Annotated in this window: 94 protein-coding genes and 1 tRNA gene (2 of these 95 only partly in view); 56 read left to right on the forward strand and 39 right to left on the reverse strand. The window is 30.0% G+C overall.

Features of this window, described 5'->3' with window-relative positions; genetic code table 11:
* From ACYPV9_RS02675 to ACYPV9_RS02715, 9 genes are all read left to right on the forward strand, one after another.
* Window positions 1–784 carry the 3' portion of an oligosaccharide flippase family protein gene (locus tag ACYPV9_RS02675; protein WP_299062402.1) on the forward strand. Its footprint begins 554 nt before the window's first position, so 784 of the gene's 1,338 nt are visible here — the last part of the coding sequence; its start codon lies off the left edge, out of view; it ends in the stop codon at window positions 782–784.
* Complete coding sequence (locus ACYPV9_RS02680) at window positions 774–2,039, forward strand: O-antigen ligase family protein (RefSeq protein ID WP_459741509.1); 1,266 nt, start codon at window positions 774–776, stop codon at window positions 2,037–2,039. Before ACYPV9_RS02675 ends, ACYPV9_RS02680 begins: the two co-directional genes overlap by 11 nt.
* Window positions 2,008–3,087, forward strand: coding sequence for a glycosyltransferase family 4 protein (locus tag ACYPV9_RS02685; RefSeq protein ID WP_459741510.1), 1,080 nt, complete (start codon window positions 2,008–2,010; stop codon window positions 3,085–3,087). Before ACYPV9_RS02680 ends, ACYPV9_RS02685 begins: the two co-directional genes overlap by 32 nt.
* Before the next feature lie 4 nt (window positions 3,088–3,091).
* The gene (locus ACYPV9_RS02690) at window positions 3,092–4,306 is read left to right on the forward strand and encodes an O-antigen ligase family protein (RefSeq protein ID WP_459741511.1); all 1,215 of its coding nucleotides are present in this window, start codon (window positions 3,092–3,094) and stop codon (window positions 4,304–4,306) included.
* Complete coding sequence (locus tag ACYPV9_RS02695; RefSeq protein WP_459741512.1) at window positions 4,306–5,409, forward strand: glycosyltransferase; 1,104 nt, start codon at window positions 4,306–4,308, stop codon at window positions 5,407–5,409. Before ACYPV9_RS02690 ends, ACYPV9_RS02695 begins: the two co-directional genes overlap by 1 nt.
* Before the next feature lie 5 nt (window positions 5,410–5,414).
* Complete coding sequence (locus ACYPV9_RS02700) at window positions 5,415–6,770, forward strand: exopolysaccharide biosynthesis polyprenyl glycosylphosphotransferase (protein WP_459741513.1); 1,356 nt, start codon at window positions 5,415–5,417, stop codon at window positions 6,768–6,770.
* On the forward strand, window positions 6,770–7,522 hold the full coding sequence (locus tag ACYPV9_RS02705) for a glycosyltransferase family 2 protein (protein WP_459741514.1): 753 nt from the start codon (window positions 6,770–6,772) through the stop codon (window positions 7,520–7,522). The genes ACYPV9_RS02700 and ACYPV9_RS02705 overlap by 1 nt, the downstream gene beginning before the upstream one ends.
* A 50-nt stretch (window positions 7,523–7,572) precedes the next feature.
* Window positions 7,573–8,847, forward strand: a complete 1,275-nt coding sequence (gene purD, locus ACYPV9_RS02710) for a phosphoribosylamine--glycine ligase (protein WP_459741515.1) — start codon at window positions 7,573–7,575, stop codon at window positions 8,845–8,847.
* 164 nt (window positions 8,848–9,011) lie between these two features.
* Window positions 9,012–10,070 carry a glycosyltransferase gene (locus ACYPV9_RS02715; protein ID WP_459741516.1) on the forward strand — a complete coding sequence of 353 codons (1,059 nt, stop codon included), beginning with the start codon at window positions 9,012–9,014 and terminating at the stop codon, window positions 10,068–10,070.
* Here the strand turns inward: ACYPV9_RS02715 and ACYPV9_RS02720 are convergent.
* Together ACYPV9_RS02720 and ACYPV9_RS02725 are read right to left on the reverse strand one after the other, a co-directional pair.
* Window positions 10,035–11,075, reverse strand: a complete 1,041-nt coding sequence (locus ACYPV9_RS02720; protein WP_459741517.1) for a sensor histidine kinase — start codon at window positions 11,073–11,075, stop codon at window positions 10,035–10,037. The genes ACYPV9_RS02715 and ACYPV9_RS02720 overlap by 36 nt on opposite strands.
* Before the next feature lie 10 nt (window positions 11,076–11,085).
* Window positions 11,086–11,784 (reverse strand): response regulator transcription factor, encoded by a 699-nt coding sequence (locus ACYPV9_RS02725; RefSeq protein ID WP_079737488.1) that lies wholly within the window; start codon window positions 11,782–11,784, stop codon window positions 11,086–11,088.
* A 220-nt stretch (window positions 11,785–12,004) separates the two neighbouring features.
* On the opposite strand from ACYPV9_RS02725, the gene ACYPV9_RS02730 reads away from it, so the two are divergent.
* Both ACYPV9_RS02730 and ACYPV9_RS02735 read left to right on the forward strand, forming a co-directional pair.
* Window positions 12,005–13,966, forward strand: coding sequence for a T9SS type A sorting domain-containing protein (locus ACYPV9_RS02730; RefSeq protein ID WP_459741518.1), 1,962 nt, complete (start codon window positions 12,005–12,007; stop codon window positions 13,964–13,966).
* An 87-nt stretch (window positions 13,967–14,053) separates the two neighbouring features.
* Window positions 14,054–14,770 carry a 3'-5' exonuclease gene (locus tag ACYPV9_RS02735; protein WP_459741519.1) on the forward strand — a complete coding sequence of 239 codons (717 nt, stop codon included), beginning with the start codon at window positions 14,054–14,056 and terminating at the stop codon, window positions 14,768–14,770.
* Between the two features lie 328 nt (window positions 14,771–15,098).
* Here the strand turns inward: ACYPV9_RS02735 and ACYPV9_RS02740 are convergent, their stop codons facing one another.
* Window positions 15,099–16,967, reverse strand: coding sequence for an ABC-F family ATP-binding cassette domain-containing protein (locus ACYPV9_RS02740; RefSeq protein ID WP_459741520.1), 1,869 nt, complete (start codon window positions 16,965–16,967; stop codon window positions 15,099–15,101).
* A 269-nt stretch (window positions 16,968–17,236) separates the two neighbouring features.
* Complete coding sequence (locus ACYPV9_RS02745) at window positions 17,237–22,339, reverse strand: GEVED domain-containing protein (protein WP_459741521.1); 5,103 nt, start codon at window positions 22,337–22,339, stop codon at window positions 17,237–17,239.
* 330 nt (window positions 22,340–22,669) lie between these two features.
* Here ACYPV9_RS02745 and ACYPV9_RS02750 point away from each other — a divergent pair, with 330 nt between their 5' ends.
* The 5 genes from ACYPV9_RS02750 to ACYPV9_RS02770 all read left to right on the forward strand — a co-directional run bounded on the left by ACYPV9_RS02750 (window position 22,670) and on the right by ACYPV9_RS02770 (window position 27,363).
* Window positions 22,670–23,686: a sugar nucleotidyltransferase gene (locus ACYPV9_RS02750; RefSeq protein WP_299062366.1), complete on the forward strand. Its 1,017-nt coding sequence runs from the start codon at window positions 22,670–22,672 to the stop codon at window positions 23,684–23,686.
* Entirely contained in the window at window positions 23,686–24,660 is a 975-nt protein-coding gene (locus tag ACYPV9_RS02755) for a tetratricopeptide repeat protein (RefSeq protein WP_459741522.1), read from the forward strand. The genes ACYPV9_RS02750 and ACYPV9_RS02755 overlap by 1 nt, the downstream gene beginning before the upstream one ends.
* A 25-nt stretch (window positions 24,661–24,685) precedes the next feature.
* Entirely contained in the window at window positions 24,686–25,432 is a 747-nt protein-coding gene (locus ACYPV9_RS02760; RefSeq protein ID WP_299062360.1) for a DUF4292 domain-containing protein, read from the forward strand.
* Window positions 25,432–26,667, forward strand: a complete 1,236-nt coding sequence (locus tag ACYPV9_RS02765; protein WP_459741523.1) for a murein hydrolase activator EnvC family protein — start codon at window positions 25,432–25,434, stop codon at window positions 26,665–26,667. The genes ACYPV9_RS02760 and ACYPV9_RS02765 overlap by 1 nt, the downstream gene beginning before the upstream one ends.
* A 135-nt stretch (window positions 26,668–26,802) precedes the next feature.
* Window positions 26,803–27,363: a type 1 glutamine amidotransferase domain-containing protein gene (locus ACYPV9_RS02770; RefSeq protein ID WP_459741524.1), complete on the forward strand. Its 561-nt coding sequence runs from the start codon at window positions 26,803–26,805 to the stop codon at window positions 27,361–27,363.
* Window positions 27,364–27,404: 41 nt separating this feature from the next.
* On the opposite strand, the gene ACYPV9_RS02775 is transcribed toward ACYPV9_RS02770, so the two are convergent.
* From ACYPV9_RS02775 to ACYPV9_RS02785, 3 genes are all read right to left on the reverse strand, one after another.
* Entirely contained in the window at window positions 27,405–27,896 is a 492-nt protein-coding gene (locus ACYPV9_RS02775; protein WP_299062353.1) for a mechanosensitive ion channel family protein, read from the reverse strand.
* A 12-nt stretch (window positions 27,897–27,908) separates the two neighbouring features.
* Complete coding sequence (locus ACYPV9_RS02780; RefSeq protein WP_077810333.1) at window positions 27,909–28,418, reverse strand: acyl-CoA thioesterase; 510 nt, start codon at window positions 28,416–28,418, stop codon at window positions 27,909–27,911.
* A gap of 75 nt (window positions 28,419–28,493) precedes the next feature.
* Complete coding sequence (locus ACYPV9_RS02785) at window positions 28,494–29,405, reverse strand: HU domain-containing protein (protein ID WP_459741525.1); 912 nt, start codon at window positions 29,403–29,405, stop codon at window positions 28,494–28,496.
* A gap of 95 nt (window positions 29,406–29,500) precedes the next feature.
* Between ACYPV9_RS02785 and dprA the strand changes: the two genes are divergently transcribed.
* Together dprA and ACYPV9_RS02795 are read left to right on the forward strand one after the other, a co-directional pair.
* Entirely contained in the window at window positions 29,501–30,601 is a 1,101-nt protein-coding gene (dprA, locus tag ACYPV9_RS02790; RefSeq protein ID WP_079737476.1) for a DNA-processing protein DprA, read from the forward strand.
* Window positions 30,602–30,635: 34 nt separating this feature from the next.
* Complete coding sequence (locus tag ACYPV9_RS02795) at window positions 30,636–31,703, forward strand: hypothetical protein (RefSeq protein ID WP_079737475.1); 1,068 nt, start codon at window positions 30,636–30,638, stop codon at window positions 31,701–31,703.
* A gap of 53 nt (window positions 31,704–31,756) precedes the next feature.
* Here ACYPV9_RS02795 and ACYPV9_RS02800 read toward each other — a convergent pair whose 3' ends face one another.
* The 4 genes from ACYPV9_RS02800 to mfd all read right to left on the reverse strand — a co-directional run bounded on the left by ACYPV9_RS02800 (window position 31,757) and on the right by mfd (window position 40,003).
* Window positions 31,757–33,121 carry a hypothetical protein gene (locus tag ACYPV9_RS02800; RefSeq protein ID WP_459741526.1) on the reverse strand — a complete coding sequence of 455 codons (1,365 nt, stop codon included), beginning with the start codon at window positions 33,119–33,121 and terminating at the stop codon, window positions 31,757–31,759.
* A 20-nt stretch (window positions 33,122–33,141) separates the two neighbouring features.
* Window positions 33,142–35,553 carry a TonB-dependent receptor gene (locus ACYPV9_RS02805; RefSeq protein ID WP_459741527.1) on the reverse strand — a complete coding sequence of 804 codons (2,412 nt, stop codon included), beginning with the start codon at window positions 35,551–35,553 and terminating at the stop codon, window positions 33,142–33,144.
* Between the two features lie 263 nt (window positions 35,554–35,816).
* The gene (locus ACYPV9_RS02810; protein WP_459741528.1) at window positions 35,817–36,674 is read right to left on the reverse strand and encodes a DMT family transporter; all 858 of its coding nucleotides are present in this window, start codon (window positions 36,672–36,674) and stop codon (window positions 35,817–35,819) included.
* The gene (mfd, locus tag ACYPV9_RS02815; protein WP_459741529.1) at window positions 36,674–40,003 is read right to left on the reverse strand and encodes a transcription-repair coupling factor; all 3,330 of its coding nucleotides are present in this window, start codon (window positions 40,001–40,003) and stop codon (window positions 36,674–36,676) included. Before mfd ends, ACYPV9_RS02810 begins: the two co-directional genes overlap by 1 nt.
* A gap of 122 nt (window positions 40,004–40,125) precedes the next feature.
* Between mfd and ACYPV9_RS02820 the strand changes: the two genes are divergently transcribed.
* Window positions 40,126–40,665: a hypothetical protein gene (locus ACYPV9_RS02820; RefSeq protein WP_459741530.1), complete on the forward strand. Its 540-nt coding sequence runs from the start codon at window positions 40,126–40,128 to the stop codon at window positions 40,663–40,665.
* Here the strand turns inward: ACYPV9_RS02820 and ACYPV9_RS02825 are convergent.
* Window positions 40,662–41,135 (reverse strand): thioredoxin family protein, encoded by a 474-nt coding sequence (locus tag ACYPV9_RS02825; RefSeq protein ID WP_459741531.1) that lies wholly within the window; start codon window positions 41,133–41,135, stop codon window positions 40,662–40,664. The genes ACYPV9_RS02820 and ACYPV9_RS02825 overlap by 4 nt on opposite strands.
* 5 nt (window positions 41,136–41,140) lie before the next feature.
* Complete coding sequence (locus ACYPV9_RS02830; protein ID WP_459741532.1) at window positions 41,141–43,384, reverse strand: TonB-dependent receptor; 2,244 nt, start codon at window positions 43,382–43,384, stop codon at window positions 41,141–41,143.
* A gap of 106 nt (window positions 43,385–43,490) precedes the next feature.
* Between ACYPV9_RS02830 and ACYPV9_RS02835 the strand changes: the two genes are divergently transcribed.
* From ACYPV9_RS02835 to ACYPV9_RS02895, 13 genes are all read left to right on the forward strand, one after another.
* On the forward strand, window positions 43,491–44,147 hold the full coding sequence (locus tag ACYPV9_RS02835; RefSeq protein ID WP_459741533.1) for a metal-dependent transcriptional regulator: 657 nt from the start codon (window positions 43,491–43,493) through the stop codon (window positions 44,145–44,147).
* On the forward strand, window positions 44,144–44,980 hold the full coding sequence (locus ACYPV9_RS02840) for a ZIP family metal transporter (RefSeq protein ID WP_299062314.1): 837 nt from the start codon (window positions 44,144–44,146) through the stop codon (window positions 44,978–44,980). The genes ACYPV9_RS02835 and ACYPV9_RS02840 overlap by 4 nt, the downstream gene beginning before the upstream one ends.
* A 78-nt stretch (window positions 44,981–45,058) precedes the next feature.
* A complete protein-coding gene (locus ACYPV9_RS02845; protein WP_459741534.1) occupies window positions 45,059–48,202 on the forward strand; it encodes a UvrD-helicase domain-containing protein in 3,144 nt (1,047 codons plus the stop codon).
* 47 nt (window positions 48,203–48,249) lie between these two features.
* The gene (gene kbl / locus ACYPV9_RS02850) at window positions 48,250–49,443 is read left to right on the forward strand and encodes a glycine C-acetyltransferase (protein ID WP_299062308.1); all 1,194 of its coding nucleotides are present in this window, start codon (window positions 48,250–48,252) and stop codon (window positions 49,441–49,443) included.
* A gap of 113 nt (window positions 49,444–49,556) precedes the next feature.
* On the forward strand, window positions 49,557–50,918 hold the full coding sequence (locus ACYPV9_RS02855) for an OmpA family protein (RefSeq protein WP_299062305.1): 1,362 nt from the start codon (window positions 49,557–49,559) through the stop codon (window positions 50,916–50,918).
* 174 nt (window positions 50,919–51,092) lie between these two features.
* Window positions 51,093–52,604, forward strand: coding sequence for a F0F1 ATP synthase subunit beta (gene atpD / locus ACYPV9_RS02860; protein WP_299062302.1), 1,512 nt, complete (start codon window positions 51,093–51,095; stop codon window positions 52,602–52,604).
* 41 nt (window positions 52,605–52,645) lie between these two features.
* Window positions 52,646–52,939, forward strand: coding sequence for a F0F1 ATP synthase subunit epsilon (locus ACYPV9_RS02865; protein WP_299062299.1), 294 nt, complete (start codon window positions 52,646–52,648; stop codon window positions 52,937–52,939).
* Window positions 52,940–53,255: 316 nt separating this feature from the next.
* The gene (locus ACYPV9_RS02870) at window positions 53,256–53,894 is read left to right on the forward strand and encodes a hypothetical protein (protein WP_299062296.1); all 639 of its coding nucleotides are present in this window, start codon (window positions 53,256–53,258) and stop codon (window positions 53,892–53,894) included.
* 5 nt (window positions 53,895–53,899) lie between these two features.
* Window positions 53,900–54,523 carry a hypothetical protein gene (locus tag ACYPV9_RS02875; protein WP_459741535.1) on the forward strand — a complete coding sequence of 208 codons (624 nt, stop codon included), beginning with the start codon at window positions 53,900–53,902 and terminating at the stop codon, window positions 54,521–54,523.
* The gene (locus ACYPV9_RS02880; protein ID WP_459741536.1) at window positions 54,499–55,248 is read left to right on the forward strand and encodes a sensor histidine kinase; all 750 of its coding nucleotides are present in this window, start codon (window positions 54,499–54,501) and stop codon (window positions 55,246–55,248) included. The genes ACYPV9_RS02875 and ACYPV9_RS02880 overlap by 25 nt, the downstream gene beginning before the upstream one ends.
* A complete protein-coding gene (locus tag ACYPV9_RS02885; protein WP_459741537.1) occupies window positions 55,245–55,889 on the forward strand; it encodes a response regulator transcription factor in 645 nt (214 codons plus the stop codon). The genes ACYPV9_RS02880 and ACYPV9_RS02885 overlap by 4 nt, the downstream gene beginning before the upstream one ends.
* A gap of 20 nt (window positions 55,890–55,909) precedes the next feature.
* Window positions 55,910–56,305: a 30S ribosome-binding factor RbfA gene (rbfA, locus tag ACYPV9_RS02890; RefSeq protein ID WP_079737458.1), complete on the forward strand. Its 396-nt coding sequence runs from the start codon at window positions 55,910–55,912 to the stop codon at window positions 56,303–56,305.
* Window positions 56,306–56,320: 15 nt separating this feature from the next.
* Window positions 56,321–57,523, forward strand: a complete 1,203-nt coding sequence (locus tag ACYPV9_RS02895; RefSeq protein WP_459741538.1) for an ABC transporter permease — start codon at window positions 56,321–56,323, stop codon at window positions 57,521–57,523.
* A 6-nt stretch (window positions 57,524–57,529) separates the two neighbouring features.
* Here the strand turns inward: ACYPV9_RS02895 and dusB are convergent, their stop codons facing one another.
* From dusB to ACYPV9_RS02910, 3 genes are read right to left on the reverse strand one after another with little or no spacing between them, the layout of a single operon-like run.
* On the reverse strand, window positions 57,530–58,531 hold the full coding sequence (gene dusB / locus ACYPV9_RS02900; RefSeq protein WP_077810308.1) for a tRNA dihydrouridine synthase DusB: 1,002 nt from the start codon (window positions 58,529–58,531) through the stop codon (window positions 57,530–57,532).
* A 6-nt stretch (window positions 58,532–58,537) separates the two neighbouring features.
* Window positions 58,538–58,939: a DUF4345 domain-containing protein gene (locus ACYPV9_RS02905; RefSeq protein WP_299062273.1), complete on the reverse strand. Its 402-nt coding sequence runs from the start codon at window positions 58,937–58,939 to the stop codon at window positions 58,538–58,540.
* The gene (locus ACYPV9_RS02910; RefSeq protein ID WP_459741539.1) at window positions 58,939–60,165 is read right to left on the reverse strand and encodes a M28 family peptidase; all 1,227 of its coding nucleotides are present in this window, start codon (window positions 60,163–60,165) and stop codon (window positions 58,939–58,941) included. Before ACYPV9_RS02910 ends, ACYPV9_RS02905 begins: the two co-directional genes overlap by 1 nt.
* 146 nt (window positions 60,166–60,311) lie before the next feature.
* Here ACYPV9_RS02910 and ACYPV9_RS02915 point away from each other — a divergent pair, with 146 nt between their 5' ends.
* The 3 genes from ACYPV9_RS02915 (at window position 60,312) to ACYPV9_RS02925 (ending at window position 62,668) form a co-directional block, all read left to right on the forward strand.
* Window positions 60,312–60,587, forward strand: a complete 276-nt coding sequence (locus ACYPV9_RS02915; RefSeq protein ID WP_299062268.1) for an EF-hand domain-containing protein — start codon at window positions 60,312–60,314, stop codon at window positions 60,585–60,587.
* Window positions 60,588–60,698: 111 nt separating this feature from the next.
* Window positions 60,699–62,495: a translation elongation factor 4 gene (lepA, locus tag ACYPV9_RS02920; RefSeq protein ID WP_299062265.1), complete on the forward strand. Its 1,797-nt coding sequence runs from the start codon at window positions 60,699–60,701 to the stop codon at window positions 62,493–62,495.
* Window positions 62,496–62,506: 11 nt separating this feature from the next.
* Window positions 62,507–62,668: a hypothetical protein gene (locus ACYPV9_RS02925; RefSeq protein ID WP_459741540.1), complete on the forward strand. Its 162-nt coding sequence runs from the start codon at window positions 62,507–62,509 to the stop codon at window positions 62,666–62,668.
* An 86-nt stretch (window positions 62,669–62,754) separates the two neighbouring features.
* On the opposite strand, the gene ACYPV9_RS02930 is transcribed toward ACYPV9_RS02925, so the two are convergent.
* Window positions 62,755–65,124: a TonB-dependent receptor gene (locus ACYPV9_RS02930; RefSeq protein WP_459741541.1), complete on the reverse strand. Its 2,370-nt coding sequence runs from the start codon at window positions 65,122–65,124 to the stop codon at window positions 62,755–62,757.
* Between the two features lie 140 nt (window positions 65,125–65,264).
* Complete coding sequence (locus ACYPV9_RS02935; RefSeq protein WP_299062256.1) at window positions 65,265–65,963, reverse strand: zinc metallopeptidase; 699 nt, start codon at window positions 65,961–65,963, stop codon at window positions 65,265–65,267.
* Window positions 65,964–66,058: 95 nt separating this feature from the next.
* On the opposite strand from ACYPV9_RS02935, the gene ACYPV9_RS02940 reads away from it, so the two are divergent.
* From ACYPV9_RS02940 to ACYPV9_RS02965, 6 genes are all read left to right on the forward strand, one after another.
* A complete protein-coding gene (locus ACYPV9_RS02940) occupies window positions 66,059–67,096 on the forward strand; it encodes an asparaginase (RefSeq protein WP_459741542.1) in 1,038 nt (345 codons plus the stop codon).
* A gap of 227 nt (window positions 67,097–67,323) precedes the next feature.
* Window positions 67,324–68,046 carry a MotA/TolQ/ExbB proton channel family protein gene (locus ACYPV9_RS02945; protein WP_299062250.1) on the forward strand — a complete coding sequence of 241 codons (723 nt, stop codon included), beginning with the start codon at window positions 67,324–67,326 and terminating at the stop codon, window positions 68,044–68,046.
* An 11-nt stretch (window positions 68,047–68,057) separates the two neighbouring features.
* Window positions 68,058–68,519: a hypothetical protein gene (locus ACYPV9_RS02950; RefSeq protein ID WP_459741543.1), complete on the forward strand. Its 462-nt coding sequence runs from the start codon at window positions 68,058–68,060 to the stop codon at window positions 68,517–68,519.
* Window positions 68,520–68,523: 4 nt separating this feature from the next.
* Entirely contained in the window at window positions 68,524–69,147 is a 624-nt protein-coding gene (locus ACYPV9_RS02955; RefSeq protein ID WP_459741544.1) for an ExbD/TolR family protein, read from the forward strand.
* An 18-nt stretch (window positions 69,148–69,165) separates the two neighbouring features.
* Window positions 69,166–69,633, forward strand: coding sequence for an ExbD/TolR family protein (locus ACYPV9_RS02960; RefSeq protein WP_299062240.1), 468 nt, complete (start codon window positions 69,166–69,168; stop codon window positions 69,631–69,633).
* A gap of 110 nt (window positions 69,634–69,743) precedes the next feature.
* Window positions 69,744–70,421 (forward strand): porin family protein, encoded by a 678-nt coding sequence (locus ACYPV9_RS02965; RefSeq protein WP_459741545.1) that lies wholly within the window; start codon window positions 69,744–69,746, stop codon window positions 70,419–70,421.
* Here the strand turns inward: ACYPV9_RS02965 and ACYPV9_RS02970 are convergent.
* The 11 genes from ACYPV9_RS02970 to rplM form a co-directional block, all read right to left on the reverse strand.
* Entirely contained in the window at window positions 70,413–71,018 is a 606-nt protein-coding gene (locus ACYPV9_RS02970; protein ID WP_299062235.1) for a hypothetical protein, read from the reverse strand. The genes ACYPV9_RS02965 and ACYPV9_RS02970 overlap by 9 nt on opposite strands.
* On the reverse strand, window positions 71,018–72,475 hold the full coding sequence (gene rpoN, locus ACYPV9_RS02975) for an RNA polymerase factor sigma-54 (protein ID WP_299062233.1): 1,458 nt from the start codon (window positions 72,473–72,475) through the stop codon (window positions 71,018–71,020). Before rpoN ends, ACYPV9_RS02970 begins: the two co-directional genes overlap by 1 nt.
* Window positions 72,475–74,010 (reverse strand): WG repeat-containing protein, encoded by a 1,536-nt coding sequence (locus ACYPV9_RS02980; protein WP_459741546.1) that lies wholly within the window; start codon window positions 74,008–74,010, stop codon window positions 72,475–72,477. Before ACYPV9_RS02980 ends, rpoN begins: the two co-directional genes overlap by 1 nt.
* A gap of 9 nt (window positions 74,011–74,019) precedes the next feature.
* On the reverse strand, window positions 74,020–75,453 hold the full coding sequence (gene asnS, locus ACYPV9_RS02985; RefSeq protein WP_459741660.1) for an asparagine--tRNA ligase: 1,434 nt from the start codon (window positions 75,451–75,453) through the stop codon (window positions 74,020–74,022).
* 194 nt (window positions 75,454–75,647) lie between these two features.
* Complete coding sequence (locus ACYPV9_RS02990; protein WP_459741547.1) at window positions 75,648–78,023, reverse strand: efflux RND transporter permease subunit; 2,376 nt, start codon at window positions 78,021–78,023, stop codon at window positions 75,648–75,650.
* A 94-nt stretch (window positions 78,024–78,117) separates the two neighbouring features.
* Entirely contained in the window at window positions 78,118–78,672 is a 555-nt protein-coding gene (gene frr / locus ACYPV9_RS02995) for a ribosome recycling factor (RefSeq protein WP_299062225.1), read from the reverse strand.
* A gap of 23 nt (window positions 78,673–78,695) precedes the next feature.
* On the reverse strand, window positions 78,696–79,406 hold the full coding sequence (pyrH, locus tag ACYPV9_RS03000; RefSeq protein ID WP_077810290.1) for a UMP kinase: 711 nt from the start codon (window positions 79,404–79,406) through the stop codon (window positions 78,696–78,698).
* A gap of 123 nt (window positions 79,407–79,529) precedes the next feature.
* Window positions 79,530–80,495 carry a translation elongation factor Ts gene (gene tsf, locus ACYPV9_RS03005; protein ID WP_077810289.1) on the reverse strand — a complete coding sequence of 322 codons (966 nt, stop codon included), beginning with the start codon at window positions 80,493–80,495 and terminating at the stop codon, window positions 79,530–79,532.
* 49 nt (window positions 80,496–80,544) lie between these two features.
* Complete coding sequence (rpsB, locus tag ACYPV9_RS03010; protein ID WP_299062212.1) at window positions 80,545–81,309, reverse strand: 30S ribosomal protein S2; 765 nt, start codon at window positions 81,307–81,309, stop codon at window positions 80,545–80,547.
* 151 nt (window positions 81,310–81,460) lie between these two features.
* Window positions 81,461–81,847 (reverse strand): 30S ribosomal protein S9, encoded by a 387-nt coding sequence (gene rpsI, locus ACYPV9_RS03015; protein ID WP_077810287.1) that lies wholly within the window; start codon window positions 81,845–81,847, stop codon window positions 81,461–81,463.
* Window positions 81,847–82,302, reverse strand: coding sequence for a 50S ribosomal protein L13 (gene rplM, locus ACYPV9_RS03020; RefSeq protein ID WP_077811389.1), 456 nt, complete (start codon window positions 82,300–82,302; stop codon window positions 81,847–81,849). Before rplM ends, rpsI begins: the two co-directional genes overlap by 1 nt.
* A gap of 243 nt (window positions 82,303–82,545) precedes the next feature.
* Between rplM and ACYPV9_RS03025 the strand changes: the two genes are divergently transcribed.
* Window positions 82,546–85,176, forward strand: coding sequence for a DUF5916 domain-containing protein (locus ACYPV9_RS03025; protein ID WP_459741548.1), 2,631 nt, complete (start codon window positions 82,546–82,548; stop codon window positions 85,174–85,176).
* Between the two features lies 1 nt (window position 85,177).
* On the opposite strand, the gene ACYPV9_RS03030 is transcribed toward ACYPV9_RS03025, so the two are convergent.
* The gene (locus ACYPV9_RS03030; RefSeq protein WP_459741549.1) at window positions 85,178–86,134 is read right to left on the reverse strand and encodes an L-threonylcarbamoyladenylate synthase; all 957 of its coding nucleotides are present in this window, start codon (window positions 86,132–86,134) and stop codon (window positions 85,178–85,180) included.
* Window positions 86,135–86,252: 118 nt separating this feature from the next.
* Between ACYPV9_RS03030 and ACYPV9_RS03035 the strand changes: the two genes are divergently transcribed.
* On the forward strand, window positions 86,253–86,792 hold the full coding sequence (locus ACYPV9_RS03035; protein ID WP_459741550.1) for a hypothetical protein: 540 nt from the start codon (window positions 86,253–86,255) through the stop codon (window positions 86,790–86,792).
* 14 nt (window positions 86,793–86,806) lie between these two features.
* Here the strand turns inward: ACYPV9_RS03035 and ACYPV9_RS03040 are convergent, their stop codons facing one another.
* Both ACYPV9_RS03040 and polA read right to left on the reverse strand, forming a co-directional pair.
* Window positions 86,807–87,184, reverse strand: a complete 378-nt coding sequence (locus ACYPV9_RS03040) for a hypothetical protein (RefSeq protein ID WP_459741551.1) — start codon at window positions 87,182–87,184, stop codon at window positions 86,807–86,809.
* 2 nt (window positions 87,185–87,186) lie between these two features.
* Window positions 87,187–90,033, reverse strand: coding sequence for a DNA polymerase I (polA, locus tag ACYPV9_RS03045; RefSeq protein WP_459741552.1), 2,847 nt, complete (start codon window positions 90,031–90,033; stop codon window positions 87,187–87,189).
* A gap of 155 nt (window positions 90,034–90,188) precedes the next feature.
* Between polA and ACYPV9_RS03050 the strand changes: the two genes are divergently transcribed.
* The gene (locus ACYPV9_RS03050; protein ID WP_459741553.1) at window positions 90,189–91,409 is read left to right on the forward strand and encodes a metallophosphoesterase; all 1,221 of its coding nucleotides are present in this window, start codon (window positions 90,189–90,191) and stop codon (window positions 91,407–91,409) included.
* Between the two features lie 87 nt (window positions 91,410–91,496).
* The gene (locus ACYPV9_RS03055; RefSeq protein WP_299062185.1) at window positions 91,497–91,790 is read left to right on the forward strand and encodes a thioredoxin family protein; all 294 of its coding nucleotides are present in this window, start codon (window positions 91,497–91,499) and stop codon (window positions 91,788–91,790) included.
* A gap of 108 nt (window positions 91,791–91,898) precedes the next feature.
* Here the strand turns inward: ACYPV9_RS03055 and ACYPV9_RS03060 are convergent, their stop codons facing one another.
* Together ACYPV9_RS03060 and ACYPV9_RS03065 are read right to left on the reverse strand one after the other, a co-directional pair.
* Window positions 91,899–92,543 carry a polysaccharide deacetylase family protein gene (locus ACYPV9_RS03060; RefSeq protein WP_299062182.1) on the reverse strand — a complete coding sequence of 215 codons (645 nt, stop codon included), beginning with the start codon at window positions 92,541–92,543 and terminating at the stop codon, window positions 91,899–91,901.
* Between the two features lie 7 nt (window positions 92,544–92,550).
* Window positions 92,551–95,664, reverse strand: a complete 3,114-nt coding sequence (locus tag ACYPV9_RS03065) for a glycosyltransferase family 117 protein (RefSeq protein ID WP_459741554.1) — start codon at window positions 95,662–95,664, stop codon at window positions 92,551–92,553.
* A gap of 172 nt (window positions 95,665–95,836) precedes the next feature.
* Here ACYPV9_RS03065 and ACYPV9_RS03070 point away from each other — a divergent pair.
* The 3 genes from ACYPV9_RS03070 (at window position 95,837) to ACYPV9_RS03080 (ending at window position 97,022) form a co-directional block, all read left to right on the forward strand.
* Window positions 95,837–95,908: transfer RNA gene (locus tag ACYPV9_RS03070), tRNA-Gln, on the forward strand.
* 81 nt (window positions 95,909–95,989) lie between these two features.
* Window positions 95,990–96,508: a DUF421 domain-containing protein gene (locus ACYPV9_RS03075; protein WP_459741555.1), complete on the forward strand. Its 519-nt coding sequence runs from the start codon at window positions 95,990–95,992 to the stop codon at window positions 96,506–96,508.
* Between the two features lie 115 nt (window positions 96,509–96,623).
* Window positions 96,624–97,022 (forward strand): VOC family protein, encoded by a 399-nt coding sequence (locus ACYPV9_RS03080; RefSeq protein WP_459741556.1) that lies wholly within the window; start codon window positions 96,624–96,626, stop codon window positions 97,020–97,022.
* Window positions 97,023–97,091: 69 nt separating this feature from the next.
* Here the strand turns inward: ACYPV9_RS03080 and thrC are convergent, their stop codons facing one another.
* The 4 genes from thrC to ACYPV9_RS03100 all read right to left on the reverse strand — a co-directional run bounded on the left by thrC (window position 97,092) and on the right by ACYPV9_RS03100 (window position 103,669).
* Window positions 97,092–98,375 (reverse strand): threonine synthase, encoded by a 1,284-nt coding sequence (thrC, locus tag ACYPV9_RS03085; RefSeq protein WP_459741557.1) that lies wholly within the window; start codon window positions 98,373–98,375, stop codon window positions 97,092–97,094.
* 43 nt (window positions 98,376–98,418) lie between these two features.
* Complete coding sequence (locus ACYPV9_RS03090; protein WP_459741558.1) at window positions 98,419–99,348, reverse strand: homoserine kinase; 930 nt, start codon at window positions 99,346–99,348, stop codon at window positions 98,419–98,421.
* A gap of 4 nt (window positions 99,349–99,352) precedes the next feature.
* On the reverse strand, window positions 99,353–101,791 hold the full coding sequence (gene thrA / locus ACYPV9_RS03095; protein ID WP_459741559.1) for a bifunctional aspartate kinase/homoserine dehydrogenase I: 2,439 nt from the start codon (window positions 101,789–101,791) through the stop codon (window positions 99,353–99,355).
* A 318-nt stretch (window positions 101,792–102,109) separates the two neighbouring features.
* Window positions 102,110–103,669 (reverse strand): hypothetical protein, encoded by a 1,560-nt coding sequence (locus ACYPV9_RS03100; RefSeq protein WP_299062153.1) that lies wholly within the window; start codon window positions 103,667–103,669, stop codon window positions 102,110–102,112.
* A 132-nt stretch (window positions 103,670–103,801) separates the two neighbouring features.
* Here ACYPV9_RS03100 and ACYPV9_RS03105 point away from each other — a divergent pair, with 132 nt between their 5' ends.
* The 8 genes from ACYPV9_RS03105 (at window position 103,802) to ACYPV9_RS03140 (ending at window position 115,022) form a co-directional block, all read left to right on the forward strand.
* On the forward strand, window positions 103,802–104,977 hold the full coding sequence (locus tag ACYPV9_RS03105) for a 2-isopropylmalate synthase (protein ID WP_459741560.1): 1,176 nt from the start codon (window positions 103,802–103,804) through the stop codon (window positions 104,975–104,977).
* An 18-nt stretch (window positions 104,978–104,995) separates the two neighbouring features.
* Window positions 104,996–106,117: a 3-isopropylmalate dehydrogenase gene (leuB, locus tag ACYPV9_RS03110; RefSeq protein WP_299062147.1), complete on the forward strand. Its 1,122-nt coding sequence runs from the start codon at window positions 104,996–104,998 to the stop codon at window positions 106,115–106,117.
* 315 nt (window positions 106,118–106,432) lie between these two features.
* Window positions 106,433–108,109, forward strand: coding sequence for a dihydroxy-acid dehydratase (gene ilvD, locus ACYPV9_RS03115; RefSeq protein ID WP_459741561.1), 1,677 nt, complete (start codon window positions 106,433–106,435; stop codon window positions 108,107–108,109).
* 88 nt (window positions 108,110–108,197) lie between these two features.
* Complete coding sequence (gene ilvB, locus ACYPV9_RS03120; protein ID WP_459741562.1) at window positions 108,198–109,931, forward strand: biosynthetic-type acetolactate synthase large subunit; 1,734 nt, start codon at window positions 108,198–108,200, stop codon at window positions 109,929–109,931.
* Window position 109,932: 1 nt separating this feature from the next.
* Window positions 109,933–110,463, forward strand: a complete 531-nt coding sequence (ilvN, locus tag ACYPV9_RS03125) for an acetolactate synthase small subunit (RefSeq protein ID WP_299062139.1) — start codon at window positions 109,933–109,935, stop codon at window positions 110,461–110,463.
* Window positions 110,464–110,473: 10 nt separating this feature from the next.
* On the forward strand, window positions 110,474–111,949 hold the full coding sequence (gene ilvC, locus ACYPV9_RS03130) for a ketol-acid reductoisomerase (protein ID WP_459741563.1): 1,476 nt from the start codon (window positions 110,474–110,476) through the stop codon (window positions 111,947–111,949).
* A gap of 74 nt (window positions 111,950–112,023) precedes the next feature.
* Window positions 112,024–113,286 (forward strand): threonine ammonia-lyase IlvA, encoded by a 1,263-nt coding sequence (gene ilvA, locus ACYPV9_RS03135; protein WP_299062134.1) that lies wholly within the window; start codon window positions 112,024–112,026, stop codon window positions 113,284–113,286.
* Between the two features lie 143 nt (window positions 113,287–113,429).
* The gene (locus tag ACYPV9_RS03140; protein ID WP_459741564.1) at window positions 113,430–115,022 is read left to right on the forward strand and encodes an NADP-dependent glyceraldehyde-3-phosphate dehydrogenase; all 1,593 of its coding nucleotides are present in this window, start codon (window positions 113,430–113,432) and stop codon (window positions 115,020–115,022) included.
* Window positions 115,023–115,080: 58 nt separating this feature from the next.
* On the opposite strand, the gene ACYPV9_RS03145 is transcribed toward ACYPV9_RS03140, so the two are convergent.
* On the reverse strand, window positions 115,081–115,343 hold the 3' end of the coding sequence (locus ACYPV9_RS03145; RefSeq protein WP_299062129.1) for a universal stress protein. Its footprint extends 565 nt past the window's final position; the window shows 263 of its 828 coding nt (coding positions 566–828); the start codon falls outside the window, past its right edge — the gene reads right to left on this strand; it ends in the stop codon at window positions 115,081–115,083.

Consider the following 115,343-nt stretch of genomic DNA (forward strand, 5'->3'; position numbering starts at 1 on the left):
TAATTATTATTCTTCAAAAGAGCTATATATAATTTTAAGTCTTTTATTTAGCTTTTTTATTGCTTTAATTATATCAATAACAAAAATATTTCCTTTAAAATTTTATAAAGAGGTTAAAAGTATTAGAACAAAAAATATTCTAAGGGAAAGTTTTCCAATGATGTTGAGTTCTTCAATGATTTTCATTATTTTTTCTCTTGATACACTAATGTTAGGTTTTTTTGATACGAGTGAAAATGTAGGGGTTTACCGTATTGTTACTCAGGTTTCTAGTTTAAATGCAGTTTTTCTAATTATTTTAAATTCTATTGTAGGTCCTAAAATATCAAATTTTTATTCTGATTCTAATTATGATGAGATTAAAAAAGTAGTTATTAATGCTTCAAAAATTATTTTATTTATAACATTACCAGTATTAATATTTATTTTATTTTTTTCGACGGAAATTCTACTTTTTTTTGGTGAAGAATATTTAAAAGCAAAAAATTCAATTTTAATTTTATCTATATGTCAATTTTTTTATGCAATATCTGGTTTTGTAGATTTAATATTAAATATGACTGGTAAGCAAAAGGTTTTTAGTAAAATAACTATGTTTTCTGCCTTGGTAAATATAATCCTTAATCTTATTCTAATTCCAATTTATAGTATTGATGGTGCTTCAATTGCGACAGGTTTTTCAATTTTAATAACTAATATTTTAGGTGTTATATACGTAAAAAGAAGTTATAATTTTTTACCTATTTATTTGCCTTTTATAAACAAAACAATTAATGAAAATTAGTATAGGAGAAGCTAAAAATATCAAAAATATAACGTTTGTTATTTTCGTTGTCTTCTGCATACAATTTACAGAACTAAAATTAGATGTAATAAAATTATCAGAACTACTGCTGTTAATTTTAACTCCATTTCTTTATTTAAGAAAAACTATTAATAAATACAGTTTGTTGTTTTTGGGTTTATTTAGCTTTTGGTTGTTAGTGACATTAGTTCTTAATAGTTTTAGAGATTTTTATTTATTAGAAAACGTTTCTATTTTAAAAAGACCTTATTTTATAAATATTGGTAGGTTTTTAGAATTATTATCTTGCGTAAATTTAGCTACACTTGTTTACCTTTTTTTTAAGAATAAAAAGAGAGGAATATCTTTAATTTACATTAAATATATTTTTAGAATTTGCTTGTTATTTACTATTTACAATGTATTAACTTTTGGATTATTAAAGTTTAATATAATTGAAGATAGTGTTTTATTATATTATGATCATGGTATTAGATTGAATGGTGGTTATGTAGAAGGCGGACCTTATGGTTTAATGCTTAGTTTTACATTTATATTAACATTTCTATTTAAAAGTAAATGGCATTTTATTAATAGAATGTTTCTAATAATTGTAATATTTTTTCTCGCAAGATCTAAAGCAGGTTTGGTTTTAATTATAAGCTGGTATATTCTATTTTATTATAAGAGAATGTATGCAAAGCTAAAAGAATTTAATATTGTAATTATATTAATTGGAGGCATACTAATATCAATAGTTATCGCTAAATTAGGAAAAGATTATATTGATGATATAGTAAATGTTAGGAGAGAAATGAAGGAAAGGTCAACAGATGTAAATTTAGTGATGGGAAGAATTGCCGGATTATTTATATTTCCAAAGATGGTTGTAGAAAACCCTATATTAGGTATAGGTTTGGGTAACTATCCAATTATTAGAAACAATCCTAAATACTTGGGTTTTGTGCCTAAAAGTCCCAAAGGTAAAACGGATGCCCATGGTTATGGTGGTTTAGTGCAGTTGTTGGTCGACGGCGGAATCGTAATGTTATTTTTATTTTTGTGGATAATTTATAGTTTATTTAAAAATCTTAGAAATGATGAAAGAGAACTAGAAAATTACTTAATAATATTTTTGTTATTTTTTGTTTTTGGAGTTCAGATATACTTTCTTTACCCTTGGATTTTAATGGGTTTATTAATGTCTATTGCTAATAAAAGAAATGAAGAAAAAGAAGATAGTTGTAGATGCTAGAATGATTAATGATTCTGGTATAGGAACTTATTTAAAAAATGTGATTCCTTATTTAATACCAAAATATGATTTGGTGCTTTTGGGTAATCAAAAACATTTATACAAATATGAAAATAAATTAAGAAATAATATCGTTAAATTTACTGCTAATATTTATTCTTTCGAAGAACAAATTTATTTGCCTTTAGTAATACCAAAGTGCGACATTTTTTGGTCTCCCCATATCAATGTGCCTATATTGCCAATTAGGGCTATAAAGCAAGTAACAACAATCCATGATATTAATCTTCTAGCATTTAATAATAATTTTAGTATACTTAAAAAAATGTATGCAAAACTATTATACAAAAATGCAGTAAAAAAAAGCCATCAAATAATTACTGTTTCTAATTTTTCAAAAAGTGAAATATTAAAATATTTAAAGGTTGATGAGAAAAAAATTAATGTAATTTATGGTGGAGTAAATAAACTTTTCTTTAAAAAAAGTACTCTAAATTTCGAATTGCCTAAAAACTATTTATTATATGTAGGTAATGTAAAGCCACATAAAAACTTAATTACGCTACTAAAATCTTACAATAAATTACCTTTAGATATAAAAAAAGTATTTAGTTTAGTCGTTATTGGGAAGAAAGAAGGTTTTATAACTCCTGATAAAAAAGTATTCAATTTTATTGATAAAAATAACCTAATTAATAATGTTATATTTACAGGCTATGTAGAAGATAAATATTTACCATATATTTATCAAAAAGCCAAAATGTTTGTTTTTCCTTCTTTGTATGAAGGTTTTGGATTGCCAATTTTAGAGGCTATGGCTTCAAAAACTTTAGTTTTATCTTCTAATTTAACTAGTTTGCCTGAAGTATCTTTAAACAATGCTTTATATTTTAACCCTTTAAATATAGAAGAATTAAAAGATTTAATTGTAAATGAAATATATAATGATAATAATAAAAAGATTGAATTAGCTTATAATCATTCTAAAAAATTTACATGGCAAAAATCTGCAGAAGAACACATAAAAATTTTTGAAAAAGTAATTTAATTTCATGAAAGCTTTTAATTTAAAAAAAAATGCATTTTATATTTTAGTATTGATTTCAATGTTCCCGTTGCTACCAAAGGCAGCAGAAAGTATATTGATGATATTGTTTTTTTTAGTTTCATTAATCGTTTTTTTTAAAAATAAAAACTATTGTAATAAAGTTACTTTAATTCAGGTACTTACATTGTCATCTCTATTTATAATTTATCTAATTTCTTCATTATACAGTAAAAATTTATTAGAAGCTTTTAATTTTATTCTAAGAGTAGCTCCAATTTTTTTATTCGCATTAACTTTAGGATTTTTAAACCCAATACTTACAAAGAAAAAAAAGAAATTTTTATTAAACATATATGTTTTTTCAGTTTTTTTAGCCCTTTTAATAGTTCATATATATTTAAGTTTTAATGTTTCTAGAGAAATAACTTCATGGGAATATAGAAATGCTTTCGAAGAATATACAAAAGTACATGGGACCTATTTTTCTTTATGGACAGGTTTTGCAGTATTAATAATGCTAAACAAAATATGTAATTTAAAATTTAATAAAATAAATTTTAGAATAATCTTACCGTATGCATTAGTATTATTTTATTGTATTTATTGGCAGTTTATAATCGCTGCAAGATTACCTTTATTTGTCACATTGCTTTTATCTTTTGCATTAATATTAAAACAATTTCAAAAGCGAATAGCCATCTTAATTTTTTTTACAGCAATTACCCTAGCGTTAGTAATTGGTGTTGTCAATTTAAATTCTATAAAGAATAAAATAGATTTTAAAATACCACAAGGAAAATATGAATTAAAGCATGATGTAATGACGAGTGAAGATATAAGAGCTGGTATATACTTTTGTTCCTATAAAATAATTAAACAATCAATATTATATGGCATTGGCATTGGAGATGTTAATGACAAGTTAGATAAATGCTATGAGAGTGAAATTGATAGTGATGTTTATCAAGTTTTTCATTATAATTCACATAATCAGTACGTACAGGTAATTTTAGCAAGTGGTTTATTAGGGTTGTTGTTTTTTTTGTACAATCTATTTATTTTGTTAAAATTGTCAATTAAAAAGAATGATAATTTGTTTTTTGCATTAAATATGTTTTTAATAATATGCTTTTTTACAGAAAATATATTGAGTAGGCATGATGGTGTTATATTTTATAGTTTTTTTACAACTATATTTTATTTTAACAAAGAGGTTTGATGAGGGTAGCTATCGTACATTATTGGTTTATTACTAGAAGAGGAGGAGAGAAAGTTGTAGAATCTTTGTTAAAATTGTATCCTGAAGCAGATATTTATACTCTTTTTTATGATAAGGATAAATACGGAGATCACTTGAAAAATCATAACGTTTATACATCTAAATTAAACACGTCATTTTTTAGAAAACATTATCAAAAGATATTTCCTCTTTATCCCTTTGCAGTGAAATCTTTAAAATTGAAGCAAGATTATGATCTAATTATTTCATCAGAATCAGGGCCAGCAAAAGGTATTTCAATAAAAAATAAAGCCAATCACATTTGTTATATTCACAGCCCAATGAGATATTGTTGGGGATTTACAAATGAATACTTGGCGGCTATAAACCCTGTCTTAAGACCTCTTGCGAAATTCTTTTTTAGAAAACTGAAGAATTGGGATTTAAAAACCGTGAATAATGTTGATCTCTACATTGCGAATTCTAATAATGTGGCAGATAGAGTAAAAAAATATTATGGTAAAGTTGCAGAGGTTGTTTATCCACCAATTGAAACTAAATTATTTAAAAAAACATTAATTCAAGATGTTGAAAAAAAACATTATTTAAGTTTCGGAGCCCTAACACCTTATAAAAAAATAGATTTATTAGTAGATACTTTTAATATTAGTGGCGATAAATTAATTATTATTGGTAATGGCTCAGAAAAAGAAAGCCTGGTAAAAAAAGCTAAGCCTAATATAGAATTTAAAGGTTTTGTAGAGGATGGTAAATTACAAGAATATATATCTACATCTAAAGCATTACTTTTTCCTGGTGAAGAGGATTTTGGAATGATACCGCTTGAGGTTATGTCTTATGGAGTGCCAGTTATAGCTTTTAAAAAGGGTGGAGCCTTAGAAACTGTAATAGAAAACAAAGGAGATTATTCTAAATCATCTGGTGTTTTCTTTAAAGATCAAACAATTGTTTCTTTACAAGAGGCTATATTTAATTTTGAAAACGTGCAACATAAGTTTGATCCTTATTGGATTAGAAAACATGCTGAAGGTTTTGAGGAGAGTAAGTTTTTGTATAATTTTAGTAATGCAATTAAAAGATAAAAAAATTGAAAAAGAGATTTTCCTACTTAATTAGACCTTTACAAATTCTATTAGATATAATAATTATTAATTTAATTGTTTATCTAGTTTATGATAAAGAGTTCCTGAATTTTTCTTTTTTATCCTATATAACTTTCTTTTGGTTAATCTCTAGTTATTCTTTTGGGTTCTATAAAGTTTACAGGTATACAAGTTACTTAAGTGTAATTACACTTTTGGGTAAACAAATTTTATTTTTTGTATTGGGTTATTTTGCTTATTTCGGAATATTTAGAGAAGGAGATGTTGTTAATAATCAGTTTGTAATTCTAACATCAATTACCATTTCCATATCAATCTTAAAAATTTTATGGCTGTTTGCACTTAAAAAATATAGATCTTTAGGTAAGAACTTTAGAACGACAGTTGTATTGGGTTTCGATGAATCATCAAAAAATATTATGAAACTTTTTAAAAGTAAATCTAATTTAGGCTACAAGTTTTTAGGTTTCTTTTCTGATAAGAATTATAAGAATAGTGAATACTTAGGTAAATTAGAATCTGTTTATGATTTTACCAAAAAAAATATGGTAGATGAAATTTACTGTTCACTTTCTTCATTAACCGATAATCAAATAAAAGAAGTAAACAAGTTTGCCTTAGAGAAGAAAATTGCTCTAAAATTAATTCCTAATGCCACAGAATTGTATAGTAAGAATCAAACGATACATTACTATGACGATGATTTGATGGTTTTAAATGTTAATAAATTACCATTTGAGTTTACAGAAAACTTCTATATTAAAAGGGTCTTTGATATTGTGTTTTCTTTATTTGTTTGTGTAACTGTATTGTCTTGGTTAATACCTATATTATGGGTTTTAGTCAAGTTAGAATCTAAAGGGCCTTTGATTTTTAAACAAGGTAGAGAAGGTATAAATGGAGAAGAATTTATTTGTTATAAATTTAGGTCTATGAAACTTAATAAGATTGCAGATAAAGTGCACGCTACTAAAGGAGATGTAAGAGTTACCAAAATTGGTGCTTTTCTAAGAAAAACTAGTCTAGATGAATTGCCTCAATTTATCAATGTTCTTTTTGGCGATATGAGTGTTGTTGGCCCAAGACCACACTTAGAAAGTTTGTCATTAGAATATCAAAAAGAGGTAGATGATTATTTAAAAAGACATATTGTAAAACCAGGTATTACAGGTTTGGCGCAAATAAGTGGTTATAGAGGCGAAATTAAGAAAAAGTCTGATATTAAAAATAGAGTACGTTTAGATATTTTTTATATAGAAAATTGGTCTTTCTTTTTAGATATAAAAATTATAATACAAACTGTTTTAAATGTATTTAAAGGAGAGGAAAAAGCATATTAATGAAACCAAGATTCAAAATAACTGCTACTATTGTTCTCTACAAAGACAATTTAAACACTTTAAAACAAACAATTAAAAGTTTTTTAGAAACTAATTTATCTAAAAAACTTTTTTTAGTAGATAACAATCCTACAGATGTTTTGAAATCAGAATTTAACCATGCAGATGTAGCATATATTTTTGTTGGTAAAAATATAGGTTTTGGTAAGGCTCATAATTTGGTTTTAGATAAAGTCGACTCAGACTTTCATTTAATTTTAAATCCAGATATTCAATTCACTAAATTGGTGTTAACAAATCTAATTAATGTCTTAGAGAAGTTACAAGAGGTTTCATTTATAAGTCCTAAAGTTGTTTATTCTAATCAAGAAAATCAATTTATTTGCAGAAAAAACCCAACGCCTTTCGATTTAATTAATAGAAGATTAAAGCTCTCTAAACAAAAGATTTTCGAAAACGAGTATAGAAGTAAAGATTTGTTAGAACCCTTTTCTCCTGAATTTATACACGGTTGTTTCATGCTTTTTAAAACAAAGGAGTTTGTAAATTTAAAAGGTTTTGATGAGCGTTATTTCTTGTATATGGAAGATGCAGATATCTGTAGAAAAGTATATCAATCTGGTAAGAAAATATATTATTATCCAAAAGAAATTATAACGCACACGCACCAAAAAGGTTCTTCAAAAAAGACGAAACTATTTTTTTATCATCTTTCTTCTGCAATAAAGTATTTTTTAAAGTGGGGAATTTAGTTTCGTCAAGAAATTAAAATATATTTGCAATAACAACAACACAACAAACAATGAATATTCTTATTTTAGGTTCTGGAGGAAGAGAACACGCTTTTGCATTAAAACTATCTGAAAGCAAAAAAATTAATCAACTTTTTGTAGCACCAGGTAATGCTGGTACAGATAAAATTGCGACCAATTTAAATATTGGAGTATCAGATTTTGAAGCAATTAAAACTGCCGTTTTAGAAAACAATGTAGAAATGGTAGTTGTTGGTCCAGAAGTTCCTTTAGTAGAGGGTGTTCACGATTTCTTTTTAGCAGATAAAGACCTAAAAAATATACCAGTAATTGGTCCTAAAAAAGACGGAGCTTTATTGGAAGGTAGTAAAGATTTCTCAAAACAATTCATGCAAAAGCATGGTGTGCCAACTGCAAAATATCAATCTTTTACTAACGATAATTTAGAAGAAGGTTTTGCCTTCTTAGAAACTTTAGCACCACCATTTGTTTTAAAAGCAGACGGTTTAGCTGCTGGTAAAGGTGTTTTGATTTTAAATTCTTTAGAAGAGGCTAAATCAGAATTAGAAAACATGGTTTCTAATCAAAAATTTGGCGAAGCTTCTACAACTGTTGTAATCGAAGAATTTTTAAAAGGAATAGAATTATCTGTTTTTGTTTTAACAGACGGTAAAAGCTATAAAATTTTACCTTCAGCAAAAGATTATAAAAGAATTGGTGAAGGCGATGTTGGTTTAAATACTGGCGGAATGGGAGCAATCTCTCCAGTGCCTTTTGCAGATGAAGGTTTTTTAAATAAAGTAGAAGAATTAGTTGTAAAACCAACAATTGATGGCCTGCAAAAAGACGGTATCGATTACAGAGGTTTTATCTTTATTGGTTTAATGAATGATAACGGAAACCCTTCTGTGGTAGAGTATAACGTCAGAATGGGAGACCCAGAAACTGAAGTTGTTTTACCAAGAATAGAATCTGATTTGTTAGATTTATTTGAAGGTGTTGCGCATCAAAATTTAAAAGAAAAGTCTTTTTCTGTAACTCCTAAAACAGCAACAACTGTAATGTTAGTTTCTGGTGGTTACCCAGAGGCTTATGAAAAAAATAAAGAAATTACAGGCTTCGAAAATGTAGAAAATTCTATAGTATTTCATGCAGGTACAACAATAAAAGAAGGTAAAGTTGTCACCAACGGAGGTAGAGTTATGGCAGTAACTTCTTTTGGTGATACAATAGAGCAAGCACTAGAAAAAAGCTATAAAAGTATAGATAAGATTCATTTCGATAAAATGAACTTTAGAAAAGACATTGGTTTCGATTTAGTATAATTTTATTTTTATTTGGGCGTTTTAACAGGCTTTCCATTATATCTTTTTTCAGAAAAAGAAAAAAGGATGCCATTTCAATCCTTAACGCAACCTTTTTGCCGTAAATAATATTTTCTTAAACATTGTATTGTTTAAAAGTTTGGTAGCTTTAAACCTCAAATAAAATGTCTATTACCAAAAATAAAATAATAGTAGCGCCATTAAATTGGGGTTTGGGCCATGCAACTCGTTGTGTGCCCATTATAAACGCTTTGTTAGAAAATAATTTTGAGCCAATAATAGCATCAGATGGAAGTTCTTTAGAATTTTTGAAAAAAGAATTTCCTAATTTAGAGTTTTTAGAACTTCCGTCTTATAATATTTCTTACCACAAAAATTTAAAGTTTAAATTACTTTTACAAATTCCTAGAATTTTAGCAACGGTTAAAAAAGAACAACAAATTATTAATAATTTTATTAATGTTAATAAGAGTGTTGTTGGTGTAATTTCAGATAATAGATTTGGCGTAAGAAGTAATAAAGTTTCTTCTGTTTACATAACACACCAAGTAAATGTTTTATCTGGTATTACAACTTTTCTAGCAAGTAAAGTTCATCAGCAAATAATAAACAAGTTTGATGAATGTTGGGTTCCTGATGATAAAAATTCTGAACTTTCTGGGCGTTTATCAAAAACAAAAATCTCTAACCATAAGTTTATTGGTGCGTTAAGTAGATTTTCAAAAACTACCATTAAAAACTATAAAATTGATATTTTAATAGTGCTTTCTGGTGTAGAACCTAATAGAACATTATTAGAGCAAAAATTAATATCAGAATTTAAAAATGATGTTAGAAATATTGTTTTTGTTTTAGGAAAAGTAGAAAAAGATCAAAAGAAATGGACAAGTAATAATTGTGTTTTTTATAATTTTTTGCTGTCTAAAGACTTAGAACAAAAGATTAACGAGGCAGAATTAATTATATGCAGGTCTGGATATTCATCAATACTAGATTTATATACATTAGAAAAGAAAGTATTTTTTATACCAACTAAAAATCAACCAGAACAAGAATATCTTGCAAAACATTTAGAACAAAATGAGATTGCCCCGTTTGCTACTTTAGAAAATTTCAATAAAAAAATGCTGAATAATTTAAGTAATTACACAGGTTTTAAATCTAAAAAATCAGCTTTAAATAGTAGCTTATTTAGCCTTTTCCATAGTAAAAGAAAACTCTGATCCTTCACCATACGTACTTTTTAATAAAACTGTTTGGTTGTGAGCCTCTACAATATGTTTTACAATAGATAAGCCTAAACCAGAGCCACCTTGATCTCTAGATCTACTTTGATCTACTCTATAAAAACGTTCGAATAATCTAGATAAGTACTTTTGTTCGATGCCTTCACCGTTATCAACTACCCGAATAACATACTTATTGTCGTTATAATTATCTGCAGCAACAACAGTTGTTCCGTTAGGTTTACCGTATTTAATAGAGTTTACGATTAAGTTAATTAGAACTTGTTCTGTTTTTTCTACATCACCAACAACAAAAACAGGAAAATCATAAATTCTATCGAATTTTAAAGTGATATTTCTTTTTTTAGCTTTCATTTCAAACAAATCAAATACATTTTGAATAATTTCTAAAATGTTGAAAACAACCATGTTTAATTTCAATCCGTCTGTTTCTAATTTAGCAATCATATCTAAATCTTTGGTAACGGCAACAAGTCTTTCTACTCCTTTGTTGGCTCTTTCTAGATATTTTTCGCGAATATTTTTATCATCCATAGCACCTTCTAAAAGTGTAAGGATGTAACCTTGTACAGTAAATAAAGGTGTTTTAAGTTCGTGTGCAACGTTTCCTAAAAAATCTCTTCTAAAAGAATCTCTTTCTGTTAAACTTTTTATTTCGAGTCTTTTTCCTTCAACGTATTTTTGCATTCGCTTCGAAAGTTTTTCAATATCTGTAGTAACAGATTGTTTTCTAAGATCATTTACGTCTAGAATAGAAACGTCTTCGTATATCTTTTTTAACCTTCTGTATATAAAATGTTCTGTTCTATACTGAATTATAAAAAAAGAAATTATAAACAAAAGAAGTATAGCAATTACTGCTGTACTTAAGTTAAGTTTATCTGTACTAAAAAAGTATGTTATTATAGCAATACTTGCAGAAAGTATTGTTAAGTATGTTGCAGACCAAAGTGCGTATGAATAGGTTTTTTTAAACTTCATAAAAGCAAATTTATTTATCTGCTTCTAGTAATACAAATTTATAACCAACTCCTTTAACGGTTTTAAAATGGTCGTCTCCTATTTTTTCTCTTAATTTTCTAATATGTACATCTATTGTTCTACCACCAACTACAACTTCATTACCCCAAACGGTATCTAAAATTACTTCTCTTTTAAAAACTTTACCTGGTTTAGATGTTAATAAAGAAAATAGTTCAAATTCTTTTCTAGGCAATAAAATCTTTTTACCCGCTTTATAAACTACATATTCTTCTCTATCAATAACTATATCGCCAATTTTAAAAGTCTCTTCGCTTTCTTTTTCAGATTTTAATCTTCTTAAAAGAGATTTTACCTTACTAACTAGTACTTTTGGTTTAATAGGTTTTGTAATATAATCATCTGCGCCAGCTTCAAAACCTGCTACTTGAGAGTAATCTTCTCCTCTTGCAGTTAAAAATGAGATGATAACATTTTCTAACGAATTAATTTTTCTAATTTTTTCACAAGCCTCGATACCATCCATTTCAGGCATCATTATATCTAATAAAATTAAATGCGGTGTATTTTTTTTAGCAGATTTTATAGCTTCTTGCCCATTATTTGCAGTAAAAACTTGATAACCTTCATTTCTTAAGTTATAACCAACTATTTCAATAATATCTGGTTCATCATCTACTAATAGAATTTTAATATCGCTTTTATTCATGATTTTAAATAAATGTAAGTATCAAAAATAGTAATTATTATTATAGCAAAAGTATCCTTAACAAACATTTAATTTTAAATAGAATATAGATAACGTTTACTTAACGATAAAATTTAAGGTCTTTTTTTGTTAGTTGATTTAGAGTTTGTTAATGATTAGGTAACAAAAAAGGAAATCTAAAAACTTATATTTGTTTCTTGAACTTATAAATCCTATTCACATGAAAAAAAATTACTTTTTAACTTTTTTATTTACTCTTTGTTTTAGCGCGTTGTCATATGGTCAAGGCTCTGAATCTTTTGCAAATTCGAATGCTACAGGTTCTTATGCAGATAATAGCTTTGTTGGAGATGGCGGTATAACTTGGACTTATGTTGCTTCTAGAAATGCAAATAATACTGCTGGTGTAACTTTACCAGCAATAATGCTTAGAAGATCTAGTGATGATAGTAAAATAACATCAAGTACTATTTCTGGTGGTATTGGTAATTTTTCTGTAAAACTTTATAAAGGTTTTACTGGTTCTGGAGACAGGCAAGTAGAATTATTTGTTAACGGTGTATCAAAAGGAACATCAGAAGCTTTTGATGATTACGATGAACACGTATTTTCTGTTTCTGGTATAAATATTTCTGGAGATATAGTGATAGAAATTAAAAATATAACAGGAAAACAAGTTATAGTAGATGATATTTCTTGGACAGTACCAAGTTCCGACCCAGCAATAAATACAATTGGTACAATATCTTTGTTAGAGTATTTTGAAGGAAATGGCCCATCACCAGAAAAAGGATTTAATGTAGAAGGTACTAATCTAACTTCAGATATTACTATTTCTGCCCCAACAAATTTTGAAGTTTCAACCGATGCTACTGGTACATTCGCTCAATCTATTTCTTTAATGCAAACTTCTGGTGAAGTTGCGTCAACGTCAATTTACGTGCGTTTAAAAGAAGGTTTAGGTGTAAATACATATGCAGGCGATATTACGATAAGTTCTACAGATGCAACTTCTATTACAGTCGCTTTAACAGGCGAGGTAAAAAATGCAGATCCTCAATTTACATATGCAGAATTTTTAAATAAATTTAGTTATACGCTAGAAGAAGGTCCGTCTGATGTTCAAAACTTTTCTGTAGAAGGTTTGTTTCTAACAGATGATTTTATCATTACTGCACCAGAAAATTTTGAAGTTTCTTTTTCTGAAGATGCAGATTTTAGTAGTTCTTTATCAATTACACCTAATGCAGGTAAAATTGAAGATATTATCTACATTCGTCTAAAAGCAGGAATTACAGTTTCTGGTAATTATCAAGGTGATGTAACACTTTCTTCTACAGGAACAACTGCTGTTAATTTTAATGTTGAAGGAGTTGTTTATGGTGAGTTAACAAACAATATAATTATTACAGGTGTTTTTGATGGTAGTTTATCTGGTGGAATACCAAAAGGAGTTGAGTTATACGTGTTAGAAGATGTTGCAGATTTAAGTTTATTTGGATTAAGCTCTGTTTCTAATGGTGCTGGTTCTACTAATGGAGTTGTAGAATTTAATTTTCCTGCTGTAGCAGTAACTGCAGGGACTTTTATATATATATCTTCAAGTGAAACTGGATTTACAGATTTTTTTGGTAAGAATGCAGATTACATTACAGGTGTAGTAAATATTAACGGAGACGACGCTATTGAATTATACGAAAACGGAAAAATTATAGATGTTTTTGGTGATGTAAATAAAGATGGTTCTGGTGAAACTTGGGATTATCTTGATGGTTGGGCGTACAGAAGTTCTTCTTCTACACCAAAAGGAACTACTTTTAACGATACAGATTGGTCTTATAGTGGTGTAAACGGTTTAGAAGGTGGTACAAATAATGCTACTGCAACAACTCCTTTTCCTATGGGTTCTTTTCAACCTGCAACAGCTGCTGTTTCTAAAAATAGTATCGAAGGTTTTAAAACATTTCCAAATCCTGTTACAAATAAAGAATTTACTGTATCAACAAATAATACAAGTGTAAAGCAAATTGTAATTTTTAATGTTTTAGGCAAAAAAGTTTATGCTGCAAGTTTTTCTGGCGCAAAATCTACAATAAATGTTTCTGATATGAATGCAGGAATTTATATTGTAAAAGTTACTGAAGATGGTAAAACAGCTACAAAAAAGTTGGTAATAAGATAATTACGAATCTACTTTTCAATATTAAGACAGCTCCGATTTATTTCGGAGCTTTTTTTTTGACTATATTTAGAGAAGAAAAAGAAAAAGATGAATTTAAAATTGAAATTAAGCAATATCTTATTTTTAGATATAGAAACTGTACCAGAAGAAAGTGATTGGCAAAATTTAACAACAACAACTCAAGAATTATTTAAGAAAAAAACAAGTTATCAACGTAAAGAAGAAATTACAGCAGCAGAATTTTATGAAAGAGCCGGTATTTGGGCAGAATTTGGTAAAATAATATGTATTTCTGTAGGTTATTTTGTTCTAAATGATGCGAAAAATCAATTTAGAGTAACTTCTTTTTTTGGTGATAATGAATTTAAATTATTAACAGAATTTAAAAACTTACTTGAAACACATTTTTCTAAACCATCTAATATATTATGTGCTCATAACGGTAAAGAGTTCGATTTTCCTTTTATAGCTAGAAGAATGATTGTACATCAAATTCCATTACCTAAAAAACTTAATTTATTTGGTAAAAAACCTTGGGAAATTTCGCATTTAGATACTTTAGAGTTGTGGAAGTTTGGTGATTATAAACATTATACTTCCCTAAATTTACTAACTTCAATCTTAGGGATACCATCGCCAAAAGATGATATTGATGGGAGTGAAGTTGCAAAAGTTTATTACCTAGAAAAAAACATTAAAAGAATAGTTAAGTATTGCGAAAAAGATACAATTACGGTAGCGCAGGTATTATTAAGATTTAATAATCAACCTTTGTTAGAAGAAAAGGATATTGTAAATGTTTAATTAGGTTTAGAAAGTATAAATAACAATATATGATAAAAAGCAGGTAAAAATGCAATTGCTAATATTACTCTAAACTTTTTTAAATTATTTTTTGTTTGTAGCCAAATTATCAATGGTGATAATAAAGATAAAAGCAAACCTATATAAACGCATACTCGAGATATAAGTTTGCTATATTTGTATATATATTGATGTTCAGAAAACCGACAAACTTCAAAACCTCCTTTGAGTATTAAATATTGAATTAACAGCAGGTATATAACTACGGTAAATATAAATGGTGATGTGAAAATTTTTACTGTTTTCATCATATTAACCCAAACAACAATTAATCTTCTAATTTCATAGAAAGTTCTAGCCAACGCTCTTCTTTTGCTTCTAAATTATCTATAATTTCTTGTAACTCTTCAGATTTTTTTGGAATATCCTCTGTGGCAATTTCTACGTTTAAAAATTGTTTTTCAATTGTTTCTTTCCTTTTCTGAAGTCTTTCTATTTCACTTTCTAAAGCCCCGAATTCTCTTTTTTCATCAAAGCTTAAAGCAGATTTCGTATTTTTTTTAGTTGCTTTTTTTTCATCTTTTTTAATGCTAGTTTTTTCTGAATTATCTTTAGAAATAGAACTATCATAAGCTCTAAAATCTGAGTAGTTGCCAGGAAAATTTTCTACAACACCTTCACCTCTAAAAACAAATAATGAATCTACAATTTTATCCATGAAATATCTGTCGTGAGAAACCACTAAAAGATTTCCTGGATAGTCTAAAAGAAAATTTTCTAAAACATTTAAAGTAACTACATCTAAATCATTGGTAGGTTCATCTAAAATTAAAAAGTTAGGATTCTGAATTAAAACGGCACACAAATACAGTCTTTTTTGTTCTCCTCCTGATAGTTTTTCTACAAAATCATATTGTTTTTTCTTATCAAACAAAAATCTTTCTAGCAATTGCGATGCAGAAATTCTTCTTCCTTTTGCTAACGGAATTTCTTCACCAAATTCTTTTACGACTTCAATTACTTTTTGCCCTTCTTTAATTTGGATACCAGCTTGCGTGTAGTAACCAAATTTTACAGTTTCACCTAAAACTACCTTACCAGCATCTAAAGGTGCTTTTTCGGTAATAATATTTAAAAATGATGATTTTCCTGTTCCGTTTTTACCAATAATTCCTACTCTTTCTCCTCTTTTAAAAACATAATCAAAACCATCTAGAATCTTTTTTTCTCCCCAAGATTTATGCACTTTATGTAGTTCTAGAATTTTACTTCCCAAACGTTCCATATTAATTTCTAATTGAACTTGATGGTCTTTTCTACGCTGATGTGCTTTTTCTTTAATAGCGTAGAAGTCGTCTGTTCTAGACTTCGATTTAGTGGTTCTAGCTTTTGGTTGCTTACGCATCCAATCTAATTCTTTTTTAAATAAACTTTTAGCTTTGCTTAAGTTGGTGGCTTCTAATGCTAATCGTTCTTCTTTATTTTGAAGGTAGTAAGAGTAGTTGCCTTTGTATTTGTATATTTTACCTTCATCTAATTCTAAAATTTCGTTACATACGCGCTCTAAAAAGTAACGGTCATGCGTTACCATAAAAAGTGTTATTTTTTCTTTAGCAAAAAAAGCTTCTAACCATTCTATCATTTCTAGATCTAAATGATTTGTAGGTTCGTCTAAAATTAATAAATCTGGTTTATTAATTAAAACGATGGCAAGAGACAAACGTTTTCTTTGTCCTCCAGACAAGGCGCCAACTTTTAAAGATAAATCGTCTAATTTTAATTTAGATAAAATCTGCTTGTATTGTGTTTCGAAATCCCAAGCATTAAACTGTTCCATTTGCTCAAATGCAGCTTGGTAAGTATCTGTGTCGTCTAAGTTTTTTAACGCTTTTTCGTATTGCTTTACAATAGATAGAATTTTATTATCTGTAGCAAATATTGTTTCTTCGATAGTTAAATCTGGGTTTATATCATCTTTTTGTGCTAAGTAAGCAATAGAAATTCCTTTTCTACTTACTACTTGGCCAGAGTCTGGTACATCTAAACCGGCTATAATATTAAGTATAGAAGTTTTTCCGCTTCCGTTTTTTGCCACAAAAGCTACTTTTTGATCTTTATTAATACCAAAAGAGATGTCGTCAAACAATATACGTTCTCCGTAAGATTTAGAAATGTTTTCTACTGATAAATAATTCACTATTTGTATTTTTTTACAAAGAAACAAAAAACCCAAGCAAAGGCTTGGGTTTTTGAATCATTTAATTTTAGGGGACGCATTAGGGGTGCTAACTAAATGACTTTTATACTTGTAAAAATATAAGTTAAACACATGCTTGTCAATCCCTGAATTCAGTATATTTTCACTATCCCTGAATTCAGGGATAGTGAACCCTGAATTCAGTATATCAATAATTTTAAATTACTGTTTAATAGTGATTTATTATTCGTTATGTGAATGCTACTAAATTAAATTTTAATAAACTTTTTAATTAACCTCTCTTCTCCGTCGCTAATTTCTAGTAAATACATACCAATTTTTAAATTAGAAACTTCAATTGAGTTGTTTCGTAATTTTCCTGATTTTATTGTTTGCCCGATAGAATTAATAATTTTATACGAATTAACAGTACTAGTAGATAACTGTACATTTAATACGGTTTTTACTGGGCTTGGATAAATGTTAAACGATCCGTCTGTAGTGTTAAAGAAAGTATCATTATTAGCTATACTGATGTTGTTAGAGGCTGCAACATTGTTTAAACTCACATTGTCTATGGCAATATCTGCTTGCCATGTATTACCAGTAACTCTATTAAATCTTAACTTAATATTACTACCTAAGTATGATGATAAATCTACACTAGCGTTTAACCATTGGTTTCCTTTGTTGCCAGATTCTGTCCAGATACTCGACCAAGAAGCACCGTTATCATCACTAACTTCTACATCTAACGTTCCTGTGTTTGCTGCACCATACATGTGATAATTAAAATTAAATGAAGCTGAAGATACGCTTGATAAATCAAAACAAGGTGATGTTAGTACCGCTTGTTTGGTTGGGTAACCAGTGTTGTTTCCAGAAGCTTCAACAAATAAATATGAATTACCTTCTGTGGCAGAAGTAGGTCCGGTATTATTAGAAGGTGTTCCGTTTGTATTAACAATCCAATTTAAATCATCGTCTGTGTTTTGAGACCAGCTACCAATGTTTCCTTCAAAACCTTCGTTATAAGGAAAAGAACTTACCTCTGCGGTACAACCATTATTATTGTTACTACCGCTAGTTAATTCGATATTATCTAATGCGATATCTGCTTGCCAAGTACTTCCAGTAATTCTATTAAATCTTAATTGAACAGTAGTTCCTATAAATGCATTTAAATTTACATTGGTAGACAACCACTGGTTTCCTTTATTTCCAGATTCATTCCAGATACTTGTCCAACTTGTTCCGTTATCATTACTTATTTCTAAGGTAATTGTACCCATATCTGTTGCACCGTACATATGGTAATTAAAACTGAAGTTTGCAGAAACCTCATTAGTCAAGTCAAAACAAGGTGAGTTTAAAATAGCTTGTTTGTTTGGGTAACCAGTTCCGTCTCCAGATGCTTCTACAAAAACATATGAGTTTCCGTTTGTAGCAGAAGAGGGTCCTGTGTTTCCAGAAGGCGTTCCGTTAGAAGTGATAGACCAGTCAATATCATCCGCAGAAGATTGAGACCATGTACCTAAGTTTCCTTCAAAACTTTCAGTATAAGGAAAAGTTGATACTCCGTTTACACAATTATTAGTGCTTACTGCATTAACATTTATTGTTCTAGAAACTTGGGTTGCTGCATTTCCTGCATTGTCACTTACATTGTAATTTCTAATATATGTACCAGCTGTATCTGTGTTTACATTACCAGTAATAGTTATAGAAGAGGTTAAATTTCCGTCTACATTATCTGTGGCTGTTGCACCTTGTTCAGAATAAGTGTCGCCTACATTTAAATCTAAAGTTGAAGCTCCGTTTAATGTAATTACAGGTGCTATTGCATCTGCGGATGCGGCTTGAATATTTACAGTATAATCTTCAACTTCTCCGTAAGAAAAACTTTGACAAGATGTAGGAATGGCATTGTAGCTCATAGAAACTCTCATTCTTGTAGAGGATTCTATTGCAGATGCTGGTACTGTAAATGAAGCCGAAACTGTTGCGTTTTGGTTTGGTGCAACTGATAAAACCTGCTCATTAGCATCCGTGAAATCTCCATCCTTATTAAAGTCAATCCAAACTGCGTAACCTTCGTTGTATTTGGTTCCTGTCCATGTAGGTGTAATAGTTACAGTATAAGTATCACCTTTTATTAAATTAGTTGATGTGTTAGTAAAATCTGAGTAAAACTGAGCACCTGAATTATTGTCTATTGCGCCAAGTTGTACATTACTTATAAATTCATCATTAACATTAGAACTTTGAGAAGCACAATAATTAATAGGGGTAACATCTGTTGTAACAGTTAAAATATTACTTGCTGTAGAAATATTACCTGCATCATCTTTTGCTTTTACAGAGAACGAATATGTTGTGTTAGATGTTAATCCATTTACTACAAAATTAGTGTTTGCAGTGTTTCCAACAACAGTACTTCCGTTTAAAATATCGTAAGAATTTACTGCGACGTTATCTGTTGAAGCTGTCCAGTTTAAAGTTACAGATGTATCAGTTTTATTATTTGAAACTAATGCTGTCGGAGCAGTAGGAGCTGTTGTATCTGGTGCTAATGTTGTTGCATTTATAGTTGTACTCTTAACAGAGCTATTGCCCGCACTATCTTTTGCAATAACATAAAAGTTATAGCTAGTATTTGCGCTTAAGCTTGTCGATGTATAGGTTGTAGTTGTAACAGTTGTTAGTAGGTTGCCATTTCTATAAACATCGTAGCCTATAACACCAATATTATCTGTGGATGCATTCCAAGAAAGCTGAACAGAGTTTTCTGTAATATTACTTGTAATTAAGTTCGTTGGAGTAGTAGGAGCTTGCGTATCTGGTGCAGTAGATTGGGTAAATGTACCTGTAAATACACCTCTACCGTATGTAGAAGCTATTATTTTATTATTTGTATTATCGCCAGATACATTCCAATAGTCTAAAGAAGTAACACTAACATCGCTCATACCATTATATGATTGAGACCAATTAGGGTTTGTATCGTTAAAATTTTCTGTAGACCAAACACCTAATTGAGTTGCTATAATTGCTTCGTTAGGTGCTAAAGGATTTAATAAAAAGTCTCTTACAGGAATATTTGGAAGATTCCCTTCTTTGTTTGACCAAGAGCTACCTGCGTTAGATGAGTACCAAACACTAGTAACCCCATAATTATGTATTGTTACAATTAAATCGTTTGCAGTTTCTCCAAACCTAATAGAAGAGATTGCGCCAACAAAAGGATTGTTAACTGTTGTAAATGTTGCAGAATTATTGGTAACATTTGTTAGTTTAACTAATCCGCCGTTAGACAAACCAACATACCAAGCATTGTTTTCGAAAGGAGAAGCTCTAAATGCTGTCGGACTTGAAGTTAATGCCGCATTGGTTAATGATCCTTTAGTGTTGGAAGCTACATTTATACTTAAAATAGAGTTACTACTTGCTGTAGATTGATTTGATAATAGTCTATTTGCATTGCTATCATAATCCATCGGGTTTACAAAATCACCAGTACTTTGATCACTAGACAAAGTTGTTGCTCCTCCATCAATTCTTCCTTGACCATTCCAAGGTAAATTAAATCTATAAATTACATTGTAAACATAAGTTGCAATCATGTATTGCCCATCTTTATCTACAAATGTGTAAAATCCGTCTCCATCACTTAAATCTTCAGAAGAGTTTATTCCGTTGGCTGTATTTGCATCTCTAAAAGCTTGTGTACCGTTGTCTTGTGCTCCAGCAGAAAAAATTCCATTTAAATCTCCAACACCATCTGGTCCAATACTTGCTTTTACAAATTGTGTAACATTGTAGTTGTTGTTTCTTACGTTAATAGAACTACCCGAGTTGCCAGAATAATAAATACCACCATCATTACCAAATAACACTTTCGAAGCATCATTATTACCAAACGCAATAGAATGTTGATCTGCATGTACATTGTTTGGTTGACCAAAACCACCGTACCAATGCGATAATTGAGACCAAGAATTACCTCCGTTTGTAGATTTGAACAAATCGATTCCACCAACATATAAAACATTATCGTTTGCAGGATCAGCTTCGATTACCAAGTCGTAAAATGCTTGACCTCTAGTGAAATCATTTGCAGAAATGCCTGTATCTGCATCATTTGGCAATGCTTTAGAGGTAATTGTATTAAAGCTGTTTGTTGTTTGATAAATATGTACAGGAGAGCTAACACCTTGAGTTAAGGCATATATTTTATTTCCGTTTGTTGCTGATGGTTCTAATTCTACTCTATTAGAATCCGTTAGAGGAGAGGCGTTAGCTTCTGTCCAAGTAGATCCGTTTGTAGAACTGTAAACTCTACCACCACCTTCGCCAAGTGCAGAACCAATGGTTCCCATCCAAAGTTTGTTATCTGCACCAACTTCTAAATCATTAGGAATGTAATAATACGTAGATCCGCCAAAAGAGTAAGACAGATTAGAAGATTCTATTCTGCTCCAAGAACTGCCATTATTTGTAGATCTATAAATACCAGCAGATTGTAAACCCAACCAATTTTTCGGACTTGAAGAATCTCCGTAAACATGAGCGCCAACGGCAACAAAAAGTTCTGTAGAGTTTCCGTTATCCCAAGCTAAAACATCGTTTACATAGTAAATACCTTTTAAAAATAAATTAGAAGCGTTGTAATCAAAAGAATCTGGTCCGGCGGCAGGAATTGTAACTGCAGACCAATTATTACCACCATCTGTTGTAACGTAAACTCCGTTACCTACAACATCTCCAGCGGTATGTTGTTCTCCGGTACCAACATACCATCTATTAGAATTTCTAGGATCTACAGTAATAGAGGTTACAGAAAGGTTTCCTGGTACATTTTGCACTCTGCTCCATTGAGAATTTGAATTTGAAATGTTTGTGTTTTTCCATAATCCTCCAGAAACACCACCTGCATAAACAGTATTATTAGAACTGTCATTTGGATCGAACATAATAACCCTTGTTCTACCACCTACGTTATTTGGGCCTCTTTCTTCCCATGCATTCGAGCTGTTTCCGGGGGTTTTTCTAGCCACTCTTTTTTTCATTATTTTCTTTCTGAGTTCGTTTAACTCACCATCATCTAATTTTCCTGTTTCAGGATTTATGGTAAGTTCCCACATCTGCTCGAAATACCTGTTAGGGGGCAATCCATTTTGTTTCCTTTTCTTTTTATCCCAAGTTAATGTTTCTTTATATGGGCTGTTTTTAATAAAATTTTCTAACTTTTTTCTTTTTGATAGCAATTCTTCTTTCTCTTTCTTTTTAACAATTGTTTTTGATAAAAAAAAGGAGAACATTAAAATAGCGATTGAGCTAAATATTAACTTAAAGTAACTGTTTTTTTTCATGTGAATAAAATTTTTAAAAATTCGGGGATTGAATTAATTTGATAATAATATTATTTTTTGCATTTATAATTTATTAAAATATCTTAATTTATTATTAAATACTCATCAAAATTATTAATTTATTGAATATTGTGCAATCCCTGAATTCAGGGTTTTTTGATATCCCTGAATTCAGGGATAGTCTATTATAGTTTCTGCTAAATTTTAAGAGTTTGAGCAAAGTCTATGAATAGATTTTTTATAAAAATCATTTTACTTTAATAGATTCAATTTTTTTAAAATCTTTTTAATAATGGTATATTGCAACGATAATTTTTGATTAAAAAAAACATGAAGATAATAGTACCAATGGCAGGAATAGGTTCTCGTTTAAGACCACATACATTAACAGTTCCTAAGCCTTTAACCGTAATTGCAGGAAAACCAATTGTGCAAAGACTTGTAGAAGATATTGCGTCTGTGGTTAATGAAGAAATAGAAGAGATTGCGTTTATTATTGGTCCTGCTAAAAAAGGGTTTCCGGCAAATACTAAAGATAACTTATTAGAAATAGCCAAAGAATTAGGTGCGAAAGGTTCTGTTTATGTTCAAGAAGAAGCGCTAGGAACTGCGCATGCATTATTTTGTGCTAAAGATTCTTTAAGTGGCCCATGTGTTGTAGCTTATGCAGATACTTTATTTAAAGCAGACTTTAAATTAGATTCTAACGCAGATGGTGCAATTTGGGTAAAACAGGTAGAAGATCCAAGCGCTTTTGGTGTGGTAAAACTAGAAGATGGATTTATTACAGATTTTGTAGAAAAGCCAAAAGAATTTGTTTCTGATTTAGCGATAATTGGTATTTACTACTTTAAAGATGGTGATAGAGTTAGAGACGAAATTCAATATTTAATTGACAACGATTTAAAAGAGAATAACGAGTTTCAGTTAACAAATGTTTTAGAAACTTTAAAAAAAGACGGCGCTAAATTTATTCCAGGAACTGTAAATACTTGGATGGATTGTGGTAAAAAAGATCCAACGGTAGATACCAATAAACAAGTTTTAGATTTTGAGCATAAAGCTGGTAATAATTTGGTATCTAAAGACGTTGTATTAGAGAATTCAGAAATTATAGAACCTTGTTTTGTGGGTAAAAATGTTGTGCTTAAAAACACAAAAATTGGTCCTTATGTTTCTATTGGAGAAAATAGTGTAGTAGAAAATGCTACGATAACAAACTCTTTAATACAAACAAATGTTGTAATTTCAAATGCAAAATTAGACAATGCAATGATTGGTAACCATGCAAAATACAACGGTAAATACACTTCTGTTAGTATTGGAGATTATACAGAATTAATCTAATGAGTTTTACAAAAAAAGAAATAAATAAATTAAAAGAGGGGCAATTTCATTATTTTAAATTGTCTCTTTTTGCTTTGTTCTTTTTTTTAATATCAATAGATAGTTTTGCACAAGACAGCATACCTGTAGCTGTAGATTTAACAGAAGAAAAAGAACTAAAGTTTCAGCAGTTTTTCTTTAAAGCATTATCGCAAAAATCTATCGGTAATTATCAAAAGTCGATAGAGAATTTAGAAAACTGTAATCAAATATTACCTAACAATAGTGTTGTTTTTTTTGAGTTTTCTAAGAATTACCTAGAATTAAATAAAAAACTTTTAGCTAAAGAATATATAAAAAGAGCTATTGATCAAGAACCTAATAATATTTGGTTACAAAAGCATTTAGTAAAAATTAATGTTTCAGCTAGAGATTTTTCTGAAGCAATAAAAGTTCAGAAAAATATTGCTACTATCAATAAAAAAGAGCGCGAGTATTTAGTAAGACTTTATTTAAAAAATAGAGATTTTAAAAACGCTATAAATCTGATGGAGGTTTTAGAAGATGAAAACTCTTTGTCTTCTAGTTTAAAAAGTATAAAAGATAATTTACAGCAAACTAGAAAAGCAAGACCTGTAAAAAGTTCTTCGGTAAGTAATATTTTTAAACAGTTTGAAACTGATAAATCATATGTACTTTTAAAACAAATTTTAGAAAATGTAAAACAAGATTCAGACTTATTATTAGATTATAGTAAAAAAGGAATCGAGCTGTTTCCAGCGCAGCCATTCGTGTATTTAATGAATGGTAAGGCTTTAAATGCGAAGGAAAAATTTAACGAAGCTATCGTTTCTTTAAAAAATGGTATCGATTTTGTAATTGAAGACAATATGGAAGCAGATTTTTATAATGAAATGGCTGTTTCTTATAAAGGTATAGGTAATACTACCGAAGCAAATAAGTACAAACAAAAGTCTAAAAAGTTAAAAAAATAATATGCGATATTTTAAATATATATTAATGCTAACTTTAGTTTTTACAGCTTGTAAATCGAAGAAGTTAGTTTTAGATGCTAACATAAAAGCAAAAGAAATTTCTGTAAATAAGGTTGTTAGAAAGCATATTGCTGCAAATTTTAAAAAGGAAACTATAGACGCTAAGTTTAAAGCAAATTTTAATGACGGTAAAACAAACCAAAGCATTACCGTGTATTTAAAAATAACAAAAGACAAAGAAATATTTTTAAAAGGAACCAAATTTATAACGGTTTTTAAAGCTAAAATTACTCCAACATCAATTGCTTATTATTCGCCATATGCAAAGAATTATTTTGAAGGTGATTTTAAAATGCTAAAGAAAATTTTAGGTACAGAAATTAATTATGAACAATTACAAAGTTTGTTTTTAGGAGAAGCAATGTTAGATGTAAAGAAGAATAAGCAAAATGTAGAAATTGTAAATAATTCTTATATTCTTACGCCAACAGCTAAAGATCTTCTTGCTAATGTTGTTACAGCAGTAAATCCTAATCATTTTAAATTAGATTTTCAAGCCATTGCGTCACCAATAAAAAAAGAAAGCTTAGAAATTAAATATCCTTCTTATAAATTAATAGATAATGTAGTTTTTCCTGCGGAAATTAATATTACTGCAAAGCAAGTTAGTAAAACGACAAAAATAGATTTTACTTTAAAATCTGTTGAATTTAATACAGCATTAAACACATCTTTTTCTTTGCCTAAAGGATATAAACGCATTAATTTATAGTGATAAAATTTCGTTTACACATATCAATTTTTATTTTACTTTTTAGTTGTATAACTGTTTTTAGTCAAACAAAAAAAGAGCTAGAGGCACAGCGTAAAAGATTAAAAAAAGAAATCGTTCAGGTTAATAACTTATTATTTAAAGAGCAAAAAAGAGAAAAAAATGTTCTTGAAGATCTAAAGGATTTAAATCAAAAAATAGATGTTAGGCAAAAATTAATAAGAACTATCAATTCCGAGGCTAAATTATTATCATCAGAAATAAATAAAAATAAGTCAGAAATTTCTAAGTTAGAAAAAGAACTTGCAGTGCTTAAAAAAGATTATGCAAGTATGATTTATAAATCTTATAAGAGTAAATCTCAGCAAAGTAGAATGATGTTTATTCTGTCTTCTCAAAATTTTTACCAAGCTTACAAACGTTTAGAGTATATGAAGCAATATACTTCATTTAGAAAAAGGCAGGGAGATCAAATAGGTGAGCAAACATTAGTTATCAAAAAGAAAAACGACTCTTTATTGTATCAGAAGCAAGTTAAAGATACTTTAATCTCTATAGAAAAAGATCAGAAACAGCAAATAGAGCTCGATAAGAAAAATAAAGAGCAATTAATTTCTACAATAAAAAAGAAAGAACGCAAATATAAAAGAGAGATTCAGAATAAAATTAATGCTGAAAAAAGAATTGCAGAAAAAATTGATAAAATAATTAAAGATGAAATTGCCAAAGCAAATAGGTTAGCAAATGAAAAACTTAAAAATAAACCTAAAACAACAAAGAAAAACGAGTTTGTTTTATCGCCAGAAGCTAAGGCTTTAGCTGCAAGATTTGAGCTGAATAAAGGTAAGTTACCTTGGCCAATAGAAGAGGGTTTAATTACAAGAAGATTTGGTAAACAATCGCACCCTATTTACCCTGGTATTACAATTAATAGTACAGGTTTGCATATGATAACTAAAAAAGGTAAAAGTGCACAAGCTATTTTTAACGGTAAAATTTTAAATGTTTTAGTTACTTCTGGCGGTAAAAGAAATGTTTTAATACAGCATGGTAATTATATTACGTCTTATAATAATTTAGAAAAATTGTATGTCAAAAAAGGCGATAATGTAAAAACGGGTCAAAAAATAGGGCAAATTTTTACAGACAAAGTTTCTGGAAAAACTACTTTAATATTTGTGTTGTACAAAAATACAACCAAGCTTAATCCTGCTTCTTGGATTCTTAAAAGATAATTTTTTAGAATTTTTTATTTGTGTCAATTATTAAATTGATTGCAATAATATTTGCTTTTTATTGAGTCTATTTTTGTGTAAGAATTTAGAAAACATCTAGGTTCTATGTTTTATTAATTAAAAAATTACATAAAAATGGAAAACTTAAATAGAAAGACTGTTGCAATTTTAGCAACTAATGGATTTGAAGAAAGTGAATTAAGCGAACCAAAAAAAGCTTTAGAAAAAGCAGGAGCAACTGTTGAAATTGTTTCTTTAAAATCTGGAGAAATTAAATCATGGAACGATGGTGATTGGGGTAAAAACTACAAGGTAGATAAAACTCTAGAAGAGGTTTCTCAATTTGATTATAATGCATTAATGTTACCTGGGGGAGTTATAAATCCTGATGCTTTACGTAGAGATAAAAATGCAGTAGAATTTGTAAAATCATTTTTCGAAAATCATAAACCTGTAGCTGCAATTTGTCATGCACCATGGTTATTAGCAGAGGCTGGTGTTTTAGAAGGAAGAACAATTACATCTTTTAATTCTATTAAAACAGATATGATTAATGCTGGTGCAAATTGGGTAGATGAAGAAGTGGTAGTAGATGAAGGTTTGGTAACAAGTAGAAATCCAGACGATTTACCAGCGTTTAATAATAAGTTAGTAGAAGAGGTTTACGAAGGTAAACACGAGGCTCAAACGGCATAATTTATTCTAGCAAAAAAAAGCGCAATTTAATTGCGCTTTTTTTATTTGTATTTAATATTTTTTTGTAAAATGATAGAGTTTGGAACTGTCAAGAACTCTTGATCTGCAGTTTTTAAGGTGATAAAAAATGCGCCAATATCTCTAATTTCTCCTGTTATATTATTGTCTTTTTCTAAAATAGTAATTGTATCTCCAATTTTTACTGGGTAATTTACATATAAAATTAAGCCAGCGGTAATATTAGATAAAATAGACCATTGTGCAAAAAAAGCAATACCTAAAATTGTTAAAAATGAAGATATATATATTAATAATTGTTTTTCATCTACACCCCAAATAAAAGCGATTACAACAATTACGGTTATATAAATAAGAATTGTAACAATTTTATTTGTAACAAGAATTCTGGCATTTTGAAAACCGAATTTTGTTTGAATCTTTTTTAAAGAATTTGTAATGAATAGTCTTAGAAAAAATGCAATTACTACAATAATTACAGATTCTAATATTTTGAAATTATTTAAAAACTCCATAGTTACTAATTTCTACTGAAATAATGCTTTTAGTTCTGTAGCTTCGTTTGGTGTTAATCTACCAGCCAAGACTAAGCTTAATTGTTTACGTCTAAGAGCGCCTTCAAAACGTTCTTTTTCTAAATCTGTTTCTGGTTCTATTTGAGCTATTTGTACAGGTTTACCTGTTTCATCTACAGCAACAAAAGTGTAAATACCTTCGTTTACTTTAGTTCTGTGTCTAGATTGTCTGTCTTCTATCCAAACATCAACGTAAACTTCCATAGAAGATTTAAAGGCTCTAGAAACTTTAGCTTCAACTGTAACAACGCTACCAACAGGTACAGATTTGTTAAATGCAACATGGTTTACCGATGCTGTAACTACAATTCTTCTAGAGTGTCTTCTTGCTGCGATACTACAAGCTCTATCCATTCTAGCTAGTAATTCTCCTCCAAAAAGATTGTCTAAATAGTTAGTTTCTCCTGGTAAAACTAAATCTGTTAAAATGGTTAAAGATTCTTTAGGTGATTTTGCTTCCATCAAAAAATAAATTTTTTGCAAAGATACGTAATCACACTTTTAAAAGTGTTGTAAAATAGCTAAAGAAAGGTGAAATTATTTAACGGCTTTAACTAATAACCAAGCGTCTTTAGAAACCGTTCTTTTGATCTTGTTTAGGTTATTAATCGCGTCATTTTTATCAGCATAACTATTAAATGTAACTTGCGTTAATCCCCATTTGTTTACACCAATAATTTTAGCATCAAAACCCTTTGCAATTAGTTCTTTTACTTTGGTTTCTGCATTTTCTGGTATTTGAAAAGCGCCAGCTACCACATGGTAAGGTTTAGCAATTTCTTTAACCACATTTAATTCTAAAGTTGGTAACGGATTAGAAATTACAAAAGTTGCAGATTGTATCTTTTTTTCTAATTCTTTTTGCTGATTTGCAAAAACCTCGTTTTGTTTATTTTGTTGATAACCATTAAAACCAGCAAAACCTAATGTTAATAAAATAGCGGCAGAAGCAGCGTATTTTATAAATGTTGGTATGCCTCTTTTCTCTGTTGAACGAGTAACAGGAATTAAAGGCTTAACTTGTTGTTTGTATCTTTCTACTGCAGAAGTTTCTACGGTAGCTAAACCAAATGAAGACGTTAAAAAGTTAACATTTGTTGTTGGTTCAAAAATAACTTGCTTATTCTCATTAAGAGAAATAACACCTAAATTGTTTAACGAAATTTCGTTTTTTTGAAGTTCTGTTTGCCATTTAATTACAGACAAAGAAATGGCTGTAGAAGCTTTCTCAAAAGAGATTTGCTCGCTAGAAGCTATATAATTTGCCAATAAACCATCATTATGTTTTAAAAGACTATTAAACGTAATTTGCTTAGAAGGCGGGTAGAAAGTGTTTGTGCTTTCATCTAATTTTGCATCAATTTTATTTGTTACAAAACCCCCAAAATCTGGTACAATTACGCAATCGTATCGGTATAATAAATCGTTTATATAGTTGGCTAAATTCATATAAACAAATATATAATTTTAGACCTTTCGTAGAAAAAAGTTCTGTAAAAATTATCAACAATTTTTTTATATATTGGTTGTCAAATTGTTAACTATTGAAAGAAGAAAAATTGCTTGCAATCTTAAGATTGCAAAAAAGTAAAGCTGTGGGCGATATTTTAGCTAAGAAACTAATTGTAAATGTGGGAGATGTCTCTCAAATTTTTAAGGAGAAACCACAAAATTTAGCTAAAATAAACGGAATTGGTAAAAATGTACTAAACCATCTTTTTGATAAAGAAAACTTAGAAAAAGCATTAGAAGAACTACAATACATCAAAAAAAATAACATAAAATATTCTTATTTTTTGGATGAAGATTATCCAGAGAACCTTCAACATTGTATCGATTCACCAATTCTACTTTTTAAAGACGGTGCCATCGATTTTTCTAATAAAAAAATGATTTCTATTGTTGGTACAAGAAATATGAGTTCTTATGGTAGAGACTTTTGTAATACCTTGATAAAAGATTTGGCTACTTACAATCCTGTAATAGTTAGTGGTTTTGCTTATGGTGTAGATATTTGTGCGCACAAAGCAGCAATAGAAAATAACCTGCAAACCATTGCGGTTTTAGCGCATGGGTTTGATCAAATTTATCCGAAAGTACATAAAAAGTATATAAATGATGTAAATAAAAAAGGTGGTTTTTTAACTGAGTTTTGGCATGACGAAGCACCGTTAAGAGAAAATTTTTTAAAAAGAAATAGAATTGTTGCGGGTATTTCTAAAGCAACTATAATTATAGAATCTGCAGCAAAAGGAGGTTCTTTAGTGACTGCAGATATTGCTAATTCTTATAATAAAGATGTTTTTGCTGTACCTGGTAGAACTACAGATTTGTATAGTAAAGGTTGTAACCATTTAATTAAAAGTAACAATGCTTTTTTGTTAAACTCTGCAGAAGATATTGTGAAAATTTTAAATTGGGATATTCAAGAAAAACCCAAAACAATACAGAAACAATTATTTGTAGAGTTAGATGAAAATGAACAAAAAATATACGATTTATTACATGCTAAAGGACAACAACTATTAGATGTAATTGCATTAGAATGCAATATACCAACATATCAATTGTCGTCTATATTATTGCAGTTAGAATTAAAAGGTGTTACAAAACCTTTACCCGGAAAGATGTTCGAATTGAGTTAAATATTCTTATTTTTGAGGAAAATCAATAGTAAAGATGGCGGTAGAGAAAAAATTGATGTCCAAAAAGAAACCCACATTTCCAGTAAACGAAATGTTTAACGCGTATCTTAAAAATTACAATAGAAACATTAAAATTTCTATTTTTTACGACGATTTATTACGTTTTCAAGGTTCTGTAACGGTTTATGATAAAAATGACGAAGATACACTTTGGGTAAGAACTTACTATTCTCAATTTGATAGAGAAGAAATAGATAGAAGTTTAAAAAAGGTATATACAATGTTACATTCAGATGGTAATGATGACACAATTCCTTTTTTAAATGTAGATGCTATCGATTATTGTACGTTTGGGAATTCGAAACCTTTTAGAATTAAAATTCGTAATATTTTAAATGACAACTTTTCTTATTTCTATGTAAAAAAAGCAGATGCATCTCGTATTTATGGTTTAGAGTTAGAGCATATTTTATCTCCACATAATATGAATTTTCTAGTTTTTGGAGATACTTTAATTGAAGAACATATTGCCGGAATTCCGGGAGATGATTTTATTAGAGATTTTTTACCAAAATGTACAGAATCTCAAAAAGCACAAATTGCAAAAGAGTTTGTAAAATTTAAAGAAAGATGTTTGGTGCGTCTTTTAGGTGATATGCGTTCATATAATTACGTGATTACACCAACTCATGATTTTGACCATATTATATATAAGTTTAGAGCTATAGATTTTGATCAGCAATCTTTTGAAGGAAACTTAAAAGTATACAACTTACAATTCATGAAAGAGAATTTTAAGATGGTAGAAATGGTTAGTAAAAAATTACAAAACGATTCTATTAGGCAGTATAAATTAGAAGAACGTTCTTTTATGGCAAAGAGAATGATTACTGCACCAAGAAGAACTGCAAGATTAATTAAATGTATGAAAGCAGATTCTATTTCGTATCCAGAAAATGTAGAGCTTTTAAAAGAGCATTTAATTAAATATGTTGGTGATGTAAAGTTTAAAGATTGCGAAAATATGGGAGAAATTTTAGAAACTATTTTAGCTTTCGTAAAGCGTAATTATTTAGATATTAGTAATAAAGAATTGTTTTAATAAAAAAGGCGTAAACCAAAGTTTACGCCTTTTTTATTATTTTTATTTGCAGTTTACCAAGCACCAATAAAGTGACTTCCTTCTGCGTTTACTAATTCAGCACCTTTTGTTACTGATCCAGTTTCTGTATCTACAACATAAATGTTTCCATTTTGTCCAACAGGAGCTTGCGTTAAGTAAATTTCATTACCATCTACAGCAAAACCTTGGTATTGGAATAAGTAAAAATCTGGATCATACGGAATTGCATCAATTTTAACTGCAGTTTTAGCATTTAAATCAATTAAAGCAAAAAATCCTTGAGCACCTGCAACACCATCAGCAGAACCTTCATGACGATAAGCTAATACAGCTTTACCATTTATAGCAGGTCTCCAAGCAAGTACGTAAGCACCTTGCACACCTAATGCTTCATCCAAATTAAAATCATAAGAATTGTCATATTCATTATTTGCATTAATTTTTAAAATATGAGAACCTTCTGGATCACTTTGGTTTGCTTGATAAACACTTCCATTATATTCAAAAGCATTAATACTTCTGTATCCGTTTGTGTTTCCATGACCAACACTAGACGTAATAACGGTTGGGTTTAATAAAGAAGGATAATCTAATACAATTGTTTTAGAACCTAAAATTTCGTAACCGTTATCGCTTTCTACAGTTGCTGGGTTTACTTTGCTTAAACGCGCGCCAATGTATAATTTGTTTCCTGCAGTATTTAAAGTAGGCATATCTATTCTAGAAATATAATAACCTGCAGCTTCTTCTTCTGCGCTTAAAGCAACAACATGTTCTTGAAAGTTGTTAATTGCAGAGTTTACTAAATCTAAAGTAACTACACCAATTGTTGCTTCTGTGCGTGTGTAAACATCATCAGACACATCATCTGGTGTATCATTATTATCAATTTGGTGTTCTGTAGAAACGTAAACTGCTGCACCTGTTTGATCTCCGTCAAATAATTTTATCCATCTTGGAGCAGTACCCACATAAGGAGCAATACTAATCTCTGTACCAGTTTGTACAAAGTTTTGGCCGCCTTCTACGGTATATTTCGTATAATTTCCACCAGTATCACCAGCATAAGAAATATTAAAAATTGTGTTACCATCTTCAGAGGCTTGTAATCTAGCGGTTCTGTTAGAAGGGACAATAAATCCGTTTTCGAAAGGATTGATAGATACAGTTGGGTCTTTTGCATCTTCACTACTTACAGAATATATTAAAGTTCCTCCGTTACCATCACCAGGATTATCTCCCATTTTAGCTCCGGCAATTGTAATCCATCTAGATTCAGAAATAGGATCTACAGGTTCTATTGGGTTAGTAATATCCTCATCGCTACAAGCAGTCATTAAACCAATACCAAGAGTAAGTATTGCTAAAGATTTTAGATTTAAAAAATTAAGTTTCATTTTATTTCTGTTTTGAATGGTTAAAAATTATTAATTGTGTAATTTAATTTCAGGTAAAAAGCTCTACCTGGTTTTTGTACGGATAAATTATCGTATACGGGTTTGTCAAAAATGTTTTTTACATCAAAACTAGCTACCAACTTTTTGTTTGGAAATGCATAACTAAGTCCTAAATCTTGTGATAATTGCGTAGGAACTTCGAAAAAATCATTACCAACGGTGTTTGAACCTTGTGGGGCTAGGTAAGAAAATTCATCAGTAAAATAGATTGAGTAAAAAAGGTTTAATTGAGATTTTTGTTGAAATAAGTCTTTAAAAGAATAACGTAAACTACCATTCATTGTAAAGAAAGGAGTGTTTGGTACGTCTATTTCTACTCCGTTATTTTTAATTTTTAAATCGAAACGAGATATATTAAAGTTTAATCCGAAATTGTTATTGTAGTTATAATTTAATTGTGCATCAAATCCTTTAGATGTTCCGCTACCTTGGTTTACATAGACTATTAATTCATCATCTACATTAAAAGAAGTTTCTATAGGTAAGCCAATTCTGTCTTTAATATTTCTTGTAAATAAGTTTGTAGAAATAGTAAAATTATGATTGTTGATATTAAAAGTACCAAATCTAAAACCTAGATTATAGTTGTTACTTTGCTCTGGATTAATAGTTGGATTTGCAACAACATTGTCTCCATCATTACCAAAAACTTCTGTTTCATCAGGTAAACGAACTGCTTTTTCTGCGGAAGCTAATAATGTAGTTTTAGGAGAAAGCTCATAAGAAAGCGCAAATCCATATCCGTTATTTTTTTTATTACTACTAATAATTTCATCAACTATTTCATTAATTCCGTTAGAATTTGTTACTATTTCTGGATCTATACTAACCGTTTCTTGTTGATAATGTTTTCCGAAAATATTTGCTTTTAATTTATTGTCAAAAGCAGTTAACTCATACGTTAAAGAATAAATGTTTTTGTAAAGATTTCTGGTTCCTGTAAATGTGTTTTCTAATAAAGAAAGTAATACATCACTATCTGTTCTATCTGTTCCGCTATAGATGTGATTTGCTAAAACCTTATGATTATGGTTAATAGCATAAGATAATCCTGTTCTTATAGATGCTACTTTTCTTTTAATGGTAGCTAATGTTGGACCACCTTCTTGTTGAGAACCCCAAGTATAGTCATATTCATCACCTCTAAAATCGATAGCTCTTTCTCCATTCCAACTATAAGCAGCAGCAACAGTATCATAAACAACACGATTTCTGTTTCCATACAATCCGTTAATGTTTAAATCTAAACCTCTGGTGATAAAGTTTTTCTTTTGATAAATTAAGTTGGCAACTAAAGCATCAGATTCTAAAAATCGATCTTTATAAGGAGTAATAGTCATAAAAGCACCATGTTGTACTTCTTTATAATCATCAGAACCGGTAACGCCAACAAAAAATTGATCTGCCCACTTAACATTGGTTAAACCAATTTGTGCCATACCACCTGTAGATCGATAAGCATCATTAAATCTTCTAGCAGTAATTGGCGTTTGTACACCTCCTAAACCCGTGGTAACAATACTTCTACCAGAAACCTTATAATCATTATCTGAATAATTATGAAAAAGTGATGCTTTTACTGTAAAACCAGATTCTTTAAAACGATACAAACCGTTAATATTCGTTTGTATTGTATTGAATGATCCGTAAGAAACAGAAGCATTTAAGTTAGTTTTAGCATCATCATTAAGAATAATATTAATCGCTCCTCCTAAAGCATCATCTGCTAAATGCCCCGGAACTACACCTTTATAAACTTCAATATTTTTAATCATTGAAGCAGGAATACTGTTTAGATTAAAAGAAGATCCATACATAGAACTTGGTATTCCGTCTATAAAGATTCTTACAGCGTTACCAGATAAACCATTTAAACTGTAATTAACATCAGAACCCAAACCTCCATTTTGCCTTATTTTAACACCAACAGTTGTGTTTAGTAATTCGTTAGTTTGAATATTTCTTAAACTAGCTTCTTTGGTTTTTATCACATTTACAGCAAAACCTTGAGTTTCTTTTTTGGTTTCTTCTGTTTTTGAGGTGATTTTTATTTCATCTAATGCATTGTCTTTAAAATCTAATGTAATATTAAGGGGTTTCTTTTTCGAATTTAAGGTAGCGTTGATGGTTTTTGGTGAAGAATTTAAAGAGTGTACCTTAAAAGAATATGTGCCATATGGAACACTTTTTATATAAAAGTCTCCGTTAATATCTGTACTTAATTCTTTATAGAAATTAGCTCCTTTAACAACTACATAAGCACCAATTGCTGGCTCGTTATTATTAAATTTAATTTTCCCATAAAAATCTCCATTCTGACTAAAAGTTACAGTTGTTAAAAAGAAAAATAGTAGCGTTCTAAAGAAAAGCATTGTCGTTTTTTTTCACAAATATACTTTTATTTATAATTAGTCTAAATAAATTTAGTTGATTTGTAGAAAAAATAATTTTTAAGTGTAAACTCAAAAATTATGACAATTTAATGCAGTTTATTTTTAATGATTCTAAATAAAATGATGTTATTTTTAATGATTCTATATAGTGAGGTTGTAAAAAACGTGGATTTTAGGTGTTAAAATTTGATGAAATTTGGAATTTTATTCTAAAATCAATCAAAAAGGAAAAATTTAAACATTTATTTTTTACTTCTTATACTTTCTATAATTACAGTCAATAAAATTAAACTTCCACCAATAAAAGTGTTAAACTGCGGTATTTCGTTCACAAATATATAGGCAATTATAATTCCAAAAATTGGCTGAATACTACTTATAATACTCGCTGTTGCTACAGAAAAGTTTTTTAATGAATTAACCATCATTGTGTGTCCAATTGCAGTAGTTAATACTGCAACTAAAATTAATAAAGGCAATTGGTCTAAAACATTTGTAAAGTCTCCAATAAAAAGTACAGGTATTAATAAAATGGTAACTACCACCATTTGATAAAACATAAGCATACTTCCGTTATAGTTTGTAACATGTTTTTTTAGTAACAAATTTCTTAAAGAGTAACAAAAGGCAGATAGTATACCAAAAAGAATACCTTGTAATTGAGTATTTTCTAAAGAGAACTCTGGCACCAAAATAAAAACACCTATCAAAACCAATACAGCTAACAAAACATGACTTATATTAAGTTTGCTTTTTGTAAAAATAGGTTCTAGAAAAGCTGTAATTACAGGAAATGTATACATCGATAACATACCAATAGCAACATTAGAAAGTTTTAACGCATAAAAATACGTTACCCAATGTGCCCCCATAAAAAAGCCAATAATAATAAATGCTTTTTTATCTTTTAAGGATTTAATTGTAAGATCTACTTTTTTAATTTTACAAAAAGTATAAATAATAATTGCTGCTAAAAAAGCACGACAAAGTATAATAGTTTCTGCGCTTAAAGCTATGTATTTACCTAAAACACCAGAAGTGCTTACAAATAAAGTAGCAAATAGTAAAACCGATAGGTTTTTAGAGTGTTGATTTTGCATTATATTTTCTGTAAAATATTTAATGCTGTTTTAACTGTATCTATTCTAATAAACGTAATAAGTAAGCGCAAGCCATTTTTAGTTTCCTTTTCTTTCATTACACAGCTTTTACTATTTTGCTGCACGTATTTTAGCATTCTAGAAAATGCTTCTGTTTGGTAAAAATCACTTTGCTGATTCGAAACAAAGTATCCAATCATTCTTTTTTGTTTTAAAATGATTTTTTCTAGGCCAAGTTCTTTTGCCAACCATTTAATTCTTACAGAATCTAATAAGTCTTCTACTTGCGTTGGTATTTCTCCGAATCTATCAATTATTTCAGATTCAAAAATTTGTAGTTCTTCTTCTGTTTCTAAATTCCCCAACTTATTATAAAGTGCTAATCTTTCTGTTATAGAATTTATATAATCGTCTGGAAATAATATTTCGAAATCAGTATCAATAGCAACTTCTTTTACATATTCTTTAGGTTTAGAGTTGTCTGTAGGATACAATTCTTTAAACTCATTCTCTTTTAATTCTTCAATGGCTTCTTGTAGTATTTTCTGATAGGTGTCAAACCCGATATCATTAATAAAACCACTTTGTTCACCACCTAATAAATCTCCTGCACCACGAATTTCTAAATCTTTCATGGCAATGTTAATTCCGCTTCCTAAATCAGAAAATAAAACCAACGCCTCTATACGTTTTCTGGCATCATCTGTCATCATATGGTAAGGTGGCGTAATAAAGTAACAGAACGCTTTTTTATTAGATCTACCAACTCTACCACGCATTTGGTGTAAATCAGACAATCCGAAGTTATTGGCATTATTTATAAAAATTGTGTTTGCATTTGGCACATCTAAACCACTTTCTATAATAGTTGTAGAGACTAAAACATCAAAATCTCCAGCCATAAAACCAAGCATTAATTGTTCTAGTTTTTTACCTTCCATTTGACCATGACCAACAGCAATTTTAGCAGAAGGAACAAGTCTTTGTAGTAAACCTGCAACCTCTTTTATGTTTTCAATTCTATTATGTATAAAGAAAACTTGTCCGCCTCGAGAAACTTCGTAAGAAATTGCATCTCGAATTGTTTCTTCAGAAAAACGAATAACATTACTTTCTATGGGATGTCTGTTTGGTGGTGGTGTTTTTATTACAGATAAATCTCTAGCTGCCATTAAACTAAATTGTAGAGTTCTTGGTATTGGTGTTGCGGTTAAGGTTAAGGTATCTACATTCTCTTTTAATGTTTTTAATTTATCTTTTACAGCTACTCCAAATTTTTGTTCTTCATCAATAATTAAAAGACCTAAATTTTTAAATTTAATTCTTTGGTTTGTTAATTGATGCGTGCCAATAATAATATCTACAGAACCATCATTAACGCCATTAATAGCTGTTGTTTTTTGTTTTGCGGTTCTAAATCTATTTAAATAATCTATTCTTACAGGAAAATCTTTTAGTCTTTCTGAAAACGTTTTGTAATGCTGAAATGCTAAAATTGTAGTTGGTACTAAAATTGCAACTTGTTTACCATTATCTACTGCTTTAAAAGCGGCTCTTACTGCAACTTCTGTTTTACCAAAACCAACATCACCACAAACCAATCTGTCCATTGGTTGTTCTTTTTCCATGTCACTTTTTACATCTTGTGTCGCAGTAAATTGGTCTGGTGTATCTTCATACATAAAGCTACCTTCTAACTCATGCTGAATGTGTGTGTCTGGGCCGAAAGCAAATCCTTTTTGAAGTTTCCTTTTAGCGTAAAGTTGAATTAAATTAAAGGCAACGTGTTTAACTCTAGCTTTCGTTTTTTGCTTAATTTTTTTCCAAGCTCCAGAACCTAATTTATATATTTTTGGTGCTTTACCATCTTTACCATTAAACTTAGAGATTTTGTGCAGCGAGTGAATACTTACATACAATATGTCTCTTTCGCCATAAATAAGTTTAATTGCTTCTTGTTTTTTTCCTTGAACATCAATTTTTTGTAAACCACCAAATTTTCCAATTCCATGATCCATGTGTGTCACATAATCACCAATTTCTAATTTGTTTAATTCTTGAAGTGTGATGGCTTGTTTTTTAGCATAACCATTCTTTAATCTAAATTTATGATAACGCTCAAAAATCTGATGATCTGTATAACAAACTAATTTATTATCTACATCAACAAAACCTTGGTATAGAGGAAAGACGATTGTCTCGTAATGCACTTTTTTATCAGAATCATTAAAAATATCATGAAAACGTTTTGCTTGTTGTTCGTTAGCACAAAAAATATAATTGGTAAAATCTGCTTTATGATATTCTTCTAAATTATCGATTAATAAATGAAACTGTTTGTTAAATGATGGCTGCGGAATTGTGTTAAATTTTATAGCAGCCTCTTCTTTATTTTGATTACCAAAATCTACCAAAGTAAAGTCTTGTAACTGATTTTTTATATAGTTACCGTCACAAAATAATTCCGATGGTTTTGCATGGTTTATTTCTTTTGATAAATCATTAAAAGCATCTTCTGCTTTAGTAAAAAACTTGTCTAAGTTGCCAGAAAGTAAATTTATATTTTTTGTAAATATTACTGTTTTGGCAGCAATGTATTTTAAGAAACTTTCTCTGTTTTCTTGCAGTGTTTTATTTTCTACATTTGGCATTATAGAAACTTTTTTAAGCTTTTCTTTCGAAAGTTGAGTTTCTACGTCAAAAGATCTTATACTGTCTATTTCATCACCAAAAAACTCTATTCTGTAAGGTTCATCATTAGAAAAAGAGAAAACATCTATTATACCACCTCTCACAGAAAAATCACCAGGTTCTGTAACAAAATCTACCCGTTTAAACTTATATTCAAATAAAACTTCGTTTACAAAATCTAAAGATAAGTTTTCGCCAATAGTTACTTTTAATGTGTTTTTGTCTAATTCTTTTTTTGTGACTACTTTTTCAAAAAGGGCAGTAGGATATGTAACAATTACAGCAGGTTTTTTACGAGAATTAATTCTATTTAAAACCTCAGAACGTAATAAAACATTGGCATTGTCTGTTTCTTCTATTTGATAAGGTCTTCTGTAAGAACCAGGATAAAAAAGTACGTTTTTATCTCCTAAAAGTTGTTCTAAATCATTTAAATAATAGGCCGCCTCTTCTTTGTCATTAAAAATTAAAAGATAAGGTTTGTCTGCTTTTTTAAAAGTTTCTGATATCACAAAAGACAACGAAGAACCAACCAAATTCGATATTTGAAAATGGTTTTTTTCTTGTTTTAATTGTGCTACAATCTGCGATACACTCGCAGATGTTTGAAATTGATTTACAATATTCTGCTTGCTCAAAGTAAAAGTTTTTGCAAATGTAGTGCGTATATTAATAAAAACCCATTATCTATTTTGTTTTCTTAAACTTTGAGATATATTTGTTAATAATGATATGAAAATTACATTAACTACCTCGATATATGAAAAATATAACAGTAATTATAGTTTTATTGTTTGCATTAACTATTAACATAAATGCTCAAACAGAAAAGCAACCTTGGGCAGCAGGAATAAGTATTGCAGGTGCTAAATATTCTTTTGAAGCTGCTAAGGTTGTCGGCGGTCAATTAGCGCATCAAACACCAAGGTTTAATGTTTCTAAATATATTTATAAGGGATTAATTGCTGATGCAGCTATTGCAACTTCTATAGCAGATCATCAAAGTTATACAACCTTTGACGCAACGTTAAGATATGATTTTGGCACTTCTAATGATAAAGTTGTACCTTATATTTTAGTAGGAGGAAGTTTTATAAGTGCAATAAGAACGACACCAACGGCTAATTTTGGTGCAGGTTCTACATTTTGGTTTAATCAGAAATATGGCTTAAACTTTCAATTGATGTATAAGTTTTCTGAATCTAAATTCGAAAGTCAAAAATCTCATTTATATCCATCTGTAGGTTTGGTGTATAGTTTTGGTTATAGATCTTTAAATCCAAGAATTTGGAACGATTAAAGTAGTTTTTCTAAAACTTTTCTAATTTTTTTTGAGTTATAAAATCCAACTAATTGCGCATCAATTTCAAATTCTGAATTTAAAATAGTGGTAGTTGGGTATGCGATTTTTTTATGCACTGTTGCAAGTGCTTTTGTTAATTCGTGAACGCCGGTATTCGAACCAGAAGGCAAGAACTTAAAGTTTTTTCCTAAGAAAAGTATTTCTTTCTTCTCTTCTCCGTTTAGTAGAATAAAATAGAAATGCTTGTTAAGCAAAGTAATAACTTCGCTATTTTTAAAAGTAGTTTGTTTCATTCCGAAACAAATTTTACACCAATCTGTATAGTTAAATACGATAATTGGTTTAGGTGTTTGCTTCATTTTTTTTTCTACTTCTTCAAAAGTGAACGTTTGTAAAAGTGTTTCTTTTTCTTGAGCAAAGCTAGAAACACATCCGAAGAAAATTAAAAGTAAAATATATTTTTTCATATGTTTTAAAAGAGTGTGTATCTAACACCTAAAAATAATCTTATACCTTGGTTTGAAGCATAAACATAACTTGGGTCGAATGCTAATTCTGGATTTTGTTCTGTGTCTATTCCTTTGTCAAAAGGATTGCGAGCATTATTAATACTATTTGCCGCTGGTGTAAAGTTTAATAGGTTTTTAATTCCGCCATAAGTTTCCCAATTAGATGAAAACTTTTTTGTTAGCTGAATATTTTGAATACTAAACCAAGGTGAATTGGAATCTCTTGTATCATTTTCTCCTAACAAGGGCAATCGCATTGGCCCATAAACATTACCCGTATAATCTAAAGTGTAATTATTGTTAAATCGATAAGAAATAGACCAAACACCACTAAAAGATTCTGTTAATAACTGCCTTTTTATAATGTGGTTTTCGGTAATAGAAACATCCATAAGAGTTGCACCGGCATTAATGGTTAAACCGTTTGTAAATGTAAAATCTGTATTTAAAGAAACTCCTTTAGAAACCGAATGTCCTTCTAGATTTGCATAGATAATTTTATTAGGATCAGTTTCGTAATCTGGTAGAATTCTATTATCAAAGTAGGTATAAAAAGCGCTAGCATCTAAAGTAATAAATACATTGTTTGTATTTATTTTTTTTACAAAATTTACGTTTGCGTTCCATGAAGTTTCAGGATTTAATTCTCCATCGAATTCTACTTCTCTTGCACCCGTTAAAGCCGCATGATCTTCTGTAAAAACATTAGCAACTCTAAATCCGTTACCAATACTTGCTCTAAAAATGTTAGCATTATCTTTAGAATTCCATTTATAATTTATTCTTGGCGATATAATGTTTCCGTGTAAACTATTGTAATCCCATCTAGCGCCTAATAATAATTTGTTTTGAGAATTTAAGGTAATTTCATCTTGTATAAATGCACCAGGTAAATGCGTTACAGATGGTTTATTGGTAATGCCATTGTTTTCTAAAGTTGCAAAAGTATTGTCTTCGTAGTAAGTATATCTGTAAGCTAAACCAAATAAGAAATCGTGTTTTTTTGCAATTTTTTTATTGTAGATAAATTGCCCGAAACCAATTAATTGCTCTGCATTATAACTGTCTGTACCGTAAAAAGAATTCTGATAATGACCATTTGCACTAAATTGAAAACTTATATCTTCGGATGTTGGCAATTGATAAGTACCAAAAGTTTCCCATCTATTTGTGTAAATACTTTCGCCGTATTTAACGTCTGTTCCTCTAAATTCTTTTTCCCAATCTAATTCGCCTCCCCAACGATCTTCGTATACAAATCTACCGGCAATTGTAAACAGCTTTTTACTTTCTCTTTCAATATTAATTTTGTTGAAAATAGAAATTCTATTTTGAAGTGTTAAATCTGTAAAACCATCATTGTTATTATCAATTCTATTTTGATAGTTAAAGTAGTTTACACCTAAAAGACCCGTTTTTTTCTTAGAAATATTATATTTTACACCAATATCTGTATTAATTTCTCCCCAAGAACTTCCTAAGACATCAGTAGAAACAACAGGGGCATTAGTTGTTTTTTTTGTGATAATATTTATGATTCCTCCAACGGCTTCAGAACCATATAATGTAGATGCAGGTCCTTTAACAACTTCTACTCGTTCTATTAATGCTTGCGGAATTCCGGTTAAACCATAAACAGTCGATAATCCACTTACAATTGGCATTCCGTCTATTAAAACAAAGGTATAAGGTCCTTCTAAACCATTAATGTGAATATCACCAGTATTACAAACATTACAATTTAGTTGTGGTCTTACACCATTAACATTTTGAAGTGACTCGAAAATAGAAGGTGTTGGGTTTTTTTTGAAAAAAGTTTTGCTGTATACTTCTACAGGAACTGGGCTGTTTGATTTTGATACAGGTCTTAAAGTACCAGAAACTACAATTTCATCCAAATCGTTGTTCTCGTTTAAATCAAAATTTTGAATAATTGTAGATGAATCTTTTACATTTATTTTTGCAGATTTTGATTTAAAACCAACACTGCTTGCTACAATTGTGTAAATACCATTTTCGATGTTTTGTAATTCAAAAAAGCCATTTTCATTAGAAGACGTTCCAATTTTTGTGTTTTTTAAATATACATTAACAAAAGGTAATGGTTTTCCGTTAGAGGTGATTTTACCTTTAATAGAAATTAATTGTGCATGTGAAGCAAACGCACCTAAAATAAATAACAAGCAAAAATTTGCAAATAATTTCATTATTGTAAATATAATTTTCGACAAATATAACTTAATTTTTAGACTTGACTAAAAATATATTTTGATAAAAATAAAAAGTATATATTTGTTGTCTAAATAAAAATGAATGTTTACCCTTTCTGAAGAAAATTATTTGAAAGCAATTTATCATTTAGAATTAGATGCTAGCAAAGGTATTAGCACAAATGCTATTGCAGAAAAACTAGACACAAAAGCCTCTTCTGTTACAGATATGGTAAAAAAACTATCTGAAAAAGAAGTAGTTCTTTACAAGAAATACAAAGGGGTTACATTAACCGAATTAGGAAAAACAATTGCAGCAAATGTGGTTAGAAAACATAGATTGTGGGAGGTTTTCTTAGTCCAGAAATTAAATTTTTCTTGGGATGAAGTACATGATGTAGCAGAACAATTAGAGCATATAAAATCGGCTAAACTAATAGATCAACTAGATAGTTTTTTGGGGTTTCCTACACACGATCCTCATGGAGACCCAATACCAGATAGAGATGGTAACTTAAAAACGATAGAAAAAAGTTTATTAGCAACGTTGTCTAAAAACGAAAGTGGAATTTGTGTTGGTGTTGATGATTCCTCATCAGAATTTTTGCAGTTTTTAGATAAAAAGGGAATTACTTTAGGAAAGAAAATTACCATTCTAGATAAAGAAGATTTCGATGATTCTTTATCGATATTAATAGAAGATAGAAAACTTAATATTTCTAATAAAATAGCAAACAATTTATATATAAAAAAAGCATGAGTACATTTGATCAATTAGTAGAATTTGGTAAAGAGAATCCAATTTTAGCAGCGCTCTACGCATCATTATTTACTTGGGGTTTAACTGCTGCAGGGGCTGCGTTAGTTTTCTTTTTTAAGAAAGCAAATAGAGCGGTTTTAGATGGTATGTTAGGGTTTACAGGTGGTGTTATGGTTGCTGCAAGTTTTTGGAGTTTATTAGCACCTGCTATAGATAACAGTCCGGGAGAAGGTTTTGTAAAAGTCTTACCAGCTGCAGTTGGTTTTGGCTTAGGAGCCTTGTCTTTATTCGGAATGGATAAAATTCTACCGCATTTACACATCAATTTTAAAGAAAATGAAGCTGAAGGTGTAAAAACAGAATGGCATAAAACTACTTTATTGGTGTTGGCAATTACTTTACATAATATACCAGAAGGTTTAGCGGTTGGTGTGCTTTTTGGTGCTGCATCTACGTTAGTTGGTGTAGAGCAAACAGAAATGATTATTGCCGCAATTTCGCTAGCAATAGGTATTGGTATTCAGAATTTTCCAGAGGGTTTTGCTGTAGCAATGCCATTAAGAAGACAAGGAGTAAGTAGATTAAAAAGTTTTTGGTACGGGCAAATGTCTGCAATTGTAGAGCCGATAGCTGCCGTTTTAGGTGCTTTAGCTGTTTCTTTTTTTACACCAATATTACCGTATGCATTAGCATTTGCCGCAGGAGCAATGATTTTTGTTGTAGTAGAAGAAGTAATACCAGAAACACAAAGAGATAAATATACAGATATTGCTACACTTGGTTTTATAGGTGGTTTTATAGTAATGATGTCTTTAGATGTTGGCTTAGGTTAAAACGTTTATCAAAAATATAATACAAAAAGCCAAACAGTTTCTGTTTGGCTTTTTGTATTTTGCAATAAAAAAATAGCAGTGCTACAACCTTCAACATTTAATGTTTATAACGCCTCTGCCGGAAGTGGTAAAACATTTACTTTAGTTAAACAGTACTTAAAAGTATTGTTAACATCAGATAATATTTTTACGTTTCAAAATGTATTAGCAATTACATTTACCAACAAGGCTGCTGGTGAAATGAAAGAGCGTGTACTTGCTAATTTGGAAGAATTTGCAGCAGGAGAAAAAAATGATTTACTAAAAATTATTATTGATGAAACTTCTTTAGAAGAAGCAGTCATTATAGATAGAAGTAAGAGAATATTAGATGCAATTTTGCAAAATTACTCTGCTTTTTCAATAACTACCATAGATAGTTTTACACATAAAATTATTAAAAGTTTTGCTTACGATTTAGGTTTGTCTTTAAATTTTGAAGTAGAAATGGATGCGATTTCCTTACTTAATGAGGCGGTAGATGTGTTAATTTCTAAAATAGGAACAGATAAAAAATTAACCAAACTTTTAATAGACTACTCTCTTGATAAAACTGATGATGATAAATCTTGGGATATTTCGAATGATCTTAACGAGTTTTCTAGGGTTTTATTAAATGAAGATGATGTAAAACATTTTAGAAAGTTACAAGATAAAACTTTAGATGATTTTTTTGAATTGAAAGAGAAACTTCAACAAAAAAACAAAGAAATAGAAGCTGAGTTTAAAAAATTAGGAGATGAAGTTTTAAATTTCGTGAAAGAAAATGGTTTGGGTATTTCTGATTTTACATATAGCGGTGAATATTTAAAACATTTTATAAAGTTTACAAAATTAAGATTTCTTAAAAGTGAAGAGTTAAAGTTTGATGGAAGGTTAAATACAACCATAGAAAACGAAAAAAATTTATATGCGGGTAAAGCAACTGCAGATGTAAAAGAACAAATAGAAAGTATTTCTAATAAATTACGAGAATATTATTATCAATCTAAAAAAGTTTATGAAGCTTCTTTTTCTAATTATTTGCTAAATAAGATAACCTTAAAAAGCATTATTCCTTTAGCAGTTTTAAATAATATTAATTCAGAATTAAGTACTATAAAAGAAGATAATAACATTCGTTTAAATGCAGAGTTTAATCAACTAATTTCAGATAATATTAAAGACCAACCTGCGCCATATATTTACGAAAGAATTGGGCAAAGGTTTCAGAACTATTTTATTGATGAAATGCAAGATACATCTGAGTTGCAATGGCAAAATTTAATTCCGTTAATAGACAATGCACTGGCGCAAGAAAATAGCAATTTGTTATTGGTTGGCGATGGTAAACAAGCAATTTACAGATGGCGAGGTGGTAAAGCAGAACAATTTATAGATCTAGGATCTGAACATGGAAACCCTTTTCATATTCAAAAAAACGTACAAAATTTAGAAACAAATTATCGAAGTTATTCAGAGGTAATCAACTTTAATAATTCTTTTTTTCAACATACTGCTAAATTTATTCAGAATGAATCTTATAAAAAATTATTTGTAGAAGGCAATACGCAATTAGAAAACTCAAAAAAAGGAGGTTATGTTTCTTTAAGTTTTTTAGATAAATTAGAAAAAGATGAAGAGAAATTAAAGTATCCGAAAAAAGTTTTAGAGAAAATAAACTTCCTAAAAGAAGACTTTTACTTAAATGAAATATGTGTATTAACTCGTACTAAAAAAGACGGAATTGCAGTAGCAGATTATTTATCTGAAAACGGAATTTCTATAATTTCATCTGAAACTTTATTGTTAAAGAATGATGTTAAAATCAATTTTATTATTGATGTTTTAAAAGTTATTCAAAACCCTAAAGATGAGGAAAGAAGATTCGAATTTCTATATTTTTTACATAAACATTTGCAAATTGAAATTCCAAAACATCAATTTTTTCAAAAGCATATAAAATCGGATAATGCTACCATTTTTGCAGCACTACAACAATATAATGTAGTATTTGATTACAATGTTTTTCAGCAAGCTCCTTTTTATGAGAAAATAGAAGAAATTGTTCGTGGATTTTGTTTGGTAAATTCTTCGGATGCTTATATTCAGTTTTTTTTAGATATTGTATTAGAACAGCAAAGAAAAGGTACAGAAATTGGCGATTTTTTAGAGTTTTGGGAATTAAAGAAAGATAAGTTGAGTATTGTGGCGTCAGAAAATTCAGATGCTGTTCAGGTTATGACAATTCATAAGTCAAAAGGATTAGAGTTTCCTGTAGTAATTTTTCCTTGCGATGTTGATGTGTACAGGCAGATTAAACCAAAAGTTTGGTTTAACGATTTGCCAGAAGATTATAATTTTAAAGAGCTTTTAATAGATTACAAAAAAGATTTAAGGTTAATAAATCAAAGAGGTTTAGAAATTTACAATCAACAAAGAGAAGAATTAGAGCTCGATAATTTTAACCTTTTATATGTCGCATTAACAAGAGCTGTAGAACAATTACATGTAATAACTGAAAAGAAAATTTCTGCAAAAGGTCTAGAAAGTGTAAATTATTATTCGGGTATTTTTATTAATTTTTTAAAGGAGCAAAGTCTCTGGAAAGATGATCTTTTAGAATATGAATTTGGGGATTCATCAAGAATAAAAAAGAAAGTAAAACAAGAATCTTTATCAGAAGTACATCAAAAATTTATTTCCAATCCGTGGCAAGAACATAATATTGTTTTATTAGCAAGTGCTTCTAAATTATGGAATACAGAGCAGGGAAAGGCGATTGATTTTGGTAATTTGTTTCATGAAATTTTATCAAAAATAAGAACTAAAAACGATGTAGATTTTATTATCAACCAATATCATCAGCAAGGTTTTGTTAATGCCGAACAACTTAAATATATTGTAAAAAGTATAAATGATATTATAGAACATAAAGAGTTAAAACCCTATTTTTCTAATGAAGTTACGGTTTTTAATGAACGTGAAATTGTAGATTTTGATAATCAAATTATTATTCCTGATAGGTTAGTGGTTAACTCAAAAAATGAAGCCATAATTATAGATTACAAAACAGGTGGGCCTTCAAATGAACATCATCAGCAATTATTTAAATATGAAATTGTATTAAAATCGATGAACTTTAACGTTACAAAAAAAATACTTGTTTATATAAATGATAAAATTGATGTTGTTGAAGTTTAATCAAAAAAAATAAACTTTGTAACTTTGTTTTTTCAAATTGATAAAAAATGTACGGTAAAATTAAAGATACTTTAAAAAAAGAAATTCAAGATATTAAAGAAGCAGGTTTGTATAAGTCTGAAAGAATTATTACTTCTTCGCAAGATGCAGTTATTAAAATTTCTACAGGAGAAGAAGTTATTAATTTTTGTGCAAACAATTATTTAGGTTTGTCTAATAATGCAGAAGTGATTCAGGCAGCAAAAGATGTTATGGATACGCATGGTTTCGGTATGTCGTCTGTAAGATTTATTTGTGGTACACAAGATATTCATAAGCAATTAGAGCAAAAAATAGCAGATTTTTATACCACTGAAGATACTATTTTATATGCCGCAGCTTTTGATGCAAACGGAGGTGTTTTTGAACCGCTTTTAACAAAAGAAGATGCCATTATTTCTGACAGTTTAAATCACGCTTCTATTATCGACGGAGTTCGTTTATGTAAAGCTGCTCGTTATAGGTATGATAATAATAATATGGCTTCTTTAGAAGAGCAATTAATTGCAGCTAATAAAGAAAATCATAGATTTAAAATAATTGTTACCGACGGTGTTTTTTCTATGGATGGAATTGTAGCTAAGTTAGATGAAATTTGCGATTTGGCAGATAAGTACGATGCTATGGTAATGGTAGATGAATGTCATGCAACTGGTTTTATAGGTAAAACAGGTAGAGGTACAGTAGAGTTAAAAAATGTTATGGATAGAGTAGATATCGTAACAGGAACTTTAGGTAAAGCTTTAGGTGGGGCAATGGGAGGTTACACTACAGGTAAAAAAGAAATTATAGAAATTTTACGTCAGCGTTCTAGACCATATTTATTTTCAAATTCTTTGGCTCCGGCTATAGTTGGTGCTTCATTAAAAGTTTTTGATTTAATAGCTACAGATACTACTTTAAGGGATCAATTAGAATGGAATACGAACTACTTTAGAACAGAGATGGAAAAAGCGGGTTTTGATTTGGTTGGGGCAGACGCAGCAATTGTACCTGTAATGTTGTATGATGCAAAATTGTCTCAAACAATGGCAGATAAATTATTAGATAAAGGTATTTATGTAATTGGGTTTTTCTTTCCGGTAGTGCCAAAAGAAAAAGCGAGAATAAGAGTGCAATTGTCGGCAGCACACACTAAAGAACATTTAGATAAAGCTATTTCTGCATTTATAGAAGTAGGTAAAGAGTTAAAGGTAATTTAGTTTGTAAAATCTTGATGTTTTGCGAATATTTTGTAGATTTGTCTTTGTAGATACGTTTTAAGAGTTTACTTTTGCGTATTATAATAACGAACTTTTAATTTAAAAATTTGATAATGAAACGATTAAAATTAGCTGTGATAGCTTTATTTGCGTTAGTGGCTGTAAGCAACGTAAATGCACAAGATGAAAACAACCCGTGGGCTGTTGGTTTTGGTTTAAACAATGTAGACTTTTACAATACTGATGATTTCAGTGAGCAAGTAAAAGATTTATTAGGAAACAATGACTGGAATGTATTACCGTCAATTTCTAGAATTTCTGCGGATAAATACCTTAACAAAGGTTTTTCTTTACAATTAGCAGGGTCTTTAAACAAAATTGAAACAGTTACAAGAAAAGATGATTCAGACTTTTTATACTGGGCTGTAGATGCAATAGTAAAGTATGATTTAAACAACTTAGTAGGTGAAACTGCTTGGTTCGATCCTTATGTATATTTAGGGGGTGGATATACTTCAGTTGATTCTAACGGTGAAGGTATGTTAAATGCTGGTGTTGGTTTCAATACTTGGTTTAACGATAATTTAGGTTTAAACTTCCAAACTGGTACTAAAAAAGGTTTTGCTGATGAAGTAAAAGCTCACTACCAAACTACTTTAGGTTTAGTAATTAAATTTGGAGGAAAAGATACTGACGGTGACGGAGTATATGATAAAGATGATGCTTGTCCAGAGGTTGCAGGTTTAAAAGAGTTTAACGGATGTCCTGATGCTGATGGTGATGGAATCAAAGATTCTGATGACGCTTGTCCTAATGTTGCAGGTTTAGCTTCTATGAATGGTTGTCCTGATGCTGACGGTGACGGTGTTGCTGATAAAGATGACATGTGTCCTAATGCTAAAGGAACTAAAGCTAACAAAGGTTGTCCTGATGCTGATGGTGACGGTGTAGTTGATAAAAACGACAAATGTCCTTCTCAAGCAGGACCAATGGCAAACGGTGGATGTCCTTGGCCAGATACTGACGGTGACGGTGTATTAGATAAAGATGATAAGTGTGTTAATGTTGCTGGACCAGCTTCTAACAACGGTTGTCCTAAGCCAGTTATCAATGTAGAAGATGAAAACATGTTATCAGAATATGCTAAGGCAATTTTATTTAACGTAGGTAAATCTTCTTTCAAGCCAGGTGTTACTGCTAAGTTAAACGAAATGGTTAAAGTAATGAACAACAATCCAAGTGCTACTTTCGTAATCGAAGGTCATACAGATAGTTCAGGTTCTGCACCATTAAACTTAAGAATTTCAGAAAAGAGAGCAATCGCTGTAAGAGACTACTTAGTAAAACAAGGAGTTAGCACTACAAGATTAGAGGCTATCGGATTTGGAGAAGGAGAGCCAGTTGCAACTAACAAAACAAGAGCAGGAAGAGCTCAAAATAGAAGAGTTGTTGTTAAAGTAACTAACAAGAAATAATTCTATTTCAATTATACAATTAAAACCTCACCAATTGGTGAGGTTTTTTTATTTACATAGAGTTTGTTTTTTAAATAAAAAAACTTTTTTAATTACAACCAAAACAATTACCTTTGCATCCTGAAAATGAGATGCTAAATCTCGAAATTTAATAATAATTATAATTAGATATAGATGTCTACAACTACAGGAAAAGTCTCTCAAATTATTGGGCCAGTAATTGATGTTGAATTCAATACAGAAAATACTGAACTTCCTAAAATTTATGATTCATTAGAAATTAAAAAAGCTGATGGTTCTATTTTAGTGTTAGAAGTACAACAACATATTGGTGAAGATACAGTTAGAACCATTTCTATGGATGCTACTGATGGGTTAAGTAGAGGAACAGAAGTTTTAGCTACAGGAAATCCAATACAAATGCCAATAGGAAATGACATATACGGTCGTTTATTTAATGTTACTGGTGATGCAATTGATGGATTAGGTGATTTGAAAAAAGATGGTAAAGATGGTTTGTCTATTCACAGATCTGCACCTAAGTTTGAAGAGTTATCTGTTTCAACTGAAGTTTTATTTACTGGTATTAAAGTAATCGATTTAATTGAGCCTTATGCAAAAGGTGGTAAAATTGGTTTATTTGGTGGTGCAGGTGTAGGTAAAACTGTATTAATTCAAGAATTAATTAACAACATTGCAAAAGGACATGGAGGTTTATCTGTATTTGCAGGTGTAGGAGAGAGAACTCGTGAAGGAAATGATTTACTTCGTGAAATGTTAGAGTCTGGTATTATCAAATATGGTGATGACTTTATGCATTCTATGGAAGAAGGAGGATGGGATTTATCTAAAGTTGATAAACCTGGTATGAGAGATTCTAAAGCTACTTTCGTTTTTGGACAAATGAACGAGCCACCTGGAGCACGTGCTAGAGTTGCATTATCTGGTTTAACTATTGCAGAATACTTTAGAGATGGAGCAGGTGAAGCTGAAGGAAAAGATGTTCTTTTCTTCGTAGATAACATTTTCCGTTTTACACAAGCAGGATCTGAGGTGTCAGCATTATTAGGTCGTATGCCATCAGCAGTAGGTTATCAACCAACTTTAGCTACAGAAATGGGAGCTATGCAAGAGCGTATTACATCTACTAAAAAAGGTTCTATTACATCAGTACAAGCAGTTTATGTACCTGCAGATGATTTAACAGATCCAGCACCAGCAACAACATTTGCTCACTTAGATGCAACTACAGTATTATCTCGTAAAATTGCAGAATTAGGTATTTATCCTGCAGTAGATCCATTAGATTCTACTTCAAGAATTTTATCAGCAGATATTTTAGGTGATGAACACTATGATTGTGCTCAAAATGTAAAAGAAATTTTACAACGTTATAAAGAATTACAAGATATTATCGCAATTTTAGGTATGGAAGAATTATCTGAAGAAGATAAATTAGTTGTACATAGAGCTAGACGTGTTCAACGTTTCTTATCTCAGCCTTTTCATGTTGCAGAACAGTTTACAGGTATACCAGGAGTTTTAGTTGATATTAAAGACACTATTAAAGGATTTAATATGATTATGAATGGTGAGTTAGACAAATATCCAGAAGCAGCATTTAACTTAAGAGGATCAATTCAAGATGCAATTGATGCTGGAGAGAAAATGTTAGCAGAAGCTTAAAAACTAACTATAGCGAAAGCTAAAGCCTAAAGAATAGAAATATGTATTTAGAAATTGTAACACCAGAAGCAATCTTATTTTCATCTGAAGTTGATTTATTTTCAGCACCAGGTATAGATGGAGAGTTTCAAATATTAAATAATCATGCTCCTATAGTTTCTAATTTAATAGAAGGAGAGATTAAAATTCATGTACATAATCAAGATCATTTGGTTTTAGATGATTTACATGGTAAGTTAGAGTCTCATATAGATGATGATAAAGTTTTAACTTTAAAAATTAACTCTGGTACTCTAGAATTAAATGATAACAAAGCTATTATTTTAGCAGATTAATCATATTTTTTAAATTAAAAACCTCAAAACAATTGTTTTGAGGTTTTTTTTTGAAGGATATCTAAATTCAAATAATGTAATAGCAATTTTCCCACTTAGCGGTTATACATTTCTTTCATGTTGTAAATGTCTTATTATTTTTCTATAATATATAGAGGATATTTATCCTTTTAAATAAGGAAAAACACCCATTTATAATTTTGCTAAATTTTTGTACAGCCTTTATTTATAATGATTTATTGATTTATTTCTTCAATATTTTTTTCAAAATACTAAAAATTGTACTTTGTGTACAATTAACTAAACTAAATGTTTTATGAAAAAAATTAATAAATTATTACTGCTTTGTTTATCACTTTCTATTGTTTTAATTAGTTGTAACGACGATAAGAAGCATAAAAAGGGTATAAGAGATTATAAAGAGAATAAGGTAAGTAGTAAAAGACCTTCAAATGCTATTACTTACAAGGAAATGGCAAGTATGTTTCATGAATACGATACAGGCCAAAAGCTAGTTTTAGACAAGTATAGAGAAAATTATACTGGCGATGCAAATGATGCTGTAGAAACCGTTTCTCATTTTTATGAAATTAATCAACTAAAACAGTATATAAAGTATTTAGAAAGAATTTCTAAAGAAAAAGAGATTAAATTAACCGGAGTTAGAATTTTTTCAGCAGCATATCCTAAGAATTATTCAAATAAAAGTTTAAGAGGAAGGCATACCTTAATTTTTATGCCAACTGCTAAAATTGGAGAAAAGAACAACGTTGCTTTTGAACCCTTATATTCAACAAATAACAACCCTATTAAATTTACAGAGTTTTTACACAAGTACAGTAGTAAAGAAACTCAACGTGTAAGTAGAGCTTCAATGATTCCATTTTTTCAAGGAGATTTAGAAGATATGGATAGTTCTGGTACGAATAGATTAGAAACGAATCCACCTAATTAATAAGAATGTTTAATAGTTATTTTTACTTTTTAGAGGTGTTGTCTTTATTGGTAGCTATTTTTTATATCAAAAAATATAAAGAAAGTTATTATATGTATTTTGTAACGTACCTTTCTGCTTTAGTATTTATAGAAACACTTGCAGTTGTTTTAAGGCAGTATGGGATTTTGTCTGCACCATACTACAATATTTACACTTTTTTTGAGTACAATTTAATAGCTATTATTTATTACAAATTAACTAAAGAGACTAAATCACACAAACTGATACTCTATCTAATAGGAGTTTTTAATGTCTTTTATTTCACAGGGTTTTATTATAAAGATTTACAAGATTATTCATATTTGTTTGGTGCAATAACAGTTTGTGTTTTTATGATGTTTTATTTGAAAGAATTGCTAAAATCAGATTCGATTTTAATTTTTCAAAAACACTTACCATTCTGGATTACTGTAGCTTTTTTAATTTATTACTTAACTACGGTACCTTTTTATCTAGTTTTGTACGTAATAAAAATTGGTACAAGAGAAGAAAGTCAAAGTTTATTTTTAGTTCAGGAAATCTTGGTAGTAGTTGCTAACTTATGTTATATATACGGTTTAATATGGAGCTCGAAACAGAAGAATTAGTAGTACTTATTTCTACTTTTATTATCGTATTAATTACTATCGCTTTATTAGTGTTGTTCTCTGTGTTTAAAAAAAATAAAGATTTTCTTTTAAGACAAAGAGAAGAAGAACAAAAACGTTTTGAAAGAGAAATAGCAGAAACGCAAATAGAAATTAGAGAAGAAACTCTAAGAAATATAAGTTGGGAATTGCATGATAATATTGGACAATTATTAACTTTAGCAAAAATACAATTGCAAAATTCGAGTCCAGAATCTATTCAAGAGGTTTCTAAAACAATTACGAAAGGGTTAACAGAGGTTAGAGCATTATCTAAATTAATAAATCCAGAAGCGATTAAAAACATTAACCTAAGAGAGGCAATTCAATTGGAAATAGATAGATTTAATAGACTACAATTTATAGAATCTAAATTAGAAATTAAAGGACTAGAATTTGATATAGAAAAAAAGGCAAGTATTATAATCTTTAGAATTTTACAAGAATTCTTTTCGAATACAATTAAACACTCTAAGGCCTCTAAACTATCTGTGTTTTTAGATTTTAAGTTAGATAGTTTGTATATTTTGGCAGAGGACAACGGTGTTGGTTTTTCTAAGAAGATTGCTTCTAACGGAATAGGTTTAGAAAATATTAAAAATAGAGCAAAATTAATAGGTGCAGAAGCTATTTTCGAATCCGAAATAGATAAAGGGACATCTTTATCAATAATATATAAATTATGATTAAATATTCTGTAGTTATTGTAGATGATCACACGTTGCTTTCTCAAGCAATTGCTACAATGGTTAATACATTTAGTAAGTTTAAAGTATTGTACACTTGTAAAAACGGACAAGAATTGGTAGAGAAGTTTTCAACTTCAGCTAAATATATTCCAGATATTGTTTTAATGGATATTAACATGCCATTAATGAATGGTATAGAAACTACAGATTGGATTACTAAAAACCATGAAACTGTAAATGTAATGGCGCTATCTGTAGAAGATGAAGATACCACTATTTTAAAAATGCTTAAAGTTGGGGCAATCGGTTATCTATTAAAAGATACTGAAAAAAGTGTGTTAGAAAATGCACTTATAGAAATAGCTGAAAACGGATTTTATCATACAAAAACAGTAACCAACTTACTAATGAAATCTCTTTCGGATAACTACTCAGAAGAAATAACTCTTAAAGAAAGAGAAGTCATTTTTATGAAACATGCTTGTTCTGAAATGACATATAAAGAAATTGCAGATGTAATGTGTTTGAGCCCTAAAACCATAGATGGTTATAGAGATGTTCTTTTTACAAAATTAAATGTTAAAAATAGGGTTGGTTTGGTAATGTATGCAATAAAAAATAAGATTTATACTCCATAAAAATATCGTAAATTTGCAGCATGGAAGAAACAAACAGACAACGTAAAATAGCAGGTGTTTTACAAAAGGATTTGGTAGATGTGTTGCAAAAAGCAGCGCAAGATGGAATGAAAGGAGTTATAATCTCTGTTTCTAAAGTGCATGTTACCTCAGATTTAGGAGTTGCAAAAGTATATTTAAGCATATTTCCATCAGAAAAAAGAGAAGAAATGGTTAAAGGTATTCAGTCGAATACGCCACTAATTCGCCATGAAATGGCAAAAAGAACAAGAAATCAATTAAGAAGAATGCCTGAATTATTATTTTTTGGTGATGATACTTTAGATTATATCGAAGAAATTGATAAGTCTTTAAAAGGAGAAGATGAAAATCCTATTCAAAATCCCGACGTTTTACCAAGACGTCAAAAAAAATAATACAAGCTACACTATTTGAGCTTTCCTTATTACATAGCTAAAAGATACTTATTCTCTAAAACAAGCAATAATGCAATTAATATAATTACCATTATTGCTTCTTTTGGTGTAATAGTAGGCGCTTTGGCTTTGTTTGTAATTTTATCTGGTTTTTCTGGTCTTAAAACTTTTAGTTATAGTTTACTAGATGTGTCAGATCCTGATATAAAAATAACCTCAGTTAAAGGAAAGTCATTTTTTATAAATGATACGCTTCAAAAAAAGCTAAACGCTAATTCAGAAATTTCTGAATATACCAAAGTAATCGAGGAAAGAGTTTTTTTAGAGTATAACGAAAAAACCGAAATTGCTTACATAAAAGGTGTTGAAGAAAACTACACTAATATTTCTGACATTGATTCTTCTTTAAGTGTAGGAAGTTGGTTGTACAAAGAGTTTGAAAATACTGCCGTTATTGGTAGAGGAATTTCAAATAAACTTTCTTTGGGTATTTTAAATTACGGCTCTCCTTTAAAAATAATGGTGCCAAAACCAGGTAAAGGATTTGTAAACCCTAGAAATCCGTTTTATAAAATTGAAACACAAATTGTAGGTGTTTACATGGGTACAGAAGACTTTGAAAATAAATTTGTTTTTACTTCTATAGACCAAGCGAGAGATTTACTAAGGTTTAAAGAAAATCAAATATCTGCAATAGAAATTAAATTAAAAGATACAAACATAGCAGATAATGTTGCTGAAAGTTTAAGTAATACTCTGGGTGATGCATTTAAGGTGCAAACTAAAGCACAGCTAAACGAAGTATTTTATAAAGTGATTAATACAGAGAATTTTGTTTCTTATTTAATATTTACGCTAATAGTAATTATCGCTTTATTTAATGTAATCGGAGCAATAATTATGATGATTATTGATAAAAAGCAAAACCTGAAAACACTTTTTAGCTTAGGTGCAACCATTAAAGAAATAAAGAAAATATTTATTCTTCAAGGGTTTTTACTAACTTTCTTCGGAATGTGTATTGGCTTATTTTTAGGAATAATTTTAGTATTTATTCAAAAGAAATTCGAACTATTTATGATTGTACCAAATTTAGCGTATCCTGTTGAATTTAGGTTTCTAAATTTACTAATCGTTTTTTGTACCATTACAGTTTTAGGTTATATAGCAGCTAAAATTGCAAGTAGTAGAATTTCAAAAGAGTTTATAGAAAAGTAGTAAATTCTATTTAATTTCAGGTATAATAGCATTCCCAAATTTAGCCTCAACCTCATCAAACGCTGCAAATACATCTTTTGCATCATCCGAAGTTACCATTTTCATTCTATATTCTTTAAAATGCGGAATTCCTTTAAAGTAGTTTGTGTAATGCCTTCTAGTTTCAAAAACACCAAGAACAGGCCCTTTCCAGTCAATAGACATTTGTAAATGTCTTCTTGCCATCTCTACACGTTGTGCAATTGTTGGTTTTTCTAGATACTTTCCGGTTTTAAAATAATGTTTTACTTCGTTAAAAAACCACGGATATCCGATAGCAGCTCTACCAATCATACATCCATCCAAACCATAAGAATCCCTCATTTCCATCGCTTTTTCTGGCGATGTTACATCTCCATTTCCAAAAACAGGAATGTGCATTCTTTGGTTGTTTTTTACTTCGGCAATTGGTTTCCAATCGGCTTCACCTTTATACATTTGCGCACGAGTTCTACCATGAATTGCAATTGCTGCACAACCAACATCTTGCAAACGCTCTGCAACTTCTACAATTCTTATAGAATCATGATCCCAACCCAAACGAGTTTTTACAGTAACAGGTAAATTTGTGTGTTTTACCATAGCTTCTGTTAAAGAAACCATTAAGTCGATATCTTTTAAAATACCTGCACCTGCACCTTTAGAAACTACTTTTTTAACAGGACAACCAAAATTTATGTCTATAATATCTGGATTCGATTTTTCTACAATCTCTACCGTTTTTAGCATAGAATCTAGATTTGCACCAAATATCTGAATACCAACAGGACGTTCTTTCTCGTAAATATCTAATTTCATAACGCTTTTTGCTGCATCACGAATTAAACCTTCCGAAGAAATAAATTCTGTATATACAACATCTGCTCCGTTTTCTTTACAAAGTGCTCTAAACGGAGGATCTGAAACATCTTCCATTGGTGCTAATAAAAGTGGAAATTCTGGTAATTCTATGTTGCCTATTTTAACCAAAGTAAATTATTTTTTTGCAAAATTAGTGTTTTTATTTGTCAGAACCCAAATTCCGTAAAAACCTAATAAAAGTTCTGCAATTGTACCAAATTGATAACCAAAAGTTGGTACGCCATCAAAAATAAAACTAAGCAACCTACCAAACCCTAAACCAAGCATAAATATAGCGTTAGTAATCAATGCAGTTTTTAAATATTCATTTTTAAAAACACCTAAAACCCATAGTAAAGAAAAACCTAAATACAAACCCATAACTGCTTTAAAAAAATTGTGTTCGTCTATTGTTTGTAGTTGAATGTCGAATTGCAAACCAGGATTAAATCCGTAGGTAAAAGAAACAGGTACAACAATTAATACAGATATTATTAAATGTATTTTTGTAAAATAATCTTGTCTTGTTTTAAACATTAAAATTGAATTTCTTTTTCGATTTTTTCTTGATTACGTTTAACAACCACAATGCTTTTATCACCTTTTTTAAATACCGACAAAGCACGCATATAACTCATCATGTCAACAACAAGACTATCTCCTAATTTTAAAACAATATCGCCTTTTTGTAAACCAGCTTTTTGTGCAGGTTTTTCTTCGGATATTCCATCGATACGCATTCCTCTTCCATCATACATATAATCTGGTATAACGCCCATGCCAACTTTAAATCTAGGAGTATTTTTACCTTCGTTTTTCGTTTTTGTAAAGACAAGTTTTCCTTCATCATTTAAGTCAGAAATAATATTAAAAATATAATTACTGATGGTTTCCATTCCTTTATAATTCAGTTTTTCTGCATCATCTCCAGGTTTGTGATAATCTTCATGTTGTCCAGTAAAAAAATGTAAAACGGGTATATCTGCTAAATAAAAACTTGTATGATCGCTTGGACCAACACCAGATTCTTGCTCGATTAATTTAAAATTTTTGTTGTTTGATTTTAAAGTGTGTTTAAAAATAGGCGAAGTTCCGGTACCATAAACAGCCAATGCCGAATCTTGTTTTAAACGCCCAACCATGTCCATATTAATCATGTAAGAAACTTTTTTTGTATCTATTGTTGGGTTTTTTACAAAATAGTTAGAACCTAAAAGCCCCATTTCTTCTCCAGAAAAAGCCATAAACAAGTAATTATTATTATTTAAGTTTTTCTGTTTTAATCTATCGGCTAAATGTAATAAAATGGCGATGCCAGAAGCGTTGTCGTCTGCGCCATTATGTATTGCTTTCATAGAATCTCTATGCAAAGAGCCATCGCCACCATAACCTAAATGATCGTAATGAGCGCCAATAATAATTGTATTTTCTACGTTGTTATCTAAATAAGCAATAACATTGTTTCCGGTGATTGTTCCGTCTCCGTTTACATCAAATTTTACTTCTTCATGCGGATTCGTTTTTGGTTTAAAGGTAAAAGGTTGTATAAATCCGTTGGTACCTTTTGGTAATAATTCTAACTCTTTAAAACGATTTTTTATATATGTAGCAGCAGCTTTTTCTCCTTTAGTTCCTGTTTGTCTTCCTTCCAATTCATCCGAAGCTAAATAAGAAACATCTTTTTTTAAATTATTTTGAACCGTTTTATGGGGTTTACAGCAAATTATTAAGCATAAATTTAAAAGTAAGAGAATGTTTTTCATGGTGTTAAGTTTGGTTATACAAAATTAGAGAAATTATATTGATATTATATAACAGGTGTGTTTTGCAATGTGACACTTCAATTTTAATTGTAAAAATCTTTTTTTATTAGTATCTTATTGGTTTATAAACCTAAAATCTAAAGCTATTGGGAACAAAAGAGAATATTTTAAGAAAAATTAGAATTTTAATTACAAATCAATTTGATTCACCAGAAGAAGCATTTGCTTTTTTTGATGCAGATGGTGACAAAGAATTAAGAAAATCTGAAATAAAAAAGTTACTAAAAGCAGCCGAAGTAAGTGGTTTTTTAAGAGGAATTGTAGCTAATGAGTTGTTAAAAGGCTATGATAAATCTAGCGATGAGACTATAAGTTGGGACGAATTTAAAGTAGCAATTGCTGAATTAGAAACAGATATATAATTTCAATGAAAAAAATAAAAAAAGTACAATCAATTTCATTGTACTTTTTTTATTTGACAAGCTTTTTAAATAGCATATATTTGTAGGTTGAAAGCAGTTAGAAAACGAAGTATGAAGAATATTAGAAACTTTTGCATTATCGCGCACATTGATCATGGTAAAAGTACATTAGCAGATAGGTTATTAGATTATACTGGCTCTGTAACTGAGCGTGAAAAGCAAAATCAGTTATTAGATAATATGGATTTAGAGAGAGAACGTGGTATTACCATTAAATCTCACGCAATTCAAATGGATTATATTCATAAAGGAGAGCAGTTTGTGTTAAATCTAATTGATACACCAGGTCACGTAGATTTTTCTTATGAAGTTTCTAGATCTATTGCTGCTTGTGAAGGTGCTTTGTTAATTGTAGATGCTGCACAAAGTATTCAAGCGCAAACAATTTCTAACTTATATTTAGCTTTAGAGAACGATTTAGAAATTATTCCGGTTTTAAACAAGGTAGATTTACCTTCTGCAAATCCAGAAGAAGTAACAGACGATATTGTAGATTTATTAGGTTGTGATCCAGAAGAAGTAATACACGCAAGTGGTAAAACTGGTTTTGGTGTAGATAACATTTTAGAAGCAATTATCGATAGAATTCCTGCACCACAAGGAGATCCAGAAGCGCCGTTACAAGCACTTATTTTCGATTCTGTTTACAATTCTTATAGAGGTATAGAAACGTATTTTCGTGTTTTAAACGGAGAAATTAAAAAAGGCCAAGAAATAAAATTCATGGCAACAGGTAAAAACTATTTTGCAGATGAAGTTGGTACTTTAAAATTAGAGCAAGTAGTTAAAAAATCTGTAAAAACAGGTGATGTAGGTTATTTAATTACAGGAATTAAAACTGCAAAAGAAGTAAAAGTAGGAGATACAATTACAGATGCGCACAAACCTACAACAGAAACTATTGATGGTTTTGAAGATGTAAAACCGATGGTTTTTGCTGGTATTTATCCTGTTGATACAGAAGATTACGAAGAATTGCGTTACTCTATGGAAAAACTGCAATTAAACGATGCCTCTTTGGTGTTTCAGCCAGAAAGTTCTGCAGCTTTAGGTTTTGGTTTTCGATGTGGATTCTTAGGAATGTTGCACATGGAAATTATTCAAGAACGTTTAGAGCGTGAGTTTAACATGACTGTTATAACAACGGTGCCAAACGTTTCTTACCACGCATACACAAAGAAAAATCCTGACGAAGTTATTATTTTAAATAACCCAACAGACTTGCCAGATCCGTCTAGATTAGATAGAGTAGAAGAGCCATTTATAAAAGCTTCTATTATTACAAAATCTGATTTTGTTGGCCAAGTAATGAGTTTGTGTATTGAAAAAAGAGGACAAATTACAAATCAAACATATTTAACAACACAACGTGTAGAGTTAATTTTCGAAATGCCATTGGCAGAAATTGTTTTCGATTTTTATGATCGATTAAAAACTGTTTCTAAAGGTTATGCTTCTTTTGATTATCATCCTATTGGTATGAAAGAATCTAAACTTGTAAGAGTAGATATTTTGTTAAACGCACAACCTGTAGATGCGCTTTCTGCACTTTTACACGCAGATAACGCATATACAATTGGTAAAAAGATTGTTGAGAAATTAAAAACTTTAATTCCTAGACAGCAGTTTGATATTCCAATTCAGGCAGCAATTGGAGCAAAAATTATTGCGCGTGAAACCACAAAAGCATTACGTAAAGATGTTACTGCAAAATGTTATGGTGGTGATATTTCTAGAAAACGAAAACTTTTAGAAAAGCAGAAAAAAGGAAAAAAGAGAATGCGTCAAGTAGGTAATGTAGAAATTCCGCAAGAAGCATTTATGGCAGTTTTAAAATTAAATGATTAATATTTTTTCTAATGAACAAATTTAAAATTATTGGTGTTATAGCTTTAGTAATAGCTTTTGCAATAATGTTTGTTTTTAAATTAGAAAATGATTCTTTAGATTTTTTAGCAGGAATTTTAACTGCGCTAGGAATTGCCTTTACATTTGGTATTTTACCTAAAAAGAAAAAATAATACACATAATAAAAAACCTTCTTAATTTTAAGAAGGTTTTTTATTATTAGTTTATACGTGATTTTGCTGAAATATAAAAAAGAGTTTTAATTATCAATATTTATTCTATTTTCTTCATCATTATTAGTATTTCTTTTAGCTTTTTTCTTACCGAATTTAGAACCAAAACTATAGACTAATCTTAACTGTACATTTTGTCTAGAACCATTACTTTCTACATCTGCAATACCATTACCGTAATCGATGTTACCTACAAAACCTCGATTTAGCATTTTATTAAAGCCAAGATTTACTTTTAGTTTGTCGTCTAAAAACTTTTTTCCAAAAGAGAAATCTAATTCAGCTAACCAGTCTACTTCTATTTGCCCTTCTAATGCACCGGTTCCGTAGTTTCCACTTAATTCAAAATTCACATCCCAAGGTAATTGATAGCTTGCCTGCACAAACCAAATTAAATTCCATTTATTTAAATCAACGCCATACGTAGATGATTTAAAATCTGTGTTTGTCACAATTATTCCTGTATAACCTTCTAATCCTTTTGTAAGGTTTAAAGGAGCAAATAATCTAAAATTCCAGTTAGCATTATTTTCTACATTTACATCTTGTTGTCTTATTTGTGCTGTTGTATTGTCTTGACTTATCAACTGAAAAATAACATCGTCTGTTTTACTATAACCAACTGTAAAAAATGGTTGCCCATCATAGGTTAAATTAAATTGATAATTGTTTGTGTAAGCTGGAGTTAAATTAGGGTTTCCTTCACCTGCAGAATAAGGGTCTAAAAAAGTAGCGAAAGAATTTAGACTACCATAAGAAGGTCTTTGAATTCTGTAGCTGTAAGAAACACTTGCACCTAAAACATCGGTAATTTTTCTACTAACAGAGGCACTAGGAAAAAGTTTTTTTATGGGTCTTTTTTGTATTTCAGATGTTAAGTTCCCGTCTTTTAAGAAAGTAGATCTTCCGTCTGTATTACTATCCTCATATCTTAATCCACCAGAAAAAGACCATTTACCTAGAGTTGCATTTACTTTAGAGTATAAAGCAAAAATGGTTTCATCAATAACAAATCTGCTACTTGCTTCTTCATTTTTTTCGAAATTTCCATTATTTTCTTCAAAAGTTTGTAGATCGTTATCTGTTTTTACATCGGCAAATCTAGAACCTGCACTAATTTTAAGGTTTTCAGAAATTGTTTTAGAATAATCTAATCGATAGGTTTTTATATTATATGTACCATCTTGAATATATTTTCTATCATCAAAAGTGATGGTGCTACCAGCAGTATCATAAAGTGTATTTGTATTGTCGTTTGTAAAATCTACATAATTAAAATCTATTACTAACTTATCTGTATCTGTTTTATATTCGTAATACGGGTTAATGTTATAATTTGTTCGTTGTCTGTCGAAATAATTTTCAGAAAATAAGGTGTTTCTATTATTTTCATCAGAAATTATAGTTTTACTACTTGCGGTTCTAGTAGAGTTTCTACTATTAAATCTTCCGCCAATACCAATAGAATGGTGTTCATTTAAAAAATAATCTAGACTTCCGCTAATTGCGAAGTTATCAGGATCGTAAGGTTCTTTGGTAACTTGGTCGTAAGTTTCTGAATTTACAGTTCTTACCAAAAATAAATTGTCTCGCCATGTTGGTTGAGAATAATTTACGCTTGTTTGCCAATTTAGTTTGTTTTTGTAACTAGCAATAGAAAAACCAGAACCCCATTCTAGGCCTTCATCTTCACCAATCCAAGAATTTACGCTACCATGTGTTCCTAATTTTACATTTTTCTTAAGAATGATGTTTACTATTGCACCAGAACCAGAAGCTTCGTATTCTGCACCAGGTTGTTCTACAACTTCTATTTTTGCAATATTATCTGCAGGGAAATCACGTAGAAGTGTTTCAACATCCATATATTCTGTTGTTTTTTCGTTGATTAAAATTCTAACTCCACCATTGCCAGCAATAGAAATACCATTATTAGTAACTAGAACACCAGGTATTTTACGCATAACGTCTTGTAAATTGGTGTTTGTCATTTCCGATTTTTCTAAATCGACTATTAGTTTTTCTGCAGTTTGTTTTATAACCGGACGCTTACTTTTTATAACAACTTCATTTAAACTAGTGCTTTTTTCTATAAGAGAAGCGTTAAAAGTTTTGTTTTCTTTTAGGTCGAAACCTGCTATTTTTTTTGTTTCAAAACCTAAAGAAGAGATTTCCATTTTATAATTGCCAGGTTTCAATTTATTAAAAGTATAGTTTCCTTCCATATCAGAAACTGTTCCTTTTGGTGTTTCTTTAGTGTCTAAGTTATATAATATAATATTTGTAAAAGGTAAAGGTTGGTTTTGGTTATCGGTAATTTTACCGGAAATTCTATGTTGAGAAAAAGTTGCGAAAATTCCGAAGAAAAAAATAAAATAGTAAGTTGTAAGTTTCATGGGTTGGTTTTTAAGATAGACTATCTAAAGTTTTATTTGTTACAATAACAAGACGCTTTCATCTGTAAAAAGGTTTCCTGAAACAAAAAAAACCTTGATTTCTCAAGGTTTTTAATAATCATAAATTAATTTAAAAAAAATTAATCTCTACTTCCTAAAATTCGCATTCCCCAATATAATAGCATTGCTAAAGAGCCTAAAGCAGCAACTAAATATGTTCTTGCAGCCCATTTAAGTGCGTCTTCAGAACCTGCATATTCTTCTTGAGAAACCATGTTTTTATTTTTTAACCAAGCCAAAGCTCTATTACTTGCATCATATTCTACAGGTAAAGTTACAAAGCTAAATATTGTTGCTAATCCCATAAATATTAAACCTGCTATAGCAATGTATAAACCAATACCTGGTGCACCAGATGCAGCTCCCATAACTAAACCACCAATTACTAACCATTGCGAGAATTTTGATGTAACACTTACAATGGGTACTAGTTGAGATCTCATTTTTAAATAGCTGTAGGCTGTTGCATGTTGTACTGCATGACCACACTCATGAGCAGCAACAGCAGCTGCAGCCGCATTTCTTTGGTTGTAAACCCCTTCACTTAAATTAACTGTTTTGTTTTGTGGATTATAATGATCTGTTAACATACCAGGTGTAGAAATAACTTTTACATCAAAAATACCATTATCTGCTAACATTTTTTCAGCAATTTCTGCACCACTTAAGCCATTTCTAAGTTGTACTTTAGAGTATTTTTTAAATTTACTTTTTAAAGTATTACTAACTAGCCAACTCACTAAAGAGATTACACCAATTAAAATATAAAATCCCATCATAATTTATAAAGTTTTAAAATTGTATATCATTTTTGTTTGATAAATTTACAACATAAAGTATTCCAATTTATATTTTGGAACTTAAAAATGACAAAATGGCAAATAAACCAAAGATTTTAATTGTTTATACCGGTGGTACTATTGGTATGATTAAAGATTATAAAACAAATGCTTTAAAGGCTTTCGACTTTAGTCAGATCATTAATAAAATACCAGAATTACAACAATTAAATTGTGAAATAGAAAGTATTTCTTTTGATGAGCCTATAGATTCTTCTAATATGAATACCAATTATTATGTTGATATTTTAGATATTATAGAAGCTAATTATAAATTATTTGATGGTTTTGTTGTTTTAACGGGTTCAGATACGATGTCTTATACATCTTCTGCAATTAGTTTTATGATAGAGAATTTACAAAAACCGGTAATATTTACGGGTTCGCAATTACCTATTGGTGATTTGAGAACAGATGCAAAAGAAAATTTAATAACAACTATAGAAATTGCGGCAGCAAGAAAAGATAATAAACCAGTTATAAGTGAAGTTTGTTTATATTTCGAATATAAACTATATAGAGCAAATAGAACAACAAAAATTAGTGCAGAACAGTTTGAGGCTTTTGCTTCTATGAATTATCCCGCTTTAGCAGAAAGTGGAGTGCATTTAAATTTTAATGAGCATTTATTACCCGAAGTTTCTAATACAAATACGAATTTAGTAATTAGAAAAAAGTTAGTAACAGATGTTGTTATACTCAAACTTTTTCCTGGAATAACAGAAAATGTTGTAAAGGCTATTTTAACTATTAAAAACCTAAAAGGGGTTGTTTTAGAGTCTTATGGCTCTGGAAATGCACCTAATAAACCGTGGTTTTTAAATTTAATTGCCTCAGCAATACAAAGTGGTATAAAAATTGTTAATGTAACACAGTGCTCTGGAGGCAGTGTAATTTTAGGTCATTACGATACAAGTTTTGGTTTAAAAGAATTAGGTGTAATAGGTGGTTTAGATATTACAACAGAATCTGCAATTGCAAAGTTAATGTACTTATTAAGTGAAGATTTAACTGAAATTGAATTTAAAAAGTATTTTCAAAAATCTTTAAGAGGAGAAATTAGTTCGAAGTAATTTTAATGTTAAAAAAACGAATCTCTCGAAAAAAAGATTATTTTTACATAAAATAGATTGATTTTTTTTTGAGGGACAACAAATTTTTTGTTACTTGCCACTCAATAAAAAATAAATGAGTTGTTAAATTCTTTCTCAAAAAAATTAAAAGAAAATAACAATTGTTTATTTGAAGCGAAAATTTATATATTTAACCCGTTAACTATTAAAAATTAATTATAACAGAGATGAAAAAAGTAGTAAATGTCCTATCTGTAACAGGATTCATGTTTTTTGGAGCTATTCAATCAACTTTTGCACAGGAAGCAGCAGCAGAGTCAAAAACTTTTCACCAAATTTTAAAGGAAAACTTTATTGATGGTGGTCCAGGATTTATGGGAATTGTATTAGTAGCCTTAATCTTAGGTTTAGCAATTGCAATTGAAAGAATTATTTATTTAAACTTAGCAACTACAAATACTAAAAAATTAGTAGCAAACGTAGATGATGCTTTAAGTTCTGGTGGTGTAGAAGCTGCAAAAGAGGTTTGTAGAAATACAAAAGGGCCTGTTGCATCTATTTTTTACCAAGGTTTAGATAGAGTAGATGAAGGAGTAGATGCAGCTGAAAAAGCAGTTGTTTCTTATGGTGGAGTTCAAATGGGACTTTTAGAGAAAAACGTTTCTTGGATTTCTTTATTTATCGCGTTAGCACCAATGTTAGGTTTCATGGGTACTGTAATTGGTATGATTGGAGCATTTAACGATATTGCTGTAGCAAATGATATTTCTCCAGCGGTAGTAGCAGGTGGTATTAAAGTAGCATTATTAACTACAGTATTTGGTTTAATTGTTGCTATTATATTACAAATCTTTTATAATTACATCGTATCTAAAATTGATGGAATTGTAAACAACATGGAAGATGCATCTATTCAATTAGTAGATTTATTAGTAAAATATAAAAAATAAAAACTAGTACAATGAAAAGCAATAAAATATTAAATATTATTATAGCTGTAGTTGCATTAGTAGGTGCTTTCCTTTTCATAAAAATATTTATGGAAGATAGTGAGGCAATTGAAACTGATGTTGATTTACAAAATAGTGTGGTAAGTCCTATTATTTATTATTCGACTTTCTTACTTATTGCAGCAGTAGTAATCGCAGTAGCACTTTCTCTATGGAGTTTAATTAGAAACCCAGAGAATTTAAAGAAAACATTAATGGGACTTGCAGTTCTATGTGTTTTATTAGTAATTTCTTATTTCTTATCTGATTCTGAAGCAGTAATAAACGCAGCAGGAGGAATTAGTGAAGGAGGAGAAGCAGGGTCCGCAACCAATAAATGGGTGGGAGCTGGTATATGGTACAGTATAATTTTAGGAGGTATTGCTTCTTTATTTTTCGTGTACGATTTAGTTAAAGGATTAATAAAATCATAAAATTATGGCAAGAAGAGAGAATCCAGAAATTAATGCAGGTTCTATGGCAGATATTGCCTTCTTGTTATTAATCTTCTTTTTAGTAACAACTACCATGAATGTAGATTCTGGTGTTTCTAAAAAGTTATCTGAAAAACCGCCAGAGGATTACGTTCCGCCAGTTATTAAAGAAAAAAATATTTTCGAGGTTAATATTAATAGAGATAATGATCTTCTTGTAGAAGGAGACAGAATGGATATTAAAGACCTTAAAGAAGCTGCAATGGCTTTTATTGATAACGGTGGAGGTGAAGGAAAAATTGATGAAGGAGTGAAAACAGGACCTTGTACTTATTGTCAAGGTGAGAAAAGTCTTTCTTCTTCAGATCATCCTAACAAAGCAATTATCTCGGTTCAGAGTGATAGAGGAACAGAGTATGGTACCTATTTAAAAGTTCAGAACGAACTAATTAAGGCTTATTCAGAATTACGTAATAGACTTTCAAAAGAACGTTACGGTATACCTTTTCCAGAGTTAGAGGAGGCTTATAAAGATGACAGAAGTAACACAGAATTGAAGAAAAAAGTTGAGGATATCAAAAAAAGTTATCCAGAAATTATTTCTGATGCTGAACCTACTTCAAATTAATTTTTAAAACACAACAATATGTCTAAATTCGGAAAAAAGAAAAAAGGAATGCCAGCAGTAAACACTGCAGCTTTACCAGACATCGTTTTTATGTTGTTATTTTTCTTTATGGTAACTACTACCATGAGAGAAACTGATTTAAAAATTGAGAACCCAAGATTACCTAATGCTACAGAAGTTAAAAAACTAGAGCATAAAAGTCTTGTAAGTACAATTTATGTTGGTAAATCGAAAGATGCAGCTAGACATGGTACTGGTTATAATAGAATACAATTAAATGATAAAATAGCAACTGCAGATGATGTACCTGCTTTTATCATTAACGAGAGATCTAAAGTATCTGAAGCAGAAGTGCCATTTATGACTACTTCTATTAAAGCAGATAAAGAGTCTAGCGTTGGTACTATTATTGATATTAGATTAAAATTAAGAGATGTAAATGCTCTTAAAATTAGTTATTCAGCATCTCCGGGTGATAACAACTAAATTTAATATATAAATTTCAAAAAAGGGTAATTCTTAGAATTACCCTTTTTTTGTTTTATATTTAAATAATTTTTTCAAAATAATGTAATTTTATATTCGTTAATCTTTTTATGAAATTAATAGTTTTACATAGTATTATAATTCTTTGTTGCTTTTCTATCTACAGCCAAAAGGACTCTTTAAATATAGGCGATTATTATGCTGATGATCAATTGTATTTGTCTGTTCATTATAGTCAATTAAGTGAGCAACCTTCAACAATTTCAAAAAGTAATTTTTCGTACTCATTATCTACTGGATTTATAAAGGATATCATATTAAATAAAGATGGAACTTTGGCTATAGGTTTAGGAATAGGTTATGGATACGATTATTTTAGCCATGAATTAAAAGTTGACGAATTTAATGATGAAACTCTTTTCTCAACAGCATCAGATCTTATTAATAATAAATTTAAAGTTCACAATTTAGAATTTCCTTTAGAGTTTAGATGGAGAACTTCTACAGCAAAAAAATACAGTTTTTGGCGTATTTATACAGGATTAAAACTCTTATATAATCTTTCTAATAAGTTTGATTATACTACTTCTAATTCAAATGAAATATCCTACAAGAATGTAAATAGTTTTAATAATTTACAATACGGATTAACTTTTTCAGCGGGCTATGATGAGTTTAACATCAACATATTTTATGGCTTGACACCAATTTTTAAAGATGCATCTATTAATGGAGAAACCATAAACACAAAAGTTTTAAAGTTTGGTTTAATCTTTTACTTACTGTAACATATTATAGGTTATAACAGTAGAAAAAAAGCCCGTTAAGAAGCCAATATATACTTCTGAAGGATTATGTGCTTTTAAGAATAATCTTGCATTTGCAACGATGCCAGCTATCAAAATATTCACGATTATTACGAATGGAAAGTTACTGGAACTATTTATATCTATAATCAAAAAAAAAGCTGTAGAAATTCCTAAAGACAATAAGTGAATACTCGTTTTAATTTTAAAAATAAATAAAAAGTATAGTAACATTAATGCTGCGCTTGTAGCATAAAACAACAAGCTTATATCTTTCATTGAACCAATATTTGAAATAGTATTACCCAATAAATAAAATAAAATGATCATCATTGCAACGGGTAACTTTCTTTCTTTTATGGTGTGTGCATTAAAAGATTCTATCAGTTTTAATTTTTTAAATAATATTAAAATTAACAGAGGCACTAAATAAGTCATTACAAAAATTAGACTTAGTAGTGTAAGCTTTAAATTACTTGGATAATTGCTAGGTATAAGTATAAAGTATAGTAAAACGCCAATAGTTGGTATCACAATTGGGTGAAAAATTACAGATATTATTTTGTAAAATTTTTCCACTAAATTTCTTTTCTCAATCGAGCTACTGGTAAATCTAATTGCTCTCTATATTTTGCTACCGTTCTTCTTGCAATTGGATATCCTTTTTCTTTGAGAATTCCTGCAAGTTTTTCATCAGTTAATGGTTTCTTTTTATTTTCTTCGGCGATAACAGTTTCAAGTATTTTCTTAATTTCTTTAGTAGAAACATCTTCCCCCTGATCGTTTTTCATCGATTCTGAGAAGAATTCTTTGATTAATTTTGTTCCGTAAGGTGTAGAAACATATTTACTGTTTGCAACTCTAGAAACGGTTGAAACGTCCATGTCAATCTTATCAGCAATATCCTTTAAAATCATTGGTTTTAATTTACGCTCATCTCCTGTTAAGAAATATTCGTATTGATAATGCATAATCGTATTCATGGTTACTAACAACGTTTGTTGCCTTTGTCTAATAGCATCTATAAACCATTTTGCAGCATCTAGTTTTTGTTTTATAAAGTAGACTGCATCTTTTTGTGACTTAGATTTTACCGTAGATTCTTGGTAACCTTTTAGCATGTTGTTATATTCTCTAGAAACATGTAATTCTGGAGCATTTCTAGAGTTTAAAGTCAAGTCTAATTCTCCGTCTATTAACTTTATAGAAAAATCGGGTACAATTTGTTCTGCAATTTTATTATTACCAGCGTAAGAACTACCAGGTTTAGGATTTAATTTAGAAATTTCTTTGTTAACTTCTTTTAATTCCTCTTCTGAAATATTAAATTTTTCTTGAAGTTTCTTGTAATGTTTTTTTACAAAATGATCAAAAGCGTTTTCTAAAATTTCAATTGATAAACTTCTAAACTTTGTTTTATCTTTTGCTTTAAGTTGTATAATAAGGCATTCTTTAAGGTCTCTTGCACCAACACCTAATGGATCTAATTTATGAACTACTTTCTTTAAAACTTTTATTACTTTTTCTTCTGTAGTAAAAACGTTTGCGGTAAAAGCTAAATCATCTACAAGATCTATAATTTCTCTTCTTATGTAACCACTATCATCTATACTTCCTACTAAAAATTCTGCTATCGCTCGTTCTTCATCATCGAGGGTAAAAGTATTTAATTGGTTTTTTAAAGATTGATGAAAACTTGTACCAGCAGCATAAGGTACATTCTTATCTTCATCATCTGCAGAATAATTATTTGCTTGTGTTTTATAGTTTGGTATTTCGTCGTCGCTTAAATATTCGTCTATATTAATATCTTCTGCTTCAATTTTTTCTGTACCAGCATCATCATATTCATTAGATAAATCATCATCTAAACTATCTGAATTCTCTTTACCTGTATCTAACGCAGGATTCTCTTCAATTTCTTGTTTTAAGCGTTCTTCAAATGCTTGCGTAGGCAATTGAATTAACTTCATCAACTGAATTTGCTGAGGAGATAATTTTTGTAATAATTTATAATTTAGACTTTGTTTTAGCATTATTCTTCTTTTAATTTACCTGAAGAGTAGAAATAATTTTTGTTATTATGTTTTATTTTATTGGTAGCAGAATTTATAGTAATTCTATCTTTAGAATCTTTTATTAGAGTTTTACCAGTTTTATGATCTAGTAAACTATAACTAGAATTTTTAACTAAGATAGTCAATTTTACATTTCTATAATAGGTAACGATATCGTATTTAACATCAGCAATTAAATTTCCATCATAAATTAACCCTGCTTTTCCTTTTTTAGTGATTTTGTAAAGTTTTGTAGTAAGATTTTTACTGTTATTAAAATCTTTTACAGTTATTTTACCATTGCTGCTGTAGGCTGTATACTTTTTATTCTGCTCGTTATAACCAGAGATAAAATTGTTATAAACACGAACTCTATCATATTTTGTTGGTACAATTAATTTACCTGTATTTATATTGATTAGACCGTATTTGTTGTCTTGTTTTGTCTTTAAATAAGTAGCATTACTTAAATAATAATCATTAAAGTTGTATTTACTAACATCTGTATTTGTCTTAAACTTTATATTTCTGATGATTTTCTTATCCGAAGATGTTAAAAGATATTGTATTTTAGATAATTGATGAATTTCTTTGTAAACAGGTTTTATAAGATATTTATCAAAATAAGAATCATAAACACCCCATAAATCATTTTCTTTAACTGTATATAAGTGGTAATTACTTTTGGTACTTACTTCATCAAACTTTATTGGAATAATAGCTTGTTCATCAAGGTTTATAACTCCTTTTTTGTTGTTTTTAACTACCAAATATTCGTAACTTCTGTAACTACCAAACTTCTTTACTTCTTCATAATTATTTCTAAATAAATTTTTACCATCATTTGTTAGAATTGAAGGAACTCCGTTTTTTGTAACACTAAAATGTTTATTGCTAGAGCTGTAATCTATTTTGTCGTATACGATTGGTAACAATATCTCTCCATTATCTTTATAAATTCCGTAGGCATCGTTTCTTTTAACCTTAATATTATCATCATAAACAGTTATCCTTTCAAAGTTTCCGTTTAAAACAGGTTTACCATTGTAGTCTACAATTTCATAGTTACTATAGCTTCTACCTAGTATAAAAAACTGTTTGTCTTTCTGAGAAGTTATGCTAGAAAATTCAAAAGGAATAATAATTTCTCCTTTTCTATCGATAACTCCATTTTTAGAATAATCTAAACTAGCAACTATTCTGTTTTTAGAAGAACTATATTTATTAATGCTTTTAAACATTGGTCTTACTAAAAGATTACCTTCATAATCTTGTAAACCATACAATTTGGTGCTATTGTTTTTTATAATATAGATTTCATTATCTATGTTACCTGTTAAAAAATGCTCTCCTTTTTTGTAAATGTTTTTTACATTTCTTCTACTTCTACTGTAATTATTATCAGCTTCTGTAGTTTCTATTACTGTTTCTTCGACTTCTACGACTTCTTGCGAAAAAGAGATGTTAGAAAAAAGTATACAAGTAATAAAGCTTAAAATAGATAAGTTCTTCATGTTTATTCTTTAAAATTCAGCGTTTTGTGGTGTTCTAGGGAACGGAATAACGTCTCTAATATTTCCCATTCCGGTTGTAAATTGAACTAGTCTTTCGAAACCTAATCCAAAACCAGAGTGAACAGCTGTACCAAACTTTCTTAAGTCTAAATACCACCAAAGTTCTTTTTCATCAATGTTCATAGCCTTCATTTTTTCTACTAATACATCATAACGTTCTTCACGTTGTGCACCACCAACCATTTCACCAATTCCAGGGAAAAGTACATCCATAGCTCTAACTGTTTTTCCGTCTTCATTTAAACGCATGTAAAAAGCTTTAATATTTGCAGGATAATCAAACAAAATCACTGGGCATTTAAAATGTTTTTCAACTAGATAACGTTCGTGTTCAGATTGTAAATCTGCACCCCATTCGTTAATTGGAAATTGAAATTTTTTCTTTTTATTAGGTTTAGAATTTCTTAAAATATCGATTGCTTCTGTATAAGATACACGTTTAAAATTGTTATCTGCAACAAACTTTAATTTCTCTAACAAACTCATTTCGCTTCTTTGCAATTGAGGTTTTGTTTTTTCTTCTTGAGTAAAACGTTGGTCTAAAAATGCTAAATCTTCTTTACAATGCTCTAAAACATACGATAAAACAGACTTGATAAAATCTTCTGCAAGATCCATATTTCCGTCTAAATCCATAAATGCAACTTCTGGTTCTATCATCCAAAATTCTGCTAAGTGTCTAGTTGTATTTGAGTTTTCTGCTCTAAAAGTTGGCCCAAAAGTATACACTTTTCCTAAAGCCATTGCATATGTTTCTGCTTCTAATTGACCAGAAACTGTTAGGTTTGTTTCTTTACCGAAGAAGTCTTTAGAATAATCAATCTTACCATCTTCTGTAACTGGCGCTTTGTTATCTTCAAAAGAAGTAACTCTAAACATTTCACCAGCACCTTCTGCATCAGAACCTGTAACAATTGGTGTGTTTACGTAGTTAAAACCGTTGTCTTGAAAATATTTATGAACAGCAAAAGATAGTTTAGATCGCACTCGCATTACTGCACTAAATGTATTTGTTCTAACACGTAAATGTGCATTTTCTCTTAAAAATTCGAAACTATGTTTTTTAGGCTGAATAGGATATTCATCTGGATTTGAGTCTCCAAGTATTTCAATTTCAGAAACCTGAATCTCTACAGATTGCCCTTTACCTTGGCTTTCTGCAATAACTCCTTTTATAGATACTGCTGCACCAGTTGTAATTCTTTTTAGTGTTTCTTCGGATGTGTTTTCAAAATCTATTACACATTGAATATTATTAATTGTTGAACCGTCATTTAAAGCAATAAAACGATTACTTCTAAAAGTTCTTACCCAACCTTTTATTGTTACCTCTTGTAAAACTTTACCAGATTCTAATAATTCTGCTACGTTATTATTCGTCATCATCTTAATATATATTGTATTCGAAAATTGTCTTTTACTAATAAAGCAAATATACTTTTTTTTGAAGGATTAAGTACAATTATTAGCGTTGAGTTAATCTGATGATTGATTAAAAACTAAAGTTTTTTTCGACGAAAAACAAAAAACCAGACATTTAGAAATGTCTGGTTTTTATTATCTGATAAATAAAATTTTTATTCTTCGATTTTATCTTCCTTCGGAGGGAAAATTCTCATTTTAGGTTCTTTAAATACCTTCTTGTTTGCAATTTTCTTTTCAAAAGTAAGTAACAAAGATGGTAGTAAAAGTAGGTTAGAAACCATGGCTAAAAGTAAGGTTACAGAAACCAAACCGCCCAAAGCAATTGTACCACCAAAACTAGAAAGTGTAAATACTAAAAAGCCAAAAAATAAAACTATAGAAGTGTAAAACATACTTACACCAGTTTCTTTTAATGCTGAATATACAGAAGGTTTAATTTTCCATCTATTAGCTATTAATTCTTGTCTATATTTTGCTAAAAAATGAATGGTATCATCAACAGAAATACCAAAAGCAATACTAAATACTAAAATTGTAGATGGTTTTATAGGGATGTCTAAAAAGCCCATTAAACCTGCAGTAATTAATAAAGGAAGCATGTTTGGTATCAAAGAAATTAAGATCATTTGTGGTGATCTAAACATCCACGCCATAAATATTGCAATCAGTAAAATAGCTAATGACAAAGAGATTACTAAATTGTTAATCAGGTAATTAGTCCCTTTTATAAAAACCAAAGCCTTACCAGTTAAAGAAACTGTATACTTATCTTCTGGAAATTCTTTTGCGATAACTGCTTTTAATCGTTCTTGAATGATATCCATTTTATCGGTACCAATATCTTTCATAAAAGTTGTAATTCTCGCATATCTACCTGTAGAATCTACAAAGGTTTTAAGCATACCAGCATCGCTGTTAGAGTTTTTTGTGTAAGAAAAAATATAACTCTGCTCTTGATTTGTTGGTAACTGATAATATCTCGGATTTCCTTTATAATAAGCCTGTTTAGAATACTTAACTAGGTTTACAACAGAAATTGGTTTAGATAATTCTGGAAAAGTCTCAATAGTTTCATTCAGTTCTTCCATCTTTTTTAAAGTTGAAAGTTTCATGACTCCTTTATCTTTTTTCGTATCAATTAAAATCTCTAAAGGCATAATACCACCAAACTCTTTTTCAAAAAAACGAATGTCTTTATAGAAATCCATTTTCTTAGGCATGTCTTCTATTAAACTACCAGAAACTCTAATTTTATAAACACCAATTATACCTAAAACAATAACAATAACTGTTGCAAAATAAATGGTAATTCTTTGGTTTTTTACCATTTTTTCCATCCAATTCACCACATTCTCAATCCATTTTTTTTCTAAATGGTTCAGGTGTTTTTTCTTAGGAAGTGGCATAAAACTATAAATGATAGGTATTATTAATAATGCCAAAATAAAGATACTAATTATATTTACAGAAGCTAGAATACCAAACTCTCTAAGTAAATTACTTTTTACAAATACAAACGTTGCAAAACCAGAAGCCGTAGTAATGTTTGTCATTAAAGTAGCGTTACCAATTTTAGAGATTACCCTTTGTAATGCTTTTGCTTGCTGACCATGCTTCTTTATTTCTTGTTGATATTTGTTGATAAGAAAAACAGCATTTGGTACACCAATAACTATAATTAATGGAGGAATTAATGCAGATAAAACCGTAATTTCATATCTAAACAATCCTATAAAACCGAAAGCCCAAATTACACCAATAAGAACAACTAAAAGAGTTATAAATGTCGCTCTAAAAGATCTAAAGAAAAAGAAAAATATGAGTGCCGTAATACCTAAGGCACCAACTACAAAAAGTAAAATTTCATCTTGAATATTTTGTGCATTTAAAGTTCTAATATATGGCATACCAGAAACTCTAACATCTAATTCATTTTCTTTTTCAAACTTTTCAATTGCAGGAATTAAAACATCAAAAATAAAATCTCTTCTCTGTGGTGTATTTATTATTTCCTTTTTAATATAAATTGCAGTTTGTAAGGTACCTGTTTCTTTATTATAAAGTAGATTGTCGTAAAAAGGAAGTTTTTCAAAAAGTTGTTTTTTTATTGCATTTACTTCTTCTTTGGTGGTCGGATTTTCTTCGTAAAGAGGTTCTAAAATAAATTTTCTCTTCTTTCTATCTGCTTTTAATTTTTGTACATCGGCAATAGAAACTGTAAAATCAATTTCTTCTCTGGCATCAAATTGTTCTACTAATTTATTCCAAGCATTAAATTTTTCTGGTGTAAATACGGTTGAATCTTTAACACCTAAGATTACTAAATTGCCTTCTTCACCAAAAATTTCTAAGAATTTATTGTATTCTAGATTTGCAGCATGATCTTCTGGTAAAAGATTTGCTTCGGTATATGAAAACTTCATATACTTCATTTGAGATGCTAAAAAAGCTGTAATTAATGCAATTATTAATAAAACCAGGTATCGGTTTCTTAATATTAAACCAGCTGCTTTTGTCCAGAAATTCATTTAAAAAAATTTCTGCAAAGGTAACTAATTTGAAGTTGGGTTTAAACCAAAAAAAAGGTGTTTTTATTAAAAACACCTTTTAAATTAACAGTTTTTAAACTGTCATAATTTCTTTTTCTTTAATTGCTAATTTTTCTTCTGTTATTTTAACATAAGAATCTGTTAGCTTTTGAATATCTGCTTCAGAGGCTTTTTTTAAATCGTCTGAAATATCTGTTTTCTTGATATCGTTATTTGCATCTTTTCTTGCATTTCTAATACCAATTTTAGCATTTTCAGCTTCTGCTTTAGCTTGTTTAGCTAAGTTTATTCTTCTTTCTTCTGTTAAAGGCGGTACATTAATCATTATAATATCACCATTATTCATTGGGTTAAAACCTAAATTAGCAACCATAATTGCTTTTTCTATAGGTTGTAACATATTTTTTTCCCAAGGTTGTATTGCAATAGTTCTAGGGTCTGGTGTACTTACGTTTGCAACTTGCCCTAACGGAGTTTGAGAACCATAGTAATCTACCATAACATTACCTAACATTGCAGGTGTAGCTTTACCGGCTCTAATAGTTCTTAATTCTTTTTCTAAATGAGCAATTGCATTATTCATTGCTTCTTTAGTTGTGTCTAATATAAATTCAACTTCTTCGTTCATCTTTCTAAATTTAAAGATTTTTCTTATTGATTATCAACAATAGTACCAATTTTTTCACCTGAAACTAATTTTAATAAGTTTCCGTTGGTATTCATGTCAAATACAATTATTGGTAATTTATTTTCTTCACTTAAAGTAAATGCAGTCATATCCATTACTTTTAAACCTTTTTCGATAACTTCTTTAAAAGTTATGGTGTCAAATTTAATAGCGTCTTTGTTTTTTTCTGGATCTTCATTGTAAACACCATCTACACGAGTTCCTTTTAATATCGCATCTGCATCTATTTCGATAGCTCTTAAAACTGCAGCTGTATCTGTAGTAAAATACGGGTTACCAGTTCCAGCACCAAAAATTACAACTCTACCTTTTTCTAAATGTCTAATAGCTCTTCTTTTAATGTATGGTTCTGCAATTTCTTTAATTTCTAAAGCTGTTTGCAATCTTGTATAAACACCTTCATCTTCAAGCGCACTTTGCAAAGCTAAACCATTAATACAAGTTGCTAACATACCCATATGGTCTCCTTGTACACGATCCATACCGTTTGCTGCACCAGCAACACCTCTAAAGATATTACCACCTCCAATAACAATTGCTACTTCAATACCTTTTGCTATTACTTCTTTAATTTCTTTGGCGTATTCAGAAAGTCGTTTTGGATCGATACCATATTGTCTTTCTCCCATAAGTGCCTCACCACTTAATTTTAAGAGTATTCTTTTATATTGCATAGTTTATTTTAAGAGTTGTGCAAAATTACGTTTTTTTTTTGATTTTCTTTTTTTGAAAATAAAAAAACCTCGTTATCAAATATTTGATAACGAGGTTAGAAAAATATGTTTTTTAGAATAAATTTATCCTAAAGTAACTCTTTTAAAAGTAGATACTTCTACATCACCAAACGTTTTAACGTATTGTGCAACAGTCTTCTTTTCATCTTTAATAAAAGATTGATCTAATAGACATTGTTCTGTATCTAAAGTAGTGTTGTCAGAAATGAATCTTTCCATTTTACCTGGTAAAATTCTATCCCAGATTTGTTCTGGTTTTCCTTCTGCTTTTAATTCTGCTTTCGCATCTTCTTCAGCTTTTGCTAAAACTTCATCAGATAATTGAGACATAGAAATAAATTGAGGAACATTTTTTAAAGTTTTTCCTAATCTACCTAATTCAATATTATCTTTTTCGATTACTGCAATTCTAGCTTCAGTTTCTGCAGCTACATAAGCAGGATCTAAATCTTTATAAGATAAAGTTGTTGCTCCCATAGATGCAATTTGCATTGCAAGATCTTTAGATAAAGTTTCGGCGTTATCTACAACAGCAGATAAACCAACTAGTGCAGCAATTTTACCAATGTGAGTATAAGCACCTACGTAAGCAGCTTCTACTTTTTCGAAAGCAGTTATTTCTAACTTTTCTCCAATTACACCAGTTTGCTCAACTAATTTATCAGCAACAGTCATTCCTCCAAAATCGGCAGCTAAAAAAGATTCTTTGTCTGCGTAATTTAAAGCGATGTCTGCAAATTGACCACCTAAAGCTACAAAAGATTCGTTTTTACCAACAAAATCAGTTTCACAAGCTAATACGATTGCTACACCTTCTGTTTTAGAGTCATTAATTCTAGTTACTGCAACACCTTCTGTAGATTCTCTATCAGCTCTTTTTGCAGCAATTTTTTGACCTTTTTTACGTAAAATGTTTATTGCTTCGTCAAAGTTTCCTTCTGCTTCTACTAATGCCTTTTTACAGTCCATCATTCCAGCTCCAGTTGCTTCTCTTAATTTTTTAACGTCAGCAGCACTTACTTTTACCATGTCACTTTTTTTTTATTTAGAAACTTAAGGTTTCTAATTAGTTATTAAATTATTTTTTTTCTTCTGTAGCAGCTTCTGCTTTTTTTGGAGCTTCTGCTTTTGCTTCTTTTACTTTTTCTTTATCTGCTTTTCTATCAGATAAACCTTCTGCAACTGCATCTGTAACAAAAGATAATACTTTGTCTATAGACTTAGAAGCATCATCATTTGCAGGAATTACGTAGTCTACTTGTCTTGGATCAGAGTTTGTATCTACCATTGCAAAAATTGGAATGTTTAATTTTTGAGCTTCAGCTACAGCAATGTGCTCTTTTTTGATGTCTACTACAAATAATGCACCAGGTAAACGAGTCATATCAGAAATAGAACCTAAATTCTTTTCTAATTTTTCTCTTTGACGATTAATTTGTAATTTTTCTCTTTTAGATAATGCATCAAAAGAACCATCAGTCTTCATTCTATCTATCTGAGCCATTTTTTTAACAGCTTTTCTAATAGTAACAAAGTTAGTTAACATTCCCCCAGGCCATCTTTCTGTAATGTAAGGCATGCTAACTGCTTTTGCTTTTTCTGCAACTATATCTTTAGCTTGCTTTTTAGTAGCAACAAATAAAATTTTACGTCCAGAGTTAGCAATCTTTTTTAAAGCTTCTGAAGTTTCTTCTATTTTAGCTGCAGTTTTATACAAATCGATGATGTGAACACCATTTCTTTCTGTATAAATATAAGGAGCCATGTTTGGGTTCCATTTTCTAGTAAGGTGTCCGAAGTGTACACCACTATCTAATAATTCTTGAATGTTTACGTTTGCCATTTTATAAATGTGTTTACTTTCTGTTTTGAAATCAATATATAAGTAGTCTTACGAGTCTTATATATTTAGATACTAAACTGTTTAATATTAATTGTTTGTAATAATAACAGTTCTCGATAAAATATAATGCAAAATAAATTTTGCAAATATATTAACGTTTCGAGAATTGGAATTTTTTACGTGCTTTCTTCTGACCGAATTTCTTACGTTCAACCATTCTTGGGTCACGCGTTAATAATCCTTCTGGTTTTAAGACAGCTCTATGGTCTGCATCAATAGAAACTAAAGCTCTAGTGATTGCTAAACGGATAGCTTCTGCTTGTCCTGTGATACCACCACCATATACGTTAACCTTAATATCGTAAGATTCTAAGTTTTCTGTTAACATTAAAGGTTGCTGAACTTTATATTGTAAAGTTCCAGTAGTAAAATAACTTTTATAGTCTTTCTTGTTTACAGTAATGTTACCTTTACCTTCTGTAAGATAAATACGAGCAACAGCTGTTTTTCTTCTACCTATTTTGTGAACTGTATCCATTATTTAAGATCGTTTAGGTTAATAGCTTTAGGTTCTTGACCTGCTTGTTTGTGCTCTGTACCTGCATATACATACAAGTTTCTGTATAAAGCGCTTCCCAAAGTATTTTTTGGTAACATCCCTTTAACTGCTTTTTCGATCAATCTTGTAGGATCTTTCTCAAACATTTCTGTAGCAGTTAATGATCTTTGTCCTCCTGGGTAACCTGTGTGACGAATGTAAGATTTGTCTCTCCACTTGTTTCCAGTAAGGTTAATTTTTTCTGCGTTGATAATAACCACGTTGTCTCCACAATCTACGTGAGGAGTAAAGTTTGGCTTGTATTTACCTCTAATTAGCTTAGCTACTTTAGAAGCTAGACGACCCAACGTTTGCCCGTCCGCATCAACTAAAACCCACTCCTTGTTTACGGTAGCGCTGTTTGCTGATACTGTTTTGTAACTTAATGTGTTCATAATTACACTATTAGTTTTTGTCAATTATTAATAATATTCATTTTCCTTAAAAAAGGAGTGCAAATGTAATGCTATTTATTTAATTGACAAATAGAGTTTTAGATTATTTTTTTTGAGGTTAATTTACTGTTTTTAAAGTTTTTAAAATTAACAGAATCTTAAGAAAACTTTACCATATTAGTAAGGTACTTTTGCAAAATCAAAAAAAGAGTTTTTTTTGATGAAAAATCAACCCAAAATTACATGAAGTTTTTAATCACATTAATAACTGTTTTTACTGCATTTTGCCTAAGTGCACAAGAAATCTCTCAAAATAAAGTACCTAAAAGAATTTACACAACAAAAAAACTTAAAAAAGTACCAATTATAGATGGTGATATTTCTGATGATGCCTGGAATGTGGTAGAATGGTCTTCTGATTTTGTAGAAAAAACCCCAGATGAAGGCACACCACCCGCACACCAAACAATGTTTAAAGTTATGTACGATGCTAAATACTTATACATTGCATTAAGGGCTTTAGATGCAAATCCAGAATTAATTCAACAAAGATTAAGTAGAAGGGATGGTTTTGCAGGAGACAGAATAAATGTAATTATAGATAGTTATCACGATAAAAGAACCGCTTTTGCATTTACAACTACTGCTGCCGGAGTTAAAGGTGAAGAAATTGTAACAGGAAATGGAGATAATTTTGATGCTAGTTGGAATCCTATTTGGTACACAGATGCACAAGTAGATGATAAAGGATGGACTGCGGAAATGAAAATTCCGTTTAGTCAATTACGTTTTGGTAATGCTAAAGAACAAATTTGGGGTTTTAATGTTAATAGAACTATTTTTAGGTTACAAGAAAGGTCTTTATGGCAAAGAATACTTAATGATCAAGCTGGTTTTATTAGTGAGGCCGGAGAATTACATGGTTTAATAGATTTGGTGTCGCAAAAACAATTAGAGGTGCAGCCATTTACTGTTTTGCAATACGATAATTATCCTGCAGAACTAAATAACCCATATAGAGACGGAAGTGATTTTAAATTAAATGCAGGTTTAGATGCTAAAATCGGAATTACAAACGATTTAACTTTAGATCTTACTATTAATCCTGATTTCGGACAAGTAGAAGCAGATCCTGGAGCTATTGCTTTAGACGGATTTCAAATTTTCTTTAGAGAACAAAGACCTTTTTTTGTAGAGAATAAAAATATTTTCGATTTTCAGTTTGCAAATGGTAGAGACAATCTTTTTTATAGTAGAAGAATTGGTAGAAACCCACATAGAGGTGCCAACTTGCAGGCGGGAGAGTTTGCAGATGTTCCAAAAAACTCAACAATTTTAGGAGCAGCAAAGTTTTCTGGTAAAACACAAAATGGATGGTCTATTGGTGTTCTAGAAAGTGTTACTGCCAATGAGTTTGCAGAAATAAGACAAGTAGATGGTAATACTAGAGAAGAAATAGTAGAGCCTTTAACAAATTATTTTGTTACCAGAGTACAGAAAGATTTTAATGAGAGAAATTCTTATATAGGTGGTATTGCTACGGCAACAAATAGAAATTTAGATGGTAATTTTAATGAGTTGCATACATCTGCTTACACAGCTGGTTTAGATTTTAGACATACTTGGCAAGATAGAGAGTTTTATATAGAAGGAAATGGTATTTTAAGTCGTGTTAACGGTAGTAAAGAAGCAATTTCTAATACACAACAATCAATTGCTAGATTATTTCAAAGAGTAGATGCAGATTATGTAGCTTTAGATGAAAACAGAACTTCTTTAACGGGTACTGGTGGTAGAGTAGAAGCAGGTAAACAAGGTGGTGGTAATTGGCGTTATAATGCAGGTTTTGTGTGGCGATCTCCAGAATTAGAACTAAATGATGTTGGTTTTTTAAGACAAACCGATGAGATGATTCAATTTACAGAAGCTAGATATTTATGGCAAGTTCCTACGGATATTTATAGAAATATGAATTTAAGTTTAGAGCAATCTACAAGTTATGATTTTGGAGGTAATTTAAATCGATTTAGATATGAGTTACAAGGAAATGTAAGTTGGATAAACAATTGGTCTACTAACGGTGGTTTTGGTTCTAGTAGTAGCATACATAGAAATGCTTTCTTAAGAGGTGGTCCGCGTTGGCGAGCTGCAGATGATATTTTTTATTATGCTTCGATAAATTCTGATAGAAGTAAGAAATTTAGTTTTAGAGTTAGTTATCTTAAAGTAAAAAGTGAAGAAAATGTTTTTAATAGAAACAGATATACTTTTAGAATAAATTATCAACCTTTTGATTCTTTTAGCATGTCTTTAGATAATTCTTTAAGTAAAACTCAAGATAAAACGCAATATGTTTCTACCGCAAACTTTGGTAGTTTAAAACGATATATTTTGGGTAATATAAAAAATGATACTTGGTCATCTACATTGAGATTAAACTATAGTTTAAACCCTAATTTTTCTGTTCAATTTTATGGACAACCTTATATTTCTAGAGGTAGATATTCTAACTTTAATTATGTAAATAATTCTGTAGCGAGATCTATAAACGATCGTGTTAATTTCTATAATGAGAATCAGATATCTAAAACCACAACAGTTTCTGGTAAAAGTATTTTTACTGTTGATGAAAATCAAGACAATAATACGTATTCGTTTTCGAATCCAGATTTTTCATTTGTACAATTACAAACAAACTTAGTAGTAAGATGGGAGTATATACCAGGTTCGGAATTATTTTTAGTTTGGGCTAGAGGTTCTTCAGGTTCTCAAAATATAAACGACTCTTTAACTGATAGTGTAAGCAATCAAGTTTTTGATGTTCCTGCCAATGATACTTTTTTATTAAAAGCAACGTACAGATTTGTAAGGTAAATTATTTAAATGTAGCGCGTTGTAATCTATCATTTATAGATTTTCCTAAACCATTATTAGGAAAACGTTCTGCAATTATAATGTCTAAATTTTTACTGTCTAAGGTGTGCATCGCGTTGTACAAGTTAGCTGCAGCTTCTTGCATGGAATTGTTTTTAGAAAGAATAATTTCTGACACTTTATTGTTGTTAATAGAAGAATTAAATACTAAAACTCCAATTTTTTTATCATTGTGTTTTTGTATTTCCGTAGCAACATCATCAACTAAATATGTTGTAGTTTTTGGCGCGTAATGTCTTGCCAACATTCCGGGTGCGTCTGGTTTAACTTCTTTCTTATTTAAAATTGTAATTTTACCAACAACAGCTTCTATTTCTTCTAAAGCCAAAGCGCCTAACCTGTAAATAATTGGTTCGTCGTTGTTAAAACCAATAATAGTAGATTCTATTCCGTTAGCACAAGATCCGCCATCTATAACCTGAGAAATTTCATTTTTAAAATAACTTTCTACATGTTCTGGTTTTGTAGGACTGATACTACCAAAAGGATTTGCACTTGGTGCTGCCAAAGGAAAATCTATACTATTTAAAAGTTGTAATGTTAACGGATGATTTGGTATACGAACAGCAACAGTATCTTTACTTGCTGTAATTAAATCAGGAATATTTTTATTCTTTTTTAAAACTAAAGTCATAGAACCTGGCCAAAAAGCATCTGCTAATAATTTTGCTTTCTCTGGAATATCAACAACAATATCTTTTAGCGCCTCCTTAGAAGGGATATGTACAATTAACGGGTTAAAAAAAGGTCTCTTTTTAGTAGAAAAGATACTTTTAATAGCTTTCTCACTAAAAATGTTACCTGCTAATCCATAAACTGTTTCTGTTGGTATTGCTACTAACTTCTCATCAGTTAATAATTGTGCTGCTTTTTGTATGTCTTTAGATATTATGCTCATAATTGGTTGCAAAATTACATATAAAATTCATTTCTTGAAATAATGAAAATTAACTTTTAATTGATTGGTATAAAACGGAATAGTTATTGATGACTTAATTCTCAAAAAAATCAACCAAGTGAAAAGAACACTACTTACAATTTTAACATTTATTACATTTCAAATTACCCTCTCTCAAGAAAAATTAGGACAACCTTTTTTTACCACAGATTTAAACTTTACACTTGGTATAAATGAAGATTATGAAATTGGTAATGATGATAGTAACGGACCACTTATTGTGCCTTCTGCATTCTTTTTTAGAGTTGGTTTTGGTTATGAGTTTCGAAAAAGAGTAGCTGTTGCTTTAAATGGAGGGTACGATTTTCATTTTAATTATGATGTAGATGCTTTTCCAACGTATGGTAGTTTACGTTATAATATAACAGAAAAAGAAAATAACAATCATTTTGTAGAAGTTAGATACGGTAAAATGTGGACGCCTTCTTCTAGGTATACTGATGGTAATTATTATGGTTTAGGTTTCGGAATTCAAGTTGCAGGAGAAAAACGATGGAACACTATTTTTAGAATAGATTTTCATAGAAAAGGTATCTACGGATTTAAAAATAATCGTTTAGACAGTGTTTCTTTTGGTTTCGGATTTTCTTTCTTTTAAAATAGTTATCTATATTAAGTAGCAGAAGGACAAAAAAGTAAATCTGTAGGTGTGTCTACATCATATAAATATTGATGAGCTCTAGTGTCTTTTTTACAAAAAGGTTCTATTAAGGTTATCATTTTAATAAAACTTTCTAAGGTTAAAATACAGAAAAAATTTTCATTGTTCTTTGTTAAAATACCTTCATCAGATTTAAATAAACCAAAAATTAAATTGCAGTTTATTGGCTCGATAAAATCTATTTCAGCTAAATTTAATTTCTGTTTTTTATTGATAACAATTTCCTCCAATAAATTCTTAAATTTAATGGCTTCTGTTTTGTCAAAATTATATAATCGAACTAAATTTTCATGAAGTCCGTTGTAGTTTTCTAAGTAGTCTAATTTCATCTTTAATGTGCTTCTAACCAATTTTCACCTAAATCTATTTCTACATCTAATGGTACACTCATTTTAAAAGCGTTTTCCATTTCGTGTTTTATAATTGGTCTAATTATTTCTAGTTCTTCTTTGTGTGCATCAAAAACCAATTCATCATGCACTTGTAAAAGCATTTTAGATTTAAAGTTTTCTTTCTCGAAACGATTGTGAATATTTATCATGGCAAGTTTAATAATATCTGCAGCAGAACCTTGTATTGGTGCATTTACAGCATTTCTTTCTGCGCCACTTCTAACCATCGCATTTCTAGAGTTGATGTCTTTTAAATACCTGCGTCTATTTAAAACTGTTTCTACATAACCATGTTCTCTTGCAAATTCTACTTGAGATGTCATGTATGCCTTTAATTTAGGATACGTTTCGTAATACGTGTCAATTAATTCTTTGGCTTCGCTTCTAGATAAATTTGTTTGATTACTTAAACCAAAAGCAGAAACACCATAAACAATACCAAAGTTTACTGTTTTGGCATTGCTACGTTGCTCTCTAGTAACATTTTCTAAAGCAACATTAAAAACTTTTGCAGCAGTAGAAGCATGAATATCTTCACCGTTTTTAAAAGCATTTATCATGTTTTCTTCTTCACTTAATGCTGCAATAATTCTTAATTCTATTTGCGAATAATCTGCAGCTAACAAAACGTGATTATCATCTTTAGGAACAAAAGCTTTTCTAACTTCTCTACCACGTTCTGTTCTAATTGGTATATTTTGTAAATTAGGATTGTTAGAACTTAAACGACCTGTTGCGGCAACCGCTTGCATGTATTCTGTATGAATTCTACCTGTTTTTGCATTAATTTCGTTTGGTAAAGCATCTACATAAGTACTTTGCAGTTTTTTGTATTGTCTATATTCTTGTATGTCTCTAATTATTTTATGGTCTTTAGCTAAAAATGATAAAATATCTTCACCAGTTTTATATTGGCCTGTTTTAGTTTTTTTAGGCTTTTTAACTAGTTCTAATTTCTCAAAAAGTATAATACCTAATTGTTTAGGTGATGCAATATTAAACTCTTCGCCAGCTTGCTCATAAATTTCTTTTTCTAAACGATTAATATCATCAGACAAAGCAATCGAAAGTTCTTTAAGAAAATCTGTATTTACATTAATACCTTCAATTTCCATTGCCGTTAAAACAGATACCAATGGTAATTCTATATCATTAAAAAGTTTGGTAACATTACCACTTTCTAATTCTGTTGTAAATAGTTGTTTTAATTGAAAAGTAATGTCTGCGTCTTCTACAGCATATTCTGTTTGGTCTGCAATAGGTACAACACGCATAGAAAGTTGATTTTTACCTTTTTTACCAATTAATTCTGTTATAGAAACAGGTTGATAATTTAAATAGGTTTCGGCCAACATATCCATATTATGACGCATATCTGGATTGATTAAATAATGCGCAATCATGGTATCAAACAATTTACCTTTTACTGGCATATTATAATTTGATAAAACTTTAATATCATATTTAATATTATGACCAATCTTTTCAATTTCAGATTCAAAAAATGGTCTAAATTCTTCTAATATTAATCTTGTTTCCTCTTGATCTTCCGGAAAAGAAACATAATAACCTTTTCCTTTTTCAAAAGAAAATGCAATTCCTATCAATTCTACTTCTAAAGCTTTTAAGCCAGTAGTTTCGGTATCAAAACAAACCGAAGTTTGTTCCATTAACTTTCTAATTAATAATTTTCTAGATAAAGGAGAATCTATATGTTGATAAAAATGATCTGTGTTTTTTATCGTTTTAAATCCAGATGCAATTTCGGCATCAGAAACACTACCAGAACCTGGTGCTGCAAATAAATCGAATTGACCTTCTGGTGCAGTAGCTGTTTTTTTAGCAACAGTTTTTACTTTTTCTTCGGATGAGTTTTCTGCAGAATTAACTTTTTCTGCATTTTCAACGGCAAAAGTTCTTGTAAAGTTTACTAATAAATTTCTAAATTCTAGTTCGTTAAAAAGTTCAGTTACTTTTTCTATATCAGGTTGGTCTAACTCAAAATCTTTTGCATGAAAAGTTACAGGAACATCTAGCATAATTGTGGCTAGTTTTTTAGAAAGTAAACCTAATTCTCCGTTAGCTTCTAGCTTTTCTTTCATTTTACCTTTTAGCTCGTGTGTATTTGCTAAAAGGTTTTCCATAGAACCATAAGCAGTTAAAAACTTTTTGGCAGTTTTTTCTCCAACACCTGGTAATCCCGGAATATTGTCTGCAGAATCGCCCATCATTCCTAAAAAATCAATTACTTGTTCTGGCGTTTCTACGCCAAATTTTTCTTGTACTTCTGGTATTCCCCAAATATCATAACCACCGCCAAAACGAGGTTTGTACATAAAAATATTTTCAGAAACCAATTGTGCAAAATCTTTGTCTGGTGTTACCATAAAAGTTTTATAACCTTCTTTTTCTGCTTGTTTAGAAAGCGTACCAATTACATCATCTGCCTCAAAACCTTCTTTTACCATAATAGGTATGTGCATAGCTTTTAAGATTTCTTGAATGTAGGGTACAGCAATTTTAATGGCTTCTGGTGTTTCGTCTCTATTGGCTTTGTAGGCTTCAAACATTTCTACTCTGTCTACACTACCTCCTTTATCAAAACAAACTGCTAAATGATCTGGTCTTTCTCTTTTAATTACGTCTAAAAGAGAGTTCATAAAACCCATTATTGCAGAGGTGTCTAAACCTTTAGAATTTATTCTCGGATTTTTAATAAAAGCATAATATCCTCTAAAAATCAATGCAAATGCATCTACTAAAAAAACTCTTTTTTGATCTGACATAATCTAATTTTTGATAATAAATTTATTGGAAATGAGTGAAAATATTAGTCACTACAGATGTTGCAGTAAAGCTACAAAACTTTAACATGCTATTAAAATTCAAACGAAATTATAACGCTTATCTTTACCGAATATTTTTTAAATAAAGATTCTTCATGAAAATGATAATTAGACTTGTTATTTTATTTGCCATTATTATCTTATTAGAGTTTTATGCTTTTCAGGCAATTAAAACAATTTCTAAAAATAAAATTATTCGTTTTGCATGGTTATTTATAAGTGTAGCTGTGTATGCAAACTTTTTATATGTTGCACTAACTTATGATAGAGGTCAGGGGCAAACACCACAATTTCAAATGGCAATGGGTTTATTGCTAACGGTTTTAATTCCTAAAATTATTGTGTTGCTTTTTATGTTTGGAGAAGACATTTACAGATGGTTTTTAAAATTAATTTCTGCCATTTCATCAGAAGATACAAAACCTTTGGCAAGTAGAAGAAAGTTTATATCGCAACTGGCTTTAGGTTTGGCGGCAATACCTTTTGCATCTTTTATATATGGTATTATACAAGGTAAATACAATTATAAAGTTTTAAAATACCAACTATCTTTTAAAGATTTACCAGATGCTTTTAATGGTTTTACAATTACCCAAATTTCCGATATTCATTCGGGGAGTTTTACAAATAAAGAAAAAATTAAATACGGTGTAGATTTAATCAATCAACAAAAATCTGACATTATGTTGTTTACAGGAGATATTGTAAATAACAAAGCCGATGAAATGGATAATTGGATGGATGTTTTTGATAAGTTAGAAGCAAAAGAAGGTAAATATTCTATTTTAGGTAATCATGATTATGGAGATTATATGGATTGGAAAAATCCGCAAGACAAAATAGATAACTTCCAAAAAGTAAAAGATATTCATAAAAAGATAGGTTTCGATTTGTTGTTAGATGAACATCGATATTTAGAAAAAGATGGACAGAAAATAGCACTTTTAGGTGTAGAGAATTGGGGTAAAGGTTTTAACCAAGCAGGAGATTTAAAAAAAGCATCAAAAAATATTAAAAAAGAAGATTTTAAAATCTTAATGTCTCATGATCCTAGTCATTGGGAAGAAATTGTTAAAAAAGACGACTTTAATTATCACTTAACATTAAGTGGTCATACGCACGGTTTGCAAATGGGGATCGAAATTCCGGGTTGGTTAAAATGGAGTCCTTCTCAATTTGTTTACAAACAATGGGCAGGTTTGTATGAAGAAGCTGGTAGATTTATAAATGTAAACAGAGGTTTTGGTTATCATGCGTTTCCTGGTCGTGTTGGTATTTGGCCAGAAATTACTGTAATAGAACTTAAAAAAGCTTGATAATCAGCTTATTCAAATAGATTTCTTATATTTGTGAATTAACAATTGACTAATTTATACGTTTTTACCTCTTAAAAAACTTATATTATGACAAAATTTGGAGAATTAATTAGTGTACAAAAACCTGTTCTTATAGATTTTTATGCAGAACTTTCAGATGCAGAAACTACAGTAGAAACTTTAAGAAGTGTAGCAGCAGCTTTAGGTGATAGAGCAAAAGTTATTAAAATAGACATTAATAAAAACGAAGTTCTTGCAGATGCTTTGCGTGTCAAAGGAAACCCAACTTTTATGATCTATAAAAATGGTGAAATGAAATGGCGCCAAACAGGTTATCAAGATGCAAATACTTTAATTGGCTTAGTGCAACAGTATTTTTAGAAGCTATTTCCTGCTTTCGCTACTCGCTTTTTCTTCGTTCCTAGAAAAGAGCTCAAACATGCCGCTCAATCAGGGCTAGACTATCTGCTAACTTTTATCTTATTGCAATTATTTTATAGCCTTAAAAACAAAACCTTGTTTAGATAGTTTTTCTAGTACTTTTGGTAATACATAAGTAACTTTTTCAGCAGCTTTTATGCTATCATGAAAAACAATAATACTTCCGTTGTTTACGTTTTTTAAAACATTTTGTAAGCAATTCTCTTTAGATAACTTTATATCAAAATCTCCAGATAAAACCGTCCACATAATTATTTTAAAGCCTTTTTCTATTAAAACACTAGCTTGCGATTTTTTTATTTTTCCGTAAGGCGGTCTAAATAATTTAGAGTCAGAATTTAATTTAGAGTGTTTTAATATGCTTTTTTCACAAGCCAAAACGTTATCAATATATACAGATGTATCGTTTTTCCAGCCGTTAAAATGATTTTGAGTATGATTACCTATTGTATGTCCGTCAGAAATTATCTCATTAAAAATTTCAGGTTCATTCTCAATGTTTTTTCCAATACAAAAGAAAGTTGCTTTTGCATTGTGTTTTTTCAATTCAGTTAAAACAAATCTTGTAATTTCCGGAGTTGGGCCATCATCAAAAGTTAAAAAAACCTCTTTTTTTTCTAAAGAAAAACGCCAGATGTATTTAGAGAATAATCTCATTATAAAATCTGGCGTTCTGGGGAAATATGCTTTCATGTTTGTATTACTCTTCGTCTGGCATTAAATGCCCAAAAAGTTTTACAGTATCCATAAAGTCTGTCTGTATTTTAGAAACGTAATCTTTGTCGTTACTACCTCTTTCTACTTGATCTATTAAGTTTTTAAACATGTATAAAGATTGATCTATTTCATCAAAAATTAAATCACTATCATTTTTATCAAACGTACTCAACCAAGTTAGTTTTTCTATAATTAACCTGCTTAGTGTTTCTGCTGTTGCTTTTGCTTTGTTGTTCTCTCCTAAATTATAATACATTTCAGGGTATCCCAAAGATAAGCTGTAGTGATCAAAATCTTCAATAGGCATTTTGCTTAAAGATAAGTCTAATACTTCTACTGCTTTAATTGTGTCACCTTGTTTTGCAAATGCATCAGACAAGCGCATTAAACTGTTTCTAAGTGAAATTGCATTTCTTTTAGTTTGCTCGTCTAAATAGATTTCGCCGTTATTTATGTTTTTCCACTCTAGTTTATTAATGTTGGCGTACATTTTATCAGCATCTATTCTACCAATATCAAATAAACTTACTTCTCTTGGTCTGCCAGCTTCGTCTATATATTTTGCTGGTGTTTTAATAGGAACCAATTTAAAAGCCAAACCATCTAACTGTAAATAGTCTTTTAACCAAATATATTCTTCATCTGCATTTGCACCACCAGTAAAGTATATTGGGCGTTTCCAGTCGTTATTTGCTAAGATATCTAACATTAAAATTCTATTCTTAGTAATTCCTCTATCATCAATAGTAATATCTATATAATCTACAATTTTGTCTGCATCTTTTTGTGCAACAATTCCGCTTTTTAAAACATTTTCTTTATTTACAGGAATTCTAATATTGTTAGTTGGAAGTATTTTTTCTGGATCGTCGTCACCTTCTAAATCATAAAAAGTTCGACTATTACTACTTCCAATCCATCTCATAAAATCCTTAATATTTATTGCAGAATCCTTTGGAATTACTCTTAATTCATCGAAATAGTAAGCAATATCTAAACTACCATATTTATATTGATCGTGTTTTAATTGAGAAGGAATCGGAGGAGCATCATAAGTTGCTCTTTTCATTTGATCTATATACCAATCTGTAGCAAATAAACTTGTGTTTACTAATTTTAAATCTGTTCTAATACCTTCTACTTCTTGCATGTACCAAAGCGGGAATGTATCATTATCTCCAATTGTAAACATAATGGCATTTGGGTCGCAACTTTCTAAATAGGCTTGTGCATTTAAACGAGTTGTATATCTGTTAGATCTATCATGATCGTCCCAGTTTTCTGAAGCCATTAACGTTGGTACTGCTAATAAAGAAACTACAGATACTACAATTGCAATTGTTTTTTTGTTAGCAACATTCTTTAAGTATTCATAAAGAGCTAAAACTCCAAAACCAATCCATATTGCAAAAATGTAGAAACTTCCTACCACTGCATAATCTCTTTCTCTAGGTTCAAAAGGTTTTGGATTTGTATAAAATATAATTGCAAAACCTGTAAAAGCAAAAAATAAGAAAAGCGTAAAGAAATTTTCTTTGTCCCATTTTACTTGAAAAAATAAACCAATCAAACCTAAAATTAAGGGTAAGAAATAATATTTGTTTCTACCTTTATTTTCTAATACTTGAGAAGGAAGTTGTTTTTGAGAACCTAATCTAACTTCGTCGATTTCATCGATTCCGCTAATCCAATTTCCGTTAAATAAATCTAATCGACCTTGAATGTCGTTTTGTCTTCCTGCGAAATTCCACATAAAATAACGGCCATACATGTAACCAAATTGATAGCTAAACATAAACTTTAGGTTTTCACCAAAAGTGGGTCTTCTTTTACTGTTTAAAGGAATGCCGGCAATTTTTTTATACATTTCTTGAGATGCAGGATCTACCATTCTTGGGATAAAGCCTTTATGCTTATCAGAATAATTAGGCACAACGTTTTTGTACTTATTTACTATAACGTATTTACCATTTTTCTTTTCGTATTTTGGTTTGTCGTCCTTTAAAGGGTTAGATGCATCCTGTTCTCTGCTGTAACTATTAGAATAATAAGTGTCGTAAAATACATTTGCATCACCGTATTGCTCACGTTCGTAATATGCTAGTAATTCTCTAGCACTTGATGGATTATTCTCGTTAATTGTAGTATTTGCATTTGCTCTAATTGGTAACATCATCCAAGAAGAGAAACCAATCATGATAAACAAAACAGAAAGGATTAATGTATTTGTGTGTACTTTTTTCTTTTTTCGAGTGTATTTTAATCCGAAGAAGAAAAGAGCAATTAAAATTACTGCAGCAATAATACTACCAGAGTTATATGGTAAGCCAATTGTGTTGATAAAAAACAATTCTGAAGCACTAAAAAACTTAAGTGTAAACGGAAATAAAAACTTAAAAACAAAAGCTAAAACAAAAACAGATATAACCGTTGCTATTGCTGTAGATTTTAGATTGATGTTTTTGTAGGTTTTAAAGAAATACAACATTACAATTGCAGGAATTACAAGTAATGATAAAATGTGTACTCCGAAAGATAAACCTACAACAAAACTAATTAAAATTAGCCATTTGTTACCACGTGCAGTATGTAATTCACTTTCCCATTTTAGGCCTAACCAAAATAAAATTGCCATTAAAAAAGAAGACATTGCATATACTTCGCCTTCTACGGCGCTAAACCAAAAACTGTCTGAAAATGTATAGGCTAAAGAACCTACAATACTACTTCCTAATATTGCTATATAGCTACCGTCTGTTAATTTACTTGATTTTAATGCTAATTTTTCACCTAAATTGGTAATTGTCCAGAACATAAATAAAATAGTAAATGCACTAGCCAGAGCAGACATAAAGTTTACCATTTTTGCGATTTCACTCACATCACTAGTAAACATTGCGAAAAATGCACCTAACATTTGAAATAAAGGAGCACCCGGTGGATGCCCAACTTCTAGTTTTACAGAAGTAGCAATATATTCTCCAACATCCCAAGCACTAACTGTTGGTTCTATTGTTAAAGAGTAGGTTATTAGCGCAATTACAAATGTGAACCATCCTAAAATGATATTCCATTTTTTAAAGTTTGCTGATGTCATAAGAAAAACTTAATAATGTGTGGGCGAATTTAACAATAAATAAATTTATAAACATTTAAAAGTGTTTATTTACATTCAAAAAACGTCTTAAATCTTTGTTAAAGAAAAAAAATATTTAAAAATGTTTGCAGGTTTAAAAGAAAGTTTTAAATTTGCACCCGCATTAAAGCATTGGCCTATGGTGTAATTGGCAACACTCCGGTTTTTGGTACCGTCATTCAAGGTTCGAGTCCTTGTAGGCCAACTAAGAAGTCCTAACAGATTAAATTTGTTAGGACTTTTTGCATTTTAAAAAATGTTATATTGTTCACTAAAAAGAAATGTTATGAATAAATGGATTCTGACCAATTACAATACACTTCAATTCATATTTATATCTTGTTTGGGCGTTTATGTGTCTATAATAGTACTTACAAAATTATTTGGTAAACGTAGCTTTTCTAAAATGTCTAGTTTCGATTTTGCTTGTACAATTGCAATAGGCTCTATTATCGCATCAACATTACTTTCTAAGTCTGTTTCTTTATTTGAAGGTGTTTTTGGGTTAACAACAGTATATGTATTACAAGCTATAACAGCTTATTTAAGAAGATTTCAGTTTTTTAGAAAAATTGTAGACAATGAACCCTTATATCTGATGAAAAATAGTGAGATTTTGTGGGATAACCTTAAAAAAGCACAAGTTACCGAAGGTGATTTGAGAGCGAAGTTAAGAGAAGCAAATGTTTTACAGCTATCACAAGTTAAAGCAGTAGTGTTTGAAACTACTGGAGATATTTCTGTATTACACTCATCAGAAAAATTATCTGTAGACGATTGGTTGGTTAAAGATGTTTTAGATTGATTATTTTATTCATTTATAGATAGCGTTAATATAAAAATCATTTAAGCTAAAGCATAAGGTATTAGTAATCTATTTTTGAGTTTAAATAGAATATTAATCTTTAAAATTTAGAAAAATGAAAATACAATCTTATTTAACATTTAACGGAAACTGCCAAGAGGCATTAAATTTTTATGGAGAATTATTTGATGCGAAAGTAGAAAATAGAATTACTTATGAAGATAAAAAAATTGATGTTCCGTCTACTTATAGAAATAAATTACAACATGCAGAGTTAAAAGGAAAAGGAGTTAACTTTATGGCGTATGATGCTTCGCCAGATACTCCTATTAATTCTGGTAACCAAGTGCATATGAGTGTAGATTTAAACGATAAAGAATCTGCAGAAAACGTTTTTAAAAGTTTATCTGAAAGCGGAATTGTGCATCATGAATTTAGAGAAAGAGAATGGGGTTTTTACGGAAGATGTACGGATAAATTCGGAATTAATTGGATGGTAAATGTTAAAAACTAAATATCTATTATAACATAAAAAAAGGATTGCAACACAACTGCAATCCTTTTTTTATGCTTTTAAAAGTAATTATTTCAAAAGAAAAACTCTTAAATCTTGATAATTAGAAATTTTTAACGCAACTTTTTTATTATTGATTATTTTTTTTATCTGCGAAGGAATTTCAACTTTTACAGGCAAGGTTTCTTCTACAACATCTAAGAACTTAACAGGGTGTGCAGTCTCTAAAAACACACCAAATTCGCTTTCTTTTAAACCATGTTTTTTTAAGCCTAAATATCCCACAGCACCATGAGGATCTGCAACATAACCAGAGTTTTTATAAATTTCTTTCATTGTCGCTTTTGTTTCATCATCAGAAAAACTGTAAGAAGAAAAAGCATTTTTTAAAGCCCCTAAATCATTGTTAAATAGTTCTTGAATTCTTATAAAATTACTAGGGTTTCCTACATCCATTGCATTAGAAATAGTTGCTTTTGATGGTTTTGGCTTGTAAACACCATCTTTTAAGTAATTTGGTACTGTATCATTAACATTTGTAGAGGCAACAAAATGTTTAACAGGTAAACCAATTTTCTGAGCCATAATTCCGGCACAAATATTTCCGAAGTTTCCGCTAGGAACAGAAAAAACAATTTCTTTATGTTGCTTATGTAATTCTTTATAAGCAAAGAAAAAGTAAAACATTTGTGGTAGCCATCTTGCTACATTTATAGAATTTGCAGAGGTTAAGGTTTTAGTTATTTCTTCATCTAAAAAAGCAGTTTTCACCATTTCTTGGCAATCATCAAAAACACCTTCTACTTCTAAAGCTTTAATATTTTGCCCCAAAGTTGTTAATTGCTTTTCTTGAATATCGCTTACTTTGCCTGATGGATATAATATAACCACATTTACACCTTTTGCGCCCAAAAAGCCATTAGCTACAGCGCCACCAGTATCGCCAGAGGTAGCAACTAAAACTGTTACTTCTTCTGAGTTGTCTTTATTAAAATACTCTAAGCATTGTGCCATAAATTTGGCACCAACATCTTTAAAAGCCATTGTAGGGCCATGAAAAAGTTCTAAAGACGCAACATTATCATCAACTTTTACCAAAGGAAAATCGAATGAAACTGTATTTGCAATAATCTCTTTTAATTTTTCTGTCGGAATTTCATCTCCTACAAATTGCTTAATTACTTCATATGCAATTTCATGATTGGTATAATCGGATATGTTTTCTATAAAATCTTTAGAAAGTGGTGTGATATTTTCAGGAAAATATATTCCTCTATCTTTAGCTAAACCTTGTACAACCGCATTTTTAAAAGTTGATTTTGGTGATTTATGATGTAAACTGTAATAGTTCATTTTTTTAAGTTTTTTGAGTTTTTAGTTGTGTTTATGCGTTCAACTAATTACTATTTAATATTTTCATACCATCAGGGTTTACTTTCGAAATGTACATTTCAAAATCGATACCTGTGTCTTTGTAAGTTTCTTTGATGCTTTGATATACTTTGTTGGCAATTACATCACCTTTACAAAGTGCAAAAATTGTTGGACCAGAACCACTAATTCCTGCTCCTAAAGCACCAGCTTTTGTAGCACTGTTTTTTACATTGTCAAAAAACGGAATTAATTTTTTGCGATGAGGTTCTACAATAATATCAACTAAAGAATTACTTATTAATTGATAATTATCTGTGTACAAACCGCTAATTAACCCGCCAACATTTGCCCATTGAGTTACGGCATCACTTAAGGCTATTTTAGATGGTAAAACTTCTCTAGCATCTTTTGTTTTTACTTCTATTTGCGGATGAATAGCAACAGCTCTTAACTCATTTGGTACAGGTAGTTTTATAATTTCTAAAGGTTCGTAGCTTCTAACCAGTACAAAACCACCATAAACTGCGGCAGCAACATTATCTGCAATTGCAGAGCCACATGCAACTTCTTCACCAAACATAGCAAATTTTGTAAGTTCTAAATTAGAATACTTATTGTTTAGTAATTTATTTGCGCCAAAAGCAGCACCAGCTGCACTTGCAGCAGAGCTACCTAATCCGCTTCCGGGAGAAAAACCTTTGTGAATTGTTAATGCTACCCCAAAATCTGCATTGGCATCTTCTAACATTTTTTTTACAACCGCACTTGCTGCATTTTTATCAACGTTATAGGTTAAATTTGCGCCAGTAATATCTGTTATTTTAACTTTTTTTTCTTGAGTTTTTGTAAATGTCATTTCATCGCCAATGGCATCAACAGCAAAGCCAAGAGAATCGAATCCGCAAGAAACATTTGCAACAGTTGCTGGAGAAAATATTTTTAGATAATTCATTATTTTATTGATTAGCTATTCTAATAACATCAGCAAAAATACCAGAAGCAGTAACATCTGCACCAGCACCAGCACCTTTAATAATTAATGGGTTTTCTGGGTATCTTTCTGTAAAGAAAAGTACAATATTATCGCTACCTTCTAAGTTGTAAAAAGGATGATCTGCAGAAATATGTTGCAAACCAACATTTGCTTTACCGTTTTCGAACTCGGCAACATATTTTAATCTACATTCTTTGTCGTTTGCTTCTTGAAATATATTTTGAAAATGCGTTTCGTTTTTAGTTAACGAATCATAAAAATCATCATTATTAGAGGTTGCAAGACTTTCTTTTGGTAAAAAAGAATTGTTTTTAATGTCTTCTAATTCTAAATTATAACCACTTTCTCTTGCTAAAATTAAAATTTTTCTAGCAACATCTACACCGCTTAAATCAATTTTTGGATCTGGTTCTGTATAACCTTCTTTTTGAGCTTCTGCAACAACATCATGAAAAGTTGCATCTTCATCAAAATTATTAAAAACAAAGTTTAAGCTACCAGATAAAACTGCTTGAATTTTATGAATTCTATCGCCAGAGTTTATCAAGTTTTTAAGAGTATCAATAATAGGTAAACCAGCGCCAACGTTTGTTTCAAATAAAAACGATGCATTGTATTTTCTAGAAACTTGCTTTAAAGTTTTGTAATTACTAAAGCTAGATGCACAAGCAATTTTATTACAAGTCACTACAGAAATACTTTCTCGTAAGTATTTTTCGTAAACTTCTGATACTTCTTTGTTTGCGGTATTGTCTACAAAAACACTGTTTACTAGGTTGCAAGCTTTAACTTTATCATAGAAACTATTTAGACTTGTAGGTTCTCCATTATTTAAAGCTTTTTTCCAGTTTTTTAAGTTGATACCACTCTCATCAAAAAACATTTTTCTAGAATTTGCAATACCAATAACTTTAATCTTTAATTTTAAGTTTTCTTTTAAGAACTTTTTTTGCTGATTAATTTGAGCTAAAAAACGTTCGCCAACATTACCAACGCCTGTAACAAAAAGGTTTAATTGTTTAACTTTTTCTTCAAAAAATTGCTCGTGTAAAGTTGTAAGAGCTTTTTTTGCATCATATTTATTGATTACCGCAGAAATATTTTTTTCTGATGATCCTTGTGCAATTGCTCTAACATTTACATTGTTTCTACCAAGTGCGCTAAACATTTGACCGCTTAAACCTTGATGGTTTTTCATGCTTTCTCCAACAACAGCAATAATTGCCAAATCATTTTCTACTATAATTGGTTTTATCTTTTTTCTAGCAATTTCTATGCTAAAAGTTTCTTCTAATAATTCTTTAGATTTTAAAGCATCGTCTTCATAAACACCAACACAAATAGAGTGTTCTGAAGAGGCCTGAGTTATAAAAACTACATTTATTTTTTCTTGAGAAAGTGTTTCGAATAAACGTTTCGAAAAACCTGGTATTCCAATCATTCCGCCACCTTCTAAAGTAATTAAACTAATGTTTTCGATATGAGAAATTCCTTTAACACCATTAATATTATTTGGGTTTTTAGAAATCAGAGTTCCGCTATTTTCTGGGTCGAAAGTGTTTTTAATTCGAATAGGAATTTCTTTTCTTAATGATGGCTGAATTGTTGGTGGATATAATACTTTTGCTCCAAAATGAGACAATTCCATTGCTTCTTCATAAGAAATTTCTGAAATAGGAAATGCTTGTTTTACAATTCTAGGATTTGCAGTATACATTCCGCTAACATCTGTCCAGATTTGTAATTCAGTAGCGTTAAGTGCAGCAGCATAAATAGATGCCGTAAAGTCTGAACCACCTCTGCCTAAAGTAGTAGTTTCTTTATCAGAATTAGATGCAATAAACCCGCCTAAAACAACAACTTGATTATTGTTGTTATTAAAGTAGGTGTTGATGTTTTCGTTAGAAATTTTAAAATTAACTTGCGCGTTAAGATGGTTGTTATTTGTAATTATTAAATCTCTACTTTCTTTATGGCTTGCGTTTAAACTTTCTTTTGCTGCATTGGCAATAATAAAAGAAGATAGTCTTTCGCCAAAACTAGCAACTTTTGCTAATGTTTTATCAGATAATTCTTGTAGTAAAAAGATGCCTTCATATATAGAATTCAATCTTTTAAACAAATCAGCAACTTCTTTAGAAACTGCATCTATATCTTTTTTGATAAGGTTTTCTATAACTTCAAAGTGTAAACTTTTTATAGTTTCTAAAGTGTTTTTAGCAATATTGATATCAATAATAGCTTCGTTAGCTGCTGCTAAAAGTTTATCTGTGGTTTTACCAAAAGCAGAAACAACAATAACTGCTTTTTCGTTTTTAGATTCTTTAGCAACTATGGCTAAAACTTTTTCTATGTTTTCTGAGCTTGCGACAGATGATCCGCCAAATTTTAATACTTTCATTGGTAATGAATAGTTTGTGTAATTTATTTTTTATTGATGTAACTTCGATAAATCGAAATTATGTATAACCTAAAGTGATATGAATATAGAAAAACCCCTAAAGGGTAATTGTTGTAGAAGATGTGCGTGTAATAGTAGCCATAGAAATACCAACTATAGAAATAGTTTTTAAGTTTTTTGTATTTAAATTAGAATTACTCACGCAACAAATGTATTATTTATATTTAATAGCAACTTAAATAATGAGAATTATTTTAGGTTTTTGATTAATTTATGTGGAATCAATAAAATTTAGCTATTAAAAATATAAATATTAAATTATTTTGAAATCAATTTTGATTTTTCTTTAATTATTGTAGCGATAGATTTATTTTCGATTTTGCTCTCTAACCAAGATAAAATATCTAGATATAAAAAAGCTCTTTTTTCGTAAGGATGATTTTCGAATACTTTAAGTTTTGCATGAATTTTTTTGAATTCATTTTTTATTTCATGCGGAAAAACATCGCTTAAATCTCTTATAGATGTTAAAAATACTTTCTGTACTTCTTGTAAGTTTTCCATTTTTAATAGAAACTTATAGGTATCTACAAATTGTCTTTCTAAATCGTAATCTAAACCACATTCGTAATGTGCAATTAAGTTTAAAATACGAGCAAAACATTGTAAGTCTTCTGCAGAACTTAAATTTTTAGACTTAATAATCTTTTGCAAATAGGCAATACATAATCTGTTTTTACCCATTCCGAAATACAAGCACGCAATTTTGTAATATAGTAATACAACGTAATGATTGTCTAATCTATTTTTATACTTTTCTATTTTATCATTTATAATGTCTACTAAATATTCACCTTGTTCGAAAGTACCCTCTAAAAAGTGAAGGTGTAGTTTATTAGAGTAGAAATACAAAAATATTAGCAATTCTGTATTTGTGTTTAACGGAATTTCTTTATTGTCTATTTCATTTTCAAAAGCAGTCAACTCTTCTTTAAATGTTGATGTTTTTTTTACTAGAAAAGAAGCTTCTAAAAGATAGTTTTTAGATTTTAAGTAAAATACTGGGTGTAAATTAATTAGTTTAGAGCTATCAAATAGATCGACACATTTTTTAGCATATTTATAACTTAATAAAAAGTCTTGAATCAAAAAACTATGCCATAAATGAGCTTTATATAACCAAAGCTTTTCTCTAAAACCTAAGTTTTGATATTTGTACTTGGGCATTTTGCTGTTAAAGTACTTCTCTACAAACAGTAGTTCTTCTTCGTTTTTTACATAGCCATTTTGTAATAAGTGACTATATAATTGTAATGATAAATTAGAAAGTTTACTAGCGATAACATTTTGCTGACTTAGCTCTTTTGCTTGCACAGATAATTGATCTGCTCTTGTGCTAATACTTCTTGTAATATACTGTGTTTCTATTACCTTTTCTAATTCTACTATTTCGTACGCAATATTTTTTTCTTCATTATCTAAAGCCATGTTTTTGGCTTTTTCTAATAATTTCAAACTCTGTTTGTACAAACCTTTTTGATAAAGTACGGTTGCAAAATCTAGTTGTTCTCTTATTTGAATTCTTACATTTTTGTGTGCAGGGTTTAAACGAAGACTAATTAATATTTGTTTATATAGATGCGCTTTTAAATTAGAAAGTTGTTGTTTAGATACAATTCCGCTTCCAATTATTACTTTTTCATCATAAACTTTTAGTTTTTCTAAAAACTTAAATAAAGAAAAAAACTTTGCATCAATATTACCACCTAATCTACCTACATATAGGTTAAATTGTCTCTTTTCAGACTTTGTTAAAGACTTAATAAGAACAAATAAAGCATCATTTTGTTGATTGGCGGATGTAATGATTTTACTCATAATTTATTGATAATCAGTTTTTTAAATATTTTTGATTTGTTTTAGAAATCGTGTATTACCTAAAATTAATAAATAGATTGGAAAGGCAAGATATATATTTGATTTATAATAAGGACAATCTTTATATAAATTATGCAAGACAATCAAGTACAAATTTTCGATACAACCCTTAGAGATGGAGAGCAAGTTCCTGGTTGTAAATTAGACACTAATCAAAAACTAGTAATTGCAGAAAGATTAGATTTATTGGGTGTAAATGTTATAGAGGCTGGTTTTCCTGTTTCTAGTCCTGGAGATTTTAATTCGGTTTCAGAAATTGCTAAAATTGTTAAAAATGCAACCGTTTGTGGTTTAACAAGAGCTGTAGAAAATGATATTAAGGTTGCAGCAGAAGCGTTAAAAAACGCAAAATATCCTAGAATTCATACAGGTATTGGTACTAGTGATTCTCATATAAAATTTAAATTTAATTCTACAAGAGAACAAGTTATAGAAAGGGCTGTTAAAGCGGTTTCTTATTCTAAATCTTTTGTAAATGATGTAGAGTTTTATGCAGAAGATGCTGGTAGAACAGATAATGAGTATTTGGCAAGAGTTTGTGAAGCAGTTATAAAAGCAGGAGCAACAGTTTTAAATATTCCAGATACAACAGGTTATTGTTTGCCTGAAGAATATGGTGCAAAAATTAAGTACTTAAGAGAAAATGTAAAAGGGATAGAGAATGTAATTTTATCTTGTCATTGCCATAACGACTTAGGTATGGCTACTGCAAATTCTATTGCTGGGGTTATTAACGGAGCAAGACAAATAGAATGTACAATTAATGGTATTGGCGAAAGAGCAGGTAATACAGCTTTAGAAGAAGTTGTAATGGTTTTAAAGCAACATCCATATCTTAATTTAGAAACAACGGTTAATACAAAATTATTATACGATACTTCTATAATGGTTAGAGAAAGTATGGGTATGCCTGTGCAACCAAACAAAGCAATAGTTGGTGCAAATGCATTTGCACATAGTTCTGGTATACATCAAGATGGTGTTATTAAAAATAGAGAAACCTATGAAATTATGGATCCTGAAGATGTTGGTGTTACAGAAAGTGCTATTGTTCTAACAGCAAGAAGTGGTAGAGCTGCATTAGCTTATAGAGCTAAAAAGATTGGTTACGAATTAACAAAAGTACAATTAGACGAAGCATATAGTTCTTTTTTAGAAACAGCAGACAAACAAAAAGAAGTAAAAGATCAAGACATTCATAATATAATGAAAGAAGTAAATAAAACTTCTAAAATAGCAATGGCCTAACAATTTAATAATAAAGGTATGAAATATACAATAGCAGTAATTCCCGGAGATGGTATTGGTCCAGAGGTTACCAATCAAGCAAAAAAAGCATTAGATGCTATTGCAGAAGTGTATGATCATATATTTTTGTACGAAGAAGCGCAAATGGGCGCATGTGCTATTGATGCAACAGGAAATCCTTTGCCAGATGAAACCATAAAAACATGTAAAAATGCAGATGCAATTTTATTTGGCGCTATTGGAGACCCAAAGTATGACAACGATCCATCAGCAAAAGTAAGACCAGAGCAAGGATTATTAAAACTAAGACAAACATTAGGTCTTTTTTGTAATGTTAGACCTGTAAAAGCTTATGATAGTCTAATTAAAAATTCTCCACTAAAAAGAGAAATTATAAAAGGAACAGATATTGCAATTTTTAGAGAATTAACTGGCGGAATTTACTTTGGAAAAAAAGAAGTGAGCGAAGATGGTAAATCTGCGTTTGATGGTTGTTCTTATGATGTAGAAGAAATATCTAGAATATCTCACTTAGCTTTTAAAGCGGCACAAACTAGAAGAAAAAAAGTTACTTTAGTAGATAAAGCAAATGTTTTGGAGACTTCACGTTTATGGAGAAAAACAGTTACCGAAATAGCAAAACAATATAAAGATGTTAAGTTAGAATTTTTGTTTGTAGACAACGCTGCAATGCAATTAATTTTAAACCCTAAACAATTCGATGTAATTCTTACCGAAAATTTATTTGGCGATATTATTTCTGATGAAGCTAGTGTTATTGGAGGCTCTATTGGTTTATTAGCCTCATCATCTTTAGGTAAAAGAAACGCTTTGTTTGAGCCAATTCATGGTTCTTTTCCGCAAGCAAAAGAAAAAGATATAGCAAATCCTTTAGCGTCAATTTTATCCGCAGCTATGATGTTAGAACATTTAGGGCTGCATGAAGAAGCAGATGCTATTGAGAGAGCGGTAGAAAAATCTTTATTATTAGGAATTACTACAGAAGATATTAAGGGTAAAAATAAATATCCTGCATCAACATCTAAAGTAGGAGATTTTATAGCAGATTACATTTCTAATCAAGAAGATAGTAATCTTAATTTTAAGAATATTCATATGGGGCAAAGTACTATTATTTAATCCCTAGAATTCTGATAGAAAAAACATGAATAAATCATTTTTAAATATTATTTCAATTATTAGCGTCATCGTAATTATTGCGATTTGATCAGGAAGTTGTATTTATATTTTTATAATAAACCTTCCACTTTAAATGGAAGGTTTTTTTATGATTTTTTCAAAAGTTGAATGTCATAATAAAAAACGGTTAAAACACTTATATTCAGTAATTTAAATACTAATTAGAATTCCTGAATGTAAACGGTCTCATTGCATTTTATGCAATGTAAATAGAGAAACATAGTAATTTAGTCAATAAATTGAAGAAAACAATAAATGGAATTAAATAAACATAGCAAAAGATTAACACAAGACGAATCTCAACCAGCATCTCAAGCAATGTTATATGCAGTAGGCTTAACCGATGAAGATATGAGTAAAGCTCAAGTTGGTATTGCCAGTACAGGTTATGATGGTAACCCTTGTAATATGCATTTAAATCGTTTAAAAGACGAGGTTAAAGTTGAATGTAATATTGCAGATATGGTTGGTTTAGGTTTTAATACTATTGGTGTTTCTGATGGTATCTCTATGGGTACCTCTGGTATGAACTATTCTTTAGTGTCTAGAGATATTATTGCAGATTCTATAGAAACTGTTATGAATGCCCAGAGTTATGATGCGGTTGTTGCAATTGTTGGTTGCGATAAAAACATGCCAGGATCTATAATTGCTATGTTACGTTTAAATAGACCAGCAATAATGATGTATGGTGGTTCTATTGCATCTGGAAATTATAAAGGAAGAAAATTAAACATTGTTTCTGCATTTGAAGCTTTAGGACAAAAAGTTGCTGGAGAAATAGAAGAAGAAGAATATAGAGAAATTATTAAAAGAGCAATACCTGGTGCAGGTGCTTGTGGCGGAATGTATACTGCTAATACAATGGCTTCTGCTATAGAATGTATGGGTTTTGCATTGCCTTATAATTCTTCAATACCGGCAGAAAATCCAAATAAATTATCAGAAGCAGAAAGAACAGCTAGAGCAATTAAAAATTTATTAGAATTAGATTTAAAACCTTTAGATATTATTACTAAAAAGTCGTTAGAAAATGCAGTCGCTTTAGTTAATGCATTAGGTGGTTCTACAAATGCAGTTTTACATTTTTTAGCAATTGCACATGCCGCAGATATCGAGTTTACTTTAGAAGATTTCCAAAGAGTTTCAGATAGAACACCTTTAATTGCAGATTTAAAACCTTCTGGTAAATATTTAATGGAAGATGTTCATGGGGTTGGCGGTACGCCTGCTATTATGAAATATTTACTTCAAAATGGATATTTACATGGAGATTGTATGACGGTTACGGGAAAAACATTAGCAGAAAATTTAGCAGATGTAGAGGCAATTGAGTTTGAAGAGCAAGACGTTATTTTTCCTAAGGATAAAGCATTAAAGTCGTCGGGAAATTTACAAATATTGTATGGAAACCTAGCAGAAGAAGGTGCAGTAGCAAAAATTTCTGGTAACGAAGGTTTGTTGTTTGAGGGTAAAGCTGTGGTTTATAATGGTGAACAAGCTGCAAATGTAGGTATTTCTAACGGAGAAGTAGAAAAAGGTGATGTAGTCGTCATTAGGTATGTGGGGCCAAAAGGAGGTCCTGGTATGCCAGAAATGTTAAAACCAACTTCATTAATTATGGGAGCTGGTTTAGGTAAGTCTGTGGCTTTAATTACAGATGGTCGTTTTTCTGGAGGAACCCATGGTTTTGTAGTTGGTCATATTACGCCAGAAGCACAGAACGGTGGTGCTATCGGAATTTTAGAAACAGGAGATAAGATTAGAATTAGTGCAGAAGATAACTCTATTAATGTGTTAATTTCTGATGAGGAATTAGCAGCTAGAAAAGCAAATTGGGTTGCACCAGATTTAAAGCATAAAAAAGGAATTTTATACAAATACGCAAAAACAGTGGCATCTGCATCTAAAGGATGTGTAACTGATTTGTAAACTGTAAAAAAAAGTTATAAGAAATAAGAGGTTAAAAGAAAGATGAGAATGTCATTGTTCTATTTTCTCAAATCTAAAAACACAAAATATGGAAACACAAACCATAAAAGATATTAATAAAACCACCAAGGCTACAGAGCGTATTTCTGGTAGTGAGGCAATTGTTAGATCTCTAATAGAAGAAGGTACAGAAATTATTTATGGGTATCCTGGTGGAGCAATAATGCCAGTGTATGATGAATTGTACAAGTATCAAGGTAAAATTCATCATGTATTAACGCGTCACGAGCAAGGAGCAACGCATTCAGCACAAGGGTATGCAAGAATTTCTGGCAAGGTAGGAGTGGCAATAGCAACTTCTGGTCCGGGTGCCACAAACTTAATTACAGGTATTGCAGATGCACAAATAGATTCTACACCAATGGTGTGTATAACAGGGCAGGTTTTTTCACATTTATTAGGTTCAGATGCTTTTCAAGAGACAGATATTGTAGGTATTTCGACTCCAGTTACAAAGTGGAATTGTCAAGTAACAAAAGCTTCAGACATTCCTGCAGCAATAGCAAAAGCCTTTTATATTGCAAAAAGCGGAAGACCAGGACCTGTTTTAATAGATATTACTAAGGATGCTCAAATAGATGAGCTTGATTTTTTCTACGAGAAATGTACTCAAGTAAGAAGTTATAATCCTATTCCTAAAACAGATGCTTCTTCTTTAAAAGCAGCAGCAGAAATTATTAATAAGGCCAAAAAACCATTAATTGTATGGGGGCAAGGTGTAATTTTAAGTGAGGCAGAAGCTCAATTAAAGGCTGTAATAGAAAAAGCAGATATTCCAGCTGCATGGACAATATTAGGCGCTTCGGCAATACCTACTTCACACCCTTTAAATGTTGGTATGGTTGGTATGCATGGTAATTATGCACCAAATAAATTAACCAACGAGTGTGATGTTTTGATTGCAATTGGAATGCGTTTTGACGACCGTGTTACAGGTAGTTTATCTACATATGCAAAACAAGCTAAAGTAATTCATTTTGAAATTGACCCAGCAGAAGTAGATAAAAATGTTAAAACAGATGTTGCTGTTTTAGGAGATGCTAAGGCAAGTTTAGAATTGTTATTACCATTGTTAAATGAAGCAAAACATACAGATTGGTTACAAGAATTTAAAGATCTATATGAAATAGAATATGAAAAAGTTATAAAAAACGACCTATATCCTACTAAAGAAGGTATTACCATGGGTGAAGTTTTAAAAGAAATTAATATTCAGAGCAAAGGAGAAGCTGCTATTGTTTCGGATGTTGGCCAACATCAAATGATTGCTTGTAGATATGCGGATTTTAATGTTACTAAAAGTAATATTACTTCTGGTGGTTTAGGAACAATGGGATTTGGGTTGCCGGCAGCTATAGGTGCAAAAATGGCTGCACCAGAAAGAGAAGTGGTTTCTATTTCTGGGGATGGTGGTTACCAAATGACAATACAAGAATTGGGAACAATTTTTCAGCAAAAAGCAGCAGTAAAGGTAGTTGTCTTAAATAACGATTTTTTAGGAATGGTTCGTCAATGGCAACAATTGTTTTTTGATAAAAGATATGCTTCTACAGAAATGGTTAATCCAAATTTTGTTGCTATTGCAGAAGGATATTACATAAAAGCAAAAAAAGTTACTAAAAGAGAAGAATTGGCAGATGCAGTTGCAGAAATGATGGCAAGTAAAGAAGCATACTTTTTAGAGGTTTGTGTAGAAAAAGAAGACAACGTGTTTCCAATGATACCAACAGGGGCTAGTGTTTCGGATATAAGATTAGAATAAGATGAGTACAGAAAAACAATTATATACGGTTTCTATTTACACCGAAAATAATATTGGTTTATTAAATAGAATATCAGCAATTTTTCAAAGAAGACACATTAATATAGAGAGTTTAAATACTTCTCCTTCAGAAATTGAAGGAGTGTCTAAATTTACAATTGTTGTAAATATGGATGAAGTCAATATTAAAAAAATACTAGGTCAAATAGAAAAACAGGTAGAGGTAATTAAGGCATACTATCACAATTTAGATGATATTATTTATCAAATTTCTGGACTTTTTAAAATTAAATCTGAGTTACTTTTCGAAGAGCGCCAAATACAAAATATCATTAAAGAAAGTAATGCAAGAATTGTAACGGTAAATAAAGATTTCTTTATACTAGAAAAGTCTGGAAAAAAAGAAGAGATAGTTACCTTGTATAATCAGTTAAGTAAATTTGGTATTATGCAATATACAAGATCTGGTTTAATAGCCGTAACCAAAGAAGAAATGAAAATTTCTGAATTATTAGAAACATACAACAACTAAATAAATAAAAATGTCAAATTATTTTAACACATTAACATTAAGAGAGAAATTAGAGCAATTAGGAAAATGTCGTTTTATGGATTCTTCAGAATTTGAAGATGGAGTAAACGCATTGAAAGGGAAAAAAATTGTTATTGTAGGTTGTGGTGCGCAAGGCTTAAACCAAGGTTTAAATATGAGAGACTCTGGATTAGATATCTCTTACACATTAAGGCAGGCGGCAATAAATGAAAAAAGACAGTCTTATATTAATGCAACAACTAACAATTTTACAGTTGGTTCTTATGAAGAATTATTACCAACAGCAGATGTAGTAATTAACCTAACACCAGACAAACAACATACAAATGTTGTAAAAACGGTAATGCCTTTAATGAAAAAAGGGGCAACATTGTCATATTCTCACGGATTTAATATTGTGGAAGAAGGAATGCAAGTTCGTGAAGATTTAACTGTAATAATGGTTGCACCAAAATCTCCAGGTTCAGAAGTTAGAGAAGAGTATAAAAGAGGCTTTGGAGTGCCTACTTTAATAGCTGTTCATCCAGAAAACGATCCAGAAGGAAAAGGTTGGGCACAAGCTAAAGCATATGCAGTGGCAACAGGAGGCCATAAAGCAGGAGTTTTAGAATCTTCTTTTGTTGCAGAGGTAAAATCTGATTTAATGGGTGAGCAAACTATTTTATGTGGTTTGTTACAAACAGGTGCAATTTTATCTTTTGATAAAATGGTGGCAGAAGGAATAGAGCCAGGTTATGCAGGGAAACTAATTCAATATGGTTGGGAAACTGTTACCGAAGCTTTAAAGCATGGTGGAATTACAAATATGATGGACAGATTGTCTAATCCGGCAAAAGTTGAAGCATTTAGACTTTCAGAAGAATTAAAAGACATAATGCGTCCGTTGTTTCAAAAGCATATGGATGATATTATGACAGGTCATTTTTCTAAAACTATGATGGAAGATTGGGCAAATGATGACAAGAATCTTTTAACTTGGAGAGCCGCAACAGGAGAAACAGCTTTTGAAAAACAAGTAATAACAGATCAAGAAATTTCAGAGCAAGAGTATTTTGATCACGGAACTTTATTAGTAGCATTTGTAAGGTCTGGTGTAGAATTAGCTTTTGAAGCAATGACAGATTCTGGAATTATAGACGCTTCTGCTTATTATGAATCTTTACATGAAACACCATTAATTGCAAATACAATTGCAAGAATGAAATTGGCAGAAATGAACCGTGTAATTTCTGATACTGCAGAATATGGTTGCTATTTGTTTGATCATGCATGTAAGCCATTATTAACAGATTTTATGAAAAATATTTCAACGAACGTAATTGGTAAATCATTTAGCTCAGAAAATGGTGTAGATAATATAGAACTTATTAAAATAAATAAGATTATTAGAAATCATCCTGTAGAAATTGTAGGAGAACAATTAAGAGCTTCTATGACAGCAATGAAAGTTGTTAAAACTGCGTAAAATCGTAATTTTAAATTTTTCTAAAACCTGTCAGGATTTAATATCTGACAGGTTTTTAATTTTATATAAAAATCATGCAACATAAAGATATTTATTATCCTAGTTTAGTAAATATAGAAAAAGCGGCAAGTAATTTAAAAGGCGTTGCTTTTGAAACACCGTTAAGTAAAAACTATAACCTTTCAAAAGAATTAGAAGCTACTATATTATTTAAAAGAGAAGATTTGCAAGTAGTGCGTTCTTATAAAATAAGAGGAGCTTATAATAAAATGTCTTCTTTAAGTGATGTAGAAAAGCAAAACGGAATTGTATGCGCAAGTGCTGGAAATCATGCGCAAGGAGTTGCGTTGTCTTGTAAATTATTGCAGATTAAAGGTACTATTTTTATGCCATCGCCAACACCAAATCAAAAGATAAATCAGGTTAAGATGTTTGGCGAAGATTTTATCGAAATTGTTATTGAAGGTGATACTTTTGATGATGCCTTTAATGCAGCAAAATTAGAATGTGATGCGAAAAATAAAACCTTCATTCATCCTTTTAATGATAAAAAAGTAATTGAAGGGCAGGCAACGGTTGGTTTAGAAATTCTAAATCAAGCAAAAGAAAAAATAGATTATGTTTTTGTTCCTATTGGCGGTGGAGGTTTGTCTGCAGGTTTGTCATCTGTATTTAAATTTTTATCACCAAACACTAAGTTAATAGGTGTTGAGCCAGAAGGAGCGCCATCAATGTTAACTTCTATAAGAAATAATAAAAATACTTTTTTAGATACAATTGATGCTTTTGTAGATGGTGCTGCAGTAAAAAAAGTTGGAGATTTAAACTTTGATATTTGTAATAGAAATTTATCTAAAGTTATTACCGTGCCAGAAGGTAAAATATGTCAGACAATTTTAGATTTATATAATAAAGATGCCATTGTTGTAGAACCTGCTGGGGCTTTAAGTATTGCGGCGTTAGATTTTTATGCTGAAGAAATTAAAGGTAAAAATGTTGTTTGTGTGGTTAGTGGAAGTAATAACGATATTACAAGAACAGCAGAAATAAAAGAGAGAGCATTACTATATGCTAAATTAAAGCATTATTTTATTGTGAAATTTCCACAAAGAGCAGGTGCTTTAAAAGAGTTTGTTGCCGAAATACTTGGCCCTAATGATGATATTACGCATTTTGAGTATACAAAAAAAACAAACAGAGAAAACGGTGCGGCGGTAGTTGGTTTAGAGTTGAAATCATCTCTAGATTTAGAACCTTTAATTCAAAGAATGAAAGATAAAAGCTTTTTTGGAGACTATTTAAACGATAAGCCAGATTTGTTTCAGTTTTTAGTTTAAAGAAACAATTTATGAGTGAATTGCATTTTGGCTTTTCGCTCCAAAAAGAACTGTTTTACACTTATTTTAGTTAATTTTGAACTCTAATTAAAGTAGTTTTTTTTTAGAGCTCTTAGTTAGAGATAATTTATAAAATTACATGTATGAACTATACGTTTAAAGAAATACCAAAAGAATATAAAATTAATGAAATTGTAAGTCAAGATACTTATTTAATTAATGGAGAATTAATAAAGTGGAATGGCGATAGAGCTGATGTTTTTTCTACTATTTCATCAACCAAAGAGTACAAACCAACTTTTTTAGGCACTGTGCCTAATTTATCTAAAGACGAGGCATTAGAAGCTTTAAATGCAGCATCAAATGCGTATGCAAGAGGGCAAGGTTTGTGGCCAACAATGAAGGTAGAAAGTAGAATTGCTGCTATGGAGAAATTTGTAGAGCAAATGAAAACTAAAAGAAATGAAGTTGTTAAGCTTTTAATGTGGGAGATAGGAAAATCTTTGGTCGATTCTGAAAAAGAATTTGATAGAACAATTGAGTATATATACGATACGATTGAAGATTATAAACAAATGGATAGAGATTCTGCTAAATTTGAAAAAAATAGCGGAGTACACGCGCATATTAGACGTGGACCATTAGGTGTAGTTCTTTGTTTAGGGCCTTACAATTACCCTTTAAATGAAACTTTTGCGCTGTTGATACCTGCCTTAATAATGGGTAATACTACAGTTTTTAAACCAGCAAAACATGGTGTTTTATTATTGTCTCCTTTATTAGAGGCGTTTCAAACAAGTTTTCCTGCTGGTGTAGTAAATATAATTTACGGTAGAGGTAGAACGTTAGTTACACCAATAATGAAAACTGGTTTAGTAGATGTTTTAGCTTTAATTGGTAATAGTAAATCTGCAAATGCTATTCAGGCTAATCATCCGCAGAAAAATAGATTGCGTTTAATTTTAGGATTAGAAGCTAAAAATCCGGGAATTGTTTTACCAGAAGCAGATCTAGATTTGGCTATAAACGAGTGTTTAGCTGGTTCAACTTCATTTAACGGGCAAAGATGTACTGCTTTAAAAATATTATATGTTCATGAGGATATTGTTGAAGAGTTTAACAAAAGATTTGCAGAGCGTGTAGATGCATTAAAATTTGGTAATCCTTGGGAAGATGGTGTTAAATTGACTCCTTTGCCAGAGCCAGAGAAACCAGCTTATATTCAAGAGTTGATAGATGATGCGATAGAAAAAGGAGCAAAAGTATTGAATGAAAAAGGAGGCGAAACTTCAGAAAATTATATTTTTCCTGCGGTATTATACCCGGTTTCTAAAGATTCTAGGGTTTTTGAAGAAGAGCAGTTTGGGCCTGTTATTCCTATAGTCTCTTTTAAAGATGTACAAGAACCAATAGATGATATGGCTGCTTCTAATTATGGGCAACAAGTAAGTGTTTTTGGAAGCAATGCTAAAGTGTTAGCTCCTTTAATGGATACTTTGGTAAATTTAGTTTGTAGGGTTAATTTAAATAGTGCAGCACAAAGGGGGCCAGATGTGTATCCGTTTACAGGTAGAAAAGATTCTGCTGTAGGAACTTTAAGTGTTCATGATGCTTTGCGTTCGTTTTCTATTAGAACTTTTGTAGCCGCAAAAGATACAGATTACAACAATGCAATATTAAAAGAGATTTTAGACCAGAAAAAATCTAATTTTATAAGTACAGATTATATATTGTAAAATATCAATTTAGTTTATAAAGCTACTAATTCGTAAGATGTTAGTAGCTTTTTTGGTTTTACACTTTAACTGTAAATAATGGTTTTAAAGCCTTCTTAGATAGGTTTTTGGTAACGCTTCCTGTAAAAAGGTGAGAAATTCCACTTCTGCCGTGTGTGCTTAAGGCTATTAAATCTGCTTTTTTTTCTTTTGCATAATTAAGAATTCCTTTTTCTACAGAAACATCGTTGTAAATGTTTATTTTATGTTTAGGTAGATTATAATCTTTTATAAACATTTTTACTTTCTCTTTCGCGTTAAATGTGCTTTCAAATTGAGAAG

It is taken from the genome of Polaribacter sp. OB-PA-B3 (assembly GCF_054589375.1).

Bases quoted from the DNA above. Each gene is read 5' to 3' on its own strand.
- ACYPV9_RS03050 (WP_459741553.1), top strand. From the start codon at position 90,189: ATGAAAATGATAATTAGACTTGTTATTTTATTTGCCATTATTATCTTA.
- ACYPV9_RS02855 (WP_299062305.1), top strand. From the start codon at position 49,557: ATGAAACGATTAAAATTAGCTGTGATAGCTTTATTTGCGTTAGTGGCT.
- ACYPV9_RS02720 (WP_459741517.1), bottom strand. From the start codon at position 11,075: ATGAAGTTTAAAAAAACCTATTCATACGCACTTTGGTCTGCAACATAC.
- ACYPV9_RS02835 (WP_459741533.1), top strand. From the start codon at position 43,491: ATGTTTACCCTTTCTGAAGAAAATTATTTGAAAGCAATTTATCATTTA.
- ilvA (WP_299062134.1), top strand. From the start codon at position 112,024: ATGCAACATAAAGATATTTATTATCCTAGTTTAGTAAATATAGAAAAA.
- ACYPV9_RS02680 (WP_459741509.1), top strand. From the start codon at position 774: ATGAAAATTAGTATAGGAGAAGCTAAAAATATCAAAAATATAACGTTT.
- ACYPV9_RS02955 (WP_459741544.1), top strand. From the start codon at position 68,524: ATGGCAAGAAGAGAGAATCCAGAAATTAATGCAGGTTCTATGGCAGAT.
- ACYPV9_RS02945 (WP_299062250.1), top strand. From the start codon at position 67,324: ATGAAAAAAGTAGTAAATGTCCTATCTGTAACAGGATTCATGTTTTTT.
- ACYPV9_RS03100 (WP_299062153.1), bottom strand. From the start codon at position 103,669: ATGAGTAAAATCATTACATCCGCCAATCAACAAAATGATGCTTTATTT.
- ACYPV9_RS02875 (WP_459741535.1), top strand. From the start codon at position 53,900: ATGTTTAATAGTTATTTTTACTTTTTAGAGGTGTTGTCTTTATTGGTA.
- ACYPV9_RS03080 (WP_459741556.1), top strand. From the start codon at position 96,624: ATGAAAATACAATCTTATTTAACATTTAACGGAAACTGCCAAGAGGCA.
- ilvD (WP_459741561.1), top strand. From the start codon at position 106,433: ATGGAATTAAATAAACATAGCAAAAGATTAACACAAGACGAATCTCAA.
- ACYPV9_RS03060 (WP_299062182.1), bottom strand. From the start codon at position 92,543: ATGAAAGCATATTTCCCCAGAACGCCAGATTTTATAATGAGATTATTC.
- ACYPV9_RS03055 (WP_299062185.1), top strand. From the start codon at position 91,497: ATGACAAAATTTGGAGAATTAATTAGTGTACAAAAACCTGTTCTTATA.
- ACYPV9_RS02930 (WP_459741541.1), bottom strand. From the start codon at position 65,124: ATGAAACTTACAACTTACTATTTTATTTTTTTCTTCGGAATTTTCGCA.
- ACYPV9_RS02745 (WP_459741521.1), bottom strand. From the start codon at position 22,339: ATGAAAAAAAACAGTTACTTTAAGTTAATATTTAGCTCAATCGCTATT.
- ACYPV9_RS02755 (WP_459741522.1), top strand. From the start codon at position 23,686: ATGAGTTTTACAAAAAAAGAAATAAATAAATTAAAAGAGGGGCAATTT.
- ACYPV9_RS02865 (WP_299062299.1), top strand. From the start codon at position 52,646: ATGTATTTAGAAATTGTAACACCAGAAGCAATCTTATTTTCATCTGAA.
- ACYPV9_RS02965 (WP_459741545.1), top strand. From the start codon at position 69,744: ATGAAATTAATAGTTTTACATAGTATTATAATTCTTTGTTGCTTTTCT.
- ACYPV9_RS02685 (WP_459741510.1), top strand. From the start codon at position 2,008: ATGAAGAAAAAGAAGATAGTTGTAGATGCTAGAATGATTAATGATTCT.
- ACYPV9_RS03040 (WP_459741551.1), bottom strand. From the start codon at position 87,184: ATGAAATTAGACTACTTAGAAAACTACAACGGACTTCATGAAAATTTA.
- ACYPV9_RS02725 (WP_079737488.1), bottom strand. From the start codon at position 11,784: ATGAATAAAAGCGATATTAAAATTCTATTAGTAGATGATGAACCAGAT.
- ACYPV9_RS03025 (WP_459741548.1), top strand. From the start codon at position 82,546: ATGAAGTTTTTAATCACATTAATAACTGTTTTTACTGCATTTTGCCTA.
- ACYPV9_RS02705 (WP_459741514.1), top strand. From the start codon at position 6,770: ATGAAACCAAGATTCAAAATAACTGCTACTATTGTTCTCTACAAAGAC.
- ACYPV9_RS03065 (WP_459741554.1), bottom strand. From the start codon at position 95,664: ATGACATCAGCAAACTTTAAAAAATGGAATATCATTTTAGGATGGTTC.
- rbfA (WP_079737458.1), top strand. From the start codon at position 55,910: ATGGAAGAAACAAACAGACAACGTAAAATAGCAGGTGTTTTACAAAAG.
- ACYPV9_RS02885 (WP_459741537.1), top strand. From the start codon at position 55,245: ATGATTAAATATTCTGTAGTTATTGTAGATGATCACACGTTGCTTTCT.
- kbl (WP_299062308.1), top strand. From the start codon at position 48,250: ATGTACGGTAAAATTAAAGATACTTTAAAAAAAGAAATTCAAGATATT.
- rplM (WP_077811389.1), bottom strand. From the start codon at position 82,302: ATGAACACATTAAGTTACAAAACAGTATCAGCAAACAGCGCTACCGTA.
- leuB (WP_299062147.1), top strand. From the start codon at position 104,996: ATGAAATATACAATAGCAGTAATTCCCGGAGATGGTATTGGTCCAGAG.
- ACYPV9_RS03030 (WP_459741549.1), bottom strand. From the start codon at position 86,134: ATGAGCATAATATCTAAAGACATACAAAAAGCAGCACAATTATTAACT.
- frr (WP_299062225.1), bottom strand. From the start codon at position 78,672: ATGAACGAAGAAGTTGAATTTATATTAGACACAACTAAAGAAGCAATG.
- polA (WP_459741552.1), bottom strand. From the start codon at position 90,033: ATGTCAGATCAAAAAAGAGTTTTTTTAGTAGATGCATTTGCATTGATT.
- ACYPV9_RS02990 (WP_459741547.1), bottom strand. From the start codon at position 78,023: ATGAATTTCTGGACAAAAGCAGCTGGTTTAATATTAAGAAACCGATAC.
- ACYPV9_RS02825 (WP_459741531.1), bottom strand. From the start codon at position 41,135: ATGAAAAAATATATTTTACTTTTAATTTTCTTCGGATGTGTTTCTAGC.
- rpsI (WP_077810287.1), bottom strand. From the start codon at position 81,847: ATGGATACAGTTCACAAAATAGGTAGAAGAAAAACAGCTGTTGCTCGT.
- ACYPV9_RS03140 (WP_459741564.1), top strand. From the start codon at position 113,430: ATGAACTATACGTTTAAAGAAATACCAAAAGAATATAAAATTAATGAA.
- ACYPV9_RS02800 (WP_459741526.1), bottom strand. From the start codon at position 33,121: ATGAAACTTAATTTTTTAAATCTAAAATCTTTAGCAATACTTACTCTT.
- ACYPV9_RS02715 (WP_459741516.1), top strand. From the start codon at position 9,012: ATGTCTATTACCAAAAATAAAATAATAGTAGCGCCATTAAATTGGGGT.
- ilvC (WP_459741563.1), top strand. From the start codon at position 110,474: ATGTCAAATTATTTTAACACATTAACATTAAGAGAGAAATTAGAGCAA.
- ACYPV9_RS02905 (WP_299062273.1), bottom strand. From the start codon at position 58,939: ATGTTTAAAACAAGACAAGATTATTTTACAAAAATACATTTAATAATA.
- ACYPV9_RS02775 (WP_299062353.1), bottom strand. From the start codon at position 27,896: ATGGAGTTTTTAAATAATTTCAAAATATTAGAATCTGTAATTATTGTA.
- ACYPV9_RS02785 (WP_459741525.1), bottom strand. From the start codon at position 29,405: ATGAATTTAGCCAACTATATAAACGATTTATTATACCGATACGATTGC.
- ACYPV9_RS02730 (WP_459741518.1), top strand. From the start codon at position 12,005: ATGAAAAAAAATTACTTTTTAACTTTTTTATTTACTCTTTGTTTTAGC.
- ilvB (WP_459741562.1), top strand. From the start codon at position 108,198: ATGGAAACACAAACCATAAAAGATATTAATAAAACCACCAAGGCTACA.
- ilvN (WP_299062139.1), top strand. From the start codon at position 109,933: ATGAGTACAGAAAAACAATTATATACGGTTTCTATTTACACCGAAAAT.
- ACYPV9_RS02695 (WP_459741512.1), top strand. From the start codon at position 4,306: ATGAGGGTAGCTATCGTACATTATTGGTTTATTACTAGAAGAGGAGGA.
- ACYPV9_RS02935 (WP_299062256.1), bottom strand. From the start codon at position 65,963: ATGATGGGATTTTATATTTTAATTGGTGTAATCTCTTTAGTGAGTTGG.
- ACYPV9_RS02750 (WP_299062366.1), top strand. From the start codon at position 22,670: ATGAAGATAATAGTACCAATGGCAGGAATAGGTTCTCGTTTAAGACCA.
- atpD (WP_299062302.1), top strand. From the start codon at position 51,093: ATGTCTACAACTACAGGAAAAGTCTCTCAAATTATTGGGCCAGTAATT.
- ACYPV9_RS03090 (WP_459741558.1), bottom strand. From the start codon at position 99,348: ATGAATTATCTAAAAATATTTTCTCCAGCAACTGTTGCAAATGTTTCT.
- asnS (WP_459741660.1), bottom strand. From the start codon at position 75,453: ATGACGAATAATAACGTAGCAGAATTATTAGAATCTGGTAAAGTTTTA.
- ACYPV9_RS02880 (WP_459741536.1), top strand. From the start codon at position 54,499: ATGGAGCTCGAAACAGAAGAATTAGTAGTACTTATTTCTACTTTTATT.
- ACYPV9_RS02770 (WP_459741524.1), top strand. From the start codon at position 26,803: ATGGAAAACTTAAATAGAAAGACTGTTGCAATTTTAGCAACTAATGGA.
- ACYPV9_RS02820 (WP_459741530.1), top strand. From the start codon at position 40,126: ATGAAAAATATAACAGTAATTATAGTTTTATTGTTTGCATTAACTATT.
- ACYPV9_RS02795 (WP_079737475.1), top strand. From the start codon at position 30,636: ATGGCGGTAGAGAAAAAATTGATGTCCAAAAAGAAACCCACATTTCCA.
- purD (WP_459741515.1), top strand. From the start codon at position 7,573: ATGAATATTCTTATTTTAGGTTCTGGAGGAAGAGAACACGCTTTTGCA.
- ACYPV9_RS03105 (WP_459741560.1), top strand. From the start codon at position 103,802: ATGCAAGACAATCAAGTACAAATTTTCGATACAACCCTTAGAGATGGA.
- ACYPV9_RS02925 (WP_459741540.1), top strand. From the start codon at position 62,507: ATGAACAAATTTAAAATTATTGGTGTTATAGCTTTAGTAATAGCTTTT.
- ACYPV9_RS02805 (WP_459741527.1), bottom strand. From the start codon at position 35,553: ATGCTTTTCTTTAGAACGCTACTATTTTTCTTTTTAACAACTGTAACT.
- ACYPV9_RS02980 (WP_459741546.1), bottom strand. From the start codon at position 74,010: ATGAAGAACTTATCTATTTTAAGCTTTATTACTTGTATACTTTTTTCT.
- lepA (WP_299062265.1), top strand. From the start codon at position 60,699: ATGAAGAATATTAGAAACTTTTGCATTATCGCGCACATTGATCATGGT.
- thrA (WP_459741559.1), bottom strand. From the start codon at position 101,791: ATGAAAGTATTAAAATTTGGCGGATCATCTGTCGCAAGCTCAGAAAAC.
- tsf (WP_077810289.1), bottom strand. From the start codon at position 80,495: ATGGTAAAAGTAAGTGCTGCTGACGTTAAAAAATTAAGAGAAGCAACT.
- ACYPV9_RS02690 (WP_459741511.1), top strand. From the start codon at position 3,092: ATGAAAGCTTTTAATTTAAAAAAAAATGCATTTTATATTTTAGTATTG.
- ACYPV9_RS02780 (WP_077810333.1), bottom strand. From the start codon at position 28,418: ATGGAAGCAAAATCACCTAAAGAATCTTTAACCATTTTAACAGATTTA.
- ACYPV9_RS02735 (WP_459741519.1), top strand. From the start codon at position 14,054: ATGAATTTAAAATTGAAATTAAGCAATATCTTATTTTTAGATATAGAA.
- rpoN (WP_299062233.1), bottom strand. From the start codon at position 72,475: ATGCTAAAACAAAGTCTAAATTATAAATTATTACAAAAATTATCTCCT.
- ACYPV9_RS02870 (WP_299062296.1), top strand. From the start codon at position 53,256: ATGAAAAAAATTAATAAATTATTACTGCTTTGTTTATCACTTTCTATT.
- ACYPV9_RS02910 (WP_459741539.1), bottom strand. From the start codon at position 60,165: ATGAAAAACATTCTCTTACTTTTAAATTTATGCTTAATAATTTGCTGT.
- thrC (WP_459741557.1), bottom strand. From the start codon at position 98,375: ATGAACTATTACAGTTTACATCATAAATCACCAAAATCAACTTTTAAA.
- ACYPV9_RS02810 (WP_459741528.1), bottom strand. From the start codon at position 36,674: ATGCAAAATCAACACTCTAAAAACCTATCGGTTTTACTATTTGCTACT.
- ACYPV9_RS02940 (WP_459741542.1), top strand. From the start codon at position 66,059: ATGGCAAATAAACCAAAGATTTTAATTGTTTATACCGGTGGTACTATT.
- ACYPV9_RS02840 (WP_299062314.1), top strand. From the start codon at position 44,144: ATGAGTACATTTGATCAATTAGTAGAATTTGGTAAAGAGAATCCAATT.
- pyrH (WP_077810290.1), bottom strand. From the start codon at position 79,406: ATGCAATATAAAAGAATACTCTTAAAATTAAGTGGTGAGGCACTTATG.
- ACYPV9_RS03075 (WP_459741555.1), top strand. From the start codon at position 95,990: ATGAATAAATGGATTCTGACCAATTACAATACACTTCAATTCATATTT.
- rpsB (WP_299062212.1), bottom strand. From the start codon at position 81,309: ATGGCAAACGTAAACATTCAAGAATTATTAGATAGTGGTGTACACTTC.
- ACYPV9_RS02760 (WP_299062360.1), top strand. From the start codon at position 24,686: ATGCTAACTTTAGTTTTTACAGCTTGTAAATCGAAGAAGTTAGTTTTA.
- ACYPV9_RS02960 (WP_299062240.1), top strand. From the start codon at position 69,166: ATGTCTAAATTCGGAAAAAAGAAAAAAGGAATGCCAGCAGTAAACACT.
- ACYPV9_RS02830 (WP_459741532.1), bottom strand. From the start codon at position 43,384: ATGAAATTATTTGCAAATTTTTGCTTGTTATTTATTTTAGGTGCGTTT.
- ACYPV9_RS02950 (WP_459741543.1), top strand. From the start codon at position 68,058: ATGAAAAGCAATAAAATATTAAATATTATTATAGCTGTAGTTGCATTA.